General features: G+C 65.7%; 128 protein-coding genes, 1 tRNA gene and 1 other RNA gene (1 of these 130 cut by a window edge). 40 read left to right on the top strand and 90 right to left on the bottom strand.

Going from position 1 to position 108,817, the window contains the following annotated elements; translation table 11 throughout:
• The 6 genes from K9B35_RS04500 to K9B35_RS04475 form a co-directional block, all read left to right on the top strand.
• On the top strand, positions 1-61 hold the 3' portion of the coding sequence (locus K9B35_RS04500; protein ID WP_224920620.1) for a histidine phosphatase family protein. 413 nt of this gene lie to the left of the window's left edge; only the last 61 of its 474 coding nucleotides appear in the window; the start codon falls outside the window, past its left edge; it ends in the stop codon at positions 59-61.
• Positions 62-245: 184 nt separating this feature from the next.
• Entirely contained in the window at positions 246-1,085 is an 840-nt protein-coding gene (locus tag K9B35_RS04495; RefSeq protein ID WP_224920619.1) for a CsgG/HfaB family protein, read from the top strand.
• A gap of 188 nt (positions 1,086-1,273) precedes the next feature.
• On the top strand, positions 1,274-1,939 hold the full coding sequence (locus K9B35_RS04490) for a DUF6975 family protein (protein WP_224920618.1): 666 nt from the start codon (positions 1,274-1,276) through the stop codon (positions 1,937-1,939).
• A gap of 68 nt (positions 1,940-2,007) precedes the next feature.
• Positions 2,008-2,856 carry an AAA family ATPase gene (locus K9B35_RS04485; protein ID WP_224920617.1) on the top strand — a complete coding sequence of 283 codons (849 nt, stop codon included), beginning with the start codon at positions 2,008-2,010 and terminating at the stop codon, positions 2,854-2,856.
• A 63-nt stretch (positions 2,857-2,919) separates the two neighbouring features.
• Positions 2,920-3,168 (top strand): type II toxin-antitoxin system ParD family antitoxin, encoded by a 249-nt coding sequence (locus tag K9B35_RS04480; protein WP_224920616.1) that lies wholly within the window; start codon positions 2,920-2,922, stop codon positions 3,166-3,168.
• On the top strand, positions 3,165-3,470 hold the full coding sequence (locus K9B35_RS04475) for a type II toxin-antitoxin system RelE/ParE family toxin (RefSeq protein WP_224920615.1): 306 nt from the start codon (positions 3,165-3,167) through the stop codon (positions 3,468-3,470). Before K9B35_RS04480 ends, K9B35_RS04475 begins: the two co-directional genes overlap by 4 nt.
• Positions 3,471-3,475: 5 nt before the next feature.
• On the opposite strand, the gene K9B35_RS04470 is transcribed toward K9B35_RS04475, so the two are convergent.
• The 6 genes from K9B35_RS04470 to K9B35_RS04450 form a co-directional block, all read right to left on the bottom strand.
• Positions 3,476-4,477, bottom strand: a complete 1,002-nt coding sequence (locus K9B35_RS04470) for an NADPH:quinone oxidoreductase family protein (protein ID WP_224920614.1) — start codon at positions 4,475-4,477, stop codon at positions 3,476-3,478.
• A complete protein-coding gene (gene leuD / locus K9B35_RS04465) occupies positions 4,440-5,069 on the bottom strand; it encodes a 3-isopropylmalate dehydratase small subunit (RefSeq protein WP_224920613.1) in 630 nt (209 codons plus the stop codon). The genes K9B35_RS04470 and leuD overlap by 38 nt, the downstream gene beginning before the upstream one ends.
• A gap of 97 nt (positions 5,070-5,166) precedes the next feature.
• Positions 5,167-5,295 (bottom strand): hypothetical protein, encoded by a 129-nt coding sequence (locus K9B35_RS20135; protein WP_263622328.1) that lies wholly within the window; start codon positions 5,293-5,295, stop codon positions 5,167-5,169.
• A 3-nt stretch (positions 5,296-5,298) separates the two neighbouring features.
• Positions 5,299-6,747, bottom strand: a complete 1,449-nt coding sequence (gene leuC, locus K9B35_RS04460; RefSeq protein WP_224920612.1) for a 3-isopropylmalate dehydratase large subunit — start codon at positions 6,745-6,747, stop codon at positions 5,299-5,301.
• A gap of 71 nt (positions 6,748-6,818) precedes the next feature.
• A complete protein-coding gene (locus tag K9B35_RS04455; RefSeq protein WP_224921097.1) occupies positions 6,819-8,306 on the bottom strand; it encodes a SulP family inorganic anion transporter in 1,488 nt (495 codons plus the stop codon).
• 74 nt (positions 8,307-8,380) lie between these two features.
• Positions 8,381-9,472: a winged helix-turn-helix domain-containing protein gene (locus K9B35_RS04450; RefSeq protein WP_224920611.1), complete on the bottom strand. Its 1,092-nt coding sequence runs from the start codon at positions 9,470-9,472 to the stop codon at positions 8,381-8,383.
• A 90-nt stretch (positions 9,473-9,562) separates the two neighbouring features.
• Between K9B35_RS04450 and K9B35_RS04445 the strand changes: the two genes are divergently transcribed.
• A complete protein-coding gene (locus tag K9B35_RS04445; protein WP_224920610.1) occupies positions 9,563-10,105 on the top strand; it encodes a hypothetical protein in 543 nt (180 codons plus the stop codon).
• A gap of 158 nt (positions 10,106-10,263) precedes the next feature.
• Here K9B35_RS04445 and K9B35_RS04440 read toward each other — a convergent pair whose 3' ends face one another.
• From K9B35_RS04440 to K9B35_RS04430, 3 genes are read right to left on the bottom strand one after another with little or no spacing between them, the layout of a single operon-like run.
• Positions 10,264-10,914 carry a CoA transferase subunit B gene (locus K9B35_RS04440; protein ID WP_224920609.1) on the bottom strand — a complete coding sequence of 217 codons (651 nt, stop codon included), beginning with the start codon at positions 10,912-10,914 and terminating at the stop codon, positions 10,264-10,266.
• 4 nt (positions 10,915-10,918) lie between these two features.
• Positions 10,919-11,863: an HAD family acid phosphatase gene (locus K9B35_RS04435; protein WP_224920608.1), complete on the bottom strand. Its 945-nt coding sequence runs from the start codon at positions 11,861-11,863 to the stop codon at positions 10,919-10,921.
• Positions 11,860-12,579 (bottom strand): CoA transferase subunit A, encoded by a 720-nt coding sequence (locus K9B35_RS04430; protein WP_224920607.1) that lies wholly within the window; start codon positions 12,577-12,579, stop codon positions 11,860-11,862. Before K9B35_RS04430 ends, K9B35_RS04435 begins: the two co-directional genes overlap by 4 nt.
• 237 nt (positions 12,580-12,816) lie before the next feature.
• Here K9B35_RS04430 and K9B35_RS04425 point away from each other — a divergent pair, with 237 nt between their 5' ends.
• Both K9B35_RS04425 and K9B35_RS04420 read left to right on the top strand, forming a co-directional pair.
• On the top strand, positions 12,817-13,398 hold the full coding sequence (locus tag K9B35_RS04425) for an outer membrane protein (RefSeq protein WP_224920606.1): 582 nt from the start codon (positions 12,817-12,819) through the stop codon (positions 13,396-13,398).
• A gap of 205 nt (positions 13,399-13,603) precedes the next feature.
• On the top strand, positions 13,604-13,804 hold the full coding sequence (locus tag K9B35_RS04420) for a hypothetical protein (protein WP_224920605.1): 201 nt from the start codon (positions 13,604-13,606) through the stop codon (positions 13,802-13,804).
• Positions 13,805-13,866: 62 nt separating this feature from the next.
• Here the strand turns inward: K9B35_RS04420 and K9B35_RS04415 are convergent, their stop codons facing one another.
• Entirely contained in the window at positions 13,867-14,139 is a 273-nt protein-coding gene (locus K9B35_RS04415; protein ID WP_263622325.1) for a GlsB/YeaQ/YmgE family stress response membrane protein, read from the bottom strand.
• Positions 14,140-14,243: 104 nt separating this feature from the next.
• Between K9B35_RS04415 and K9B35_RS04410 the strand changes: the two genes are divergently transcribed.
• Positions 14,244-14,768 (top strand): gamma carbonic anhydrase family protein, encoded by a 525-nt coding sequence (locus tag K9B35_RS04410; RefSeq protein ID WP_224920604.1) that lies wholly within the window; start codon positions 14,244-14,246, stop codon positions 14,766-14,768.
• Positions 14,769-14,956: 188 nt separating this feature from the next.
• On the top strand, positions 14,957-15,940 hold the full coding sequence (locus K9B35_RS04405; RefSeq protein ID WP_224920603.1) for an NAD(P)H-dependent flavin oxidoreductase: 984 nt from the start codon (positions 14,957-14,959) through the stop codon (positions 15,938-15,940).
• A 164-nt stretch (positions 15,941-16,104) separates the two neighbouring features.
• Here K9B35_RS04405 and def read toward each other — a convergent pair whose 3' ends face one another.
• The gene (def, locus tag K9B35_RS04400) at positions 16,105-16,632 is read right to left on the bottom strand and encodes a peptide deformylase (RefSeq protein WP_224920602.1); all 528 of its coding nucleotides are present in this window, start codon (positions 16,630-16,632) and stop codon (positions 16,105-16,107) included.
• A gap of 69 nt (positions 16,633-16,701) precedes the next feature.
• A complete protein-coding gene (gene recR, locus K9B35_RS04395; protein ID WP_224920601.1) occupies positions 16,702-17,298 on the bottom strand; it encodes a recombination mediator RecR in 597 nt (198 codons plus the stop codon).
• 53 nt (positions 17,299-17,351) lie between these two features.
• On the opposite strand from recR, the gene fmt reads away from it, so the two are divergent.
• Together fmt and truA are read left to right on the top strand one after the other, a co-directional pair.
• On the top strand, positions 17,352-18,314 hold the full coding sequence (gene fmt, locus K9B35_RS04390) for a methionyl-tRNA formyltransferase (protein ID WP_224920600.1): 963 nt from the start codon (positions 17,352-17,354) through the stop codon (positions 18,312-18,314).
• Entirely contained in the window at positions 18,311-19,051 is a 741-nt protein-coding gene (truA, locus tag K9B35_RS04385) for a tRNA pseudouridine(38-40) synthase TruA (RefSeq protein WP_224920599.1), read from the top strand. Before fmt ends, truA begins: the two co-directional genes overlap by 4 nt.
• Here the strand turns inward: truA and K9B35_RS04380 are convergent.
• The 8 genes from K9B35_RS04380 to K9B35_RS04345 form a co-directional block, all read right to left on the bottom strand.
• The gene (locus tag K9B35_RS04380) at positions 19,048-20,244 is read right to left on the bottom strand and encodes a class I SAM-dependent RNA methyltransferase (RefSeq protein ID WP_224920598.1); all 1,197 of its coding nucleotides are present in this window, start codon (positions 20,242-20,244) and stop codon (positions 19,048-19,050) included. The genes truA and K9B35_RS04380 overlap by 4 nt on opposite strands.
• The gene (locus K9B35_RS04375; RefSeq protein WP_224920597.1) at positions 20,241-21,656 is read right to left on the bottom strand and encodes an NAD(P)H-hydrate dehydratase; all 1,416 of its coding nucleotides are present in this window, start codon (positions 21,654-21,656) and stop codon (positions 20,241-20,243) included. The genes K9B35_RS04380 and K9B35_RS04375 overlap by 4 nt, the downstream gene beginning before the upstream one ends.
• Positions 21,656-22,363, bottom strand: a complete 708-nt coding sequence (locus K9B35_RS04370; protein ID WP_224920596.1) for an N-acetylmuramoyl-L-alanine amidase — start codon at positions 22,361-22,363, stop codon at positions 21,656-21,658. The genes K9B35_RS04375 and K9B35_RS04370 overlap by 1 nt, the downstream gene beginning before the upstream one ends.
• A 54-nt stretch (positions 22,364-22,417) precedes the next feature.
• Positions 22,418-23,278: a CheR family methyltransferase gene (locus tag K9B35_RS04365; RefSeq protein WP_224920595.1), complete on the bottom strand. Its 861-nt coding sequence runs from the start codon at positions 23,276-23,278 to the stop codon at positions 22,418-22,420.
• Complete coding sequence (locus K9B35_RS04360) at positions 23,278-24,336, bottom strand: chemotaxis protein CheB (RefSeq protein ID WP_224920594.1); 1,059 nt, start codon at positions 24,334-24,336, stop codon at positions 23,278-23,280. Before K9B35_RS04360 ends, K9B35_RS04365 begins: the two co-directional genes overlap by 1 nt.
• A 12-nt stretch (positions 24,337-24,348) precedes the next feature.
• A complete protein-coding gene (locus K9B35_RS04355; protein WP_224921095.1) occupies positions 24,349-24,714 on the bottom strand; it encodes a response regulator in 366 nt (121 codons plus the stop codon).
• Positions 24,715-24,788: 74 nt separating this feature from the next.
• The gene (locus K9B35_RS04350) at positions 24,789-25,223 is read right to left on the bottom strand and encodes a chemotaxis protein CheW (RefSeq protein ID WP_224920593.1); all 435 of its coding nucleotides are present in this window, start codon (positions 25,221-25,223) and stop codon (positions 24,789-24,791) included.
• Positions 25,220-27,529 carry a chemotaxis protein CheA gene (locus K9B35_RS04345; protein WP_224920592.1) on the bottom strand — a complete coding sequence of 770 codons (2,310 nt, stop codon included), beginning with the start codon at positions 27,527-27,529 and terminating at the stop codon, positions 25,220-25,222. The genes K9B35_RS04350 and K9B35_RS04345 overlap by 4 nt, the downstream gene beginning before the upstream one ends.
• Before the next feature lie 308 nt (positions 27,530-27,837).
• Here K9B35_RS04345 and K9B35_RS04340 point away from each other — a divergent pair, with 308 nt between their 5' ends.
• On the top strand, positions 27,838-28,749 hold the full coding sequence (locus K9B35_RS04340; RefSeq protein WP_224920591.1) for a helix-turn-helix transcriptional regulator: 912 nt from the start codon (positions 27,838-27,840) through the stop codon (positions 28,747-28,749).
• Positions 28,750-28,762: 13 nt separating this feature from the next.
• Here K9B35_RS04340 and K9B35_RS04335 read toward each other — a convergent pair whose 3' ends face one another.
• Positions 28,763-29,101 (bottom strand): helix-turn-helix domain-containing protein, encoded by a 339-nt coding sequence (locus tag K9B35_RS04335; RefSeq protein WP_224920590.1) that lies wholly within the window; start codon positions 29,099-29,101, stop codon positions 28,763-28,765.
• Between the two features lie 174 nt (positions 29,102-29,275).
• On the opposite strand from K9B35_RS04335, the gene K9B35_RS04330 reads away from it, so the two are divergent.
• Complete coding sequence (locus K9B35_RS04330; protein ID WP_224920589.1) at positions 29,276-29,728, top strand: hypothetical protein; 453 nt, start codon at positions 29,276-29,278, stop codon at positions 29,726-29,728.
• Positions 29,729-29,773: 45 nt separating this feature from the next.
• On the opposite strand, the gene K9B35_RS04325 is transcribed toward K9B35_RS04330, so the two are convergent.
• From K9B35_RS04325 to K9B35_RS04315, 3 genes are read right to left on the bottom strand one after another with little or no spacing between them, the layout of a single operon-like run.
• Positions 29,774-30,385: a glutathione S-transferase gene (locus K9B35_RS04325; RefSeq protein WP_412103436.1), complete on the bottom strand. Its 612-nt coding sequence runs from the start codon at positions 30,383-30,385 to the stop codon at positions 29,774-29,776.
• Positions 30,372-31,319 carry a rhodanese-related sulfurtransferase gene (locus K9B35_RS04320; RefSeq protein WP_224920588.1) on the bottom strand — a complete coding sequence of 316 codons (948 nt, stop codon included), beginning with the start codon at positions 31,317-31,319 and terminating at the stop codon, positions 30,372-30,374. Before K9B35_RS04320 ends, K9B35_RS04325 begins: the two co-directional genes overlap by 14 nt.
• On the bottom strand, positions 31,319-31,963 hold the full coding sequence (locus K9B35_RS04315) for a histidine phosphotransferase family protein (RefSeq protein WP_224920587.1): 645 nt from the start codon (positions 31,961-31,963) through the stop codon (positions 31,319-31,321). Before K9B35_RS04315 ends, K9B35_RS04320 begins: the two co-directional genes overlap by 1 nt.
• A gap of 167 nt (positions 31,964-32,130) precedes the next feature.
• Here K9B35_RS04315 and K9B35_RS04310 point away from each other — a divergent pair, with 167 nt between their 5' ends.
• The 3 genes from K9B35_RS04310 to K9B35_RS04300 all read left to right on the top strand — a co-directional run bounded on the left by K9B35_RS04310 (position 32,131) and on the right by K9B35_RS04300 (position 34,121).
• Entirely contained in the window at positions 32,131-32,334 is a 204-nt protein-coding gene (locus K9B35_RS04310; protein WP_224920586.1) for a helix-turn-helix transcriptional regulator, read from the top strand.
• The gene (locus K9B35_RS04305) at positions 32,327-32,749 is read left to right on the top strand and encodes a hypothetical protein (protein ID WP_224920585.1); all 423 of its coding nucleotides are present in this window, start codon (positions 32,327-32,329) and stop codon (positions 32,747-32,749) included. The genes K9B35_RS04310 and K9B35_RS04305 overlap by 8 nt, the downstream gene beginning before the upstream one ends.
• Before the next feature lie 94 nt (positions 32,750-32,843).
• Positions 32,844-34,121, top strand: a complete 1,278-nt coding sequence (locus tag K9B35_RS04300) for a serine hydrolase domain-containing protein (RefSeq protein ID WP_224920584.1) — start codon at positions 32,844-32,846, stop codon at positions 34,119-34,121.
• Between the two features lie 103 nt (positions 34,122-34,224).
• On the opposite strand, the gene K9B35_RS04295 is transcribed toward K9B35_RS04300, so the two are convergent.
• Positions 34,225-34,596 (bottom strand): winged helix-turn-helix transcriptional regulator, encoded by a 372-nt coding sequence (locus tag K9B35_RS04295; RefSeq protein ID WP_224921093.1) that lies wholly within the window; start codon positions 34,594-34,596, stop codon positions 34,225-34,227.
• A gap of 102 nt (positions 34,597-34,698) precedes the next feature.
• On the opposite strand from K9B35_RS04295, the gene K9B35_RS04290 reads away from it, so the two are divergent.
• The gene (locus tag K9B35_RS04290; protein WP_224920583.1) at positions 34,699-35,460 is read left to right on the top strand and encodes an SDR family oxidoreductase; all 762 of its coding nucleotides are present in this window, start codon (positions 34,699-34,701) and stop codon (positions 35,458-35,460) included.
• Between the two features lie 82 nt (positions 35,461-35,542).
• Here the strand turns inward: K9B35_RS04290 and K9B35_RS04285 are convergent, their stop codons facing one another.
• Positions 35,543-35,689 (bottom strand): lmo0937 family membrane protein, encoded by a 147-nt coding sequence (locus K9B35_RS04285; protein ID WP_224920582.1) that lies wholly within the window; start codon positions 35,687-35,689, stop codon positions 35,543-35,545.
• Between the two features lie 226 nt (positions 35,690-35,915).
• Positions 35,916-36,320 (bottom strand): M67 family metallopeptidase, encoded by a 405-nt coding sequence (locus K9B35_RS04280; protein WP_224920581.1) that lies wholly within the window; start codon positions 36,318-36,320, stop codon positions 35,916-35,918.
• 18 nt (positions 36,321-36,338) lie between these two features.
• Here K9B35_RS04280 and K9B35_RS04275 point away from each other — a divergent pair, with 18 nt between their 5' ends.
• The 3 genes from K9B35_RS04275 (at position 36,339) to mtgA (ending at position 39,121) form a co-directional block, all read left to right on the top strand.
• The gene (locus K9B35_RS04275) at positions 36,339-37,286 is read left to right on the top strand and encodes an RluA family pseudouridine synthase (RefSeq protein WP_224920580.1); all 948 of its coding nucleotides are present in this window, start codon (positions 36,339-36,341) and stop codon (positions 37,284-37,286) included.
• Positions 37,287-37,370: 84 nt separating this feature from the next.
• Positions 37,371-38,276 (top strand): RNA polymerase sigma factor RpoH, encoded by a 906-nt coding sequence (gene rpoH / locus K9B35_RS04270; protein ID WP_224920579.1) that lies wholly within the window; start codon positions 37,371-37,373, stop codon positions 38,274-38,276.
• Between the two features lie 17 nt (positions 38,277-38,293).
• Positions 38,294-39,121: a monofunctional biosynthetic peptidoglycan transglycosylase gene (mtgA, locus tag K9B35_RS04265; RefSeq protein WP_224920578.1), complete on the top strand. Its 828-nt coding sequence runs from the start codon at positions 38,294-38,296 to the stop codon at positions 39,119-39,121.
• A gap of 95 nt (positions 39,122-39,216) precedes the next feature.
• Here mtgA and K9B35_RS04260 read toward each other — a convergent pair whose 3' ends face one another.
• The 3 genes from K9B35_RS04260 to K9B35_RS04250 form a co-directional block, all read right to left on the bottom strand.
• On the bottom strand, positions 39,217-39,507 hold the full coding sequence (locus K9B35_RS04260; protein ID WP_224920577.1) for a hypothetical protein: 291 nt from the start codon (positions 39,505-39,507) through the stop codon (positions 39,217-39,219).
• Positions 39,508-39,689: 182 nt separating this feature from the next.
• On the bottom strand, positions 39,690-40,013 hold the full coding sequence (locus tag K9B35_RS04255) for a YbaB/EbfC family nucleoid-associated protein (RefSeq protein ID WP_224920576.1): 324 nt from the start codon (positions 40,011-40,013) through the stop codon (positions 39,690-39,692).
• On the bottom strand, positions 40,010-41,632 hold the full coding sequence (locus K9B35_RS04250) for a DNA polymerase III subunit gamma/tau (protein ID WP_224920575.1): 1,623 nt from the start codon (positions 41,630-41,632) through the stop codon (positions 40,010-40,012). The genes K9B35_RS04255 and K9B35_RS04250 overlap by 4 nt, the downstream gene beginning before the upstream one ends.
• Positions 41,633-41,823: 191 nt before the next feature.
• On the opposite strand from K9B35_RS04250, the gene K9B35_RS04245 reads away from it, so the two are divergent.
• The gene (locus K9B35_RS04245) at positions 41,824-42,459 is read left to right on the top strand and encodes a hypothetical protein (RefSeq protein WP_224920574.1); all 636 of its coding nucleotides are present in this window, start codon (positions 41,824-41,826) and stop codon (positions 42,457-42,459) included.
• 58 nt (positions 42,460-42,517) lie between these two features.
• On the opposite strand, the gene ffs is transcribed toward K9B35_RS04245, so the two are convergent.
• Positions 42,518-42,616: signal recognition particle sRNA small type (ffs, locus tag K9B35_RS04240), an RNA gene on the bottom strand.
• 44 nt (positions 42,617-42,660) lie between these two features.
• Here ffs and K9B35_RS04235 point away from each other — a divergent pair.
• Positions 42,661-43,965, top strand: coding sequence for an SDR family oxidoreductase (locus tag K9B35_RS04235; protein WP_224920573.1), 1,305 nt, complete (start codon positions 42,661-42,663; stop codon positions 43,963-43,965).
• Positions 43,966-43,981: 16 nt separating this feature from the next.
• Here K9B35_RS04235 and bla read toward each other — a convergent pair whose 3' ends face one another.
• The 4 genes from bla to K9B35_RS04215 are packed head-to-tail and all read right to left on the bottom strand — an operon-like array spanning position 43,982 to position 47,335.
• Positions 43,982-44,833, bottom strand: a complete 852-nt coding sequence (bla, locus tag K9B35_RS04230; RefSeq protein ID WP_224920572.1) for a class A beta-lactamase — start codon at positions 44,831-44,833, stop codon at positions 43,982-43,984.
• 2 nt (positions 44,834-44,835) lie between these two features.
• Entirely contained in the window at positions 44,836-45,171 is a 336-nt protein-coding gene (locus tag K9B35_RS04225; RefSeq protein WP_224920571.1) for a 2Fe-2S iron-sulfur cluster-binding protein, read from the bottom strand.
• Entirely contained in the window at positions 45,168-46,262 is a 1,095-nt protein-coding gene (locus K9B35_RS04220) for a cysteine desulfurase family protein (RefSeq protein ID WP_224920570.1), read from the bottom strand. The genes K9B35_RS04225 and K9B35_RS04220 overlap by 4 nt, the downstream gene beginning before the upstream one ends.
• Positions 46,259-47,335, bottom strand: a complete 1,077-nt coding sequence (locus tag K9B35_RS04215) for a cysteine desulfurase family protein (protein WP_318245960.1) — start codon at positions 47,333-47,335, stop codon at positions 46,259-46,261. Before K9B35_RS04215 ends, K9B35_RS04220 begins: the two co-directional genes overlap by 4 nt.
• 105 nt (positions 47,336-47,440) lie before the next feature.
• On the opposite strand from K9B35_RS04215, the gene K9B35_RS04210 reads away from it, so the two are divergent.
• The 3 genes from K9B35_RS04210 to K9B35_RS04200 are packed head-to-tail and all read left to right on the top strand — an operon-like array spanning position 47,441 to position 49,615.
• Positions 47,441-48,097, top strand: coding sequence for an alpha/beta hydrolase (locus tag K9B35_RS04210; protein WP_224920569.1), 657 nt, complete (start codon positions 47,441-47,443; stop codon positions 48,095-48,097).
• Complete coding sequence (locus K9B35_RS04205) at positions 48,094-49,005, top strand: ADP-ribosylglycohydrolase family protein (RefSeq protein WP_224920568.1); 912 nt, start codon at positions 48,094-48,096, stop codon at positions 49,003-49,005. Before K9B35_RS04210 ends, K9B35_RS04205 begins: the two co-directional genes overlap by 4 nt.
• A 49-nt stretch (positions 49,006-49,054) precedes the next feature.
• Positions 49,055-49,615: a lipocalin family protein gene (locus tag K9B35_RS04200; protein ID WP_224920567.1), complete on the top strand. Its 561-nt coding sequence runs from the start codon at positions 49,055-49,057 to the stop codon at positions 49,613-49,615.
• 17 nt (positions 49,616-49,632) lie between these two features.
• Here the strand turns inward: K9B35_RS04200 and K9B35_RS04195 are convergent, their stop codons facing one another.
• Together K9B35_RS04195 and K9B35_RS04190 are read right to left on the bottom strand one after the other, a co-directional pair.
• Positions 49,633-51,114 (bottom strand): hypothetical protein, encoded by a 1,482-nt coding sequence (locus K9B35_RS04195; RefSeq protein ID WP_224920566.1) that lies wholly within the window; start codon positions 51,112-51,114, stop codon positions 49,633-49,635.
• Positions 51,115-51,177: 63 nt separating this feature from the next.
• On the bottom strand, positions 51,178-51,369 hold the full coding sequence (locus tag K9B35_RS04190; RefSeq protein WP_224920565.1) for a hypothetical protein: 192 nt from the start codon (positions 51,367-51,369) through the stop codon (positions 51,178-51,180).
• 162 nt (positions 51,370-51,531) lie between these two features.
• Between K9B35_RS04190 and K9B35_RS04185 the strand changes: the two genes are divergently transcribed.
• A complete protein-coding gene (locus tag K9B35_RS04185) occupies positions 51,532-52,344 on the top strand; it encodes a ferredoxin--NADP reductase (protein WP_224920564.1) in 813 nt (270 codons plus the stop codon).
• Positions 52,345-52,457: 113 nt separating this feature from the next.
• The gene (locus tag K9B35_RS04180) at positions 52,458-53,675 is read left to right on the top strand and encodes a Gfo/Idh/MocA family protein (protein WP_224920563.1); all 1,218 of its coding nucleotides are present in this window, start codon (positions 52,458-52,460) and stop codon (positions 53,673-53,675) included.
• A gap of 57 nt (positions 53,676-53,732) precedes the next feature.
• Here K9B35_RS04180 and K9B35_RS04175 read toward each other — a convergent pair whose 3' ends face one another.
• The 4 genes from K9B35_RS04175 to K9B35_RS04160 form a co-directional block, all read right to left on the bottom strand.
• Entirely contained in the window at positions 53,733-55,475 is a 1,743-nt protein-coding gene (locus K9B35_RS04175; protein WP_224921091.1) for a methyl-accepting chemotaxis protein, read from the bottom strand.
• A 387-nt stretch (positions 55,476-55,862) separates the two neighbouring features.
• Positions 55,863-57,152 (bottom strand): hemolysin family protein, encoded by a 1,290-nt coding sequence (locus K9B35_RS04170; RefSeq protein WP_224920562.1) that lies wholly within the window; start codon positions 57,150-57,152, stop codon positions 55,863-55,865.
• Positions 57,149-58,456 (bottom strand): hemolysin family protein, encoded by a 1,308-nt coding sequence (locus tag K9B35_RS04165; RefSeq protein ID WP_224920561.1) that lies wholly within the window; start codon positions 58,454-58,456, stop codon positions 57,149-57,151. Before K9B35_RS04165 ends, K9B35_RS04170 begins: the two co-directional genes overlap by 4 nt.
• 467 nt (positions 58,457-58,923) lie before the next feature.
• Complete coding sequence (locus K9B35_RS04160; RefSeq protein WP_224920560.1) at positions 58,924-59,892, bottom strand: threonine/serine dehydratase; 969 nt, start codon at positions 59,890-59,892, stop codon at positions 58,924-58,926.
• A gap of 147 nt (positions 59,893-60,039) precedes the next feature.
• On the opposite strand from K9B35_RS04160, the gene K9B35_RS04155 reads away from it, so the two are divergent.
• Positions 60,040-61,254 carry a type III PLP-dependent enzyme gene (locus K9B35_RS04155; RefSeq protein WP_224920559.1) on the top strand — a complete coding sequence of 405 codons (1,215 nt, stop codon included), beginning with the start codon at positions 60,040-60,042 and terminating at the stop codon, positions 61,252-61,254.
• Positions 61,255-61,314: 60 nt separating this feature from the next.
• Here the strand turns inward: K9B35_RS04155 and K9B35_RS04150 are convergent, their stop codons facing one another.
• The 29 genes from K9B35_RS04150 to K9B35_RS04010 form a co-directional block, all read right to left on the bottom strand.
• The gene (locus tag K9B35_RS04150) at positions 61,315-61,683 is read right to left on the bottom strand and encodes a DUF6481 family protein (protein WP_224920558.1); all 369 of its coding nucleotides are present in this window, start codon (positions 61,681-61,683) and stop codon (positions 61,315-61,317) included.
• A 162-nt stretch (positions 61,684-61,845) separates the two neighbouring features.
• Complete coding sequence (locus K9B35_RS04145) at positions 61,846-62,496, bottom strand: adenylate kinase (RefSeq protein WP_224920557.1); 651 nt, start codon at positions 62,494-62,496, stop codon at positions 61,846-61,848.
• A 30-nt stretch (positions 62,497-62,526) separates the two neighbouring features.
• Positions 62,527-63,891 carry a preprotein translocase subunit SecY gene (gene secY / locus K9B35_RS04140; RefSeq protein WP_224920556.1) on the bottom strand — a complete coding sequence of 455 codons (1,365 nt, stop codon included), beginning with the start codon at positions 63,889-63,891 and terminating at the stop codon, positions 62,527-62,529.
• Positions 63,892-64,007: 116 nt separating this feature from the next.
• The gene (gene rplO / locus K9B35_RS04135; protein ID WP_224920555.1) at positions 64,008-64,544 is read right to left on the bottom strand and encodes a 50S ribosomal protein L15; all 537 of its coding nucleotides are present in this window, start codon (positions 64,542-64,544) and stop codon (positions 64,008-64,010) included.
• Positions 64,545-64,663: 119 nt separating this feature from the next.
• Positions 64,664-64,843: a 50S ribosomal protein L30 gene (gene rpmD, locus K9B35_RS04130; RefSeq protein ID WP_224920554.1), complete on the bottom strand. Its 180-nt coding sequence runs from the start codon at positions 64,841-64,843 to the stop codon at positions 64,664-64,666.
• A gap of 5 nt (positions 64,844-64,848) precedes the next feature.
• The gene (rpsE, locus tag K9B35_RS04125) at positions 64,849-65,565 is read right to left on the bottom strand and encodes a 30S ribosomal protein S5 (protein ID WP_224920553.1); all 717 of its coding nucleotides are present in this window, start codon (positions 65,563-65,565) and stop codon (positions 64,849-64,851) included.
• Position 65,566: 1 nt separating this feature from the next.
• On the bottom strand, positions 65,567-65,923 hold the full coding sequence (rplR, locus tag K9B35_RS04120) for a 50S ribosomal protein L18 (protein WP_224920552.1): 357 nt from the start codon (positions 65,921-65,923) through the stop codon (positions 65,567-65,569).
• A complete protein-coding gene (gene rplF, locus K9B35_RS04115) occupies positions 65,923-66,456 on the bottom strand; it encodes a 50S ribosomal protein L6 (RefSeq protein ID WP_224920551.1) in 534 nt (177 codons plus the stop codon). Before rplF ends, rplR begins: the two co-directional genes overlap by 1 nt.
• Complete coding sequence (gene rpsH / locus K9B35_RS04110) at positions 66,456-66,851, bottom strand: 30S ribosomal protein S8 (protein ID WP_224920550.1); 396 nt, start codon at positions 66,849-66,851, stop codon at positions 66,456-66,458. The genes rplF and rpsH overlap by 1 nt, the downstream gene beginning before the upstream one ends.
• A gap of 11 nt (positions 66,852-66,862) precedes the next feature.
• A complete protein-coding gene (rpsN, locus tag K9B35_RS04105; protein ID WP_224920549.1) occupies positions 66,863-67,168 on the bottom strand; it encodes a 30S ribosomal protein S14 in 306 nt (101 codons plus the stop codon).
• 19 nt (positions 67,169-67,187) lie between these two features.
• Positions 67,188-67,772: a 50S ribosomal protein L5 gene (gene rplE / locus K9B35_RS04100; protein WP_224920548.1), complete on the bottom strand. Its 585-nt coding sequence runs from the start codon at positions 67,770-67,772 to the stop codon at positions 67,188-67,190.
• The gene (gene rplX, locus K9B35_RS04095; protein WP_224920547.1) at positions 67,772-68,083 is read right to left on the bottom strand and encodes a 50S ribosomal protein L24; all 312 of its coding nucleotides are present in this window, start codon (positions 68,081-68,083) and stop codon (positions 67,772-67,774) included. Before rplX ends, rplE begins: the two co-directional genes overlap by 1 nt.
• A complete protein-coding gene (gene rplN / locus K9B35_RS04090; RefSeq protein WP_066574426.1) occupies positions 68,083-68,451 on the bottom strand; it encodes a 50S ribosomal protein L14 in 369 nt (122 codons plus the stop codon). The genes rplX and rplN overlap by 1 nt, the downstream gene beginning before the upstream one ends.
• A gap of 79 nt (positions 68,452-68,530) precedes the next feature.
• Complete coding sequence (gene rpsQ / locus K9B35_RS04085) at positions 68,531-68,800, bottom strand: 30S ribosomal protein S17 (protein WP_066574429.1); 270 nt, start codon at positions 68,798-68,800, stop codon at positions 68,531-68,533.
• Positions 68,801-68,813: 13 nt separating this feature from the next.
• Entirely contained in the window at positions 68,814-69,017 is a 204-nt protein-coding gene (rpmC, locus tag K9B35_RS04080; protein WP_224920546.1) for a 50S ribosomal protein L29, read from the bottom strand.
• A 3-nt stretch (positions 69,018-69,020) separates the two neighbouring features.
• A complete protein-coding gene (gene rplP / locus K9B35_RS04075) occupies positions 69,021-69,452 on the bottom strand; it encodes a 50S ribosomal protein L16 (protein WP_224920545.1) in 432 nt (143 codons plus the stop codon).
• 12 nt (positions 69,453-69,464) lie between these two features.
• Positions 69,465-70,172, bottom strand: a complete 708-nt coding sequence (gene rpsC / locus K9B35_RS04070) for a 30S ribosomal protein S3 (RefSeq protein WP_224920544.1) — start codon at positions 70,170-70,172, stop codon at positions 69,465-69,467.
• Positions 70,172-70,552, bottom strand: a complete 381-nt coding sequence (gene rplV, locus K9B35_RS04065) for a 50S ribosomal protein L22 (RefSeq protein ID WP_224920543.1) — start codon at positions 70,550-70,552, stop codon at positions 70,172-70,174. The genes rpsC and rplV overlap by 1 nt, the downstream gene beginning before the upstream one ends.
• 1 nt (position 70,553) lies before the next feature.
• Complete coding sequence (gene rpsS / locus K9B35_RS04060; protein ID WP_224920542.1) at positions 70,554-70,832, bottom strand: 30S ribosomal protein S19; 279 nt, start codon at positions 70,830-70,832, stop codon at positions 70,554-70,556.
• Between the two features lie 3 nt (positions 70,833-70,835).
• Positions 70,836-71,687, bottom strand: a complete 852-nt coding sequence (gene rplB, locus K9B35_RS04055; protein ID WP_224920541.1) for a 50S ribosomal protein L2 — start codon at positions 71,685-71,687, stop codon at positions 70,836-70,838.
• A 1-nt stretch (position 71,688) separates the two neighbouring features.
• A complete protein-coding gene (locus tag K9B35_RS04050) occupies positions 71,689-72,003 on the bottom strand; it encodes a 50S ribosomal protein L23 (RefSeq protein WP_224920540.1) in 315 nt (104 codons plus the stop codon).
• Positions 71,996-72,610 carry a 50S ribosomal protein L4 gene (rplD, locus tag K9B35_RS04045; protein ID WP_224920539.1) on the bottom strand — a complete coding sequence of 205 codons (615 nt, stop codon included), beginning with the start codon at positions 72,608-72,610 and terminating at the stop codon, positions 71,996-71,998. The genes K9B35_RS04050 and rplD overlap by 8 nt, the downstream gene beginning before the upstream one ends.
• A 2-nt stretch (positions 72,611-72,612) precedes the next feature.
• Entirely contained in the window at positions 72,613-73,371 is a 759-nt protein-coding gene (rplC, locus tag K9B35_RS04040) for a 50S ribosomal protein L3 (RefSeq protein ID WP_224920538.1), read from the bottom strand.
• Positions 73,372-73,654: 283 nt separating this feature from the next.
• The gene (gene rpsJ, locus K9B35_RS04035) at positions 73,655-73,963 is read right to left on the bottom strand and encodes a 30S ribosomal protein S10 (protein WP_066664400.1); all 309 of its coding nucleotides are present in this window, start codon (positions 73,961-73,963) and stop codon (positions 73,655-73,657) included.
• 679 nt (positions 73,964-74,642) lie between these two features.
• Positions 74,643-75,839, bottom strand: coding sequence for an elongation factor Tu (gene tuf / locus K9B35_RS04030; RefSeq protein ID WP_224920537.1), 1,197 nt, complete (start codon positions 75,837-75,839; stop codon positions 74,643-74,645).
• A gap of 163 nt (positions 75,840-76,002) precedes the next feature.
• A complete protein-coding gene (gene fusA, locus K9B35_RS04025; protein ID WP_224920536.1) occupies positions 76,003-78,096 on the bottom strand; it encodes an elongation factor G in 2,094 nt (697 codons plus the stop codon).
• A gap of 94 nt (positions 78,097-78,190) precedes the next feature.
• Complete coding sequence (gene rpsG / locus K9B35_RS04020; protein ID WP_224920535.1) at positions 78,191-78,661, bottom strand: 30S ribosomal protein S7; 471 nt, start codon at positions 78,659-78,661, stop codon at positions 78,191-78,193.
• 59 nt (positions 78,662-78,720) lie between these two features.
• Entirely contained in the window at positions 78,721-79,092 is a 372-nt protein-coding gene (gene rpsL / locus K9B35_RS04015; protein WP_019831557.1) for a 30S ribosomal protein S12, read from the bottom strand.
• Positions 79,093-79,273: 181 nt separating this feature from the next.
• Complete coding sequence (locus K9B35_RS04010) at positions 79,274-79,906, bottom strand: SAM-dependent methyltransferase (protein ID WP_224920534.1); 633 nt, start codon at positions 79,904-79,906, stop codon at positions 79,274-79,276.
• A gap of 93 nt (positions 79,907-79,999) precedes the next feature.
• Here K9B35_RS04010 and K9B35_RS04005 point away from each other — a divergent pair, with 93 nt between their 5' ends.
• Positions 80,000-81,241, top strand: a complete 1,242-nt coding sequence (locus tag K9B35_RS04005) for a hypothetical protein (protein ID WP_224920533.1) — start codon at positions 80,000-80,002, stop codon at positions 81,239-81,241.
• A gap of 2 nt (positions 81,242-81,243) precedes the next feature.
• Positions 81,244-81,723, top strand: a complete 480-nt coding sequence (locus K9B35_RS04000) for a bactofilin family protein (protein WP_224921090.1) — start codon at positions 81,244-81,246, stop codon at positions 81,721-81,723.
• Positions 81,724-81,793: 70 nt separating this feature from the next.
• Here K9B35_RS04000 and K9B35_RS03995 read toward each other — a convergent pair whose 3' ends face one another.
• The 5 genes from K9B35_RS03995 to K9B35_RS03975 are packed head-to-tail and all read right to left on the bottom strand — an operon-like array spanning position 81,794 to position 86,480.
• Positions 81,794-83,068: a metal-dependent hydrolase family protein gene (locus tag K9B35_RS03995; protein WP_224920532.1), complete on the bottom strand. Its 1,275-nt coding sequence runs from the start codon at positions 83,066-83,068 to the stop codon at positions 81,794-81,796.
• A 56-nt stretch (positions 83,069-83,124) separates the two neighbouring features.
• A complete protein-coding gene (lpdA, locus tag K9B35_RS03990; RefSeq protein WP_224920531.1) occupies positions 83,125-84,525 on the bottom strand; it encodes a dihydrolipoyl dehydrogenase in 1,401 nt (466 codons plus the stop codon).
• Positions 84,526-84,578: 53 nt separating this feature from the next.
• Complete coding sequence (locus K9B35_RS03985) at positions 84,579-84,962, bottom strand: acyl-CoA thioesterase (RefSeq protein WP_066659757.1); 384 nt, start codon at positions 84,960-84,962, stop codon at positions 84,579-84,581.
• The gene (locus K9B35_RS03980) at positions 84,955-85,176 is read right to left on the bottom strand and encodes a hypothetical protein (protein ID WP_224920530.1); all 222 of its coding nucleotides are present in this window, start codon (positions 85,174-85,176) and stop codon (positions 84,955-84,957) included. The genes K9B35_RS03985 and K9B35_RS03980 overlap by 8 nt, the downstream gene beginning before the upstream one ends.
• An 11-nt stretch (positions 85,177-85,187) precedes the next feature.
• Positions 85,188-86,480: a pyruvate dehydrogenase complex dihydrolipoamide acetyltransferase gene (locus tag K9B35_RS03975; RefSeq protein WP_224920529.1), complete on the bottom strand. Its 1,293-nt coding sequence runs from the start codon at positions 86,478-86,480 to the stop codon at positions 85,188-85,190.
• A gap of 141 nt (positions 86,481-86,621) precedes the next feature.
• On the opposite strand from K9B35_RS03975, the gene K9B35_RS03970 reads away from it, so the two are divergent.
• Entirely contained in the window at positions 86,622-87,077 is a 456-nt protein-coding gene (locus K9B35_RS03970; protein ID WP_224920528.1) for a universal stress protein, read from the top strand.
• Between the two features lie 6 nt (positions 87,078-87,083).
• The gene (locus K9B35_RS03965) at positions 87,084-88,400 is read left to right on the top strand and encodes a M28 family peptidase (RefSeq protein ID WP_224920527.1); all 1,317 of its coding nucleotides are present in this window, start codon (positions 87,084-87,086) and stop codon (positions 88,398-88,400) included.
• 96 nt (positions 88,401-88,496) lie between these two features.
• On the opposite strand, the gene K9B35_RS03960 is transcribed toward K9B35_RS03965, so the two are convergent.
• The 8 genes from K9B35_RS03960 to K9B35_RS03925 all read right to left on the bottom strand — a co-directional run bounded on the left by K9B35_RS03960 (position 88,497) and on the right by K9B35_RS03925 (position 93,950).
• Positions 88,497-89,384 (bottom strand): RcnB family protein, encoded by an 888-nt coding sequence (locus K9B35_RS03960; RefSeq protein WP_224920526.1) that lies wholly within the window; start codon positions 89,382-89,384, stop codon positions 88,497-88,499.
• A gap of 264 nt (positions 89,385-89,648) precedes the next feature.
• On the bottom strand, positions 89,649-90,134 hold the full coding sequence (locus K9B35_RS03955; protein ID WP_224920525.1) for a GAF domain-containing protein: 486 nt from the start codon (positions 90,132-90,134) through the stop codon (positions 89,649-89,651).
• A gap of 40 nt (positions 90,135-90,174) precedes the next feature.
• A complete protein-coding gene (locus tag K9B35_RS03950) occupies positions 90,175-90,609 on the bottom strand; it encodes a hypothetical protein (protein ID WP_224920524.1) in 435 nt (144 codons plus the stop codon).
• A 43-nt stretch (positions 90,610-90,652) separates the two neighbouring features.
• Positions 90,653-91,057, bottom strand: coding sequence for an alternative ribosome rescue aminoacyl-tRNA hydrolase ArfB (gene arfB / locus K9B35_RS03945; protein WP_224920523.1), 405 nt, complete (start codon positions 91,055-91,057; stop codon positions 90,653-90,655).
• A complete protein-coding gene (locus K9B35_RS03940; protein WP_224920522.1) occupies positions 91,047-91,733 on the bottom strand; it encodes an RluA family pseudouridine synthase in 687 nt (228 codons plus the stop codon). Before K9B35_RS03940 ends, arfB begins: the two co-directional genes overlap by 11 nt.
• A 40-nt stretch (positions 91,734-91,773) precedes the next feature.
• Positions 91,774-92,562, bottom strand: coding sequence for a DODA-type extradiol aromatic ring-opening family dioxygenase (locus K9B35_RS03935; protein WP_224920521.1), 789 nt, complete (start codon positions 92,560-92,562; stop codon positions 91,774-91,776).
• Position 92,563: 1 nt separating this feature from the next.
• A complete protein-coding gene (gene wrbA, locus K9B35_RS03930; protein WP_224920520.1) occupies positions 92,564-93,166 on the bottom strand; it encodes an NAD(P)H:quinone oxidoreductase in 603 nt (200 codons plus the stop codon).
• An 85-nt stretch (positions 93,167-93,251) separates the two neighbouring features.
• A complete protein-coding gene (locus K9B35_RS03925) occupies positions 93,252-93,950 on the bottom strand; it encodes a pirin family protein (RefSeq protein ID WP_224920519.1) in 699 nt (232 codons plus the stop codon).
• Positions 93,951-94,064: 114 nt separating this feature from the next.
• Here K9B35_RS03925 and K9B35_RS03920 point away from each other — a divergent pair, with 114 nt between their 5' ends.
• A complete protein-coding gene (locus tag K9B35_RS03920) occupies positions 94,065-94,967 on the top strand; it encodes a LysR family transcriptional regulator (RefSeq protein WP_224920518.1) in 903 nt (300 codons plus the stop codon).
• Between the two features lie 72 nt (positions 94,968-95,039).
• Here the strand turns inward: K9B35_RS03920 and K9B35_RS03915 are convergent, their stop codons facing one another.
• Positions 95,040-98,078, bottom strand: a complete 3,039-nt coding sequence (locus tag K9B35_RS03915; protein ID WP_224920517.1) for a TonB-dependent receptor domain-containing protein — start codon at positions 98,076-98,078, stop codon at positions 95,040-95,042.
• 329 nt (positions 98,079-98,407) lie between these two features.
• Here K9B35_RS03915 and ctrA point away from each other — a divergent pair, with 329 nt between their 5' ends.
• The 4 genes from ctrA to K9B35_RS03895 all read left to right on the top strand — a co-directional run bounded on the left by ctrA (position 98,408) and on the right by K9B35_RS03895 (position 102,364).
• Positions 98,408-99,115: a response regulator transcription factor CtrA gene (gene ctrA / locus K9B35_RS03910; protein WP_224920516.1), complete on the top strand. Its 708-nt coding sequence runs from the start codon at positions 98,408-98,410 to the stop codon at positions 99,113-99,115.
• Positions 99,116-99,729: 614 nt separating this feature from the next.
• Positions 99,730-100,353 (top strand): LuxR C-terminal-related transcriptional regulator, encoded by a 624-nt coding sequence (locus K9B35_RS03905; protein WP_224920515.1) that lies wholly within the window; start codon positions 99,730-99,732, stop codon positions 100,351-100,353.
• A gap of 252 nt (positions 100,354-100,605) precedes the next feature.
• Positions 100,606-101,379: a bacteriorhodopsin-like gene (locus tag K9B35_RS03900; protein ID WP_224920514.1), complete on the top strand. Its 774-nt coding sequence runs from the start codon at positions 100,606-100,608 to the stop codon at positions 101,377-101,379.
• A gap of 28 nt (positions 101,380-101,407) precedes the next feature.
• Complete coding sequence (locus tag K9B35_RS03895) at positions 101,408-102,364, top strand: Brp/Blh family beta-carotene 15,15'-dioxygenase (protein WP_224920513.1); 957 nt, start codon at positions 101,408-101,410, stop codon at positions 102,362-102,364.
• A gap of 102 nt (positions 102,365-102,466) precedes the next feature.
• Here the strand turns inward: K9B35_RS03895 and K9B35_RS03890 are convergent, their stop codons facing one another.
• From K9B35_RS03890 to K9B35_RS03865, 6 genes are all read right to left on the bottom strand, one after another.
• Positions 102,467-103,441, bottom strand: coding sequence for a hypothetical protein (locus K9B35_RS03890; RefSeq protein WP_224920512.1), 975 nt, complete (start codon positions 103,439-103,441; stop codon positions 102,467-102,469).
• Positions 103,434-104,549: a GNAT family N-acetyltransferase gene (locus K9B35_RS03885; protein ID WP_224920511.1), complete on the bottom strand. Its 1,116-nt coding sequence runs from the start codon at positions 104,547-104,549 to the stop codon at positions 103,434-103,436. Before K9B35_RS03885 ends, K9B35_RS03890 begins: the two co-directional genes overlap by 8 nt.
• Positions 104,546-105,715 carry a hypothetical protein gene (locus K9B35_RS03880; protein WP_224920510.1) on the bottom strand — a complete coding sequence of 390 codons (1,170 nt, stop codon included), beginning with the start codon at positions 105,713-105,715 and terminating at the stop codon, positions 104,546-104,548. The genes K9B35_RS03885 and K9B35_RS03880 overlap by 4 nt, the downstream gene beginning before the upstream one ends.
• Positions 105,712-106,563, bottom strand: a complete 852-nt coding sequence (locus tag K9B35_RS03875; RefSeq protein WP_224920509.1) for a ThiF family adenylyltransferase — start codon at positions 106,561-106,563, stop codon at positions 105,712-105,714. The genes K9B35_RS03880 and K9B35_RS03875 overlap by 4 nt, the downstream gene beginning before the upstream one ends.
• A 10-nt stretch (positions 106,564-106,573) precedes the next feature.
• Positions 106,574-107,527, bottom strand: a complete 954-nt coding sequence (locus K9B35_RS03870) for a hypothetical protein (RefSeq protein WP_224920508.1) — start codon at positions 107,525-107,527, stop codon at positions 106,574-106,576.
• Between the two features lie 583 nt (positions 107,528-108,110).
• Positions 108,111-108,200: transfer RNA gene (locus tag K9B35_RS03865), tRNA-Ser, on the bottom strand.
• Positions 108,201-108,333: 133 nt separating this feature from the next.
• Between K9B35_RS03865 and hspQ the strand changes: the two genes are divergently transcribed.
• On the top strand, positions 108,334-108,714 hold the full coding sequence (gene hspQ, locus K9B35_RS03860) for a heat shock protein HspQ (RefSeq protein WP_224920507.1): 381 nt from the start codon (positions 108,334-108,336) through the stop codon (positions 108,712-108,714).
• The last annotated feature ends 103 nt before the right edge of the window (positions 108,715-108,817 follow it).

Raw genomic sequence — 108,817 nt, 5'->3', positions numbered from 1 at the left:
TTTCGGGGATGTGTGGACGGTTGCCGAGGGCAAGACCGGGCACACCACCATCGCACCCTGAATCGCGCGATCATTCCGGGTAGCGGGCGGCGCTTTTCCCGATGCGCCATCATGCCGGATGCGATATGATCGGCGCGGGGGCCGGGGCCTTCCGTGTCAGAAGATGTCAGTTGAAGGCGGGCGTGCCGCGGGGCAGCGTCGCCACGGCTTTGGGGCAGAATGCTCCACCAAGGGAGGGAATATCCATGCGTCTCGTCCGCAATCTGATCGCCGCCACTGCGCTTGCCTCAATGGCGGCCGGGCCGATCGCCGCTTCCGCGCAGACCGCGACCAGTGCGTCCGGCAAGACCTATAAGGACGGCACGACCAAGGGCGCGTCGTCCGGCCGCCGCGATCAGGAGCGCGGCCAGCGCGAGATCCCGCGCTGCACCAAGAATCTCGGTACGATCGCAATCGTCGAGCCCGACAAGCAATGGTGGCGCGAACTGAACCTTGGCAGCCCCGAGGCGGTGATCAAGGTGTTCGTCCAGCAATCGGGCTGCTTCACCATCGTCAATCGCGGCCGCGCGATGCAGAGCCGCGCGATGGAGCGCGCGCTGCAGGAGCAGGGTGAGATGCAGGGCGGCCAGAATATCGGCAAGGGCCAGGTCCGCACCGCCGATTATTTCCTTCAGCCCGACATCGTGTCGTCGAACAAGGATTCGGGCGGCAGCGCGGTCGGTGGCGCGATCGGTGGACTGCTGGGCCGTCGCGGCGGCATTCTGGGTGGCGTCGGCGCGCTCGCGGGCGGCCTGAAGGTCAGCAAGAAGGAAGCCAGCGTCACCCTGTCGATGGTCGATGCGCGCACCACCGAGGAAAAGGCGCTGACCGAAGGCTATGCGCGCAAGACCGATGTCGGCTTCGCCGCGGGCGGCGGTGCCGGCTGGTGGGGCGGGTTCGCTGCGGCTGGCGGCGGCGGCTATCAGAACACCGAAATCGGCCAGGTGATCGTCCTCGCCTATCTCGATGCCTATACCAAGCTGGTCTATGAGCTCGGCGGCCTGCCCGACGATGCTGCGGCGGCGGCTCCGCCCGCGCGGCGCTGATCGTCCGCCAAATCGTTGAAATCACGGGCCGGAATTACCCATTCCGGCCCTTTTTTCATCCCCCCAGTTCCGAAGGATCACTTAACGTCGCATCAACCACGTCTTTACGCGGTTCGGTATAGACCTGTGGGGCAAAGCGACTCCCCAGGGATGCCGGATGGGCCGGCAACGTTGCTTCGCGGGGGACCATGAAACCTGAAACGGCACGGACAGCAGGATTAAGCGGCGCCTCTGGCACGCTGGTCGCGCTCGTCGCCGCTGATGGCAGCGCGACGCACCCCTATCTGACGCGTTTGTCGAGCGGGATTGCCCCGTTGCGCGACCTGGGCGACCTGGTCCATCAGATTTGCCTGCTGCACGCGCGCCACCCCGATCTGTTTGAACAGGCAGCAGCGCATTCGCGCCAGCCGGCCGCAGCCGAATGGCTCGCCCAGTCGGCGCAGGGCTTCGCCGCCGAGCGTGCCTATCTCGTCCGGCTGGTCGCCGCCGCCGGGCCGCTGCCGAGCACGCCCGGCCAGGCCGCCTCGGAAGCGGCCGTCACCGCGCAGCGCCACGCGCTCGACATGCTCGCCCAGTCCGACCGCAATGGCTGTGCCGATGGCACTGCCATCGCGCTCGCACTCGACTGGCCTGCGATACGCGCGGTCCTCGATATCCTCGCCGGGCGCGTCGGGGTCGACCCGATCGAAAACCAGCTGCCCCCCGCCTTTGAAACCGCGACGGTGATCGATGTGCTGGCCGGATCGATGTCGGTCGAGCGCGCGATGGCGTTCGGCGCGCAGCAGATGCTGGCGCAGCATCGCGGCCTGATCGACCTGCTCGAGGCGCGCGCCTCGGCACGCGGGAAATACTAACCCGCTTGCGCGCGACGGCCTTCCCCGGCTAGTCCATACCCGATCTTCCAATTTCAGCGGGGACGGGAATGCGCTTCGAAGGCACGCAGGATTATGTCGCAACCGACGATCTGAAGGTCGCGGTCAACGCCGCGGTCACGCTGCGCCGCCCGCTGCTGGTCAAGGGCGAGCCGGGCACGGGCAAGACCGTCCTTGCCTATGAAATCGCCAAGGCAGTCGGCGCGCCGCTGATCGAATGGAACGTCAAATCGACGACCAAGGCGCATCAGGGCCTGTATGAATATGACGCGGTCGCGCGGCTGCGTGACGGCCAGCTTGGCGATCCGCGCGTCCATGAGATCGGCAATTATATCCGCAAGGGCAAATTGTGGGACGCGTTCACGTCGCCCCAACTCCCCGTGCTGCTGATCGACGAGATCGACAAGGCCGATATCGAATTCCCCAACGACCTGCTCCACGAGCTCGATCGCATGGAATTCCATGTCTACGAGACCGGCGAAACCGTGCGCGCCGTCGAGCGCCCGATCGTCGTGATCACGTCGAACAACGAAAAGGAACTGCCCGACGCGTTCCTGCGCCGCTGCTTCTTCCACTACATCAAATTCCCCGATCGCGGGACGATGCAAGCGATCATCGACGTCCATTTCCCCGGCATCCAGAAGATCCTCGTGAGCAAGGCGATGGATATCTTTTACGACATCCGCGAGGTGCCGGGCCTCAAGAAAAAGCCGAGCACCAGCGAGCTGCTCGACTGGCTCAAGCTGCTGCTGCACGAGGACATGCCGCTGGATGTCCTGCAATCGCGCGACCCGACCAAGGCGATCCCTCCGCTGCACGGCGCGCTGCTCAAGAATGAGCAGGATGTGATGCTGTTCGAACGGCTGGCATTCATGGCGCGGCGGCAGCAGGGGAAGTAGGCGCCGGGGGTTGGCAGCGGCACGACTATTCATATATATTCGTAATGAATAGCGGAGGCCGTCATGGCAAATACCAGTCTTAGCCTAGGCGAGCATTGGGAGAAGTTCATTCGCAGCGAGGTCGGCAGCGGACGCTACGGTTCGGCTAGCGAAGTGGTGCGCGACGGGTTGCGGGCTTTGGAGGAACGCAAGGCACATCTGGAGGCGTTGCGCGCGCACCTTTCTGAAGGTGCCGCCGAGGCGCGGAACGGCGAGTTCGTCAAAGACTATTCCGCCGATCATGTTATCGCCGCGCTGGACCGCGAGGGGTGACGTCGTTGCGCGTCACCCCGCGCGCATTTGAAGACCTCAAGACGATCGGACGCTACACGCTGCGCCAATGGGGACGTCAGCAGCGCGATGCCTATGTGCGCGGGCTGGACGCGCGCTTCGCGTGGTTGGCGGAGCACCCCATGCTCGGGCGAGCGCGAGACGAAATCGCGCCGGGCTATCGCAGCTTTCGCCACGAGGCGCATGTCATCTTCTACCAGATTCGCGCGGACGGGATCGACATCATCGGCGTCCCACATCAGGCGATGGACATGGCCGCCCGCCTCGGCACCGACCCGGATTAGCGCCCCTACTCCGCCACCCGCACCACCAGCTTGCCGATCGCGCCCCGATCCGCGAGCTTGGCGATTGCCTTGCCGCCATCCTCGAATGCGAACACCTCGCTGACGTGCGGGTTGATCTTGCCCGCTTCCCACAGGCGGAACAGGTGGTCGACATGCGCGGCGTTCGCCTGTGGGTCGCGCGCCGCAAAGGCGCCCCAGAACACGCCGCAGACGTCGCAGCTTTTAAGCAGGGTCAGGTTGAGCGCCAGCTTGGGGATGCCCGCCGGGAAGCCGACGACGAGGTAGCGGCCCTCCCATGCGATCGAGCGGAGCGCGGGTTCGGCATAGTCGCCACCGACGGGGTCATAGATGACGTTCGCGCCGTTCGGCCCGACCGCCGCCTTGAACTGTTCCGCCAGCGCCTTGGACGCGTCCTTGTCGAACGGGGCGCGGCCATAGACGACTGTTTCGTCTGCTCCGGCGGCTTTGGCTGCCGCGGCCTTTTCGTCGCTCGACACCGCCGCGACGACGCGCGCCCCGAATGCCTTCCCGAGTTCAATCGCCGACAGGCCGATGCCGCCCGCCGCGCCCAGGATCAGCAGCGTGTCGCCCGCCTTCAAATGCCCGCGGTCAAGCAGCGCATGGATGCTGGTGCCATAGGTCATCAGCAGCGCCGCGCCCTGTTCGAAGCTTTTGCTGTCGGGCAGCGGGTAGAGGCGGCGGCGTTCGACCACGACCTTTTCGGCGAGGCCGTTCCAGCCGGTCGATCCGAGCACGCGGTCGCCGGGCTTGAGGTCGGTGGCGCCCTCACCCACCGACTCTACAACGCCGGCAATTTCGCCGCCCGGCGCGAACGGACGCGGGGGTTTGAACTGGTACTTGTCCTCGATGATGATCACATCGGGGAAGTTGATCGCACAGGCCTTGACCGCGACCACCACCTCACCGGGTTTCGCTACCGGATCCGGCAGCTCACCCATGGTTAGAGTTTCAGGTCCGCCCACTTCCTTCGACAACAAGGCCCGCATCACCGCTCTCCCTCTTAAGCCACGGCCGCGCGTCGGCGACCATCGACTCATATTTCGAAATTGCGGTATCTCTTGCCAGTGTCAGCCCGACCTCGTCCAGCCCCTGCATCAGGCAATCGCGGCGGAACGGGTCCATCTCGAAGCTGAAGCGGTCCTGAAACGGGGTGGTGACGGTCATCGTCTCAAGGTCGATTGTGACGGAATCGGTCTTTGCGACCTCGATCAGCCGGTCGATCGCGTCCTGCGGCAACACCACCGCGACGATGCCGTTCTTGAACGCGTTGCCCGAGAAGATGTCGGAATAGCTCGGCGCGATCACGGCGGTGATGCCCATGTCCTTCAGCGCCCAGGCGGCATGCTCGCGGCTCGACCCGCACCCAAAATTGTCGCCCGCGATCAGGATCGGGGACCCGGCATAGGCGGGGTCGTCGAAAATGTTCCCCGGCTGCGCGCGCACGGTTTCGAACGCACCCTTGCCAAGGCCCTCACGGCTGATCGTCTTGAGCCAGTGCGCGGGGATGATGATGTCGGTGTCGATATTCTTGGCGCCCCACGGATAGGCGCGCCCTTCGACCTTGCGGACGGGGTCCATGTTCAGCTCCAGCTCTGCAATTGGCGCACGACAATACCGGCCGCGCCGTTGCGCCGCCCGATGTCTCGCCCGCCTAACGTGAATCCGCTCGGCGCGCTCAGCGCACCGGGGCGGTTACCTGCGCGCTTGCCCGCGCCTCGCCGACCGTGAAACTGGTGGTCGAATAGACCGCCGCCGCGCCGCTGAGGATCGTGCCCGCGATCAATGCCACCAATACGCGCTTCACCGGTCATTCCCCCGCCTGGGCCCCCATCAGGTCCCGCACGTCCGTCAGTCGCCCGGTTACCGCCGCCGCCGCCGCCATTGCCGGCGAAACGAGATGCGTCCGGGCGCCCGGACCCTGTCGCCCTACGAAATTTCTGTTGGAAGTGGAAGCACATCGTTCGCCCGGCGGCACTTTGTCGGGGTTCATTGCGAGACACATCGAACAGCCCGGCTCGCGCCATTCAAAGCCCGCGGCGGTGAAGATGCGGTCGAGCCCCTCGGCCTCGGCCTGACGCTTGACCAGGCCAGAGCCGGGGACGATCAGCGCCTGACGCACGCCGACGGCAACCCTGCGCCCGTTGACCACCGCAGCGGCGGCGCGCAGATCCTCGATCCGGCTGTTCGTGCAGCTGCCGATAAAGATATTCTCGACCGCAATGTCCTGCATCCGCGTGCCGGGGGTGAGACCCATATAATCGAGCGACTTTTGTGCCGCGACCCGCTTCGACGGATCGGCGAAGCTTTCGGGATCGGGGACGATCCCGGTGATCGGCACCACATCCTCGGGGCTGGTGCCCCAGGTGAGCGAGGGAGCGATATCGCTGCCCTGCAACGTGACCACGCGATCATAGACCGCGCCCGGATCGCTCGGCAGGCTGCGCCACCATGCAAGCGCCTTGTCCCATTGGTCGCCCTGCGGCGCCATCGGGCGGCCCTTGAGGTACGCGTAGGTCGTCTCATCGGGCGCGATCAGGCCGGAGCGCGCGCCGCCCTCGATCGACATGTTGCTGACCGTCAGCCGCCCCTCGACCGACAAAGCGCGGATCACGTCGCCGGTATATTCGACGACATAGCCGGTGCCGCCCGCCGCGCCGGTCTTGCCGATGATCGCGAGGATCACGTCCTTGGCGCTGACGCCATAGCCCAGCGTGCCGTCGACGCGGATTTCCATCGTCTTCGACTGGCTGAGCAGCAGCGTCTGGGTCGCCAGCACATGCTCGACCTCGCTGGTCCCAATGCCAAAGGCGAGCGCGCCGAGCGCGCCATGCGCCGAGGTATGGCTGTCGCCGCACACCAGGGTCGTGCCCGGCAGGGTAAAGCCCTGTTCCGGCCCGACCACATGGACGATGCCCTGTTCCGGCGACGTCGCGCCGAAATAGTCGATGCCGAATTCGGCGACATTGCGTTCGAGCGCGGCGAGCTGCTGCGCGCTTTCGTGATCGGCGATCGGCAGCCGGTTGCCCGCCGCATCGACCCGCGCGGTGGTCGGCAAATTATGGTCCGGCACCGCGAGGGTCAGGTCGGGGCGGCGCACACGCCGGCCGGCGGCGCGAAGCCCCTCGAACGCCTGCGGGCTGGTCACCTCATGGACGAGGTGGCGGTCGATATAGATGAGGCAGGTGCCGTCCTCGCGCCGTTCGACGACGTGCGCGGCCCAGATCTTCTCGTAAAGCGTGCGTGGTTTGCTGGCCATGATGCGGCCCCCTTACGCCTTTGTTGCGCAGGGGCAAGCGCAGGCGACATTTTCTAAGGCAAAGCGGCGCTTCAGTGCCCGACGACGCCGAGCGATGCGAACGGCTTGTCATGCTCGCCATAGCGTTCAACCAGCGACGCGCTCGCTTCGTTCAGGCCGATCACCTCGACCGCCTTGCCCTCGCCGCGCAGCCGCAGGACGATCTTGTCGAGCACGCCGGTCGCCGAAATGTCCCAGAAATGCGCGTCGGTGAGGTCGATCGTCACCGCCTCGACTGCCTCTTCGCGGAACTCGATTGTTTCCATGATCCGGTCGGTCGAAGCGAAGAAGATTTGCCCGCCGATCGTGTAGCTGCGCGTGCGCCCATCAGGGCTCAGCGCGGTCTCGATCGTCACCAGCTGGCGCACCTTGCCCGCGAAGAAGATGCCCGACAGCAGCACGCCCGCGAGCACGCCCATCGACAGGTCGTGCGTCCACACGACGATGATGACGGTCGCCAGCATCACCACGCTCGACTGCCACGGATGGACGCGCAGGTCGGCAAAGGACTGCAAGCGGAAGGTACTGACCGACACGAACACCATCACCGCGACCAGCGCCGGCATCGGGATCTGCGCGACCCACGGGCCGAGCACGACGATCAGGATCAGCAGCAGGATGCCCGCAGCAAAGGTCGACAGGCGGCGGCGTCCGCCCGACTTCACGTTGATCACCGACTGGCCGATCATCGCACAGCCGCCCATGCCGCCGATCATGCCGGTGAAGAAATTAGCGATCCCCTGCCCCAGCGTCTCGCGCTGCTTGTCCGAACGGGTTTCGGTCATGTCGTCGACGATCTGCGCGGTCAGCAAGGACTCAAGGAGGCCGACCGCCGCCATTGCCAGCGAGAAGGGCGCGATGATGCGCAGCGTTTCCCAGGTCAGCGGCACCTGTGGCCAATGGAACATCGGCAGCGCTTCGGGCAGCTTGCCCATCTCGCCCACCGTGTTGACGTCGATGCCCGTGCCGATCGCCACCGCAGCGAGCAGCACGATCGCCACCAGCGGCGACGGCACCGCGCTGGTGATGCGTGGCAGCAGGTAGATGATCGCAAGGCCCGCCGCGACCATCGCATAGGTCTCCCAGCCCACGCCGGTCAGCTGCGGCAGCTGGGCCATGAAGATCAGGATCGCGAGCGCGTTGACGAAGCCGGTGATGACCGAGCGCGAGACGAAGCGCATCAGCAGATCGAGCCGCAGCAGCGCGGCGATGCCCTGAAACACGCCCATCAGGATCGTCGCGGCGAACAGATATTCGACGCCGTGATCGCGTACCAGCGGTCCGACCAGTACCGCCACCGCCGCTGTCGCTGCCGAGATCATGCCCGGCCGCCCACCGGTGATCGCGATGATCACCGCGATCGAGAAGCTCGCATAAAGGCCGACGCTGGGGTCCACCCCGGCGATCAACGCGAACCCGATCGCCTCCGGGATCAGTGCGAGCGCGACGACCAGGCCCGACACGATCTCGCGCCCCGGATTGGTCAGCCAGTCGCGGCGGACATTCGATGCGAAGGACATATGGACATCGGCCATGGCACGGCCTCCTCGGTCAGCTGGTCGGAACGTGCTGCAATGCAGCGATGCGTCGGCCCCTAGTCCTGCCGCTCCGGCTGATCAACCTGTGCGGCACCCATGCCGCGCCACAGCCCCGCCGCCGTGAACCCGCCGAACAGCGCGCCCTCCGCGACGCTCGTCACGATCCGGCTGCGCAGGCCGAAGCCGATTTCGCCGAGCAATGCGCCGATCCGGCTGAGGTCCAGCCGTGCGCCCTCCATCGTATGGGTCAGCACGTCGATGCTTCCGGCCAGCAGCCGCCCGCCGAGCAGCGCGATGATAAGGCCCGCCGCTGCACCAAGGGCTATCCCGGCGAGCCCGGCATGGCGCTTGGTGCTCCCCGCCCGGCGTGTCGTGATCCAGAACGCCAGTCCGACTGCGGTGCCCAGCGCCAGCCCTTCCGGCGCGCCGGTAATCCCTTCGGGTGCCCGGCCGAGCAGCAAGGCGAAGGCGTCGATCCCGAGCAGCTTGGCTACTGCGCCCACGATCAGTCCGGCGAGCGCTCCACTGATGATCACCAGCGGTGAGCGGGCACCGTTGCGATGCACCGCCGCTGCCACGCCGAACGCGACCGCTCCGCCGCCGATCGCGGCGACGGCAATGGTGATGCACGCGAGCACCAGTACGAACGACAGCGCACCGCTCTGCGCCGGGACCGCCAGTGTCGCGCCCAGCACGCCATAGGTCAGCCCGCCGACCACGCCCGCCGCGACCGCGCCGGCCGTCCCGCTCGCGCCCACGCGCCAGATTGGCGACTGCACGAGCGCCGCGTCGAGCACCGCTGGCGTCGGCGGAAGCGGCGGCGCGGCCCCCTCCCCTTCGATCACGCCGACAAAACGGTATCCGAACTTGGGCACCGTCGCGATGAAGCGCGGATCGCCCGCCTCGTCGCCCAGTGTGCGGCGCAGCGTGCGGATGCACTGGGTCAGCGCCTCGTCGGTCACCGGGATGCCGCGCCACACCGCGTCCATGAACCGGTCCTTGGTCACCAGCTGCCCGCGTTCGCGCACCAACAGGATCAGCGCGTCGAGATAGCGCGCGTTGAGCGGCAGTTCCGCCCCGTCCCGACGCAGCTGGCGCTCGCCCGCGTCGAGCTCAAAGCCGCTGAAACGATAGATGGTCGATTCCATGTCGATTTCAGCGAAGCCTCAGATCCTGCTCATGCCGCTCACCCCCGCTGCGCGGCATGGATCGACCGCAGCAGTCATGGAGGCAAGCAAATGGTCGAACAAGCAAAGAGTGGCAGTGGGTGGCGCAATCCGTGGCGGTTGATCGGATGGGGCGGCATCGCCGCGCTGATGCTGACCCCGGCGGTGGCGATGCAGTTCACCGATGAGGTCAACTGGACGGTCGGAGACTTTCTGTTCGCGGCGCTGATGTTTGGCAGCGTCGGGCTCGCGGTCGAGCTGACGGTACGCGCTAATCCCGCCTGGACCTATCGCGCTGGGGTGGGCATCGCGCTGGCGGCGTCGTTCCTGACGATCTGGATCAATCTTGCCGTGGGGATCGTCGGTAATGAGGACAATCCGGTCAACGCGCTGTTCTTTCTGGTGCCGTTCGTCGCGGTTGCCGCTGCGCTGCTCAGCGGCTTCCGGCCCCGCGGCATGGTGCGCGCGGCCGTGCTCGCGGTCGCGGCACAGGTCGGGGTGATGCTGTATATCTGGCTGACCGGCCAGGGGTTCCCGATCGGGGTCACCCTGTTTTTCGGCGCGCTATGGTGCGTTGCCGCCGGGCTGTTCCGACAAGCGGTGCGGGAGGGGTAGGTGCGCGCATCTCAATCCTCCCCCGCAAGGGGAGGTGGCAGCGCAGCTGACGGAGGGGGAGGAAGGGTGTCGGCAAGAGGCAACAGGACACAGCCGCCCTCCCCCTCCGTCGCCTTCGGCGCCACCTCCCCCTGGCGGGGGAGGATTGTCTTAGCGCATCACGCCGCCGTCAGCGCAACCTCATACGCCGCCGTGGTCTTCGCCGCGACCTCATCCTCGGTCACGCCGGGGGCCAGTTCGATCAGGCGGAAGGGCGAGTCATGGTCGGGGCGCTGGAACACCGCCAGGTCGGTGATGATCATATCGACTACGCCCTTGCCGGTCAGCGGCAGCGAGCATTCGGGGATGAATTTCGGGCTGCCGTCCTTGGCATTATGCTCCATCACCACGATGATCTTCTTGACCCCGGCGACGAGGTCCATCGCGCCGCCCATGCCCTTGATCATCTTGCCCGGGATCATCCAGTTGGCGATGTCGCCGGTCTGGCTGATCTCCATCGCGCCGAGTACGGTCAGGTCGATGTGCCCGCCGCGGATCATCGCAAAGCTGTCCGCGCTGCTGAAATAGACCGACTGGGGCAGTTCGCTGATCGTCTGCTTGCCGGCGTTGATCAGGTCGGGGTCTTCCTCGCCTTCAAACGGGAACGGGCCGATGCCGAGCATGCCGTTTTCCGACTGCAGCGTCACCTCGACCCCCTCGGGGATGTGGTTCGCGACCAGGGTCGGGATGCCGATGCCGAGATTGACGTAGAAACCGTCCTGCAGTTCCTTCGCGGCGCGCGCGGCCATTTCGTCGCGGGTCCAGGGCATCACTTCACTCCTTGGGCAATTCGGTTGTCGGGGTCGCGGTGCTGCGCACCGGATTGGGCAGCAGGAACCAGCCTGCGCCCCAGAGCGGAGCGACCATCGTCTCGGTCGCGGCGGCGGGGCGGCGCGCGGCGTCCCCGGCATCGAAGGTGTCGCTGAAATCGCCCAGCGCATCGCCGACGATCGCGACGACGCAGTAGCTCGCGGCGACGGTGCGGCGGACCTGATCGCCGGAGATCGGCGGCTCCCCGCCGCGCAGGATCAGCGTCTTGCCGGGGACGAACTCGCCAAAGCCGAGCTTCCCGAGCATCGCCGCCGCCGCATTGTTTCCGGACGGCCGTCGCGCACTGGTGAAAATCGCCTGCACGCCTTCGCGGCGCAGCGCGTCGATCCCCTCGACCGCGCCCGGCACGGCGCTCACAGCATCGCTGCCATCGCCGATCCAGCGGCGGAAGCGCGCATCGGGATCGCTCCCGACCGCGCTTTCATCAAGGTCGAACAGGATCGCAAACGGCTTTGCGTCGCACGGCACATAGCGCGGCGCGTCGAGGGTCGCGCCCTCGGCCAGCACCACCGATCGCACCGCCTCACCCGCCTTGCGCGCCGCAACCTGCCGTTCGACATAGGCCCAGAGCGACTGATAGGCTTGCAGCGACGCCGCCGCCGATTCCGCCGATGCCGGGGCAGAGGCCGCAGCCGACGCCTGAAGCCGCAACGCCAGTGCGCGCGCCTCGGGCGTGGCTAGCGTCGCGGTGGCGTCGCCGGGCGTGGCCGCGACCGGCGCGGGCGTCACCGCGGCGACTGGCTGTGGCTCAGCGTCCGGCTCATCGCGCCCCAGCAACCGCTTCCCCGCGATCGACCCGCCCGCGACGATCGGGATCGCCGCCGCGACGCATCCGCCGCACAGCAGCCCCGCTGCGCCGAGCGTCAGCAGGGCGCGCAGCCGGCTCACGCCGCCTCGGTGTCGCTGGTCCGCTGGCGCACCGTGCGGAACTCGATCTTCTTGTCGTAGGGCGCGCCGATGATCATCCGCTTCACATAAATGCCGGGCAGATGGATCGCATCGGGGTCGAGGCTGCCGACCGGTACCACTTCCTCGACCTCGGCAACGCAGATATTGGCGGCGGTCGCCATCGGCTGGTTGAAGTTGCGCGCGGTCTTGCGGAAGATCAGGTTGCCCGCCTCGTCTGCCTTCCACCCCTTGATGATCGACAGGTCGGCGCGGATTCCGCGCTCCAGGATATACTCCTGACCATCGAAGACCTTGCTTTCCTTGCCCTCGGCGACCTTCGTGCCGACGCCGGTCTTGGTGTAGAAGCCGGGGATGCCGGCCCCGCCTGCGCGGCAGCGCTCGGCCAGCGTGCCCTGGGGGCAGAATTCCACCTCGAGCTCGCCCGCCAGATATTGCCGCTCGAACTCCTTGTTCTCGCCGACATAGGACGAGATCATCTTGCGGACCTGGCGCGTACGCAGCAGCTTGCCGAGACCCTCGCCATCGACGCCGGCATTGTTGCTTGCGATGGTCAGGCCGGTGACGCCGCTGTCGCGGATCGCGTCGATCAGCCGCTCGGGGATGCCGCACAGGCCGAACCCGCCCGCGCAAATCGTCATGCCGTCATGCAGCAGGCCTTCCAGCGCCGCCTCGGCAGTCGGGTACAGCTTCTTCATCGCCGTGAGTCTCTCCTAACCCCAATGTTCGCGGCGATAGTCGCGGGGGGTCGGCGCGGTCAAGCGAACCTGAACGCACTTTCAACTTTGCTGCGTGCCAGTGTGTTACATTAGTGCAACAGACCGCAAATTTTTCGCTACGGCTTCCGACGTATCATTGCCGTTCAGAAGCCACTCGCTACATGCGCCGCGTCTGCTCATTCGCAGTCGCAACATAATGATAAGAGGGATGTAAACATGCGTATTCTTTCGATCGCGGCACTCGCCGCCGCGACCTGTGCGACCCCCGCATTCGCGCAGGACGCCGACAGCTTCACCGGCCCCAGCATCTCGGTGTTCAGCGGCATGGAGCAGATCAACACGGATGGTCCGGACGAAAGCGGCATCATCTACGGCGTCACCGCAGGATATGATATTGACCTGGGCAAGGGCGTTGTCGGCATCGAACTCGAAGCGTCCGAAAGCAACACCGACTATTGCGAGTCCGCAGTTGTCGTGGCGTCGGATTCGCTGTGCACCTCGGCAGGGCGTGATCTCTATGCAGGCGCGCGCGCCGGCATCAAGATCGGCGGCTCGTCGCTCGCCTATGTCAAGGGTGGCTACACCAACGCCCGTGTGGATGCCGACTATGTCGGTGGTGCCGCAGCTCCGACCGTGAATTTTTCGGAGAACGAGGACCTCGATGGCTTCCGCGTCGGCGCCGGTGCTGAGCACCGCCTCGCCTCGGGCGTGACGGTCAAGGTCGAGTATCGCTATTCGAACTATGAGCAGGATGTGAGCCGCCATCAGGGCCTGATCGGCGTCGGCTTCCGCTTCTAATCCAAAGACGTGCCGGAGGGGCCGTGCGACCCAGGTCGCGCGGCCCCTTTTTCATGGGCCGGGCTGGATGATCCGGATGCGACGAAACACTGCTGCGTTGCGGCAAATACGTGGGCCGCAGCGTTGAAGAATTAACCAATGCGCGATAGCATTTGATTGGTTTCCGGGGGCGGGTTCAGATCATATGCTTGAATTTTCGGTATTCATGTACGGCCTTTTGACAGGCTTTGTCCTCATTTCCGCAGAGCAGAACCGCCGCGCGGCACGGCCCAATCCGGCGATGGTCAACGCGGTCGGCTGGGGCCTGTTCTCGATGTCATCGACGCTGGCCGTGTTGTGCGGTGCGGTGGGGATCGCCCTGCTGTTCGGCGCGCGCGTCCCCGGACTGCCTGCCCTTGCCGGATAAAAAAACGGGGCGGCCGGATGGCCACCCCGTAAGGGCTTGGGAAGGGTAGAGTGAAGTGTCCGTTACCGGACCGATCCGCGACGAACCAGGTTGACGATCGCGAGCAGCACGACCGCACCGAGGAACGAGATCAGCAGCGAGGTCACGTTGAACGCGCCGTCCGTGATCGACGCGCCGCCGATCAGCGGGGTGATCAGAAAGCCAGCGAGCAGCGCGCCGACGATCCCGACCACGATGTTGAGTAAAATGCCCTGCTGGGCATCAGTGCGCATCACGATGCTGGCCAGCCAGCCAAGCACACCGCCCACGACCAGCAATACAATAAGGTTGATCATCCGACGTCTCCCATATCCGTCTCGGCACCGCCGAGTTAAATGCACTACGGTTGAAACCGCAGGACGTTCCGCCTCCGTCGGAATTAGCTGACCGGGAGAGATGCATGCCGATCTATGCTTTTGAAGATGCCGCGCCGCAGATCGACCCCGACGCATGGGTCGCGCCAAGTGCGGAGGTGATCGGCGATGCGCGGCTGGCGGCGGGATCGAGCGTGTGGTTCGGTGCTGTAATCCGGGCCGACAATACGCCGATCATCCTCGGCGCGCGCAGCAATGTGCAGGAGGGCGCAATGCTCCACTCCGATCCCGGCGCACCGCTGACCGTGGGAGAGGATTGCACGATCGGGCATCACGCGATCCTGCATGGCTGTACCATCGGCAACCGCGTGCTGATCGGCATGGGCGCGATCATCCTCAACCGCGCAGTGATCGGCGACGATTGCCTGATCGGCGCGGGTGCGCTGGTGACCGAGGGCAAGGAGTTTCCGCCCGGCAGCCTCATCGTCGGCAGCCCCGCCCGCGCGATTCGCGAGGTCGACGCGACGACTCGCGCCGGGCTGCTGTATTCGGCGCAGAATTATGCGGAGCGGCAGCGGCGGTTTCGTGCCGGGCTGCGGCGGATCGATTAAATCCGATCGTCGTCCCGGGCTTGACCCGGGACAGGGCTTCTTCTTGGCACTCGGCCAAGGCAGCCCAGCCCCGGATCAAGTCCGGGGCGACGGGAAATTGATGGCACGTTTAGAATTTCCGGTACGCCCAGCCTTGCCGTTTACGTAAAGCATCTGGACAGGCAATTCGGTTCGTCTATGAAACGGGTATGGCCCTGCCCGCTCTCTTCGATCGCCTGCGGCTCCCCGTCATCGGGTCCCCGCTGTTCATTGTCTCCGGTCCCGAACTGGTCATCGCCCAGTGCAAGGCGGGTATCGTCGGCTCGTTCCCCGCGCTCAACGCGCGGCCGCAGAGCCAACTCGACGAATGGCTGCACCAGATCACCGAGGAACTGGCGGCGTGGAACCGCGACAATCCGGATCGCCCGGCCGCGCCCTATGCGGTCAATCAGATCGTGCATCGCTCGAACGACCGGCTTGAGGCCGATCTCGTCACCTGCGGCAAATGGCAGGTGCCGATCGTGATCACGTCATTGGGCGCGCAGGAAGCGCTCAATCAGGCGGTGCATGGCTGGGGCGGCATCGCGCTGCACGACGTCATCAACGACCGATTCGCGCACAAGGCGGTGGAAAAGGGCGCGGACGGGCTGATCCTCGTCTGCACCGGCGCGGGCGGCCATGCCGGGCAGCTCAGCCCATTCGCCTTCGTGCAGGAAACGCGCAGCTGGTTCGACGGCCCTATCGCGCTGTCGGGATCGATTGCCAACGGCAATGCGGTGCTGGCGGCGCAGGCGATGGGCGCGGACCTTGCCTATATCGGCTCCCCCTTCATCGCGACCGCCGAAGCCAATGCCGAAGCCAGCTACAAGCAGGGCATCGTCGCGGGCAGCGCGTCCGATATTGTCTATACAAATCTGTTCACCGGGGTGCACGGCAACTATCTGCGCCAGTCGATCGAGGCCGCGGGGCTCGACCCCGACAACCTCCCGGCGAGCGATCCCAGCGCGATGAACTTCGGATCGGGCGGTAACAGCAAGGCCAAGGCGTGGCGCGACATCTGGGGTTCGGGCCAGGGCATCGGCGCGGTGCGCGAGGTGCAGCCCGTGGCCGAGTTCGTCGATCGGCTGGATTCGGAGTATCGCGCGGCGAAGGCGCGGATTGCCGGGCTGTCGAACGGCGGCTGGAGCGCCTGATCTAACTAAACCTCGTCACCCCGGCCTTGTGCCGAGGCCCACCGGGCGGCAAGCGCGAAGCAAGAGGCTCAAGCGCTACGCTGGCGGATGGGTGGACCCCGGCACAACTGCGCGGGAATAAGAAGCCCCGTCCCGGGTCAAGCCCGGGACGACGATCGTGGCAATCAAGCCGCCATACGGCGCGCTTTTTCCAGCTTTTTCATGATCATCTGGCGCTTGAGCCGCGAGAGATGGTCGAGGAACACGATCCCCTCGAGGTGATCCATCTCATGCTGGATGCAGGTCGCGAGCAGGCCGGTGAACTGCTCGTCATGCGCGACGCCATGTTCGTCCAGCCACTTGACGCGGCAGGTCGCGGGGCGATCGACATCGGCGAACTGGTCGGGGACCGACAGGCAGCCCTCGGTATAGGTGCTCATCTCGTCCGCGGGGTCGAGGATTTCGGGGTTGATGAAGACGCGCGGTGCCTTGATCGGCTTGCCCTCTTCGTCCTCTTCTTCCTGCAAATCCATCACCAGCACGCGCTTGGGCACGCCGACCTGAATCGCGGCGAGGCCGATGCCGGGGGCGTCATACATCGTGTCGAACATGTCGGCGATCAGCGCGCGCAGATCGTCATCGACCGTCTCGACCGGGGTGGAGATGGTCTTGAGACGCGGATCGGGAACTTCGAGGATCGGGAGAATAGCCATCGCGCCAATTTAGGTGTTGCCCCGGTCGGGGTCAATTCCGCGCGACCCGCAGAATTCCGATCAGAGTGATCAGGCGACCGGCCGCCGCGCGCGCAGCGCCTGTGCCAGCGTGCCCTCATCCAGATAATCCAGCTCGCCCCCGACCGGCAGGCCGTGCGCCAGCTGGGTCAGCCGCACAGGATAGCCCTCCAGCCGCTCGGCGATATAGTGCGCGGTGGTCTGGCCCTCCAGCGTCGCGTTCATCGCCAGCACGACTTCATCTACACCGCCCGCCGCGATCCGGGTGACGAGGCTGTCGATCGCCAGATCCTCGGGCCGCACCCCATCGAGCGCCGAGAGCTTGCCGCCGAGCACATGGAATTTGCCGGGAAACAGCCGCGAGCGTTCCAGCGCCCACAGGTCGGCGACTTCCTCGACCACGCACAGCTGCCGCGTGTCGCGGCGCGGGTCGGCGCATACCGCGCACGGATCGGTCGTATCGACATTGCCACAAGTCGAGCAGGTCGCCAGCCGCTCGCTCACCGCCTCCAGCGCGCGCAGCAACGGGTCGAGCGCGGTCTCGCGCTTCTTGAGCAGATGCAACACCGCCCGCCGCGCCGATCGCGGGCCAAGGCCGGGGAGGCGCGACAGGGCTTGCGTCAGGGTTTCGATCTCGGGCGATGCCATGGATGCGACATAGGGGCTTGCCACCCGCCCTGCCAAGCGGTGAAGGGTGAGCGATGCGGATCATCTTCATGGGCACCCCCGACTTCGCGGTGCCGACCCTCAATGCGCTGGTCGAAGCGGGCCATGATGTCGTCGCGGCGTATAGCCAGCCGCCGCGCCCCGGCGGGCGGCGCGGCAAGGCGCTGACCCCCTCCCCCGTCCATGCCCGCGCCGAGGAACTAGGGATCGAAGTCCGCACGCCGCTGTCGTTCAAGAAAGACCCCGACGCGGTTGCCGCCTTTGCCGCGCTCAATGCCGATGTCGCAGTGGTCGCCGCCTATGGCCTGATCCTTCCGGTCAGCGTGCTGGAGGCACCGCGCCTCGGCTGCCTCAACGTCCATGGCTCGATCCTCCCCCGCTGGCGCGGCGCGGCGCCGGTGCAGCGCGCGATCCTGGCCGGGGATGCGGAGACCGGCGTCGGGATCATGCAGATGGAAGCAGGGCTGGACACCGGCCCGGTACGGCTGGAGGGGCGCACGCCGATCGACGGCAAGACGGCGGGCGAACTCACCGCCGAGCTGGCGGAGCTGGGCGCGCGGCTGATGGTGCAGGTGCTGGCCGATTTCGACGGGCATCCGGCCGTGGCTCAGCCCGAGGACGGTATCACTTACGCGGCGAAGATCGACAAAGCCGAAACCTGCCTGAACTTCGACCAGCCCGCCGACGCGGTCGAACGCCAGATCCGCGCCTTCAACCCGCCCGGTGCGTGGTTCGAGCATGACGGCGAGCGAATCCGCGTGCTGGCGGGTGAAAAGCTCCCTCTCCCCTTCGGGGAGAGGGTTGGGGAGAGGGGCATGATCCTCGACCCAGCAGCACTGCCCCTCTCCCAACCCTCTCCCCAAGGGGGAGAGGGCTTTTGGATCGCCTGCGCAACCGGAGCCATCCGCCCCACCCTCGTCCAGCGCGCAGGACGCGGCGTCGTCACCACCCGCGAACTGCTCAACGGCTTCCCGATTCCCCCCGGAACCCAGCTGTGACCCGCTTCGCGCTGACCATCGAATATGACGGCCGCCCCTTCATGGGCTGGCAATATCAGGATCACGGCCCCAGCGTGCAGGGCGCAATCGAGGATGCGCTGCACGGTATCACTGGCGAGGATGCGCTGGTCCATGCCGCCGGGCGCACCGATGCCGGGGTCCATGCGCTGGGCATGCGCGCGCATACCGAAATCGAGAAGGACATCGCGCCGTTCCGGCTAATGGAGGCGCTCAATGCGCATCTGCGCAAGGTGCCGGTCGCGATCCTGGCGTGCGAGACCGTCCCAGACGACTGGCACGCGCGCTTTTCCTGCACCGCGCGCCATTACATCTATCGCATCGCCAACCGCCGTGCGCCGCTGACCTTCGATGCGGGGCTGAAGTGGCGCGTTCCCGCCGAGCTTGACGCCGATGCGATGCACGCCGCCGCGCAGATTCTGGTCGGCACGCACGATTTCACCACCTTCCGATCGGTCCATTGCCAGTCGGCCAGCCCGCTCAAGTCGCTCGACCGGCTGGATGTGGTGCGGGAGGGCGACGAGATCGCGATCCACGCTTCGGCACGATCGTTCCTGCATCATCAGGTGCGATCGATGGTCGGCTGCCTGTCGATGGTCGGGCGCGGGCAATGGAGCGCCGACGACCTGCGCGCTGCGCTGGAGGCCAAGGACCGCGCCCGCCTCGGCCTTAACGCGCCGTCGGACGGGCTGTATTTCGTGAAGGCGGATTATCCTTAGCGGCTGAACTTCGCCGCCAGCTCCGCATGGGTCGACCAGCGGAACTGCCCGACCGGCTGCACCCAATCGAGGCGATAGCCACCCTTGACCAGAGCCTCCGCATCGCGCGCGAAGGTCGCGGGGTTGCAGGAGACATAGGCGATCACCGGCGCCTTGCTTGCCGCCAGCTCGACCGCCTGCTCCTTCGCCCCCGCGCGCGGCGGATCGAGGATCACCGCGTCGAACAGGTCGAGTTCCTTCGCGGTCAGCGGGCGGCGGAACAGGTCGCGATGCTCGGCGAACACCTGACGCAACCCGCGCCCGGCCGCCGCCTTCAGCGACAGGATCGCGTCGCGCGCGCCCTCGCCGGCATAGACCTTGGCCTTGGGGTCCATCGCGAAGGTGAAGGTGCCGAGCCCCGCGAACAGATCGGCGATCGTCTTCGCCCCGCCAACCGCCTCACGCACCGCAGCGACCAAAGCAGCCTCGCCCTCCGGCGTCGCCTGCAGGAAGCTCGCCGCCGGGAATGGCACCGCAACGCCGCCGAAGCTGACCGTCACCGGATCGGGCTCCCAACGCGCTTCCGGCCCCATCCCGTCATCGACGCTCAGCCGCCCTAGCGCATGGCGCATCGCGAACGCGGTCACCGCCTCCACCGCCTTGAGGCTGTCGGTCACCAGCCCATCGACCAGGATATCCGGCCCCTGATCGGTCAGCGCGAGGTGGACGTTAACCCGCCGGCTCTCGGGCAGATACGACGCGAGTAGCCCGCGCAGCGGCTGGAGCAGCGCGAACAGCCAGGGATCGAGCACCTCGCACTGCTGAACGTCGATCAGCCGGTGGCTGGACTGTTCGGTAAAGCCCAGATGCACCTGCCGCCCGCGCCGCTCCGCATGCAGCGTCGCGCGGCGACGCGTGCGCGGCGGCGACAGCATCGGCGCGCGGATCTCGGCGGTCAGGCCATGCTGCGCCAGCGCCCCGGTGATCCGCCCGGTCAGAAACTCGGCATAGGCGGCATCGTCGAGATGCTGAAGCTGGCACCCGCCGCATTCGGGAAAGTGGCGGCACGGCGGCTCGACATGACGCGGGCCGCGCGCGACTGAGCCATCGGCGCGCAGCCGGTCGCCCGGTGCGGCAAGCGCGGCATGGCGCCCGTCCGCGGTTACCCCATCCCCGCGTGCGGCAACCCGCACGATCGTTTCGTCTTCACTCATCGCGCACGCTCATAAGCCTGCGGAAGCGCATCCGCCAGTTCGTCGGCGAGGAAACAGCGGTCGAGCATCCGCGCGGCCTGCCCGTGCAGCCAGACGCCATCGCTAGCAGCGCGCAGCGGATCCCAGACGCCCTGCGCCAGCATCGCGGCAATCGCCCCCGCCAGCACATCGCCGGTCCCGGCGACCGACAGCCACGGACTGCCCATTGCTGCGACATTGGCCCAGCCATCGGGCGCAGCAATTACCGTGTCCGCGCCCTTGAACACCACGACTGCACCACTGCGCGCAGCAGCTTCCTGCGCGCGCTCGATCTTGCTTCCGGCCCCCACGCCGAACAGCGCATCAAATTCGCTGGCGTGCGGCGTGAGCACTACCGGCGCGGCGCGGTCCTTGAGCACCGCTAGGTCGAGCAAATGCAGCGCATCGCCATCGATCACCAGCCGCCGCTCACTCGCGAGCGCCGCATCCAGCTTTTCGCGCGCGCGATCGTCGCGACCCAGCCCCGGCCCGATCACCACCGCACCGATCCGCTTGTCGTCGAGTGCTTCGGCACTCCAGCGCTGGCGGACGATCGCGTGCGGCGGGTTCGGCAAGCCACCGGTCAGCAGCTTTACATAACCCGCCCCTGCGCGATAGGCTGAACGTGCCGCCAGCTCCGACGCGCCGTGCATCGGGCCGGACACCACCGCGACCATGCCGCGCGAGTATTTGTGCGACCAGGGCTGCGGGATGGTGATCCCGCGTTGTGCCAATGTGCGCACCGGCGCGTGCGGCAAGTCCAGCCCGATGTCGATCAGCCGAACCGCGCCGCAATGCCGCGCCGTCGGCTGCAGGACATGCGCGGGCTTGAGCGCGCCCAGCGCGAGCGTGACATCGAAACTCGCCTCCAGAAACAGGTTGTTATCGGCGCCCGTATCGGAATCGACCCCGCTTGGCAGATCGACTGTAATCGCCAGCCGTGAGAGCCGCACAAGCTGCTCGATCACGTCCGAAATTTCTTCAGAAAGTGAACGGTTCAGGCCCGTACCGAACGCGGCATCGACAAAAACTCCGGAGTAGGCACCCGTGTCCGACAGTGGCTGCGGAAACGCCTCAACCGCCCCACTCCACGCCGCCCGCGCCGCAGCCGCAACCTCTGTCCCCGGTTCACCCAGCGCCGCCACCCGCACCGGTACGCCCCGGCTCGCCAGAACCCGCGCCGCGACATAGCCGTCGCCGCCATTATTGCCCGGCCCGCACAGGATCAGCACCTCGCTGCCCGCCGCCAGCCGGTGGACCCATTCCGCAACGCCCGTCCCAGCACGCTCCATCAGCGCCGCAACGCTCGATCCGGCGGCGATCGCGCGCTCCTCCGCCGCGCGCATCGCTGCGGCGGTCAGGATCGGCGCCCCTTCGGGCACATTGAGGAACATCAGTCTTCGCCCTGGGGCTTGGGCAGCAGCAATGCGAGCAGCAGCATTCGGCATTCTGCGTCGATCGTTCCGTCGATCAGCTCGGGCCGGAAGCGCCGCTGAAACGCCACCGTCGCCGCCAGCGGATCGCGCACGTCATAGCCGAACCGCTCCAGCGCGAGCAGAAAGCCGCCATCGGTCCAGCCGGGGTCCATCAAATTCTTGGTCGGGCGCGGCAGCGCCAGCCGCAGCCGTGCCAGCTTGCCCCATGGGAACAACTCGCCCGGATCCTGCTTGCGCGCCGGGGCAATGTCGGAATGGCCGACGACATTGCCGCGCGTGATCGCGTAGCGGTCCTTGATATCGGCAACCAGCCGGATCACCGCGTCGATCTGTTCGTCGGGAAACGGGCGATAGCCATATTCATGGCCGGGATTGACGATCTCGATCCCCACCGATGCCGAATTGACATCGGTCACGCCGCGCCAGTGCGACCCGCCCGCGTGCCAGGCGCGCTTGCCCTCATCGACCATCCGGACGACCTGTCCGTCCTCGGCCACCACATAATGGCTGGAGACCCCGAACGCCGGATCGCGCAACCGCTCGATCGCCTCTTCGGAACTGCGCATGCCGGTATAGTGCAGCACGATCATGCTGACCGGCAGCAGCCGTTCGTTGAAATTGGGCGAAGGCGCCTCGATGATGTTGAGCTCGGCCCGGTCCTGCATGCGCTGAGGGATGCGGCGACACGCGCCGAAACGCAAGCCGGTTGAAACCCGGTGTCAGCCGAACGCAGCCGCCGGCGGGACGCAACGTGCGGTATCGGCGCGATACAGGCCGCGAATCCGCGCGCACGGCACAAACGCATCGGTCTGGCCGATCACCGTCTCCCCCGCCCCCAGCAACAGCGCGCCGCCATCGCGGACCGCGCTGCGCAACGTCTGATAGGCGCGGGCGCGCATCGCCTGCGGAAAGTAGAACAGGACGTTGCGGCACAGCACCAGGTCGAACTTGCCCGGCGGCGCGGCGTCCTGCGCCAGATTATGGCGGCGGAACTGGATCCGGCGGGCGAGTTCGGGGCGGACGACCCATTCGGTGCCATCCTGTTCGAACCAGGTCATCATGCGCCGGATCGGCAACCCGCGCTGGATCTCGAACTGCGAAAAGCGTCCCGCGCGCGCGCGATCGACCGTCGCTGCTGACACGTCGGTCGCGACGATTTCAGGGAACGGCAAGCCGCGCGCGACATAGGCTTCCTCGAACAGCATTGCGAGCGAGTAGGGTTCCTGCCCAGTCGAACAGCCCGCCGACCAGATGCGCAGCCGGCGCCCCGGCTGCTCGGCCGCGATCGCCGCTGCGGCTTCGACCACCAGCTCCAGAACACCGGTGTCACGAAAGAAGGAGGTTTCGTTGTTGAGCAGCGCATCGACCACCGCATCGGCGAGCGGCCCGGTGGGGGTACCGGTCAGCCGCGCGATCAGCTGATCGACACTGTCCAGGCCATGCGCGCGCAGCACCGTCTTCAGCGCGGTTTCGATCCGCCACGCGCGGTTGGCGGCGATCTGCTGCCCGGTGCGCTGTTCCAACAATGCGCCGACGACATTGATTGCGCCGGATGAGGCAAAGGGTTGGGTTGCCGACATCAACGCGGCCGCCGCTGGCTGGCGACCATGCGTCCGATCTCGTCGGGGGGCAGCACCGCGCTGGCGCTCGCGGCGACCGCGCCGGGCATGCCCCACACGACCGAGCTGGCACGATCCTGCGCCAGAATCGCGCCGCCCGCGTCGATCAGGTCGCGCGCGCCGATCGATCCGTCGCGCCCCATGCCCGACAGCATCACGCCAAGGCCGCGCTTGCCATAAACTTCGGCCACCGATTCGAGCATCGGATCGACCGAAGGCATGCACCCGCTGACCGAACGCTCATCGGTCAGCCGGATCCCGACCCCCTCGCTGCTGCGGACGCAGCGGAGATGGGCATGGCCGGGCGCGACCAGCATCCGGCCCGGGCGCACCCGCATATGATCCTCGGCCACCTCGCACGGGCGACCGGCGAGCACCGCCAGTTGCGCGGCGAAATAGCTCATGAAGGAGGCGGGCAGATGCTGGGTCACCAGAATCGGGACCTCGAAGCTCGGCGGGATCGCGCGCAGCATCTGGCTTAGCGCATGGATGCCACCGGTCGATGCGCCGACCGCGACGATATCGAATTCCTGCGGCACGCCGATCGGCACACGGCTCGGCCCGACCAGTTCGCCCGCGCGATCGGTCAGGCGCGTCAGCCGCTCCTCCAGCGTCTCGGCGAACTTGCCGGCAAAGCTGCCCACGCCCGGCTTGACCAGCGTGTCGGCGGCACCCAGCGCCAGCGCCTGCACCGCGGCGGCGGCCCCGCGTTCGGCGGCAGAGGACACCACCAGAATCTTCGCCCCCTGCCCCGCGACCAGCAGGTCGGGCAGACCGGTCAGGCCGTGAACTCCGGGCATCTCAAGGTCGAGCAGGATCACATCGGCGCGGTGCGACGCGAGAAAGGCGAGCGCGCCCGGCACATTGCTGACCGCCCCGACCACGGCAAAGCCGCGCATCCCCTCAATCATCCGGCTCAGCACCGCGCGGGCGACAGCCGAATCATCGACGATCAGGATGCGAACGACATCGTCGCGCGGATCCGGCGGGATGCCGGCCGCGAGGGGACTGCCAGACATTCGAAAATTTCCTTAAGCGACGCCGACGATCTGAAGCTTGCTCTCCAGCGTTTCGCGGTCGAACGGCTTCATCACATATTCGTCGGCACCCGCCTCGATCGCGGCGCGGATATAAGCCATGCCGTTTTCGGTGGTGCAGAACACCACTTTCGGCTTGTTGGCGATGCCGCTGTCCTTGAGCGCGCGCAGGAAATCCATCCCGCTCATCACCGGCATGTTCCAGTCGAGCAGCACCACGTCCGGCGATGCCTCAAGGCATGCCTCCAGCGCCTCGCGCCCATCACCGGCCTCGCGCACTTCGAAATTCAACGTCTCGAGGATGTGCCGCGCGACCTTTCGGATCACCTTGGAGTCATCGACGACGAGGCAGGTTTTCATACGAGACACTTCCCGGTTCTGCGGAACTGACGACGACTATGGAATAAATACGTAAGTAGGACGTTAATTGCCGATCACGTGGTCGGCGCAACAAGGCCGGGGACCAGCGCCGCCAGGTCGATCGTCAGGATCGGTTCGCCGTCGCGCTCGATCAGCCCGCGCCCGGCCTGCTGCCACATCCCCGACAGCGGCACGCCCGCTGCCAGCGGCTGCGGCTCGAACGGCGCGACATCGTCGAGCGCATCGACCAGCATCGCATAATGATGGCCATCGACCGGGGTGATCACCGCGCGACCACCAGCGCCCTCGCCCGGCTCCAGCCCCAGCGCGGCGCGGGTATCGATCACCGTCACCACCCGGCTGCGCAGCGCGGCGAGCCCGCGGACATGACCCTGCGCACGCGGCACCGCGACGATGTTGCCGATATCGACCACCGATTCGACCTGATTGGCGTCGATCGCGACCGATTGCCCGGCGATATGCGCGATCAGGAACAGCTGTTCGGTCATCGCGTGCCTCCCCGGGCAACTTCGGCGATCGCGCCAAGCAGCGCCTCGCGATCATAGCGATAGATGGTTCCGTCGCTGCCGCCGCGCTTGCGGCTGCGCAGCCGCACCACCGGCGCGGCCTCGCCGCCCTCCGGCTCGGCATCGAGCGTCAGTACGACCTGCGCCGCCTCGCCCGGCGCCAGCGCGCTGACGACGCGATAGCCCGCGCCCTCCAGCAGCGGTTGGATGAACGTGCCGAGCCAGCCGGTGTCGCCACCGCCCAACAGGCACAGCGGCGCCGCGTCGCTGTCCGAATCCGCCTCACCATGTTCGCCGAACAGCCACATCGGATCGAGCATCTCGACCGGCTCGCCATCGATCAGCGCCACGCCCGCGATCGGGCCGGGCAGGCTCGCCGGCGCGATCTCGGTCGGCATCGCGACGATGTCGGCCGGTTCGGCGATGGCATAGGCGATCTCGGTCATTCCATCGCGCAGCCGCAGGATCGATCCGGTGCGCTTGGGATCCGCCCCCTCGACCGCAGCGACCGGCAGGATGCGGTCATCGATGGTCAGGCGCAGGCGGCCCGCGCTGCGATGGATCGCGCCCGCGCCGACCTTTTCGATCCGGTCGACGACCTCCAGTGGCACCGCACGGCGCGCGCCGTCCAGATCGGTGAACACCAGCGCCAGCGCACCATCGTCCAGCGAAACGCTTTCCTCTTCGATCTCGAGTTCACGCGCCCGCTCGAACTGCAGCCCGGCGTCGCGCGCCAGCCCTGCGCAATCGAGCAACAGCATCGGACAGCCGCTGTCGGGCAAGGTCTGCCCGGCATAGATGCCCGTCGCCATGATCGCGGGCGCCGCGGGCTTGATCACCAATTCCTCATTGTCGAGCACATCATCGACACGCAGCGCATAGCTGCCCTCACCCATGCTCACGATCGCAACCATCGGATAGCCGCTGCTCGCCACCGGCTTCAGCCCCAGTTGGTCGGCCAGCACGATCATCGGCAGCCGCCGGTCGCGCAGCGTTACCACCCAGGCGCTGCCGATGCGGTCGACGCGGATCGCATCGCTGCGCTCGCTGACGATTTCCTCGATCGCCTGACGCGGGATCGCAAAGGACTGGCCCCCCGCCCCCACCACGATCGTCGGGATAATCGACAGGGTCAGCGGCACATGGATCAGGATGCGCAGGCCCCGGCCGGGATCATTATGCAGCTCGACGCGTCCACCGATCTGCTCGATCGCAGCGCGGACCACGTCCATTCCAACGCCGCGCCCCGAAATCTCGGTCACTTCGTCCTTGGTCGACAGACCCGCCTCAAAGATCAGCGCCAGCTTGGCACGGTCGCCCAGCGCACGCAGCTCACGCTCATCGCGGCCAGTATCGGCCAGCTTGCGGATCACCCGGTCGACATCGATCCCGCGCCCGTCGTCGGACACTTCGACGACGATCTGATTGCCCGACTGGCGCGCCGACACGGTCAGGCGGCCATGTTCGCGCTTGCCCGCGGCGCGGCGCTCGGCGGGATGTTCGATGCCATGGTCGATCGAATTGCGGATGATGTGGACCAGCGGGTCGCGCAGCACCTCGATCATCTCGCGGTCGAGCTCGACCTCGGCGCCCTCGACATTGAGCAGCACCGATTTGCCCAGCCCCGCCGCGGTATCGCGCACCATGCGCGGCAAGGCGGAGAACAAAGCGTCGATCTTCTGCATCCGCGTCCGCGTCACCGTGTCGCGCAGGTCGGCGACGGTCGCGGACATCCGCTCCAGCGCCGCTTCGACCTGCGGATCGACCTCGGCACTGCGCAGCCGACGCGACAGCTCGTTGCGCGCGAGCACCATGTCGGACATGCCGCTCATCATCCGGTCGAGCAGGTCGACGTTCAGCCGCACGCTGCGGCTGTGTGCGCGCTGCACCACAGGGGCGCTCGGTTGCGCCATCTCGGCAGCCCCGCCCGCCAGCGCGGCGATCAGCAGATCCTCACCCGTATCGTCCAGCGCCGCGCCAGCGTCGATCGCCTCGACAATCTCGCCGATCCGGTCGACTACGCCCAGCACGGCGTTGACCAATGCGCGATCCGGCACGCGATCGCCCGCGCGCACATCGGCCAGCACATCTTCGGCCGCATGGCTGAGGCGCGCGAGCCGCGGCAGATCAAGGAATCCGCAGCTGCCCTTGACGGTGTGAACAAAGCGAAAAATCGCGTCGAGGCGCTCGCGGTCCTGCGGCGACGCCTCCCAGGCGACGATCTCGCCCGACAGCGCTTCGAGCGTTTCCCGCGTCTCGGCAATGAATTCTTGTAACAGATCGTCCACGGCCGCCCCCACACCACCGTGCGGTCATGGCATCGACACGGTTAACAGGTGGTTAGAGCGGGGTCGGTGGAAGCCGCAGATTCGCATCTCGGACCGCTAAAGTAACGTTTGCAACCAAATGACGGGCTGTGCGTCAACGTGCAAATACTCCCGTATTTGCACGGAGTACCCCCCGCTGCTGAATCGGTTTACCCAAATTGAGGTCGGTAGGTGCCGGGTTATAACACCCATAACCTATTGACGGGTTGGGGGATCGGATGTCGACGCGACTTGACGTAATGCGTCTCAATTGCAGACTCGTCACACGCGTGGTTGCCGAGCAAGTCTTTGCGGCAACCCTCGATCTTGGCGCGCGCCTGCCACCGCAACTGGCGCGGGCGCGGATGGTGTGCATTCCGATCCTGATTTCGGTCACCCGTGACTTGATCGATCGCGAAATGCGCGGCCCCGTAATTGCGCGTGGCCCATCGATCAACGCCATCGCCTCCTCACTCGAGCTGCCCTTTGAAACCGTGCGGCGGAACGTTCAGAAGATGGTGGATATCGGCTGGATCGCGATCGCCGAGACCGGCGGAGTCTCGCTCCCCTCACCGATGCCGGCCACGCTCGCTGACTGGTGCCTCGACCTCAGCCGCCGGCTGCGCCGCGCCGCCGCGACGATGGAAGCGTTGGGCGCGACCGATCGCGGGTCGCTGGGTTCTGGAACCTGCGACAATAGCTGCGTGCTGGCGGCGCTCGACCAGTTCCTCGTCATGGCGAGTACGTCGAAGCATTTCGACCTGCGCTTTACCGAGCTGTTCCTGATCCACCTCGTCTGCTCCGCCAGCGTCGCGCACCTCAACAGCCAGCCATCGGGAACCACGCCCTTCGCCCGTGCCGACACGATTCCGCATGCCGAGGAGCGCGCGTTCGTGCCGCTCGCCGAACTCGCGCGGATGCTCGGGATTTCGCGGTCGACCGTGTACCGGATCGTCTCGGACCCCGCTTATGCCCATCTGTTCGAACGGCGCGGCAACGGCGTGCGCGCGTCGGACCGCTTCCTCACCAGCGCGACCTATGTCGAGGCGCTGGAGCTGGTCGCCGGGCGCACCGCGACCCTGTTCTCGCGGGTGGAGCGGCACCGCTGCGGTAAGGGCTGCACCGCGCTGGATCACGTCCTGCGCCGCCCGCGCCCCTGGCGTCAGAGCCCCGGCGTGGCGCAACACGCGCACGCGGGGTAGCGGCACCCGCGCGTCAGGCCAGCCAGCCACTCCGCCGCCAGGTAATCGCGCGCGCGGCAATTTCGCCGCGCAGCAAGTCGACCAGCACCTCCGCATCAAGGTCCACGATCCGCGCGTACGCTCGCACCGCACCCATCAGGTAAATCGGCGCGGCAAATTCCGCATAGTCCTCCGCCTCGATCACAGCGATAAACGCTTCCGAAAAGCGCGTGACGCGCGCGATGTCACTCAGTTCCAGACCCCGCTCGAGCCGCGCCGCCGCCAGCAGCGCACCGCACGACGCACCCGGTACGACAGCGATGTCACCGAGGTCCATGGGAAGTGCGGGACGGGCGAGTTCAGCGGTCAACATTGCGGCAGCTCCTTTGACGCGCCGGCTAAGGAAAACGGTTACCGCCAGCAATAACGGCGGTACTCATTCTGATATCGTAACGATTGTATCAATCGGCGTCGTCCTAGGTCGAGCGTCGTGCCGCAGGTGACATGGGCGCTTTGCACGTCCACCGACGGAGGCTAGCTTCAGCTAATGCGCCCCGTGCTGCCCGCTTCGCTTCTCCTGTTATCGGCATGCGGCATCGAACCCGCTTGCGGCACCGACGTTTTGCAAGTCGCCCGCGACATCGGCAGCGACCGCTATGCGGCAACCGAAGTTCGCAGTTGCGGCGCCACCACCGGCTTTGCCACCATCGTTCGGGTAGGCCGCGCAAGCGAACCCCAATCCGATGCCGTCGAGGTGTTCGTGGCGGACAGCGACCATGGCAAGGTCAACGCCGGGATGGACGGCTCGATTTTCATGAACGTCGTCTGGACCGCGCCGGGCAAGCTGGCCATCGTCCATGACGAGCGCGGTCGGGTGTTCAAGCGGGTGGCCGAAGCGAAGGGGGCTCAGCTTACCTATCGTGCATCGCGCGGCCCCAGCCTTCCGCCTCGGCCGCCACGCCCAGACGAGAATTTTGATTGGTCGAGGCGTAATGACTAGCCCCGAAACCAGTCTTCCGGAGAACGTGCGACACAAGGTCGGGTGTCACGCGGTCGGCTGCCAAACCTCCCGAGCCACCATCACCCCCTCAAACAGCGGCGATCCGACAAACGCCGCCAGCCACCCCTGCACTCGCGCCAGATCCTGCGCCGCGAACCACTCCCGATCTACCGCAGCAAATTGCCGCACGAACGGCAGGATCGCCGCATCAGCCAGGCCGAACCGGTCTCCCCCGAGATACGCCTGCTCGCCCAGCCGCACCTCCAGCGCGCCCAGCATCGCCAACCCCGCCGCGCGGTGATCCACGCCATCCGCCGCGTAGCGCTCAGGATATTTGTACCGGTCGAGATGCCCCTTGAACGCGCCGTCATTCGCCGCGATCAGCGCCGCGTCATCGCCCGCCAGCCAGTCCTCCGGGTCGTTCCGCCCCAGCGCCCAGCGCATGATGTCGAGGCTCTCGTCGATCACCCTCCCATCAGGCAGCACCAGCACCGGCACGGTCCCCTTGGGCGAGGCTGCCAGCATCTCCACCGGCTTGTCGCGCAGCTTCACCTCGCGATGCTCGACCGCCGTCCCGCTCACCGCCAGCGCCAGCCGCGCCCGGATCGCATAGGGGCAGCGGCGGAAGCTGTAGAGGATCGGGTCAGTCAGGCTCATGCTCGCGAAACACCGCGCCGACATGCGCCTCGCCACGTGCCTGCGCCAGCAACGACTGGCGATGCCGTTCGGCATAGCTGGCGCGCTGTTCCTCGGTGCGCGTCCCGACGCAAGCCGGGCAGCTAACGCCCTCGACATAGTCCGCCGACGCCTGTCCCTCCGGGTTTACCGGCATCCGGCACGCACGGCACAGGACATGCTCGCCGACCTCAAGGCCATGCTTCACCGCCACCCGCTCGTCGAAGACGAAGCACTCGCCGTCCCACAGGCTGCGGTCCTGCGGCACCGCTTCCAGATAGGCGAGGATGCCGCCCTTGAGGTGATACACCTGCTCTACCCCCTCCGCCTTCGCGAATGCGGTCGATTTCTCGCAGCGGATGCCGCCGGTGCAGAACATCGCGATCTTGGGCGTGCGTCCCTCCGCCTCGATCTCCGCGCGCTTGGCGCGGAACCAGTCGGGAAACTCGCTGAAGCTGCGCGTCTGCGGGTCGATCGCGCCACGAAACGTGCCGATCGCGACCTCATAATCGTTGCGCGTGTCGATCAGCACCGTGTCCGGATCGGCGATCAGGTCGTTCCACTCGGTCGGCGCGACATAGTGCCCCACCCCGGCAAGCGGATCGATGTCCGGCTGGCCCATCGTCACGATCTCACGCTTGAGGCGCACCTTCATCCGGTGGAACGGCATCGCTTCGGCGTGCGAGAATTTGACGTCGATCGCGGCGCATCCGGGCAGCGCGCGGACATGCGCCAGCACCGCGTCGATCGCCGCATCGCTCCCGGCAATCGTACCGTTGACCCCCTCCCGCGCGAGCAGCAGCGTGCCCTTCACCCCCTGCGCGACGCACAGGTCCAGCAGCGGGCCGCGTAGCGCCGCCGGATCGTCGAACCGGGTGAACTGGTAAAGCGCCGCGACGCGGACCGGGCCGTCCATCAGCTGAGGTTGAACGCTGCCCCGAACAGCAGCACATCGGCGTCGGGCGGCGAAACCTGCAGCTCGCCGCCACCCTGCGTCACCAGCTGATGCACCAGATACGCCGCCGCCGCGCGCGGGGTCACCGGCGAATCGCCGGTATCGCCGCTCAGCGCACCGCGCAGCTCGCCATCCAGCACGATACGCGGCCCCTGCGCGCGCACCACGATCTCGACCATATCGTCGCGCGCCTCGGCGCCGATATCCAGCTGCCCACCGCGCACCAGCGCATCGCCGCCGATCAGCGCAAGGTTGAGCAGCACCTTGATCACCTGTTTGGGCAGCACGGGATCCTCGACCATCCAGCCGATCGACACGCGGTGATTGTCACCGAACAGGCCGTCGATCGCCGCCTGCGCCTCACGCGTGTCGACGGTGTCGCCGAACCCGCCCGCCGCACCGAACGCCAGCCGGAAGAATTTCAGCTTGTTCGCACTCGCCTTCGCGCTCTCCGCGAGCAATTCCAGGCAGCGCGCGCGCATCTCGGGATCATGCTCGTCGGCGAGCAGCTCCAGCCCATTGTTGAGCGCGCCCACGGGGCTCAACAGGTCGTGGCACAGGCGCGAGCAGAGCAAGCTGGCAAAGTCGGTCGGCGAAATGTTCATCCCTCCCCTTTGGCCCAGCCGCGCCGCCGCTGCAAGCGCGGCAAACCACGATATGCAACGTTCTCACGACAAAATGTCAGGTTTTATTGACAAGCCGATTCTTCGCCGCAATATGTCAGGAAGACCTGACACCGGGTCGTGTGTTTTTGAACAGCAAAGCGGGCGGCGTGCGGAACAGGTTGAAAGTGCTGCGCGCCGAACGCGACTGGAGCCAAGCCGAGCTTGCCGGCCGGATCGACGTGTCGCGTCAGGCGATCAATGCGATCGAGACCGGCAAGCACGATCCCTCGCTCTCGCTCGCATTCCGGCTCGCGCGCCTGTTCGGACAGCCAATCGGGGAAATCTTCAATGACGGGAATGACGATGACTGAACGCTGGGGTGAGCAACAGCATGCGGCGCGCGCGGATCGCAGTCGGCGGCGCAATCGGTGGCTGACAATCGGGGTGGTCGCGCTGCTGATCGCGATCCCGTTCGCGATCGGGGTGGCCGACGGCATTCGCGGCGCGCCGGGCGACGGGATGCCGTTGCCGATACGCTCGGCGCTGATGCTGGGTGTTGCGGCGTTGATCCTGACCTATCTGTGGAGCAGTTGGCGCGCGGCCGACGAGTATCACCGTGCGACCGCCACGCTCTGCCTCGCTGCCGCAGGCCTGGTCGCGCTGGTGGTGCCGCCGCTCGCGGAAGTCATCGCCCCCATGTTCGGCCAGACGCTATCGTTCGACCTGCCCTGGGCGCTCGCCGTCGTCGCGGCAATCGGCGCATGGCTCTGGCGTCGGCGCGGCTGAGGTTCGCCGTATTTCGGCATGTGCGCCACGCGACGCCCCTTTCGTCGCGCGGCGCGCCCGGCTAGCGTGCTGCAAAATTCATGGAGGGGATTGTATGTACCGCTTTGCACTGACAACGTTGACGGCTCTGGCGCTTACGGCGCCCTTGGCCCCCGCGCTCGCCCAGACCCGCGCGGCCCCCGCCGACGCCGTGAAGCTCGACACCAAGCGGATCGACGCGATGCTGGCGAAGATGATCGCCGATGGTCGCGCGGTCGGCGGGTCGGTGCTGGTGTGGAAGGACGGGCGCGAGGTGCATTTCGCCGCGCGTGGCGTCGCCGATCGTGAGGCCGCCCGCCCCTTCGCCCGCGACACGCTGGTGCAAATCTATTCGATGACCAAGCCGGTGACCGGCGTCGCGCTGATGCAGCTGTGGGAACAGGGCAAGTTCCGCCTCGACGATCCGCTCGCGCGCTACCTCCCCGATTTCGCGAATATGCAGGTGCAGGACGGCACCGGCCCCGATGGCAAGCCGCTGTGGCGCGCCGCGAGCCGTCCGATCACCATCCGCGACGTGCTGCGCCACACCGCCGGCTTTGCCTATGGCGACGGCCCGACTGCGGCGCACAAGGCGTTCGCCGCCGCCGATCCGCTCAACCCGCAGAACACGCTGGCGGAGTTCGGTCGGCGGCTGGCCAAGGTGCCCCTGCTCTCCGAACCCGGCACCGAATGGCATTACAGCGTATCGGTCGATGTCCAGGCGCTGCTGGTCGAGCGCCTGTCGGGCATGAAGTTCACCGACTATGTCCAGAAGCACATCTTCGATCCGCTGAAGATGCGCGAGGCCGGCTGGCACCAGCCGATGGACCGCCTCCCCCGCTTCGCCGCGACCTATGTGAAGGGGCCGACCGGCATGACCCGCCAGCCTGAGGCGGCGATGCGCGAGCGCAACTTCCCCGGCGTGCCGCTGACCATGGGCGGCGCCGGCATCGTCGCGCCGATCGACGATTATATGCGCTTTGCCCGAATGCTGCTGAACGGCGGCGAGCTGGACGGCGCGCGCCTGCTCAAGCCCGCAACGATCCGCCTGATGGCGACCGATCACCTCGACCCCGCGATCAAGGAACGCGAGTGGCTGATGGGCAAGATCGACGGCGGCTTCGGCGTCAACTTCGCCGTCCGCACCGCCCGCCCCTCGACGCCGGACCGCAATCGCGGCGCGGTCGGCGAATTCTTCTGGGACGGCGCGGCCAGCACCTTGTTCTGGGTCGATCCGGCCAACAACATGGCGGTGGTATTCTTCGTCCAGACCTTCCCGTTCGACGGGACGCTGCACACGGATATCCGCAAGGCGGTATATGGCACGGACTATCTTGGGCCGAAGGGGGATTGAGCCACCCACATCCGTTTGTGCTGAGCTTGTCGAAGCACCTGCCCCGAAAGCGGTGGTATTCCGCCCTTCGACAGGCTCAGGGCAAACCGAGGCTGGGATACCCCTAGCGCCCGTCAAACCCCTCGCGCGCCTTGGCCACCGCGTCGAGGTTCGCCTCGGCCCAATGCCACACCCCGCAAAACGCCTCACCCAAACTCTCGCCCAGCGGGGTCAGCCGATAGTCCACGCGCGGCGGCACAACGGCATGCACCGTCCGCGTGACGAACCCGTCGCGCTCCATCCGCCGCAGCGTCTGCGTCAGCATCTTCTGGCTGATCCCCGGAATCGCCTTCGACAGGTGCGTGAACCGCATCTCGCCGCGCTCATCCAGCGTCTCCAGCAGAATCATCGACCATTTGTCGGCGACCGCGCCGATCAGATCGTAGACCAGCGCATCGACCCGCGGATCGCTCGCATGCCACTCGCCATTGCCCATCGCCCACACTCTCTTTTCGGTAAGTATAATTCTTTCGGGTGCCTTCTTTCGATACGATAGCGTGCCCCTAAATCCCCGTCACCACATCCCATGGAGACGCAGATGAAACAGTCCGACAACACCATCCTCATCACCGGCGGCGGGTCGGGCATCGGCGAGGCGCTCGCCCATCGCCTGCACGATGCCGGCAACACCGTGATCGTCGCCGGCCGCCGCCGCGACGCGCTCGACGCCGCGATCGCCGGTCGCGAGAACATGCACGCCATGACGCTCGACATCGACAGCGTCGAAGCCATCGAAACCTTCGCCGCCGACCTGATCGCCGCCCACCCGGCGCTCAATGTCGTCATCAACAATGCCGGGGTCATGCGCTACGAGGACCTGTCCACCCGCCGCGACCTGACCGATGCCGAGGCGACAATCACCACCAATCTGCTCGGCCCGATCCGCCTGACCAACGCGCTGGTCGATCATCTGAAGGCGCAGGACGACGCGGCAATCGTCAACGTCACCTCCGGTCTCGCCTTCGTGCCTTTGGTCATCGCCGCAACCTACAGCGCGACCAAGGCGGCGATCCACAGCTACACCCTCTCGCTCCGGGATGCGCTGGCAGGATCGGTGGAAGTGATCGAACTCGCCCCGCCCGCCGTCCAGACGGACCTCACCCCCGGCCAGCGCGAGCGTGCCGCCTATCAGCCGCTCGACGATTTCGCTGACGAAGTGATGGCGCTGTTCGGACAGACCCCGACGCCAAAGGAAGTGCTGGTCGAGCGCGTAAAGCCGCTGCGCAACGCCGAGGCCGAAGGCCGCTTCGACGCGACGCTCGAGCAACTCACCGCGATGGTGAAGGGCGCGCAGCATTGATCATCCCCGTCGCCCCGGCCTTGAGCCGGGGCCGGGCTTCCTCAAGCGGCTTGAGCGCGCTCCACCTTTTGGAACCCGCTCATCAAACCCCGCGACGCCCCTTGAGGAACTGAACGACCACGACGATCAGCGCGACAATGAGGATGAGATGGATCAGGCCGCCGGCAACATTGAGCGAGAAACCCAGCAGCCAGAGAACCAGCAAGATAACGGCGATAGTCCAGAGCATGTTCATTCCCATTTGCGATGAAGGGGTAACAAGGTCGGAACCGGAACGTTCCGAGGCCCGCCTCACACCCGCTTGCGGCAAGCGTGGCGAAGCAACCCTGGGAGCGACGTGAACGGTCAGTCGGGCGCCTCTTCGATACGAATGTCATATTGTTTGCCGTAATCGACATGCTGCAACCCGAGCCTCGTCAACTGCATAGACCGCGTCCGTAAAGGTTCCAATGCGGTCAAGGCAGCACCGTTTCGACCTCCATCCGCTCGAACCGCCCATGCAGCCCGCGCGCCCCCGCGCGCCACGCGGTTACCGCGTCCCCCCCGACGATCACCCACAGCTTCCCGTCCGCCGCCGCCATCGCCGCATCGGTCGCGGACGGGGTCGCATCCCCGGACGGGTGCGAGTGCCAATAGCCGATGACCTTGTCCCCGCCCCCACGCTCGGCCCGCAGCGCCGCAATCAGCGCCCCCGGATCAATCTCGAACCGCCGCGCCGGATCGTCCGCGACATTCGCCTCCACGCTCGCCCGCTCGACCCCATCCGCCCCGAACAACAGCCCGCACGCCTCCAGCGGCGCGGCGTCGGCCGCAGCACGCTGGATTAGCGCGATAACACAGCTTGAAATCCGCAATCCCATTCCCATTTCCCTACAGCAATGAACCGGGGGGTTTCCACACTCGAAGCGCGGATCGCGGATGCAGCAGATGGCTGGCGGCTCGACCGGGCTTTGGCGGATGCGCTGCCCACGTTGTCGCGCGAGCGGATCAAGGCGCTGATCTCCACCGGCAACGTCACCGGCCCCGATGGTCTGATCCGCGATCCGAAGAAAAAGGCGCCCGGCGGCGCGCTGTTCACGCTCAACGTCCCCGAACCCGAGCCTGCGCATAACGAGGCGCAGGACATCGCGCTCACCGTGGTGTTCGAGGATGAACATCTGATCGTCATCGACAAGCAGGCCGGGCTGGTCGTCCACCCCGCTGCGGGCAATTTCGACGGCACGCTGGTCAACGCGCTGCTCCACCATTGCCAGGGCAGCCTGTCGGGCATCGGCGGCGTCGCGCGGCCGGGCATCGTCCACCGCATCGACAAGGACACGTCGGGCTTGATGGTCGCGGCGAAGACCGACCGCGCACATGTCGGCCTCGCCCGCCAGTTCAAGGATCATTCGATCGACCGCCGCTATCAGGCGATCGTCTCTGGCCGACCGAAAACGTCAGGCGGAAGCGTCGATGCGCCGCTTGCGCGCTCGCCGCAAAACCGCAAGAAGATCGCCATCCAGCCGGGTGGCAAGCGCGCTGTCACCCACTGGACGCTGGTAAAGCCGCTGCACGAGGCAGCTTTGGTCGAATGCCGCCTCGAAACCGGCCGCACGCATCAGGTGCGCGTGCATATGGCGTCGCTCGGTCACCCGTTGCTCGGCGACCCGGTTTATGGTAGAACGAAAAAAGAACACCGGGAGGTGCTGGAAACCTTGGGTTTCCACCGCCAGGCCTTGCACGCCGCCCGGTTGGGGTTCATCCATCCTATCCATAGTCACGCTTTGGCGTTCGATAGCGAAATGCCGGCGGACATGCAGGAACTGATGGCTAACCTCATCGTATAGTATTTTCTGACTCGTCCAAATGGAGGGTCGACCGGCGTCCTCGCCTATAAAGGGGGGAAGCCCAATTAAAGGGAGTAAGTGACCATGGCCCGCGGAAGCAATGTCCCGGCGACGATCCCAGCCCTCGGCGGTGAGGCAAGCCTCAACCGCTATCTGGCGGAGATCAAGAAGTTCCCGATCCTCGCGCCCGAGCAGGAATATATGCTCGCGAAGCGCTTTCAGGAGCATGGCGACCCCGAAGCGGCCGCGCAGCTGGTCACCTCGCATCTGCGCCTCGTGGCGAAGATCGCGATGGGCTATCGCGGCTATGGCCTGCCGGTCAGCGAACTGATTTCCGAAGGCAATATCGGCCTGATGCAGGGCGTGAAGAAGTTCGAGCCCGATCGCGGCTTCCGCCTCGCCACCTATGCGATGTGGTGGATCCGCGCCTCGATCCAGGAATTCATCCTGCGCTCGTGGAGCCTCGTAAAGATGGGCACCACCGCTGCGCAGAAGAAGCTGTTCTTCAACCTGCGCCGGATGAAGGCCAAGCTCGACGCGTTCGAGGACGGCGACCTCAAGCCCGAGGATCTGGCCAAGATCGCCACCGATCTGGGCGTGACCGAGGAAGAGGTCACGTCGATGAACCGTCGCATGGCGATGGGCGGCGACACGTCGCTCAACGTGCCGATGCGCGAAGATGGCGAGAGCCAGTGGCAGGACTGGCTGCAGGACGACAGCGCCCTGCAGGATGAGGTCGTTGCCGAAGCGCAGGAAGCCGATGTCCGCCACTCGATGCTGGTGGATGCGATGGACGAGCTGAACGAGCGTGAGAAGCACATCCTCACCGAACGCCGCCTGACCGACGACCCCAAGACGCTCGAAGAACTGTCGCAGGTCTATGGCGTCAGCCGCGAACGCGTCCGCCAGATCGAGGTGCGCGCGTTCGAAAAGCTGCAAAAGGCGATGATGCGCCTGGCCGGCGACCGCCGCCTCCTCCCCGCGATGTAAGTCGCGGTCGAGGGCGGATGGACGACACCAATGACGCAATGGGCGGCGCGCGCCCGGGTGCTCCGCGCCCGGGCCAGCCGCTCGGCGCGCGTCCGCTCCCCGACCTTGGCCATCTCGACGGAATCGGCATCCAGCCCGTGAAGCCCAAAAAGCCCCGCAAGCCGATCGGCCGCCGCATCCTCGGCTGGCTGTTCAAGGGCGCGCTCGCATTCGTGCTGGTGTCGGTGGCGATGGTCACGCTCTACCGCTTCGTCCCCCCGCCCTTCACCCTGACGATGATGGGCGACATTTTCACCGGCCATGGCGTGACCAAGAAATGGGTGCCGCTGTCGCGCATCGACGCTGACATGGCCCGCGCCGCGATCGCCGCTGAGGACAGCAGTTTCTGCACCCATTCGGGCTTCGACTATGACTCGATGGCCGCCGCGATGCTGCGCAACGCACAGGGCGGGAAGGTGCTGCGCGGCGGATCGACGATCAGCCAGCAGACGGCGAAGAACGTCTTCCTGTGGCAGGGCGGCGGCTATTTCCGCAAAGGCCTGGAGGCGTGGTTCACTGTCCTGATCGAGAATATCTGGGGCAAGCGCCGCATCATGGAAGTTTACCTGAACGTCGCCGAAACCGGCATCGGCACCTATGGCGCCGAAGCGGGTGCGCGTCGGTACTTCAAGAAGGGCGCGGGCAACCTGACCCGCGCCGAGGCAGCGCGCATCGCCGCCGTGCTGCCGCTACCCAAGAAACGGGCGGCCACCGCGCCCAAGGGCTTCACCCGCCGCTATGGCAATTCGATCGCGGCGCGCATCGGCGTGGTCCAGCGCGAGGGCCTGGACGCCTGCGTGCGCTAGGGAGAGGACATGACGGATCGCCGAAGTGGCAAACGTCAGTCGACCCGACATGCCCTCCCTACGCCCCTCCTACACATTAGGAGGGCGAGCGGGTCTTATTTCTTTTCGGCAGGAACCGCCTTGTCGATCGCGTCACCAGCCTTCTCGGCGGTTTCGCCCACGGCCTGAGCCGCTTCGGTGATGGCCGCGTCCTTGCGGGTCTCGGAATTGTTGCTCAGGAAGTAGAAGGCGCCGACAACCACGATCACCAGCGCGATGATCCCCAGGATCAACCCGCCGCCACCGCCGCGCCGCTCGATCACCGTGGTGGTGCCGCCGCCATTGCGCTCGGTCACGCGCTCGGCAGTCACGCCATCGGTGCGCTCGACAATCCGTTCTTCAGCCATCTCTCATCTCCCAACAGGAACATTGGCCGCCCAACGCCGGGGCAAAAGCCATTGTTCCCGTTGTGAAATGTTCAGGCGCTTTCGTTAGTTTTGCACCAGCCCGCTCCCCCACCCGGCCACCCATAGGATACTAAAGTTGGGTGGCCGGGTGGGGGAGCGGGCCGGTGCCGCCGCAAACGCCCTTAGAACGGCAGCTTGAAGCCGGGAGGCAGCGGAATACCGCTCGACAGCTTCGACATTTCCGCCGACGCCGCCGCATCCGCTTTCGCCCGCGCATCGTTGAGCGCAGCTGCGACCAAGTCTTCCAGCATCTGCTTTTCCGACGGCGCGAGCAGCGATTCGTCGATATCGACGCCGATGATCCGGCCCTTGGCGCTCGCCTTGACCTTCACCAGCCCGCCGCCCGACGCGCCCTCGACCTCGATCCCGTCGAGGTTCGCCTGCGCCTTGGTCAGCTCGTTCTGGACGTTCTGCGCCATCGCCATGATGTCTTCGATACTCTTCACCCAAACCTCCTGTTTTCGCGGGTCCAGCCGATCAGCTCGGCATCTGGAAAGGCTTCGAGCGCCGCGGCAACCACGGGCGAGGCGAGCACGGCATCGCGCTCCGCCGCCTCGAGCGCTGCACGCTCCTCGTTCAACGTCTGCTGGCCCGGCGCATCGACGACGCGCAGCGACCAGCGCTTGCCGAGCACGCGTCGCAACGCGTTTTCGAAATCATGGACCAGATCTGCCGGGATGCCGTGACTGCTGACCTCGACCACCGGCTCCTCCAACCGGATCAGGCGGACAAGGTTCCGCACGCGCGCCGCCAGATGCACCTCATGCGCGTCCGCCAGCCGCTCGACCAGTTCGGCCATGTTGCGCGGCGCGGGCGCCTCGGCCGGTGCGCTCGGGGCTGCGGCCGGTGCCGGCCCGCCCATCGGCGCACCCTCGGCGATCTTGCGCGCCAGCTCACCCGGATCGGGCAGGGTCGAGGCGTGGATCACCCGCAACAACGCCATTTCGCACGCCTCGATCGGCAGCGCGGCGCGGATCACCTCGTCATGCCCCTTCAGCAGCAACTGCCACAGCCGGTGAAGCGCAGGAAAGCCGAGCTTCCCCGCCCATTCGCCCAGCGACGCGCTCTCCTCGGCCGCTTGCCCGGGAATGACCTCGTTGCCCAGCTTGGCGAGCGTCACGCGATGCACCATCTCCAGCAGCGACTTCAGCACCGCCTGCGGATCGACGCCCAGATCATATTGCCCACGCAACGCCGCCAGCGCGCGCGCCGCATCGCCCGCGATCACCAACCCGAACAGGTCGCGGATCGCGTTGCGGTCGGACAGGCCGAGCATGTCGCGCACTGCATCGGCAGTGACCGCCCCGCCCTCCATCCCGGCATGGGCAATCGCCTGGTCGAGGATCGACAGCCCATCGCGCGCCGACCCTTCCGCCGCGCGCGCGATCATCGCCAACGCCTCGGGCTCGGCCTGCGCGCCTTCCTTCTCGACCACCTCACCGAAATGCGCGGCGAGCTTGTCCGCCGGAATCCGCCGCAGGTCGAAGCGCTGACAGCGCGACAGCACCGTGACCGGCACCTTCTGCACCTCAGTCGTTGCGAACAGGAACTTCACATGCCCCGGCGGCTCTTCCAGCGTCTTGAGCAACGCGTTGAACGCGTTTTTCGACAGCATGTGGACTTCGTCGATAATGTAAATCTTGTACCGCGCACTCACCGCCGAATAGCGCGACGCATCGATGATCTCGCGCACATCGTCGACACCGGTATGGCTGGCGGCGTCCATCTCGATCACATCGATATGCCGCCCCTCGGCAATCGCGCGGCACGGCTCGCACACCCCGCACGGGTCGATCGTCGGCCCGCCCTGCCCGTCCGGACCGATGCAATTGAGCGCCTTGGCGATCAGCCGCGCGGTCGACGTCTTGCCGACCCCGCGCACGCCGGTCAGCAGAAACGCATGCGCCAGCCGGTCGCGCCGAATCGCGTTCCCCAGCGTCTGCACCATCGCATCCTGCCCGATCAGCTGGGCAAAGGTCTGCGGCCGGTATTTGCGCGCAAGCACGCGATACACGCTGTCGCGCGGCTGAGGCGGTTCGTCGAGGCCAAGGAATGAATCGGACATTGCGGAAGACCCTAGCGGGTCATGCGGCGCGCGTCATGTAGGGAAGGTCCGCTCCAGAGCGACCGGGGACGAAAATCGTTACGGCGGCTTCCGACCGCTCGGCCACGAATCCACGCTGGCGTGACGATCTGGCACCCTCCCCGCGATTCAGGTACGCTCCACACCGCGACATGGATTCGGGGGGGGCCGCCATGAAAGACAGCGCGACGCCGGGGCTGGCACAGCAACTCATCTTCCAGCTGCTGTATCCCGCCTTTCTCGGCGCCTTCATCTTCGCGATCTGGCAATCTCCGCCCGGCTGGCCATGGTCATGGTGGGGCAGCGACACTCCGCCTTGGGGCGTACTGCTGGCAGTCTATTGTGCGCTGCAATTTGCCCGGACGCATGCTGCGCGAACCGATCGCCTATTCTGGTTGTTCGATGCCGCCGAGCTGATCTTGCTGATCAGCGCCTTTTCCCGCTTGGGCTATGGCGGCCCGGCTCCTGGGGATCAGGTGCCACCGGACGGCGTGGCGCTCCTTTTGATGATCGCCCTGTTCGTGTTGCCCCCGCTACGCTGGTTTATCGCGGGCCACCGCACTGCGTTAGGATGGGGGTTTGCGGTTCTTTCGGGGCTGGCAGTCGCCGCGTTAGCGCTGGCCTGTGGCGCGGTGATCAGCCCCTTCGTAGCCTTTTGGATCACCGCCATCGCGCTGCTCGTCTATGTCGCCTGCTTGCTACTGCAGGATTGTGCCCGCTTCGGTCGAGGCGCCGTACCCCCGCCCATCGACGCGCCGCAGAGCGGCCACATGGTTCACCCGAGCCAGCCTAAGACGGTAGAAGAGTAACGCCCGGGTGCGCGCACAAGCGGCCAGCATGGCGCTCGCGTGGCTCTAACGCTGGAGTGAAGGTGGGAGCCGGGACGACCCGACACGAAAATCGTTACGGCTGCTTCCTTCCGGATCTGACCGGGTTGGCGACGGCATCGTCCGCCCGACTCCCGCGGCGCAGATAGGCGCAACCCCGCGCGATTGCAATGACTCCGCCGCATGTCGCTGCTAAGCCGCTGCGCGATGCGTATTTTGTTGCTGGGCGCCGGGGGGTTCATCGGCCGGCATATCCTGTCCGAGTTGCTGGCGAGCGGGCATAAAGTCCGCGCCGTCGCCCGCGATGTCGCGCGGCTACGAGACGCCGAGCCGGGCGCGGAGTGGGTCGGAATCGACCTCGCCCGTGCGACCGACGCTGAAGGCTGGCGCGAGCATCTTTCCGGGATCGACTGCGTGGTCAACGCCGCCGGGGTGCTGCGCGGGCCGGAGATGCAGGCGGTCCATGTCGACATGCCGCGCGCGCTCCATGCCGCGTGCAAGCGCGCCGAAGTCCGCCGCCTCGTCCTGATCTCCGCCGTGAGCGCGCGGCCCGATGTCGCCACCGATTACGCCGCGACCAAGCTGGCGGGCGAAGCGGCATTGCGCGACTCGGGCCTGCGCTGGACCATCTTCCGCCCCTCGCTGGTGATCGCGGAGAGCAGCTATGGCGGCACCTCGCTGCTGCGCGGCCTTGCTGCCCTCCCCTTTGCCCAGCCACTCGCGGGCGACGGCGACTTTACCTTCTCGCCGATACATGCCGACGATCTCGCCCGGTCGGTGCGCCTTGCGTGTGAGGATCTGTGGTTCGTCGGCCAGAGTTTCGAACCCGCTGGCCCGGAAACGCTCACCCTGCGCGAGTTGATGACCCGCTACCGCACCTGGCTCGGCCTCGGCCCCAGCCGTTTCGTCCGCGTGCCGATGCCGGTGATGCGCGCGCTCGGCCGGATCGGCGACCTTGCCGGGTCCGGCCCGGTCTCGACCAACAGCGTAGCCCAGCTTGTCGCAGGCAACGCCGCCGACGGCGCCGCGTTCGCGCAGGCGGTCGGCTTTCGCCCGCGCAGCGTGGCGCAGGCGATGCGCGACCGCGCCGCCGGGGTGCAGGATCGCTGGCACGCGCGCCTGTTCTTCCTCGCCCCCGCGATCCGCTGGGGGCTGGCACTGATGTGGCTCGCCTCGGCGCTACTCGGCCTGTTCGCCGGGCGCACGCAGACGCTTGAATGGCTCGCCGCGATCGGCGCGCCCGAGGGTGCCGCACTTCCGCTGCAGATCGGGACCGCCCTGCTCGACCTCGCCATCGCCGCGCTCGTCCTGCGCGACCGCACCGCGCGCACCGCGACCGCAGTCCAGCTCGCGGTCGTCACCGGCTACACACTCGTCCTCACGCTAGGCCTGCCCGCGCTCTGGGCCGATCCGCTCGGGCCATTGCTCAAGAACCTGCCGATCGTGCTGCTGATCCTCGTCCATGGCGCGATCGGCGACCGGCGATGACCGACGCGCCAGCGCCTTACCCGAACAAGGCCCCGACCAGCTCCCCGACCTTCGCATGCGCGGCATTCGCCTTGGCCGTTTCCAGCCCCGGCGCGTCGAGGTAGCAGGCGATCAGGATCGGCTTGCGTCCCGGCGGCGTCGCGATCGCGATGGTGTTGAAATAGCCCTCGCCGCTCGTCCCGGTCTTGTCCCCAACGCGCCAGTCCTTGGGCAGACCCGCGCGCAGCCGCGCCTTGCCGGTGGGCGACGCCTCCATCCACCCGGTCAGCTTCGCACGCGACGCCGGCGACAGCACATCGCCCAGCAGCAACCGGTTCATCAGCCACAGCATCGCGTCGGGCGTGGTCGTATCGCGCACTTCGCCATTGCGGACATTGTTGAGCGACGGCTCGTCGCGATCCGATCGGGTCAGCTGGTCGCCCGCATCGCGGATGAACCTGGTCAGCCCGCGCGGCCCCGAAATCTGCCCGAACAACAGGTTCGCCGCGCTGTTGTCGCTCATCACCACCGCCGCCTCGCACAGCGCCTCGATCGACATCGCGCCCTTGGCCAAGTTCGCCTTCACCACCGGCGCATAGTCGAGCAGATCGGCCTCACCGAACCGGATTTCGCTCGCCAGGTTCAACTCGCCCCGGTCCACCCGCGCCAGGACGGCTGCGACCAGCGGCACCTTGAACGTCGAGCACATCGCAAAGCGCGCCTCGGCCCCGTCGGAAAAGCGCCGCCCGGTGCCGGTGTCATAGACGGCGAGGCCCAGCCGCCCGCCGGTTTCGGCACGGATGCGGTCGAACGGCCCCAGCTTCTGCGCAAAGGCGGGAACGGTGGCGAGCGCAGCGGCGCCCATGATTACGGTGCGGCGATTCGTCATGGTCATCGTCCCTGCATATCGCGATGTTCTGAAGGCAGGCTGACCGTCAGCCCATCCAGCTCCGGCGTCAGCACGATCTGACACGACAACCGGCTGGTCCGCGTCGCCCCGACGGCGAGGTCGAGCATATCCTCTTCCTCCTCGCTCGGGCGCGGCAACCGGGCGAAGTCCTCCGCCGCGACGATGACGTGACAGGTGGAGCAGGCCATCTGCCCCTCGCACGTCCCCTCCAGCGGCATGCCCCGCGCCTGGCCGATCTCAAGCAACCGGTCGCCCGCAGCCGCCTCGGCCTCGACGGCGAGAGCCCCATCGGGCGTCAGGAATCGCACCCGGATCATGCCGCGATCCTCTGCGCGCGGGCGGCAGCATCAATGCGCTGGATGGCGTCCAACAAGTCCTCCTCAGTGGTATAGCGGCCAAAGCCCAGCCGGATGCTCGACCGCGCCTCGGCATCGCTCAGGCCCAGCGCCTGCAACACATGGCTCGGCCGCCCCGATCCGCTGGCACAGGCCGACCCCGCCGAAAAAGCGATATCGCGAAGCTCGGACATCAGCCGCGCGACGTCCAGCCCCGGATAGCGCAGGTTGAGATTGCCCGGATAGCGATCCTCCTTCGATCCATTCAGCGTCCAGCCCGCACCGCCCAGCGCCTGAAACCCCGCACGGAACAGCTGCGCCGCATGCGCCCGATCCGCCCCGAACCGCTGTTTGGCCAGCGCCGCCGCCGCGCCGAACCCGGCGCACAACGCCGGCGACAGCGTCCCCGACCGCCCGCCTGGCTCCTGCCCGCCACCGTGCATCAACGGCTCCAGCGCCACGCCATCGCGCACCCACAAAGCGCCGACGCCCTTCGGTCCGTGAATCTTGTGCGCCGACACCGCGACCAGATCGACGCCATCGGGGATCGCCACGCGTCCGAACCCCTGCACCGCATCGGTCAGCATCAGCGCGCCCGCCGCCTTGGCCAGCTCCGCCAGCGCCTCGACCGGCTGGATCACCCCGATCTCGTTATTGACCAGCATCGCCGCGACCAGCCCTGTCCCCGGCCCGATCGCGTCGCGCGCGGCATTGAGGTCGACCAGCCCCTCCGGCCCGACCGGCAACACTGTCACCGCGCGCCCGCGCCGCGCCTCCGCCGCCACCGTATCCAGCACCGCCGCATGTTCGGTGGCGATCGTCACGATACCGCCCGTCGTGCCCTTGATCGCCCAGTTCAGCGCCTCAGTCGCGCCACTGGTAAAGCTCACCGTCCCACCAGCGGGCATCAGCCCAGCGACCTGTTCGCGCGCCACCTCGACCGCCGCCTTGGCCTTGCGCCCGGCCGCATGCGCCGAATGCGGGTTGGCAAAGTCATCGCCCAGCCACGGCAGCATCGCGTCGCGCGCCTCGGGCGCCAGCGGCGTCGTCGCCTGATAGTCGAGATAGATCATGCCGCGCGGCTCCCGGCATCGGCGGCAATGTCGATCCAATGGTCGATAAACGCGCGGATATCCTCCGCCGTGGTGCTCCACCCGGTGCTCACCCGAATCGTCCGCGATGCGACCTCGGCATCGACGCCGAACGCCTGCAGCACCCGGCTCTGCTTCAGCGTCCCCGACGCGCACGCGCTCCCAGCCGACACCGCAAAGCCCTTGAGGTCGAAACGGACAAGCTGCGCCGCAGCGCTCAGGCCCGGCATGGCGATCGCGCTGATATTGCTCACCGTTTCGCCATATCCCATCAGCTGCTGCCCGCCATAGGATTTGAGCGTGCGGAACATGTCGACCCGCGCTTCGTGCCTGTCCATGTCGGGCAGCCCCACGCGCCGCGCCTGCCACGCCTCGACCGCAGCGGCAAAGCCCAGCACGCCGGGCAGATTCTCGGTCCCGCCACGATAGCCGAACTCCTGCCCACCCGGCGCATCCAGCAACGCAAGATCGCCGACCAGCAGCGCCCCCACACCGATCGGCCCGCCCAGCTTATGCGCCGACAGCACGATCAGATCGCCCTCGCGCGGAAAGCGGTTGAGCGCGAACATCTGCGACGCATCGGTCACCATAACCCCGCCGCCCTCGGCGATCATCGGCGCATAATGTTCGACCGGCTGGACCTTGCCCGTCTCGGGATTGACCCACTGGATCGCGATCACCGGCCGGTCGCCCACCGCCAGCGCATCGGCAAGCGCATTATAGTCGACATCCCATTCGCCATTGACCGGCAGCACGCCCGCATCCGGCGCCGCGCGCAGCACCGCGTCATGCTCGACGCTCGACCGCCAGCGCCGCCCGCCCTTGGCCAGCCGCATCGCGATGCCCAGCGCCTCGCTCGCCCCGCTGGTAAAGATCACCTGCCCCTGCCACCCCAGCGCTTCCTTGATCCGCGCCCGCGCATCCTCCAGCGCCGCCCGCGCCGCCCGCCCCTCGGCATGGGGCGAGGACGGATTGGCCCAACGCAGCATTCCTTCGATCATCGCCTCGCGCGCCTGTGGCAGCATCGGCGTGGTCGCGGCATGGTCGAGATAGATGCGCTGGGTCAGGGGAATCGTTCCAATTGCTTGTCGGGGCGTGAGGACTATATAGCCTGCACCCGTTTCCGCGCTACCGCGCGCCCATCACAGAGCAGGTCCACTTTGCCCGAAGTCATCATTCCCGGTCCCGAAGGCCGCCTCGAAGGGCGTTTCGCCCCCGCCCCCCGCCCCCGCGCACCGGTCGCGATGATCCTGCATCCGCACCCCAATGCGGGCGGCACTATGAACAACCGCATCGTGCAGGAGCTGTACAAGACCTTCCAGCGGCGCGGCTTCGCGACGTTGCGCTTCAACTTCCGCGGCGTCGGCAAGAGCCAGGGCACGTTCGACAACGGCATCGGCGAGCTGAGCGACGCCGCGTCCGCGCTCGACTGGGTGCAGAGCTTCCATCCCGAAGCATCGACCACCTGGATCGCGGGCGTCAGCTTTGGCGCGTGGATCGGCATGCAGCTGCTGATGCGCCGCCCGGAAATCCGCGGCTTCATCTCGGTCGCGCCGCCCGCGAACATGTACGACTTCACCTTCCTCGCCCCGTGCCCCAGCTCGGGCATCATCATTCAGGGTGACGGCGACGAAGTGGTGACGCCCGGCGCGGTGCAGAAGCTGGTCGACAAGCTGCGCACGCAAAAGCACATCACCATCCACCACGACACGATTCCGCACGCCAACCATTTCTTCGAACATGAAATGGACCCGCTGATGCGCAGCGTGGACAATTATCTCGACATGCGCCTCGACCCCAATTCGCCGATTCGGTGAACGGGCCGGACTCAGCGACGATCGACAATGGTCTGGGCGCATTGCTTGGACTTGCTGTTGGCGACGCGCTGGGCACGACACTTGAGTTCTCCGTACGCGATTCCGGGCCGCCCCTGACCGACATGGTTGGCGGCGGCCCGTTTTCGCTGGAACCCGGCCAATGGACCGACGACACCGCGATGGCGCTTGCGCTGGCGGAGACGCTCGCCGGGCACGACGTGTTCTATCCGCAAGCGTGCATGAACCGCTTCGTGAACTGGTACCGCTGGGGCGCACATAGCTGCACCGGAACCTGTTTCGACATCGGCATCACCACGCGGACCGCACTTGAGGTTGCTGAAGAAACGGGCGAGCCCTTTTCCGGGCCGACCAATTCACGCAGCGCGGGCAACGGATCGCTTATGCGCCTTTCGCCTGTCGCCCTATGGGGCTGGGATCGTGACGCCACGTTGGTAGCTCAGGTTGCCCGAGATCAGAGCCGCCTGACCCACGGCGCCGATGAATGCCTCGCCGCATGCGAAGGCTTCGCCGCGCTCCTCGTCAGGGCGATCCGTGGCGAACCGAAGGCCGAGCTACTCGCCCCGCACCAAGTCGATGCCCCCCGTGCAGTGGCGGAGATTTTCGGCGGCGCGTGGCAGGAAAAGGCGCGATCACAGATCAGCTCCAGCGGCTATGTCGTTCACAGCCTTGAGGCTGCTTTATGGTGTGTCGGCAACTCCGATGGCTTCGACGAGGCGGTGCTGCTCGCCGCGAATCTTGGTGATGACGCCGATACCGTCGCGGCGATCACCGGACAGCTTGCTGGCGCAATCTACGGAGCCGGGGCTATTCCCGCGACATGGCTCACCCGTCTGGCGTGGCGGGATGAAATCAGCGCAGTCGGTCTGCGCCTCCTCACCGAGCGCTGACTGACCGGCACCTCTATCCTTTTGAACGCGACCGAAGCATGATCGCCCCATGAAGCAATCCACCGCGATCAAGATCGCCGCCGGCGTCGCCGCTGCCACCATTGGCGGCCTGTTCCTCTACTCCCGCGCGACCCGCCCGCCGGTGATCAACCCGACCGTGCCGCAACCGGCCAAACCGGTCGACCTCACCCGCTACACCGGCACCTGGTACGAACTCGCCCGGCACGAGAATCGCTTTCAGAAGGGCATGGATTCGGTCACCGCCGACTATGGCCTCGAACCGGGCGGCAAGGTCAGCATCGTCAACAGCGGCATCCGCGCCGGTGAAACCGAACGCGACGTCAGCGAAGGCACCGCGATCGTCGCGGACGAGGACACCGGGGCAAAGCTCAAGGTTTCGTTCTTCGGCCCGCTCTACACCGGCGACTATTGGGTGCTCGACCATGGCGACGAGTACGACTGGTCGATCGTCGGCGAGCCTTCGGGCCGCTACCTCTGGCTGCTAGCCCGCGATCCCCGCCCCGACCCCGCGCTGCTTCAGACGCTCCTCACCCGGGTCGAGGACCTCGGCTACGACCGCTGGGCGTTGCGCATCACCCAGCAGGGTTGAGGGCGCGCGGGCCGTAACTAAAGTCGGCTCGACTGAAGCGCGAAGCGGCGCGTTCCCCCCGCCTGCTTGAGTGCGGCCTGCACGTCGGCGCGTTGCTTCAGCGCGAGGAAGGTTGCCCGGGTCCGGGGCACCGGCGCCGACTCCGGCGAGGCATCATAGTCGCTGAAATCCAGCAAGGTTTCGACGCGCTGATCCGGATCGTCGAGTTCCGCGATCACCGCCTTCGCCGCGGCATCGATATCGCCGACACACAGATAAAGATCGCGAAGCGATTCCGGATCATCCTTGCTGTTCGCCTCGATCAACGCACGATCGGCTGCAACCGCAGCAGCATTGCCCAGCGCCACGTTGGCACAGACCCGCACCAGTCGGATCTGCATCGCCCCGAACGGGCTGATCGGCAAATTCGCCCCATCGGCTGGCAATGTCTTTAACGCGTCGGCAAAGCGACCGAACCGGTTCTGCACTCCGGCCATGTTGATGATCTGACTGACATTGGGCCCGCCATCTTCCGCTGCCCTGCCCCCTTCGCGATACGCCGCAAGGCTGGCCTCCACATCGCCGAGCGTGGCGTGCGTGCCGCCCAGCGCGTCCCACCACCACGAACTCCGTTCGGCAGCGTCCAGAAAATCGGCAAGCTGCTTCCCATCGCCGCGCGCGCTCTCCAGGACCGCCAATGCCTCGCCCGGTCGGCCAAGGCCGCGGAGCAGTCGCGCCGCTGACAGGATCGGCGCGAGATGCCTCGGATAGCGCAGGATCGACGCGCGCACCCGTTTGAGTTCGCCCTCCGCCGCCGCGCGCGGGTCGAACCCGGCAGGCAGCAGCGCGGCAAACTCCGGCTGGACAGAGAGCCGAATCAGCACCGACGTCGTCTCGATCTCGGCGACCAGCGCCGCCACGCCCGCATTGTCCCCGCGCGCATGCAGGATCCGCATCAATCGCTCACGAAACCCGTCCTTTGACGCCATCGGCTCTTCGGGATCGAAACCGCTCGCCGTCATCACCCGCAGGAAGCGTTCGCGCGCAGCGTCCGCCTTCGCCTCGCGCAATTGCGTATCAAGCCGATAAAGCCAGCGTAGCTCATAGGTGTTGAGTGCCCGCCCGCGCCCCTCGCTCATCGCAACCACCGTCGCGACCGCGTCCTCGAGCGCCTTTACGTCCACATCGAGGCTCAGCCGCAGCTGCCATAGTTCGTCGGATGCGGATTCGAATGCTGTTCCTGCCACGGCGAATGCGCGGGCATCGACGAGGTTTCCCGCCCGCACCGCACAATAAGCGGCGAGCTGATATGCCAGCGTCGCAACTTCCGGGTCCAGCTGCGATACCGCCTTGGGTTTGAACTGCGGTTTCAGGAGCCTGAGCGCCGCCGGGCAATCACCGCGCTGCGACGCCTCCATGGCCTTGCCCAGCCGCGCGTGTGCCTTTTCCTGATCCGCCGCTGCGGGCGATGCGCCATACAGCCCCGCACCAACGATCGCCCCGACTATCCATCGCTTCATGCCTGCCCCCGTTCATGCCCAGGATAGCCGCCAGCGCGCTGAAATCGAGGGGCAATTTCCGCGCTAAACCGTCCAGATCAGCACATTCCCCACCAGCACCGCCGCGCACACGATCATCAGCACGCCCTTGGTCCGCCCGCCCCCGTTCCGGTCGCCCTTGCGGATCATCGTCACGCCGCCCCACACCAGCACGATGGCGGCGATGGTCAGCAGCGAGAGGGTCGTGTTCGCGGCGGTGGAGAGTTCGGGTCGCATGCCGCTTCCTTGCATGCCCTCCCCGCCCCGTCGAGATGCCCCGATTTATTGCGATTGCCTCGCAATAGAGAGGCCGCTAATGGCGCTGATAGATAAAGCTTTGGCCGCATAAGCTCGCAATGGGTTGCGCGCCATCGTCCCGCCATTTAGCGGAGCCCGCAAATGTCTGACCGTAACGCCATCCCGCTCGCCCCGTCCGCCGCGCTGACCGTGGAAACCGTCACCAGCGTGCGCCACTGGAACGAACATCTGTTCAGCTTCACGATCACGCGCCCGCAAAGCTTCCGCTTTCGCTCGGGCGAGTTCGTCATGCTCGGCCTGCCGGGCGAAGGCCGCCCGCTGCTGCGCGCCTATTCGATCGCAAGTCCCGCATGGGCGGAGGAGCTCGAATTCCTCTCGATCAAGGTGCCCGACGGCCCGCTGACGTCGAAGCTTCAGTTGATCCAGCCGGGCGACCAGCTGTTCCTCGGCCGCAAGCCGACCGGCACGCTCGTTACCGACGCGCTGCTCCCGGGCAAGCGGCTGTTCTTCCTCTCGACCGGCACCGGCCTCGCCCCGTTCCTCAGCCTCGCGCGCGATCCCGACGTGTATGAGATGTTCGACCAGATTCAGCTGGTCCACTCGGTCCGCCGCGTCAGCGACCTCGCCTTCCGCGAAGAGCTGGAGGCGCAGCTCGCCGGCGACCCGCTGGTTCAGGATCAGGCGCTGGTCCAGTTCAGCTATCTGCCCACGGTGACCCGCGAACCGTTCCCGACCAGCGATCGCATCGGCACGCTGATCGAAAACGGCGCACTGTTCACCGGCCCCAACATGGCAGGCGAAAAGCGTCTCGACCCCGAAACCGACCGCATCATGCTGTGCGGCAGCATGGAGATGATCAAGGATCTCTCCGCGATGCTCGACGGCATGGGCTTCGAGGAAGGTTCGAACAGCAAGCCCGGCCACTACGTCATCGAACGCGCCTTCGTCGGCTGACCAACGCCGTCGCCCCGGCGCAGGCCGGGGCCGCCAGAGGCTCATTCCCCGATTGCCGACCCAGCGATGGTAACGCTATCACCTCTCCGAACGACCATTCGGAGAGCAAGGCGATGCCCCATACCCCCCTGTCACGACGCAGCTTCATCGAAGCAACCGGAGCCCTCGCCGCGACGCTGACGACCACCACCGCCAGCGCCGCCTCGCTCCAGTCTACCCCGGCCCAGCTCAAGGGCCTCCCCCTCCCCGGCGGCGCCCGCCTTCCCGCCACCCCGCCGCGCCGCAAGCGCGACGACAGCCTCGGAATCGCGATCATCGGTTTAGGCGGCTACGCCCTCAACCAGATCATGCCGCGCATCGATCAGGCCGAGCGCATGCACATCAGCGCGCTCGTATCGGGCAACCCGGACAAGCTGCGCCAAGTCGGCGACGCATACGGCGTGCCCACCGACGCGCGCTATTCCTACGCAGACTTCGACAAGATCGCTGCCGACGACCGCACCCAGGCGGTGTACGTCATCCTCCCCACCGCCTTTCACGCCGACTTCACCCTGCGCGCCTTCGCCGCCGGCAAGCACGTCCTGTGCGAAAAGCCGATGGCGCTATCCAGCGCCGAGTGCGAAGCGATGATCGCCGCCAGCCGCCGCGCCAACCGCAAGCTGATGATCGCCTATCGCTGCCATTTCGAGCCATATAATGTCGAGGCGATGCGTCTGATGCGCGACAAGGCGGTCGGCACCATCCGCCTGATCCGCACCGAACAATCCTATCGCGCCGGCCCGACCACCCCGGCGCAGAACTGGCGCTTCAACCGCGCGCTCGCCGGCGGCGGCCCGCTCGAGGATTACGGCCTCTACGGCCTGCAATCCGCCCTCTACCTCAGCGGCGAAATGCCCGAGAGCATCAGCGCGACGACCTTCCAGCCCAAAGGCGACCCGCGCTTCACCGAAATCTTCGCGCACGTCGCCGCGCAGCTGCGCTTCCCCTCCGGCGCCGTCGCGCAGCTCGCGACCTCCTATGACTCCGCCGGAGCCAATCTTTCCCAGGTCCGCGGCACCGACGGCACGCTGATTCTCGACCCCGCCACCGGCTATGGCGGGCAAAAGATGCGGATCGAAGGGCAGAACGCCCGCGACTTCACCCCCGGCGACCCGAACACCCAATTCGCCGGCCAGCTCAACCACTTCACCAACGCGATCCGCGACAACAGCCCGATCCTCACTCCCGGAGAAATGGGCCTGCGCGACATCCGGCTGATCGAGGCGATCTACGCCTCGGCGCGCACCGGGCGTACCGTTACGGTCGCCCCGGATGGCCGGATGCGCGCATAACGCAACAGGGGGAGCCCCGGCGACACCGGAGCTCCCCCATCTGCACGTTAGCGCCGCTTACGCCGCCATCAGCGCCCCACGGCCTCTCGACGTATATCCCGCCCGGCGCGACTTCGCCTCGCCGATCTCGAACTTGTCCGCCTGCTCAGTCAGCGCGGCCACCTCACCGGTCAGGTTGCGCGCCGCAGCCGCAGTCTCCTCGACCATTGCAGCATTTTGCTGGGTCGAATGATCCATCGCTCCGATCGCCGCCGAAATCTGGGTGATCGCGGTCGACTGCGCCTGATTGTCCGCGGCGATATCGCCCAGCAGCGTATGCACCTCGCTCACATCGCCCGAAATATCGAGCAGCGCGGCATCCACCTTCTGCACCATCTCCACCGCAGCGCCGATGTCGGTCTGCGTCGCGGTCAGCTGATCGCGCGCACGCCCGGCCTCTTCCTCGGCCCGCATCGCGAGCGCGGAGACAAGGTCGGCCACCACCGCAAAGCCACGGCCCGCCTCACCGGCGCGCCCCGCCTCGACCGCAGCGTTCATCGCCAGCACGCGCGTCTGGAACGCAATCTTGTCGAGCCCCTCGATCACGCTGTCGATGCCCTTGGCCGAGTCCGACACCCGCGTCATCGCCTGCACCGCCTCATCGGCAACGCTGCGCCCGCTGGTCACCGTCGCAATCGCACCATCGGCGCGCTCGACCGTGCGTCCAGCCGCAGCCGCCGTCGCCTTCAGCCGCGTATCCATCTGCGTCACCGCCGCCGATGTTTCCTCAAGGCTCGCCGCATTCGCCTCGGTGCGCCGTGCCAGATCCTCCGAAGCCTGCGTAATCTCGCCGGATCCAGTCCGGATCGCCCGCGTGCTCTCCGCAACCGAACCGATCAGCCCGCGCAGCGACGCCAGCGCCGCGTTGAAATTGGTCTTCAGCTCGACATAAGCACCCGGGAAGTCCGCATCGATCGATGCCGTCAGGTCCCCGGTGGTCAGCGCCGACAGCCCGTCGCGCAGTGACGTCGTGACAATCTGCTGATCGGCGGCAGCGCGCGCATCCACTTCGGCCCGGTTCACTGCGGCCATCCGGAACTGCTCGACCGCGCCGGCAATGTCGCCCAGCTCATCAGCGCGCTCACGGAACGGGACCTTCGCCTCGCCCCCCTGCGCCAGCGTCGTGGTCGCATCGGTCAGGTCGCGCAACGGCGCCGCAATCGTGCGCACCAGCAGCCAGCCCATCAGCAGCGCAACCAGCGCCGTCAGCGCCGCGCCGCCCCACACCGCCACATTGGCGATCGTCGACATGCTCGCCTGCTCGGCGCGGCGTTCGGCGATCAGCTCATCCTGCCGCGTCAGCATCTCTGCCACGACCGCGCGCACCACCGGCAGCTGCTTCTGCCCCGAAATCTCCTGCGCCCGCGCCCGCGTCTCGGGATTGGCGGCCAGCGTGATCAGCTCGGCAAAGCGGCGATCATTGAGGTCCTTCACCTCCGTCGTCAGCTTGGCAAAGCGCTCGCGCTGGTCGGTCAGCTTGACCCGCTCGTCAAATTCCTTCGCCGCCTTGGCGAACACATCCTGATTGGCCTTATACTCGTCGAGCAGCTCGCCGCGGCCCAGCATCGCATAGCCGCGCAGCGCATTTTCCTGCTGCACCACGCTCGCGAGCATCTCCGACACCAGCTCCTTGACGCGCAGGCTGTTCACATTCTCCAGCGTGCTGCTGCGCATCGCGCCCAACGACGTGGCGACCACCACCCCCGATGCACAGACCATGAAGATCGCGAGTGCAAAGGACAGCACGATCTTGCGCGCCATTTTCAGGTTCGAGAAATAGTTCACCAAAGCCCCTTTGTGTTGAACGGCCGACAGGACCGGCCGCCCAACGGCACCAGCCGGGGCGCGCGCTCACAAGAGGCTGACCCTGCGTCCTTATAGGCGGCGCCGGCAGCGACTGGTGGAATGACTCAACGATTCTTCGCGGCCGCAACCGGTTGCGGGGCGGACGGCCGAGCGCCGGAGGGCGGGCCAATCGGGGGCGAGTGGACGTCACAACCGGGCACACTGTGCGTATATGACCGCGGCAGCTTTTGGCCCGCTAGCGGCTTGTCCGCTTCCGGGATACCACCGGCTTAAGCGGAGATATGCGGGGAAACGCGTACAGTCTGAGGCGTGATGTACGCGCTCCTGGCGCCTGCCCCGGCCTTACATCGGGTCCAGACGCACCCGCGTGATCTTGAGTCCGGTAGTTTCCTCAATGGTCAGTCGATATCCTTGCAGGGCGATATGCTCACCCTGCTCCGGAAGCACGCCCCGCACCGACAGCGCGAGGCCGGCGATGGTGACAATATCCCGATGGTCGAACAGGATCCCATGATCCTCTGACAGTTCGGCCAGCGTTACCTCCCCGTCCATTACCAGGCCGCCTTCGGGCGTCTTGCGGATCCACTCCGATTCCGGCGTTTCCTCTTCGTCGATCAGGTCCTCGACAAGGTCGTCCAGAGTAACGAAGCCGAGCGTTCCGCCATGCTCATCGACGACGAGCGCGGCATGGGTGCGCTGTTTCTTGAACAACGCCAGCAGTTCGGTTGCAGAGGTCGTTGCAGCGACGCGCGGCAGGGGGCGCGTCACCGCTGACAGGGTTTCCATGCGACCCGCGATGCGTGCGCGAATGAAGTCCTTTACATGAAGGACGCCGCCAATGTCGTCGAGCGAGTGCGAAAAAATCGGATAGCGTGAGGCCGGCGACGAAGCGATTAAGGCAGCAACGTCACTTAACGGGGTATCCAGCGCGATCGCCCGCATCCGCGACCGAGACGTCATCAACTCCTCGGCGGTGCGGTCCTCCATATCGAAGATATTGTCGATCAGGATGCGTTGCGCCTCGTCGAGCTGGCCGCTGGCCGCCACTTCCTCGGTCGCGATCTCAAGCTCCTTGCTGCTGTAAAGCAGCGAGCTTTTCCCCGGATCGGGAATGCCCAGAATGCGCATCAGCCCAAAAGCCGTCTGGTTGAGCAGATAGACCATCGGCTTGAACAGGAAACCGAACATCCGCATCACCGGATTGACCGACAGGCTGACCTGTTCGGGCACCTGCAACGCCATTGCCTTGGGAATCATCTCACCAAACACGACGTGCAGGTAAGTGATGGCGCCCAGCGCGATGATAAACCCAACGATATGCGCCTGGTCGTACGTCAGCCCGGCCCTTTCCAGCCCGGGATAGAGCCAGGCAGCCACGGCAGGCTCGCCGTACATACCAAGTCCGATACTCGCCAGCGTGATGCCGAGCTGCGCGATCGCGATGTATGAATCCTTGCCGCCCTCACGGTCAAAGATGCGGACCAGCCAGCGGGCTGCGGCGCTGCCACCATTGGCGAGGGTCTGAAGCCGACTACGCCGCGCGCCGACCAGCGCGAACTCGGCCGCAACAAACACACCGTTGATCACGATCAGAATTACGATGATCAGAATGGGTAGCAGGACGTCGGTCATACCTCCTGCTCCTCGCGCTTTTCAAACCGGACCAGGACACGTTGAACGGCATAGCCGGCCATCGCCTCGACCTGCAAAAGATAGGGGGTATCGGTCACCTTGGTCTCGTCACCCACGACCGGCAGGCGCCCAAGTTCGTGCCAGACCAGCCCACCGATCGTGTCGGCGCGGTCGATGGGTAGGTCGATCTCATAGCGATCGGCAAGCGTCGCAAGGCTGACGTCGCCCCGCACGCTGCGGCCATCGCCTCGCTTGATGACCAGATCCTCTTCCTGGTCGAATTCGTCCTGCAGTTCGCCGAACACTTCCTCAAGGGCATCCTCGAGCGTGACCATTCCGGCAATGCTGCCATATTCGTTGATCACCATCGCCGTTCGTCGCCCGTTCTCGCGCAGCGTCTGCCACAGGCGTGGCACGCTCATCATTTCGGCAACGATCAGCGGCGCTGGTGCAACCGAACCGACGGTCGTCTGCGGATCGCGTTCAAACGCCGCGAACAGAGCGCGGACGTGGACGATGCCAACAATGTCCTCGCCGCTAGTCCCAGCGACCGGGAAACGGGAATAAGACGCCTCGGCGATTCGCGCGAGCGCGGTGCCGACGGTCTCGGCGGCGGAAACGGTCACCATACGGGTGCGGGGGGTCATGACCTCACGAACGGTACGCTCGCTGACGCTCAGCGCGCCAGACAGCATATCGCGCTCTTCGGCATCGATCAGTCCACCGGCGGCGCTGTCGCGGTACAGCCCTTCAAGCTCTTCGGGCGAATGAACATGCGTATGGCTGTGGTCGGCATTCAACCGGAACAGGCGCATCAAGGCAAAGGCAGTTCCGTTGAACAGCGCGATCAGCGGTCGGAATAACGCCAGGCTGACCCGCATCGGCAGCAGCGTCGCCATCGCCAGTTGCTCGGGGTAGCGAAGCGCGACCGTCTTGGGCAGCAGTTCACCCAGCACGACCTGAACGACCGTCACCGCGAGCAGCACCACCACGATCGCTGCAGCCGCGCCGCCGATCGGCCCCAGCACCGGTGCCAGCAGCGGTGTCAATTGAGCCTGGCCATAGGCACCGGCGATCAGGCTGCTCAGCGTGATGCCGATCTGGCAAGCCGCCACATAATTATCGAGCTTTTTGGGATCGCGAATGATCGCAAGCAAACCCACAGCGTTGCGATTGCCCGCCTCGGCAATCTCCTGAACGCGCGACTTGCGCGAGCCGACCGTGGCAAACTCAGCTGCCACGAACAGTGCGTTTGCGGCGACCATCAGCAGGATAACGAAAAACGGAACGAGCGCGCTATCCAAACTCAAAAATCTCCATCCCGACAATGGCGGTGCGCCTACCATCCACCGGGTAAGCCGACAATGGGCAGCGATAAATACGCGACAGTCCGATCCGTCGCACGTGACCGACTTGCCCAGCAATGCGCGCGCATGAAAGCGTTGCACGAACACGGAGCAGACCGACTAAACGAACGCTGGCTTTCGGGATCGGCCGGGACTGCCTGGAGCGCTCAGTGTAGGCACGCGCGCCCTTCCAATGTTGGAAATTCCCTGATCTAAACTGATCGGTGAACCCCAGCCCGCCGCCATCCCCTCCAAAAACCCCCGCGCCTGACATCCGTCGCGCAGGTGTCGCGTCGCCGTCGCGCGCCTGTCGCCCGCCTGTCGCTTCACGGTCGCATCGCAGGTGTCAGCCAGTCGCAAACCCGTCCCGACAGCCGAAAAACACCATTTTTCGTCAGCTTCGTACGGACACCCCCGCGACGCTGTCAGTCGGCCCCGCTCAGCACCCGGGCATAGGCCGCCGGATCGGCGTTGCCGCCGCTCAGCACCACGAGCAGGTCGGGCCGCGCCTCGACCTTGCCGGCCAGCAGTGCGGCGAGGGCGACCGAACCACCCGGCTCGATCACGAGCCGCAACCGCCGCGCCGCCCAGCGCTGCGCTGCCCGCACCTCGGCCTCACTCACCCGCACCCCGGTGGCCCCGCGCCGCGACAGCACGTCGAAGGTCAGCGGGGAAACACGCAGCGTCTGGAGCGAATCGCATGCCGTCGGGGGCGGGCTGTCGCCAACCGGCTCGATCCACCCCGCCTCCAGGCTGCGGCACATATCGTCCCAGCCCTCGGGCTCGACCACGACGACCTGCGCATCGGGCAGCGCCAGTGCGACCCCGGCAGCAAGGCCACCGCCGCCGCACGGTACCGCGACATAGGCCGGATCGGGCAGCTTCATCTCGGCCGCTTGCGTGAGCACCTCGATCCCCAGACTCCCCTGCCCCTCGATCACCCACGGGTCGTCGAACGGGGGGACCAGCGTGGCACCACGGGCATGGGCGAGGTGCGCGGCGATCTTGTCGCGATTTTCGGTCATCCGGTCATAGCTGACCACTTCGGCGCCCAGCGCCAGTGTCGCCTCCCGCTTCAGCGCCGGGGCGTCGCTCGGCATCACGATCACCGCCGGCACCCCGAGTCGCTTCGCCGCCCAGGCAACGCCCTGGGCATGGTTGCCCGACGAGAATCCGACCACGCCCTTGGCGCGGACATCCGGGTCCAGCGCCGTCAGCCGGTGCCATGCGCCGCGAATCTTGAATGCCCCGATCGGCTGGAGCGATTCGGCCTTGAACATCACCGGCACGCCGCGAATTTCGGCCACAAACAACGGGGTTGGCGGCAGGATCGCCGCCACCTTGGCCGCCGCGTCCCGCACCCCGGCCCTGGTCGGCTGTCGCAAAATCGTCACATCACACCCCGCATCAATACGATAGTCCCGAAACTACTTTACAGGGGGGACCCCCCACCCTAAATGACCCCTCCGCTGCCCCATGGGACTTCCACCGCAAGGCAGTGTTTTTATCGTCTGCCGCAAGGCAATTGGAGGTCCCTTGAGTTGCACAAGCATCATAGCGCGCTGGGGCTAGCGAAAGCCCTTCGTCCCGTCGAGCCGGTAACGCTCGTTCGTCCGCACGCTGCAAAGCGCGCCGCCCGCTTCTTTGTTGAGAAGTTTCCGGGAACGGTGCTCTACGCGGTCAAGGCGAACCCCTCTCCTGAATTGCTCCAGATCCTCTGGGACAGCGGTGTGACGCATTATGACGTCGCGTCGATCGGCGAAGTGCGCATGGCGCGCCGCGCCCTGCCCCTCGCGACCCTGTGCTTCATGCACCCGGTCAAGGCCGAGGAAGCGATTGAGGAAGCCTATTTCGTCCACGGCGTCCGCACGTTCAGCCTCGATACGATGGATGAGCTGGAGAAGATCGTTCGTGCCACCCGTGGTGCGGCCGACCTGAACCTGTGCGTGCGCATCCGCGTGTCGTCCGATCATTCGAAGCTGAGCCTCGCGGCAAAGTTCGGTGCGGAGCCCGAGGATGTCGCCGACCTGCTCGTCGCGACCCGTCAGGCCGCTGACGCCCTTGGCATCTGCTTCCATGTCGGTAGCCAGGCGATGACCCCGGCGGCCTACACCGAGGCAATGGAACGCGTCCGCGCGGCGATCGTCGCCTCGTCGGTCACGGTCGACATCGTCGATGTCGGCGGCGGCTTCCCGTCCAGCTATCCGGGTATGGAACCGCCCCCGCTCGAAACCTATTTCGGCGTGATCCACAACGCGTTCGAGAATCTTCCGATCTCGTACAGCGCCGAATTGTGGTGTGAGCCGGGTCGGGCATTGTGCGCGGAGTATAGCTCGCTGATCGTCCGCGTCGAAAAGCGCCGCGGGGATGAGCTGTACATCAACGACGGAGCCTATGGCGCGCTGTTCGATGCCGCGCATGTCGGCTGGCGCTTCCCGGTGCGCGTCCTGCGCGACGACGCCGATGAAGCGACGGAGATGACCGAATACAGCTTCTACGGCCCGACCTGTGACGATCTCGATCACATGGCCGGCCCGTTCGAGCTGCCCGCGGACATCATCGCCGGCGATTATATCGAGGTGGGGATGCTCGGCGCCTATGGCTCGGCCATGCGCACCGCGTTCAACGGCTTCGGCTCGGACCTCGTCCACACCGTCACCGACGAACCGATGGCGACGCTCTACTCCGGCATCGCGATCGAGCGCCCGACCAACGTCGTCAGCCTCGATCAGTTCAAGCGCCGCGCCCGGCGCTGAACGGCAACAAAAAAGGCCACTGTCCGATCGGACAGTGGCCTTTTTGCTGATCCGCCGCTGTTACTTGCGGGCTTTGCGAGCGGCATAGCGCGCATCCCGCGCCGCCTTCATCTCCGCCGCACTCGGAGGCGTCAGACGCACCTCCTTGAGCGCTGCAGCCGCGTCGAGCGCAGCCTGCTCCTCCGCCTTCCGCTCCGCCTCAGCCTGCTTCAGCGCAGCCTTCTCAGCCTTGGCAGCAGCAGCAGCCTCAGACTTGGCAGCGCGTTCTTCGGCCAGCGCCTTGTCCCGCGCTTCAGCGGCCTTGCGCCGCTCTTCCAGCACAGCGGGATCGACCGCAGGCTTCGAGCGCAGCAGTTCGAGTGCCTTCTGCTTTGCCCGGGCCGCCGCGGCAGTACGATCCTGAAATGACGGTTCCCTGTATGACGACATGCATGTTTTCCAATGAGTTCAGCCCGTGCTGCGTCAACGCCCGACTGGCGTTCACGCATCCGGGGCGATAAAAATAAAGCGGCTCGCGCACTGGCGAACGCGAGTCGCGCTTCGCCGTAAGCGGTCAATCAGGCCGCAGGTTGAGACCTTACGTTACCCTAATCAGCCGCGCCCGTCGAGGATTGCCGCGATCGCCGCAGTCACCTCGCCGATATCGGCCATACCATCGACCCGCTGGACCAGCCCGCGCGCCTCGTAGATCGGCAGGATCGGCGCAGTCTTGGCGCGATACTCGGCCATGCGGGTACGGACCGTTTCTTCATTGTCATCGGGACGACGCTTGAACTCGGTTCCGCCGCACACGTCGCAGACGCCCTCAACCTTGGGCTGGTTGAAGCTGTCATGATAGTTCGCGCCGCAGTTGGCGCAGCTGAACCGGCCCGTGATGCGCGCGACCAGTGCGTCCTCGTCCACGACCAGCTCGATCACGTGATCGAGGCTACGTCCGCGCTCGGCGAGCAGGCTGTCGAGCGATTCCGCCTGTGCGGCGGTCCGGGGATAGCCGTCGAAAATCGCGCCCTTGTCGCCCAGTGCATCCAGGCTCTCGCCGATGATGCCGCTGACGATCGCGTCTGAGACGAGCTCACCCGCCTCCATCACCGCCTTGGCCTGCAGCCCGACCGGGCTACCCGCCTTGACTGCGGCGCGCAGCATGTCGCCGGTCGACAGCTGGACCATACCGCGCTCGCTCTCGAGCCGCGACGCCTGGGTCCCCTTGCCCGCGCCCGGAGGCCCCAACAGGATGATATTCAACTGGCTTCCCCTTCCACGCCGCTGCGCCTGTTAGCGCAGACGGCCACCCTTCAGCTTCGCCTTCTTGATCAGGTCGCCATACTGGTGCGCCAGCAAGTGCGACTGGATCTGCGTGACCGTGTCCATCGTCACGTTGACGACGATGAGCAAGCTGGTCCCGCCCAGATAGAAGGGGATTGCCAGCGCCGACACAAGATATTCCGGCACAAGGCAGATGAAGGTCAGGTACGCCGCGCCGATCACGGTGATGCGCGTCAGCACATAATCGAAATAGGCCTCGGTGTTCTTGCCCGGGCGAATGCCGGGGATGAAGCCGCCATACTTCTTCAGATTCTCGGCCGTCTCCTCGGGGTTGAACACAACCGCGGTGTAGAAGAACGAGAAGAAGATGATGCCCGCGCCGTACAGCAGCATGTACACCAGGCTGCCATGCTGCAGATACTGGTTCAGCGTGATGATGAGGTCGCCGCCCCAGCTCTCGCCACTCTGCGCCTGACCAGCAAACTGGCTGACGGTCAGCGGCATCAGAAGCAGCGAGCTGGCGAAGATCGGCGGGATCACGCCCGCAGTGTTGATCTTGAGCGGCAGATGGCTGCGCTCGCTCTGCACGCCGCGCTGCGTCTGGCGCTTCGGATACTGGATCAGGATGCGGCGCTGCGCACGCTCCATGAAGCAGATGAACAGGACCAGGCCCGCCACCGCAGCAAGGATCGCGACCAGCGTCACCGGGTTCATCGAACCCGAACGGCCACCCTCGAACAGCTGCACCAGCGTCGTGGGCAGATGCGCGACAATGCCGGCCATGATGATCAGGCTGATACCGTTGCCGACGCCACGGCTGGTGATCTGCTCACCCAGCCACATCAGGAACATCGTGCCGCCGATCAGCGAGATGACTGCGGCCACACGGAACAGCATGCCCGGCTCGACCACCGGGGCGAGGCCCTGCGTCGCGCCCAGCGTCTCAAGGCCGACGGCGATGAAATAGCCCTGGATCGCGGTCAGCGCGACGGTGCCGTAGCGCGTATATTGGTTGAGCCGCTTGCGCCCGCTCTCGCCGTCCTTCTTGATCGCGGCGAGCGTCGGCGACAGCGAGGTCGCGAGCTGCACGACGATCGATGCGGTGATGTACGGCATCACGCCCAGCGCGATCACCGACATGCGCTCCAGCGCGCCGCCCGAAAAGGTGTTGAAGAAGTCGAGCACGCCGCCCTGAGTGCGGTCGGCCAACAGACCCAGCTGCGTCGGATCGACGCCGGGCAGGGGCACAAAGCTGAGCATCCGGAAGATGATCAACGCGCCAAGCGTGAACCACAGGCGCTTCTTGAGTTCGGTGGCCTGTCCGAACTTGGACAGGTTGAGGCCGGATGCCATTGAATCGGCTGCGGATGCCATTGAACGATTATCCCGGAAACCAAAGCGGCGGAGAAGCGTTCGCCGCTCCCCCGCCGCCCATATAGGTTACTGTCGGAGCAGGGCAATGCGCTTACATCGCCCCGTCCACAGCTAAGTCAGGCCTTTCCGGCCTTCTTGGCGGCGATGACCTTCTGCACCGAGCGATGCTTTGCAGCATGCTTGTCGGCCGCAGGAACGATCGTCGGGATGGTGACGGTGCCGCCAGCCTTCTCGACCGCCTCGATCGCGCCCTTCGACGCGCCAGCGACGGTGAAGCTCAGCTTCGCCGAAAACTCACCCTTGCCGAGCAGACGGACGCCATGCTTGCCACCGCGCGCGAGGCCAACAGCCTGCAGGGCCGCATGATCGATCTCGGTCGCGGTCAGCGTGCCGGCGTCGACCAGCTTCTGGATCATGCCCAGATTGACCTCGGCATAGTCCTTGCCGCGCGGGTTGTTGAAGCCGCGCTTCGGGATGCGCATGTGGAGCGGCATCTGACCGCCCTCGAAGCCGTTGATCGCGACGCCCGAACGTGCCTTGGCACCCTTCTGGCCGCGGCCTGCGGTCTTGCCCTTGCCCGAACCGATGCCGCGTCCGACGCGCATCCGGCCCTTGCGGGCGCCTTCATTGTCAGTGAGATCGTTCAGCTTCATGTCGTGCACTCGCTTTCGCTTTTGTCGCGCTGATAAAATTCCCGGCGTGCCGGGAAAATCGGAAAGGGGGCCGATAGCCCCCTCCCCTCATTCTGTCACCTGGAAAAGATGTCGGGGGCTCAGCCCTCGACGATCTCGACCATGTGGGGCAGCTTGCGGATCATACCGCGGACCTCGGGGCTATCCTCGAGCTCGCTGACCTTGTGCATCTTGTTCAGGCCCAGGCCGATCAGCGTCGCGCGCTGATCCTTGGTCCGGCGGATCGGAGATCCGATCTGCTTTACCTTGATCTTCGCCATATCGCTTACTCCACGATCGCCGCGGCATCAGCCTCGGCGGTCTGCGAACCGCCGCGGCCGAGCAGATCGGCAATCTTCTTGCCGCGACGCTGGGCCACTGCCTTCGGCGAATACTGGTCACCCAGTGCCTCGAAGGTCGCGCGGATCATGTTGTAGGGGTTCGAAGTGCCGACCGACTTGGTCACCACATCGGCAACGCCCAGGCTCTCGAACACGGCGCGCATCGGGCCACCGGCGATGATGCCGGTACCGGCGGGCGCCGAACGGAGGGTCACCTTGCCAGCGCCGAAATGACCCTTGCCGTCATGGTGAAGCGTCCGGCCCTCGCGCAGCGGCACGCGGACCATCTTCTTCTTGGCAGCTGCGGTCGCCTTCGAAATGGCTTCCGGCACTTCGCGCGCCTTGCCATGGCCGAAGCCGACACGGCCCTTGCCGTCGCCCACGACGACCAGCGCCGCAAAGCCGAAGCGCTTACCGCCCTTAACCGTCTTGCTGACGCGGTTGATGTGGACGAGCTTTTCGATCAGCTCTTCACCGCCATCGTCGGCACCGGGGCCACCACGACCGCGATTGTCGCGACCACGATTGCCGTCGCGACCACGGCCACCGCCGCCGCCACGATTGTCGCCACCACGGCCACCACGGCCACGACGGGGAGCATCGGCTGCAACGGCGTCGGGTGCTGCGCCCTCGACGGGCGTCTGGTTCTGTTCGTCAGCCATCTTAGAACTCCAATCCGCCTTCACGCGCGGCATCCGCCAGCGCCTTGACGCGTCCGTGGAACAGGAACCCGCCACGGTCGAACACGACCTGCGTCACGCCGGCCTGCTTGGCGGCTTCCGCGATGCGTGCGCCAACAGCCTTCGCCGCATCGACGTTGCCGCCATTCGTGCCGCGCACGTCCTTGTCCAGCGTCGAGGCGGCGGCCAGGGTCTTGCCCTGGGCGTCGTCGATCACCTGCACATAGATGTGCTTGCCCGAGCGATGCACCGACAGCCGCGGACGACCGCCCGAACGCGCGCGGAGCGCGGTGCGGTTGCGGCGACGCCGCTTCTCGAAGAGAGAGAGACCCTTGCTCATTACTTCTTCTTCCCTTCCTTGCGGAAGATGAACTCGCCCTCGTACTTGATGCCCTTGCCCTTGTAGGGCTCAGGCTTACGCCAGCGACGAATTTCCGCGGCAAACTGGCCGACGGCCTGCTTGTCGTTGCCCGAGATTTCGACGGTCGTCTGGTCGGGGGTCTTCACCTCCACACCTTCCGGCACGTCGAGATCGACGTCATGCGAATAGCCAAGCTGAAGCTTCAGCTTGCGGCCCTGCGCGTTGGCGCGATAGCCGACGCCGGTGATCAGGAGCTTCTTCGAGAAGCCCTCGGTCACACCGGTCACCAGGTTCTGGACCAGCGTGCGCTGCATGCCCCAGAACGCCTTGGCGCGCTTGGTGTCGTTCGCAGGCTTCACCGTGATGGTGCCCTCGCCCATCTCGTACGAGATGTCGTCCGACGCAGGCATGGTCAGGGTACCCTTGGGGCCCTTGACGCTCACGACGCCGCCTTCGACGCTGGCGGTGACGCCGGCGGGAACGGGGATCGGCTTTTTACCGGTGCGGCTCATCAGAACACCTCCGCGAGCACTTCGCCGCCGACATTCTGGTCGCGCGCCTCAGCGTCCGACAGAACGCCACGAGGCGTCGAAACGATGGTGATGCCCAGGCCGTTGCGAACCTTCGGAAGCTCCTTGGAGCCCGAATAGACGCGGCGACCCGGCTTCGAGACGCGCGCGATCGACTTGATCGCGGGCTGGCCCTCGAAATACTTCAGCTCGATGCGGATGCCGGCCGCGGGGCCCATCTGCTCTTCGCTGTAGCCACGGATATAACCCTCGCGCTGAAGCACGTCGAGGACACGCGCACGCAGCTTGCTTGCCGGAGTAAGGACAGAGTCCTTACGGGCGCGCTGGCCGTTGCGGATGCGGGTGAGCATATCACCCAGAGGATCGGTCAATGCCATCTTCGTGATCCTTACCAGCTCGACTTCGTGACACCCGGGATCAGGCCCTTGTTGGCCAGATCGCGCAGCATGACACGTGCGAGACGGAACTTGCGGTAGTAACCGCGCGGACGGCCGGTCAGCTCGCACCGGTTGCGAATGCGGGTCGGGTTCCCGTTGCGGGGAATCTCGGCCATCTTCAAGCGCGCGATCAGACGCTCGGTCTCATCGAGCGACTTGTCGTTCGCAATCGCCTTAAGCTTCGCGTAGCGGCCGGCGTACTTCTTCACCAGCTGCTTGCGACGCTCGTTCTTGAGCACGGAACTCAGTTTCGCCATGACTTAAGTTCTCTTTCCCTTACGCGGCCTGCTTCGCTTCACCGTCCGCCTCGATGGGGAACGGGAAACCGAAGAGACGGAGAAGCTCGCGAGCTTCCTCGTCGGTCTTGGCGGTGGTGGTCACGATCACGTCCATGCCGCGCACCTTGTCGATGCGGTCATAGTTGATCTCGGGGAACACGATCTGTTCCTTGATGCCGCAGGCGTAGTTGCCACGGCCGTCGAACGACTTGTCGTTCAGGCCACGGAAATCGCGCACGCGCGGCAGCGCGATGGTGATGAAGCGGTCGAGGAACTCGTACATACGCTCACGACGCAGCGTCACCTTGCAACCGATCGCCATGCCTTCACGCAGCTTGAACTGCGCGATCGACTTCTTGGCCTTGGTCACGACAGGCTTCTGGCCAGCAATCAGCTCCATCTCGGAAGCTGCCTGCTCGACCTTCTTCTTGTCCTGGGTCGCTTCGCCGACGCCCATGTTGAGCACGATCTTCGAGATCTTCGGCACTTCCATCGCATTCTTATAGCCGAACTTCTCGGTCATCGCCTTGGCGATTTCCGCATCGTACTTCGACTTCATGCGGGGGGTGTAGGTATCAGCCATCAGATGACATCCCCGGTCTTGACCGCAACGCGGACCTTCTTGCCGTCACGCTCCTCGAAGCGGACGCGGGTCGCCTTGCCGTCCTTCGTCACATGCGCGACATTCGACACGTGCAGCGGAGCCTCGGCGCGCTTCAGGCCACCCTGCGGGTCGCCCTGGCTCGGCTTGGTGTGACGCACGGCGATGTTCACGCCCGACACGACGACCTTGTCGGCCTTCGGCATCGACTTGACGACTTCACCGGTCTTGCCCTTGTCCTTGCCGGACAGGACGATGACCTGGTCGCCCTTCTTGATCTTGGCAGCAGCCATCACAGCACCTCAGGGGCGAGCGAAATGATCTTCATGAAGCCCTTCGAGCGAAGCTCGCGGACCACCGGGCCAAAAATACGAGTGCCGATCGGCTCCTCGTTCTTGTTGACCAGGACGGCAGCATTGCCGTCGAAGCGGATCACCGAGCCATCGGCGCGGCGGACGTCCTTGGCGGTGCGGACGATGACGGCACGGTGCACGTCACCCTTCTTCACCTTGCCGCGGGGCTGTGCTTCCTTGATGCTGACGACGATGACGTCGCCGACGCCGGCGAAGCGACGCTTCGACCCGCCCAGCACCTTGATGCACTGCACCCGCTTCGCGCCGCTGTTGTCAGCGACGTCGAGATTGGACTGCATCTGGATCATTGATCCGGTTCCTTCTCTCTTGGCCTACCGGAACATGTTCCGGGGGTTCCAGTTGAACTCTTGAGACCCTTGCGAGGTCTTAAGCGATGTCGGCCCGCTCGGGGGTCGCGTGGGTGTTAACCCGCTCGATCACCTTCCAGGTCTTCAGCTTGCTGATCGGCGCGGTCTCTTCGATCCGCACGGTCTCGCCCGCCTTATACTCGTTCGCCTCGTCATGGGCGTGATACTTCTTCGAGCGCCGGATGATCTTGCCGTAGAGCGGGTGCTTGACCTTGCGCTCCACGTTCACGACCACCGTCTTGTCGCCCTTGTCGGACACGATCTGCCCGGTCAGCACGCGCTTCGGCATGTTCGTTGTCCTCTTACTTCGCAGCCGAGCGCGAACGCTCGTTCTGCAGCGTCTTGATGCGGGCGATGTCCTTGCGGACTTCCTTCACGCGGCTCGGCTTTTCGAGCTGGCTGGTCGCCGCCTGGAAACGCAGGTTGAATGCCTCGCGCTTCAGGTTGCCCAGCTCGTCGCCCAGCTGATCGTCGCTCTTGGCGCGCAGATCGGTTGCCTTGGTCATCTCTTAACCCTCCAGGTGCGACGTGTCGCCGAGGCGGGCCACGACCTTGGTCTTGATCGGCAGCTTCATCGCCGCACGCTCGAACGCTTCTGCAGCGAGCGGGCCGGGAACGCCGTCCAGCTCGAACAGGATGCGGCCAGGCGCAACGCGCGCTGCCCAATACTCAGGGGCACCCTTGCCCGAGCCCATGCGGACTTCGGCAGGCTTGCTCGACACCGGCAGATCCGGGAAAATGCGGATCCACAAACGGCCCTGACGCTTGATGTGGCGCGTGATCGCACGGCGAGCCGCCTCGATCTGGCGTGCGGTGATCCGCTCCGGCTCCATCGCCTTCAGGCCGTACGACCCGAAGTTCAGCGTCGCGCCGCCCTTGGTCTCACCCTTGATCCGGCCCTTGAAGGCCTTGCGGAACTTGGTGCGCTTCGGTTGCAACATTGTCTCTAACCCTTAGCGACGGTCATCGCGCGCAGGGCGAACGCCCGACGTCTGCGATTCCATGTTCAGGCGATCGGTCGCCATCGGATCATGGCCCAGGATCTCGCCCTTGAAGATCCAGACCTTGACGCCGCACACGCCATAGGCGGTGTGCGCTTCGGCGGTGGCGTGATCGACGTTCGCGCGCAGCGTGTGCAGCGGAACGCGGCCTTCACGATACCATTCCGAACGCGCGATTTCCGCGCCGCCCAGACGGCCACCACAGTTGATCCGGATGCCTTCCGCGCCCAGACGCATCGCCGACTGAACGGCGCGCTTCATGGCGCGACGGAACGCGATGCGGCGCTCCAGCTGATCCGCAATGCCCTGCGCAACGAGCTTGGCATCGACTTCCGGCTTGCGGATCTCGACGATGTTCAGCGACACGTCCGAGCTGGTCATCGAAGCAAGCTTCTTGCGAAGCTTTTCGATGTCCGTGCCCTTCTTGCCGATGATCACGCCGGGACGTGCAGCAAAGATGCTGACGCGGCACAGCTTGGCCGGACGCTCGATCACCACCTTGGAGATCGCCGCCTGCGGCAGCGTCTTCATGATGAACTGGCGCATCTTGAGGTCTTCAAGAAGAAGGCGGCCATAGTCGGCGCCTTCTGCGAACCAGCGGCTGTCCCAGGTGCGGTTGATCTGCAGGCGCAGACCGATCGGGTTGCTCTTGTGACCCATTATGCTTCTTCCTGCACTTCGCGCACCACGATGCGCAGACGGCTGAACGGCTTCAGGATGCGCGTCGATTTGCCGCGACCACGGGTGTGGAACCGCTTCATGGTGATCGACTTGCCGACCGACGCCTCGGCGACGACGAGTGCATCGACGTCGAGGTTGTGGTTGTTCTCGGCATTGGCGATGGCCGAAGCCAGCACCTTGCGCGCGTCAACCGCCATCGCCTTCGTGCTGAAGGAGAGGATGTTGAGTGCGTCACCGGCACGCTTGCCGCGGATCAGGCCAGCAACCAGGTTCAGCTTCTGCGCCGAACCACGGATCTGCGTGCCAACCGACAGCGCCTCAGTGTCGCCAACGCGACGGGGAGCCTTGGGCTTCGACATGTTAGCGCTTACCCTTCTTGTCGGCCGCGTGGCCCGGGAAGAACCGGGTCGGGGCGAACTCGCCCAGCTTCATGCCGACCATGTCTTCATTGACCGACACCGGCACGAACTTGCGGCCGTTGTAGACGCTGAAGGTCAGGCCGACGAACTGCGGCAGGATGGTCGAACGACGCGACCAGGTCTTGATCGGACCGCTACGGCCCGAGCTCTCCTGAGCGACTTCCGCCTTCTTCAGGAGGTGGAGGTCCACGAACGGACCCTTCCAAACGGAGCGAGCCATAGGTTAGCCCTTCTTCTTCGCGTGGCGGCTGCGGATAATGAACTTATCCGTCGCCTTGTTGTGACGGGTGCGCGCACCCTTGGTCGGCTTGCCCCACGGGGTGACCGGATGACGGCCGCCCGAGGTCCGGCCTTCACCACCGCCGTGCGGATGGTCGACCGGGTTCTTGGCGACACCGCGGGTCAGCGGGCGGATGCCCTTCCAGCGGTTGCGGCCAGCCTTGGCGAGGTTGGTGTTGCCATTGTCGGGGTTCGACACGGCGCCAACGGTGCCCATGCAGTCCGCACGGATGTAGCGCTGCTCGCCCGAGTTCAGGCGAACGATCACCATGCCGCGATCACGACCGACGACCTGCACATAAGTGCCTGCCGAACGTGCGATCTGACCACCCTTGCCTGGCTTCATCTCCACATTGTGGACGATGGTGCCTACCGGCATCTGGCCCAGCTCCATGGCGTTGCCCGGCTTCACGTCGGTCTTCTTGCCGGCGATCACCTTGTCGCCAACGCCGAGGCGCTGGGGAGCAATGATGTACGCGACATTGGCCTTGCCTTCCGGCGTGTCACCATAGTTGATCAGCGCGATGAAGGCGGTGCGGTTGGGATCATACTCGATCCGCTCCACGGTGCCTTCGACGTCCCACAGCCGACGCTTGAAGTCGATGATGCGGTAACGCTGCTTGTGGCCACCCGCGATGCCGCGCGAGGTCACATGGCCCTTGTTGTTGCGGCCACCGGTCTTGCGCTTGCCTTCGGTCAGCGCCTTGACGGGGCCGCCCTTGTGCAGACCCGAACGGTCCACCAGGATCAGGCCACGCCGCGCCGGCGAGGTCGGGTTATAATTCTTCAGAGCCATGTCAGTTGACCCCCTGCGTGACGTCGATCGAATCGCCGTCCTTCAGCGTGACGATCGCCTTCTTGATGTCGCTGCGCGTGTAGGGCTTGCCCTTCCAGCGCTTCGTCTTGCCCTTCTGGACGATCGTGTTCACCGCGGTGACACCAACGCCGAAGATTGCCTCGACCGCAGCCTTGATCTGCGGCTTGGTCGCTTCACCGGCGACCTTGAAGACCACCGCGTTGTGCTCGGAGACCAGGGTCGACTTCTCGGTGATGTGCGGCGCGACAATCACGTCATAATGACGGATGTCGATCTGCTCCTGCTTCTTAGCCATTGAAGCGCGCCTCCAGCTTTTCGACGGCAGCGCGGGTCAGGACCAGCGTGTCGTGCTTCAGGATGTCATAGACGTTGGCGCCGACTGCCGGGAGGACGTTGACGCCCACCAGGTTGCGTGCTGCGAGGAAGCCGTCGCCAGCTTCACCGTCGATCACCAGCGTCTTCTTGCCGACGTTGAGGCCAGCGAGCTGGTCCTTGAGTGCCGCCGTCTTGCTCGCCTCGAACCCGTCGAGGACGATCAGCGAACCCGCCTTGGCGTGGCTCGACAGCGCCATCTTCAGGCCCAGCGCGCGAATCTTCTTGTTCAGCGAGCTGTTAAAGTCACGGAGACGGGCGCCGTGAGCCTTACCACCGCCGATGAAGATCGGGGCTGCGCGATCGCCGTGACGAGCGGTACCGCCGCCCTTCTGACGACCGAACTTCTTGCCGGTGCGCGACACTTCCGAACGCTCACGCGTCGGACGTGCGGTGCCACGGCGATTCCACAGCTGCCAGGTGACGACGCGGTGCAGGATGTCGGCGCGCGGCTCGAGACCGAAGACTTCGTCCTTCAGCTCGATATCGCCCGACGCCTTGGCGTCGAGGGTTTGAACCTTGACCTTCACGTTCAGCCCTCCTGGCCGTCGGTCGCCGCAGGTGCCTCAGCCGTATCGGCCGGGGTGTCCGCTGCAGCGGTGTCGTTGGTGTTGGCAGCACTCTTGATGCCGGCGGGGAACGGCGCGTCGGCGTGACGCGCGACCTTGACCGCATCCTTGACGTAGAGCCAGCCGCCCTTCGAGCCAGGGACCGAGCCCTTGACGAAGATCAGGCCGCGCTCGACGTCGGTGCCGACGATTTCGAGATTCTGCTGCGTGCGGAACTTGTCGCCCATGTGGCCGGCCATCTTCTTGTTCTTGAAGACCTTGCCCGGATCCTGGCGCTGACCGGTCGAACCGAGTGCACGGTGGCTGATCGAGACGCCGTGCGTCGCGCGCATACCACCGAAGCCCCAGCGCTTCATGCCGCCCTGGAAGCCCTTACCCTGGGTCTTGCCCTGGATATCGACATACTGGCCTGCGACATAATGGTCGGCCGAAATCTCGGCGCCCACGTCAAGCAGACCATCTTCGTCAACGCGGAATTCCGCGAGGACCGCCTTGGGCTCCACTTCGGCCTTGCCGAACTGGCCGCGCTGCGGCTTTGCGACATTCTTTGCCTTGGCGCTTCCTGCGCCAAGCTGGACGGCGGTGTAGCCGTCACGATCTTTTTCGCGAACCGAGACAACCTGCAGCCCTTCGAGGCTCAGGACGGTAACCGGCACGTGGCGGCCATCGTCCTTGAACAGGCGGGTCATCCCCAGCTTCTTCGCGATCACGCCAGTGCGCATGATCTGTTGCTCCTCAATACAGAGGCACCCCGCGGACCATTCCGAAGGGTGCGTGCTTCAGCCCAAATATGCAGTACGAGCCCCCGTCCGGGCTGAATTCCCACCCGAAGGTGAAAAAGACGGGGGACGCAGGCCCGAGCCATTTTCCTTGCGGAGCCTGACCCGGCGGTATCCCTATGTCGTTTGAGCTTTCGCTCCGGGTCGGATCATCGGATCGGGATCGATCCGGCCAGCCCTGCGCGACTCCAATGGAATCGCGAATCTCGTTGGGAGAGCGCGGCCTTTAGGCCAGCTTGATCTCCACGTCAACGCCAGCGGCGAGGTCGAGCTTCATCAGCGCGTCAACGGTCTGGGCGGTGGGCTGAACGATGTCGAGCAGGCGCTTGTAGGTGCGCGTCTCGAACTGCTCACGCGACTTCTTGTCGATGTGCGGGCCACGGTTGACCGTGAACTTGTCGATGTGGGTCGGGAGCGGGATCGGGCCACGGATCATCGCGCCAGTGCGGCGCGCGGTGTCGGCGATGTCGCTTGCGGCCTGATCGAGCACGCGGTGGTCGAACGCCTTCAGGCGGATGCGGATATTGTTGTCCATAGTCCCTACCGATGCGAAAGAGCGGGGCGCGTGAAACACGCCTCTTGCTGGTTCATACGCTAAAACGAAGGCGGGCCACTACAGCGGAAGCCGGGGAATGGCAAGGGGGTGCGGGGCAGAAATTTCGCGGCGAGACTATGGACCGCCGGCAACGGGCCACTGCGTAACGCTCCATCCTTCACTGCAAAGCGAATGCGGTCCCTTGCAGAGTTCAGAGGCATCCATGATTTCGCGAATTCTTGCCACTCGGTCACAGCTCGCAGCGGGCGATGCTACCAGGACAGCATGTGGCTCCGGATTCATGCCAGACATCTGATCCATGTAGCGAGACAGGACCCCATCTGAGATCAGCGCCTTATTCCACACCACCGACCCGTCCGTCATAAGATAGATCGGTTGCGCAACACGCAGGTGGCCTATGCCGTCCTTCTCCCGTCCCCAATGGGCGGGAGGCGTTGCACAGTCGGCTGCGTAGGTCGCCTCACGCTGCTTGCAGCCTCCAAGCACCGCGAGCCCCATCGCCGCCAGCAAGGCTGATTGCAGTTTCATCCGTTGCACGATGTCCGAGTAGCGCTCCGGCGGCAATGCTCGGATCTTTGGCCCAGAGCACTCAAAACAAAAAGCCCGGCCTCCCTTGGGGGAAGCCGGGCTCTTCATTCTCAGCCCTTGCGGGCGTCGATTACTTGTCGATCGAAGCGACGACGCCTGCACCGACGGTGCGGCCGCCTTCGCGGATCGTGAAGCGCTGGCCGATGTCCATTGCGATCGGCGCGATCAGCTTCACGCCCAGCGCGACTTCGTCGCCCGGCATGACCATCTCGGTGCCCTCAGGCAGCTCGATCGTGCCGGTGACGTCGGTGGTGCGGAAGTAGAACTGCGGACGATAGTTCGCGAAGAACGGCGTGTGACGGCCACCCTCGTCCTTCGACAGGACGTACACCGACGACTGGAAGTCGGTGTGCGGGGTGATCGAACCCGGCTTGGCCAGAACCTGGCCGCGCTCGACTTCGTCACGTGCAACGCCGCGGATCAGCGCGCCGATGTTATCGCCTGCCTGGCCCTGGTCGAGCAGCTTGCGGAACATTTCGACGCCGGTCACGGTGGTCTTGCGGACGGTCGGCTGGATGCCGACGATCTCAACTTCCTCGCCAACCTTCACAACGCCGGTCTCGACGCGGCCGGTGACCACGGTGCCGCGACCCGAGATCGAGAACACGTCTTCGATCGGCATCATGAACGGCTTGTCCAGCGGACGCTCCGGCTGCGGGATCGACTCGTCGACAGCGGCCATGAGCGCGAGGATCGCGTCCTTGCCCAGCGTGTCGTTCGAACCCGACAGGGCGCAGGTCGCCGAACCGCGGATAATCGGAATATTGTCGCCGTCGAATTCACGACGCGACAGTTCTTCGCGGATTTCCATTTCGACCAGCTCGAGGATTTCCTCGTCGTCGACCAGATCAACCTTGTTCAGGAAGACGACCATGGTGGGAACGCCGACCTGCTTGGCGAGCAGGATGTGCTCCTTGGTCTGCGGCATCGGGCCGTCGGTGGCCGACACGACCAGGATCGCGCCGTCCATCTGCGCCGCGCCGGTGATCATGTTCTTCACATAGTCGGCGTGGCCGGGGCAATCGACGTGCGCGTAGTGACGCGACTCGGTCTCGTACTCGACGTGTGCGGTCGAGATGGTGATGCCGCGCTCGCGCTCTTCCGGAGCCTTATCGATGTTGGCGAAGTCAACCGCTGCGTTGCCCGCGACGTTCTCTGCCAGGATCTTCGTGATCGCCGCCGTCAGCGAGGTCTTGCCGTGATCGACGTGACCGATGGTGCCGATGTTGAGATGCGGCTTGTTCCGCTCAAACTTTGCCTTCGCCATTAGTTTCCTACCTTCTGGATTCTGATTCGCGGCCTTCACGGCGCCACGCGAACGCGGCCCCATAACGGCTGTTTCTAGATAACGCCAGCCTTAGTCGGCTTGGGCTGCGGTGCCGGAGCGGGCCGGCACCGCGGATGCGCCAACGGCGCATCCCCCAAACAGATTACGCCAGCTTCGCCTTCACTTCCTCGGCCACGTTCGGCGGCACTTCGTCATAATGCGAGAACTGCATGCTGTACTGCGCGCGTCCCTGCGTGAACGAGCGGAGCTGGTTCACGTAACCGAACATGTTGGCCAGCGGGACCATCGCGTCGACGGTCTGCGCGTTACCACGGCTGTCGGTGCCCTGGATCTGACCACGACGGCTGTTGATGTCGCCGATGACGTCACCAAGATAGTCCTCGGGGGTCACGACCTCAACCTTCATCACCGGCTCGAGCAGCGTGATGCCCGACTTCTGCGCCGCTTCGCGCATCGCAGCGCGGGCACAGATTTCGAACGCCAGCGCCGACGAGTCGACGTCATGGTACGCGCCGTCATACAGCAGCACTTCGAAGTCGATGATCGGGAAGCCGACCAGCGAACCGGTCAGTGCCGTCTCACGGAAGCCCTTTTCGATCGCCGGGATATATTCCTTCGGAATGTTACCGCCCTTGATCTCGTCCTTGAAGACGAAGCCCGAACCGCGCTCACCCGGAGTCAGCTTGACCTTGACGCGGCCAAACTGGCCGGTGCCGCCCGACTGCTTCTTGTGGGTGTAGTCGATATCGACCGGCTTCTTGAGGTATTCGCGATACGCCACCTGCGGCGCGCCGACATTCGCCTCGACCTTGAACTCGCGCTTCATGCGATCGACCAGGATCTCGAGATGGAGCTCGCCCATGCCCTTGATGATGGTCTGGCCCGACTCATGGTCGGTCGAAACGCGGAACGAAGGATCCTCGGCAGCCAGGCGGTTGAGCGCGAGGCCCATCTTTTCCTGGTCGGCCTTGGTCTTCGGCTCCACCGACAGCTCGATCACCGGCTCGGGGAATTCCATCCGCTCGAGAATGATCGGATGCGCGGTATCGCACAGCGTGTCGCCGGTCGTGGTCTCCTTGAGGCCCGCGATCGCAACGATGTCGCCTGCACGCGCCTCATCAATGTCCTCACGCGAGTTCGCGTGCATAAGGAGCATACGCCCGATCTTTTCCTTCTTGTCCTTCACCGAGTTCAGATAGCTGCCTTTGGTCAGCGTACCCGAATAGATGCGGGCGAAGGTGAGCGAGCCGACGAACGGGTCGTTCATGATCTTGAACGCGAGCAGCGAGAGCGGTGCATCGTCGGCCGGCGGACGCGAATCCGGGGTCTCGCCGTCGAGCTTCACGCCCTGAACGTCCGGAATGTCGAGCGGCGAAGGCAGATAGTCGACCACGGCGTCGAGCAGCGGCTGAACGCCCTTGTTCTTGAACGCCGAACCGCAAACGATCGGAACGAACGACATCGCCAGCGTACCCTTGCGGATCAGCTTCTTGAGGTCGGCGACCGACGGCTCATTGCCTTCCAGATACGCTTCCATCAGCGCATCGTCCTGCTCGACGGCCATTTCGATCAGCTCGCTGCGATACTTGGCGGCCTTTTCGGCCATGTCCGCAGGAATGTCCTGATATTCGAACTTCGCGCCCAGCGACTCTTCGAGCCAGATGATCGCGCGGTTGTTGACCAGGTCGACCAGGCCCTTGAACCCGCCCTCGATGCCGATCGGCAGATACAGCACCGCAGGACGCGCGCCGAGACGCTCGATGATCGAATCGACGCAGAAATAGAAGTCGGCGCCGGTGCGGTCGAGCTTGTTGACGAAGCACATGCGCGGCACGCCGTACTTGTCAGCCTGACGCCACACGGTTTCCGACTGCGGCTCAACGCCGGCAACGCCGTCGAAGCACGCGACCGCGCCGTCGAGCACGCGCAGCGAACGCTCGACTTCAATCGTGAAGTCGACGTGGCCCGGGGTGTCGATGATGTTGATCAGATGCTCGGGGCCATTGCCGTCCTCGGCCTTCCACTTGCAGGTGGTGGCCGCCGACGTGATCGTGATCCCGCGCTCCTGCTCCTGCTCCATCCAGTCCATCGTCGCGGTGCCTTCATGCACTTCGCCGATCTTGTAGGACTTGCCGGTGTAATAGAGGATACGCTCAGTCGTCGTCGTCTTACCGGCGTCGATGTGCGCCATGATGCCGATATTGCGATAGCGATCGAGCGGATGGCTGCGGGCCATGATCGTGGTTCCTTAAGGATATGGGGAGCCGCCAGAAGCGACTCCCCGGGATATAGGTAAGAATGTTACCGGAAAAAGACCGGCAACGCCGTCATTACCAGCGGTAGTGGCTGAACGCGCGGTTCGCTTCCGCCATACGGTGCGTGTCTTCGCGCTTCTTCACCGCGTTGCCGCGATTGTTCGAAGCGTCCAGCAGCTCACCCGACAGGCGTGCCGACATCGTGTTCTCGCTGCGGTTGCGCGCAGACGTGATCAGCCAGCGGATCGCCAGTGCCTGGGCGCGCTCGGGGCGCACCTCGACCGGGACCTGATAGGTCGCACCACCGACGCGGCGGCTGCGGACTTCGATGCCCGGCTTGATGTTGTTGAGCGCTTCGTGAAAGACGCCGATCGGGTCCTTCTTCGCACGCTGCTCGACAACCTGAAGCGCCGAATAGACGATGCCTTCGGCGACGGCCTTCTTGCCGTCCAGCATCACGCTATTCATGAACTTCGACAGAACCTGATCTCCGTACACGGGATCGGGCAGGATTTCCCGCTTTTCGGGACGACGACGACGAGCCATCTTGAATTTCCTTCTAAAACTTCAGCCGGTTCCGGAACCTGTCCGGGGCTTACTTTGGCTTACTTCGGACGCTTCGCGCCGTACTTCGAACGGCTCTGCTTGCGATCCTTGACACCCTGGGTATCGAGAACGCCGCGCAGGACGTGATAGCGCACGCCGGGAAGATCGCGAACGCGACCGCCGCGGATCAGGACCACCGAGTGCTCCTGAAGGTTGTGGCCTTCACCCGGGATGTACGAAATCACTTCGCGCTGGTTGGTCAGGCGAACCTTGGCCACCTTGCGCAATGCCGAGTTCGGCTTCTTCGGGGTCGTCGTGTACACGCGGGTGCAGACACCGCGCTTCTGCGGGTTCTGTTCCATCGCAGGGACCTTGCTCTTGGCCTTCTGCGGTTCGCGGCCCTTGCGGACCAGCTGGTTAATCGTCGGCATGAAGCCCTTCACCTTCCAATGGTTACTTTGCTGGAGCCATGATTCCGGAAAATACGAAAGGACCCTGGCGGCCCTAAAGCGGCCTCCGGGCCCTGGCGTCTCCAACAACGTTCAGCTCATTAAAGCTCGCGGGACGGAATCCCTGCGAGCGCGCGGCCTATATACGCGCACCCCCGACCGGTCAACGGGGTGTTTGGGTGGGAGTACCCGGTCGCGCGGGGATGCGCCACATATAGACGGTAGCACCCCCGGCGCGGCGCTTCGCCTCCGGCTTCCAGTCGCCCATATCAAACGCATGGCTGACCACGCGGGTCCCGGGTTTCAGTTGCGCGAACAGCTGCGGGCGCAGGCGCAGATTAACCTCCGGCAGCAGGTACATGGTGACGACATCGGCGGAACTCAAATCGGTCTCGAACAGGTCCGCCGCTTCGAATCGCACCTTGTCCGCCACACCCGCCTTGCGCGCCGCCGCACGTGCCTTGCGGATCAGCACCGGATCGAGGTCGACGCCCAGCCCCTTTGCACCGCGCTCCTTCGCCGCGGCGATCAGGATGCGCCCGTCACCGGTACCCAGGTCGATCACCTTGTCGCCGGGCTTCACCTCACCCATCTCGAGCATCAGCGCGACCACCTCGCGCCGCGTGCTCTTGTAGGGGACATCCAGCGCCGGCCCGCCAAAGATCGTGGAGGCCGAACAGCTCACCATCGTCGGCAACATGCACCGCGCACCCAGCGCGATGAGCCCAAGCGCGACCACCGCCAGGACGAGGGCGGCGATACGGAATCGAGCGGCGGAGGACAGACGGACGCGCATTAACGGCGGTTTTCTGCCTCGCGCCCAGCCACTTGTCCACCACCCGCAGCGGCAAACGCTTAACCCGATCTTCAGCGCCACGGCCTATCCGCAATGACGATGCCGCCCGCTCCCAACCATCCGGGATTTGCCGCCCCTGCCCCCTGGCTCGTCGCCCTAGTCGCGGCGGTACAGGCATGGGCGCTGTGGCCGCTGTTCACCCCGGACATGACCGCCTATCTGATCCCCTGGCTTGAAACGATCCGCGACGCCGGAGTCGCTGACGCCTTCGCGCGGCCCTTCTCCAACTACATGCCGAGCTACCTCTACCTGCTCGCACTGTTCAGCCCGCTCACCGCGTGGCTCGATCCGATGAGCGTGATCAAACTGCTCTCGGTCGCTGGCACTGTCGCGCTCGCGCTCGCCATGCACCGGCTGCTCGGCGCACTCGGCGTTGTACAGCGCGCGCATTGGGCCGCATTGGTCGTCGCCCTGCCCTCGGTCGCGTTTAACGCGCTGCTGATGGGCCAGTGCGACGCGATCTATGTCGCCGCCTGCCTGATGGCGGTCGCAATGGCCGTCGAGCGGCGGCATGTCGCGATGTTCGTCTGGTGCGGCGTGGCGGTTGCGTTCAAGGCGCAGGCGGTTCTCGTCGCGCCGTTCTTCCTCGCCCTCGCGATCCAGCGCCGCGTGCCTTTGGTCCAGTGGCTCGCCGCCCCCGCCGCGCTGCTCGCGCTGATGGCCCCTGCCCTGCTCGCTGGCTGGCCTCCCGCCGACCTCGCCACCGTCTATTTCCGGCAGGCCGGCACGTTCAGCAACGACATCGCCCGCAATGCGCCGAACATCTGGTCGCTCGCGGGGATGATCGCCCCCGAGTTCGCACCGCGCCTGTTCGGTCTGGCCCTGGCGGCCGCGCTCGGCGCTACTGCCTGGTTCGTCGCGAAGATGCAGGTGGTGCGGTTCGACAATGCCGGGCTCGTCGGCATGGCCGCACTCGCCGCCTTGCTTACCGCCGGTTTGCTCCCGCGCATGCACGAGCGCTATTTCCTGCTCGCCGACATGCTGATCCTCGCCTTCGCCATCGCCCGCGGCACCCGCCCGGCGTTCGCGCTCGCCGCGCTGGTTCAGATCGCGTCGTTCGCGGCGATCACCGGCTATCTCGGGCTGGGCGCCCCGATGGTCGCCATGGGCGCGCTGTGCATGATCGTGGCAACCTGGATCGCGGCGGGACCGCTGGTCGCGCCCAATGCAAATGATAATCCCCCAACGGGACGAAATCCGCGACCAGCCGTGCTGCGGCCCGGATTTCGCTATGATATTGAACAGCGACTCAGTTTCCGGGGAAGTGGGGAGTGAAGATGTTCAACAACAACCGTTCGCGTGACGATCGTCCCGCCATGCCACCTGCACCGCCCGCGCCGAGCGGCGGCGCATCGAAGCGCGGCATGTTCTCGGTCATCGGGCCGGACATCGTGATTACCGGCAGCATCCGCGCGACCAGCGAGCTGCATATCGAGGGTCGGGTCGAGGGCGATGTCGATTGCGGCACGCTCGCTCAGGGCGCCGACAGCCAGATCTTCGGCAGCGTGACGGCAGAAACCGCGCGCCTCGCCGGCGCGATCGAGGGCACGGTCCGCGCCAAGCTGCTCACCGTCGAGCGCACCGCGCGCATCACGGGCGATGTCGAATATGAGAATATCACGATCGAAAATGGCGGCCATATCGACGGCCGTCTCAAGCATATGAGCGCGATCACCGCCGCACCGCTGCGTGCCGAGCCGGTTCAGCCCCTCTCGGGCCAGCCGGTCACCGTCGCATCGGTCATCGGATCGAGCTAGGCCCGATCCTCAGCGTCGAGCCAAGAAAGGGCGCGCTCCGCAAGGAACGCGCCCCTTTTCGTGTCTCGCGTCAGTCGGCGACGCGCGCGCCGCCCTTGATCACATCGGTGACCTTGGTCAGCACGGTCACGTCCTTCAACGGATCGCCCTCGACCGCGATCAGGTCGCCATAGCGGCCTACCTCGATCGCACCGACATCCTTGGTACGCCCCAACGCCTCGGCGGCGTTCACCGTCGCGGCGCGGATCGCCTCAATCGGGGTCATGCCGTACTGGACCATATATTTGAACTGACCCGCAGCCGTACCGTGCGGCATCACGCCAGCGTCGCTGCCGAACACCATCTTCACGCCGGCCGCATGCGCCTTGCGGAAATTGTCACGCTGGATCTGCGCGATCTCGCGGTCCTTGCGGAGGTTATCCTCGAGCACGCCGTTCTTCTTGCCCTCGGACTGGGTATATTCGGTGTTGTAGATATCCATCGAAAACCACACCGGCTGCTTGCGCGCGACCGCCAGCCTGATCCCTTCGTCATCGACCAGGCTGGCATGCTCGATCGTGTCGATGCCCGCGCGGATCGCCGCCTTGATCCCCGCCGCGCCATGCGCGTGCGCTGCAACCTTCAGTCCCCATTGATGTGCCTCATCCGCGATGGCGCGCATCTCATCCTCCGACAGCTGCTGCTGCCCCGGCTCGGTATTGCGCGAAAAGACCCCGCCCGTGGCGCAGATCTTGATCACCTCGGCACCATATTTGCGCTGCTCGCGCACGATCCGACGCAGCTCCTGCGCCCCGTCGCCGACCGCCACGCCCTTCGACTTGAACGAGGGCGGCAGATAGGTGCTGTCGCAATGCCCGCCCGTCGCGCCCAGCGAATGCGCGCCCGGCACGATCCGCGGCCCGGCAATCAGCCCTTCGGCAATCGCCTGCTTGTACCCGACATCGGCATAATTTTCGGACCCGACATTGCGGATCGTCGTAAAGCCCGCGCGCAGCATCGCCCGCGCATTCGCCGTCCCCTGAATCGCCCAGAAGCTGTCGGTGAACTGCAGGCCGGTATAGCCGCCGTAAATCGGGTTGCTGTCGAGATGGACATGCATGTCGATCAGCCCGGGCAGGATCGTCTTCCCGCTCAGGTTGATGTGCCGGACATCGCTGCTCCAGCGGACAATGCGCGCGTCGGCGATGTTGGTGATGCGGCCATCGGTGATGAAGATCGCGGGATGCTCGACCACCGTGCCGCTGACCACGTCGATCATCCGGTCGGCGGTGACCACCACCGTTTCGGCGGCTGCGGGCGTGGCGGCGGCGAGCGCAATCGCCACGCCGATCATGCTGAACTTCATACGAATATCCCCTGTCGTGTCCGCAGCACGCTCGCCGCGAACACGATCAAGGTCAATCAGATATGGATCACCCGGCCATAAGCGGCCAGCACGCTCTCATGCATCGACTCGCTGATCGTCGGGTGCGGGAAGACGGTTTCCATCAGCTCGGCCTCGGTCGTCTCGAGCGTCTTGCCGATGGTGTAGCCCTGGATCATTTCGGTCACTTCCGCGCCGATCATGTGCGCGCCGAGCAGTTCGCCGGTCTTGGCGTCGAACACGGTCTTCACGAACCCATCGGGCTCGCCCAGCGCGATCGCCTTACCGTTGCCGATGAAGGGGAAGTTGCCGACCTTGACCTCGTAACCCGCTTCCTTCGCCTTCGCCTCGGTCAGACCGACGCTGGCGATCTGCGGGTGGCAATAGGTGCAGCCGGGAATGTTGCGCGGGTCCATTGCGTGCGGGTGCTTGCCCGCAATCGCCTCGGCCGCGATCACGCCCTCATGGCTGGCTTTGTGCGCCAGCCAAGGCGGCGCGGTGATGTCGCCGATCGCGTAGAGGCCCTCGACATTGGTCTTGCACGCCGGATCGGTCTTGAGGAACCCGCGATCGTCGACCTCGACGCCGAGTTCCTTGAGGCCGATGTCCGCCGTGTTCGGCACGATGCCGATCGCGACGATGACATGGCTGTATTCACCCGCAACCGCCTTGCCGTCCTTGCCGGTGATCGTCGCCTTCACGCCGTTCTTGTCGGCGCTGATCGACTCGATCTTGGCGCTGGTCATGATATTCATGCCCTGTTTCTTGAGCGCCTTTTCCAGATGCGCGGAGATGTCCTTGTCCTCGACCGGCACGATGCGGTCGAGCATCTCGACCACCGTCACGTCGCTGCCCATGTCGTTGTAGAAGCTCGCAAACTCGATCCCGATCGCGCCCGATCCGATCACCAGCAGCTTGCCCGGCATTTCCTTGGGCGTCATCGCATGACGATAGGTCCACACGCGCTCGCCATCGGCGGGCAGGTTCGGCAGGTCGCGGGCCCGCGCGCCGGTCGCGAGGATGATGTTCTTCGCGGCCAGCTCGGTCACCTTGCCATCCGCGCCGGTGACGCTGAGCTTACCCTTACCGGTCAGCTTGCCAGTGCCCATGTGCACCGCGATCTTGTTCTTCTTCATCAGGTGCGTGATGCCCTGATTGAGCTGCTTGGCGACGCCGCGCGAGCGCTTGACCACCGCGTCGAGGTCGGCGCTGATCTTCTCGGCAGCCAGACCATAGTCCTTGGCGTGCTGCATGAAGTGGAAAATCTCGGCCGAGCGCAGCAGCGCCTTGGTCGGAATACACCCCCAGTTGAGGCAGATGCCGCCGAGCAGCTCGCGCTCGACGATCGCGGTCTTGAGACCGAGCTGGCTCGCGCGGATCGCGGCGACATAGCCGCCGGGTCCGGAGCCGAGCACGATCAGGTCATAGGATTCAGCCATGGTTTTGCCCCTGGGGAAGGAAGGGTTGGGAAAGTGAGATGGGGTCGGTCGGACTATCCGTCCACCGGCCGTGGTTTGCGGTCCTCGCCGACCGCAACAAAGGTGAAGTTCGCCTGCGTCACCAATTCGCGCTCTTCGCCATGACGGCAGCGGCGCCAGGCTTCGACCTCGATCAGCATCGACGACCGCCCGATCTTCACGATCTGCGCATAGACCGACACTTCGTCACCGACCGCAACCGGCGCGTGAAACTGCATCGAGTCCATCGCGACCGTGACCGCGCGGCCCTTGGCGCGGCGCGCGGCGACGAGGCCTGCAGCAAGGTCCATCTGTCCCACCAGCCAGCCACCGAAAATATCGCCATAGGCATTGGCATCGGCGGGCATGGTGCTGACGCGGATCGCGGGTTCGATGGCGGGGGGCTCCCGGTCAGGCATCGTCGCCGCCCTCCCCGCCCGGCGGATTGCGTTGCAGCCAAAGCGCGCGGCGCATTGGCCCGATGCCCATGACGATGATGCACAGAATCGCGGTGCCCGTGACCAGCCACACATCGCCCTGCGCGAGCGGATAGGCCCAGCTCGCCAGTGCCCCGATCAGCAACGCGACCGCGATTCCTGCGGCGATATGCAATGCTTCGATCAGGACACGCATGGCGGGGGCGCTCAGGCCAGCAGGCCCATGGGCGATTCGATCAGCGCCTTGAGCACCTTCATCAGCTCGGCGCCATCGGCCCCGTCCACCGCGCGGTGATCGAAGCTGCCGGTCGCCGACATCACCGTCGCGACGCCGAGCGCGTCGTCGACGATATACGGACGCTTCTCGCCCGCGCCGACCGCCAGGATCATCGCCTGGGGCGGGTTGATCACCGCGTCGAACTGCTTGATCCCGAACATGCCCATGTTCGAAATGCTGGCGGTGCCGCCCTGATATTCGTGCGGCTGGAGCTTGCCTTCCTTGGCGCGCTGGCCAAGCTCCTTCATCTGGGTCGAGATCGACGCGAGGCCGATATTCGCCGCGTCGCGGATGATCGGGGTGATCAGGCCGGTCGGGGTGGACACGGCGACCGAGATGTCGGCGCGGCTATACTTCACCAGCTTGTCGCCGGCGTAGGTCACGTTGCACTTGGGCACCTGCACCAGCGCAACCGCGAGCGCCTTGATCAGCATGTCGTTGACCGACAGCTTCACGCCGCGCCCTTCCAGGCTCTTGTTGAGCTGGCCGCGCAGTTTGAGCAACGCGTCGAGCTGGATGTCGACGGTCAGATAGATGTGCGGGATCGTCTGCTTCGCCTCGGTCAGGCGGCGCGCGATCGTCTTGCGGATGTTGCTGAGCTTCTCGACCTCGTGTGGGATGCTCTCGTCATACCAGACCGATGCCGGGGCTGCGGCCGGAGCCGATGCAGCGGGCGCGCCGGCGGCGGCGGGTGCTTCGGCAGCCTTGGGCGCAGGGGCCGCACCGGCCTTCGCGTCAGCGACGTCGGCCTTGACGATGCGGCCGTTCGGGCCGGAGCCAGCGACGCCAGACAGGTCCACGCCCTTTTCCGCAGCGATGCGGCGCGCCAGCGGGCTCGCCTTGACCCGGTCGCCGTCAGCCTTTGGCGCAGCCGCCGGAGCGGGCGCGGGCGCGGCGGCGGGCGCCGGAGCAGCCTCGGCCTTGGGAGCTTCGGCCTTGGGAGCCTCAGCCTTCGGCGCGGACACCGACGCGGCATCCTCGCCCTCGCCCGCCAGCACGGCGATGACGGTGCCGACCTTCACCCCGTCCGTGCCCTCGGCAATGACGATCTTGGCGATCACGCCCTCATCGACCGCCTCGAACTCCATCGTCGCCTTGTCGGTCTCGATCTCTGCCATCAGGTCGCCGGCTTTGACCGTATCGCCTTCTTTCACCAGCCATTTGGCGAGCGTGCCCTCCTCCATCGTCGGAGACAAAGCGGGCATCTTGATTTCGATCGACATGGGTGGGGAGGATCCTGTCGTGATATGGGGTGGGTTCTCGCGCCCTCCTTGCGCGATGAACGGCTTGGGTCAACCCCGCCCCTTGCGCTCAGGTGCGCGACGCGTCACCACCTGTCACCAACGGAGAGGGGAACTGGTTTCATGCGTACCTATCTGGTCGTGATCGATGAAAGCCCCGAGGCGCAGATCGCGCTCCGCTTCGCCGCGCGCCGTGCGGTCAAGACCGGCGGTGGAGTCGAGATTCTCGCGCTGATTCCCAAGCCCGACTTCGTCCAGTGGGGCGGCGTGATGGCGACGATCGAGGAAGAGGGGCGGCAGCGCGCCGAAGCACTGGTCGCCGGCGCGGCGGGAACGCTGATCCAGGAATCGGGGCTCAAACCCACCATCACCGTGATCGAGGGCGACGGGCCAAAGATTATCCGCGAGATGATCGAGGCGAATCCAGAGATCGCCGCGCTCGTGCTCGGCGCTGCGGTCGGCGGCAAGCCCGGCCCGATCGTCACCCACTTTACCAGCGGCGACATGGCGATCCTGCCGGTCCCGCTGATGATCATCCCGGGAAGCCTCGACCGCGAGGCGATCGACCGGCTAAGCTGAGGACTTATGCGCACCATCATCCTGTCCACGCTGCTGATCGCAGCCCCCGCCGCCGCCCAGCAAAAGCCCGTCGACGCGCCGAGCCCCGAACGGCTCAAGGCCGATGTCGAAAAGCTGGTCAGCTTCGGCACGCGCCACACCCTGTCCTCCCCCGACGATCCGGTGCGCGGCATCGGCGCGGCGCGGAAATGGGGCGCGGAGGAGCTCGACCGGATCGGCGCGGCGTGCGGCAACTGCATTACCGTCGCACGGATCGGCCGCACCTTCACCGGCCCGCGCGCGCCGAACGGGGTCGAGGTCGTCAACGTGCTTGGCTTCCAGCAGGGCGAAGACCCCAAGCGCGTCGTCATCGTCCAGGGCCATATCGATTCGCGCGTCAGCGACGTCATGGACTTCACCAGCGACGCCCCCGGCGCGAATGACGACGCCTCCGGCACCGCTCTGGTGATCGAGGCGGCACGCATCCTGTCGAAGCACAAGCTCAAGGCGACGATCGTCTATGCGCTGCTGTCGGGTGAGGAACAGGGATTGTGGGGCGGCACCTTGCTCGCCGAGACCGCGAAGGAACGCGGCTGGGAAGTCATCGCGGTCCTCAACAACGACATCGTCGGCAACACCGTCGGCCAGAATGGCGTCCGCGTTGCCGATCGCGTCCGCGTCTTTTCCGAAGGCATCCGCGCGTCCGAAGACCTGCCCGGCCAGATCGGCCGGCGCGGCGATGGCGGCGAGGATGACGGCCCCAGCCGCGCGCTCGCCAAGGCGATCGACAAGGTCGCGGACGGGATGCGCGAGCACGACAAGGACGCACTCGATGTCTTCGTCGTCCGTCGCCCCGACCGCTTCGGGCGTGGCGGCGATCACGAGCCGTTCCTGCGCGTCGGCTACCCCGCCGTCCGTTTCTCGGTCGCTGCGGAGAATTACGACCAGCAGCATCAGGATCTGCGCACCGAGAAGGGCCGCGTTTACGGCGACACGGTCGACAAGATGGACTTCCCCTATCTGGCGAAGGTGACCGCACTCAACATCGCCACGATCCGCCGCCTCGCCAACGCGCCCTCGGCACCGTCAGGCGTGGTGCTCGACGGCGCGGTGAGCGCGGATACCAAGGTGCGCTGGAACACCGTCCCCGGCGCGCGCGGCTACAAGGTCTATTGGCGCCGCAACGACACGCAGAACTGGACCGACGTGCGCGGCGTCGCCGGGCGGACCGAGACGGTGCTGAAGGACGTGGTGGTCGACGATCACTTCATCGGCGTGTCGGCAGTCGCGGCGGACGGCAGCGAGAGCATCGTCACGTTCGGAACGCGCCCGCCGCGGAATTGAGGCCCCAATCGTCGCCCCGGCGCAGGCCGGGGCCGCCGAGTTTCGCGGGATTCCCTCACCACTTGACGGCCCCCGCCTGCGCCGGGGCGACGCAGTTTACCGGCAGCAATCCTTGGTCGACCGCCGCACCGTCTTGCTCGGATAGCGCCGCACGGTCTTTACCGGCGCGCGATAGGTGCGGACTTCCTCGACCTCCTCGATCACCTCTTCGGTGACGGTGGTCGTCGTGGTCGCGCCCGACTGGATGACGATCGTCGTCACCGTCGGCCCGGCCATGTAATAGCCGCTGCCATGATAGCCGCGGGCGTAGCCGCCGCCCTGCGCGCCGCATGGGCTGGCGCAGGACGGCGGGGCATACCCCCCCGGGTATCGCTGTGCAGGGATCGATCGCCGCGCGGGGCGCTCGTCCTCGTAACCTTCATCCTCATAGTCCGGAGCCGCATAGCCCGCGCCATAACCGCCGCCCCCGCCACCGCCAGCCGCAGCCGCCGAGGCATAGCCGCCACCGGCATAGGCCGTGGCCGAACCACCGCCGCCACCGCCGCTCCAATCGAGCCCGCTCACCGAATCCCACACCCGACCATCGCGGTCGGCCAGCACGGCATCGTCATAGTAACGCAGCCAGCCATAGCCGTGCGCCGGGCGGCTCAGCCCCCAGTTCGACCAGTCATCGATCCAGAACCCGCCGCCGACCCAATAGCTCGGCAGCGTCCAGCCGCGCACGGGGCGGCGATAGGCGCTCCACCCACCCGGTGCGCGCATCCCGGCGTGCCAGCGTCCACCGACCATCGGCCCCCAGCGTCCGCCATGCGGGGTGGTGCGCGGCGGATCGATCCGCGTCGGGGGCACCGAACGCGCCGGATAGCGCACCGGCTCACGATCGCGCTGGACCCATTGCCCGTCGCGCCACACCCGCTGCGCCTCTGCAGGGGTCGCAACCGCAATCGCGGCGATCGACAAGGTGGTCAGGGTAAGGACACGCATGGGCACAACTCGCTTTCTGGCGAGGCACGGCCATTCAAGCAGGGAAGAAGGACCGCGCCTCTTTACAGCGTTTTAACACTGACGACGCGCCGTTCCCACCGCGCACGATGGTTAAAAAAGTCCCAATGCGGGGCAGCGCTCAGGTCGCTTTCAGCGGTCGCGGCACCGGCCCGCTCCCCCACCCGGCCACCCAACGGCATCGTATTTTATGGGTGGCCGGGGGGGGGGGAGCGGGCCGGTGCCGCTTCAGCGAAGCTGAAAAATCTAAGCGGCGACCCGGGGGGCCAGCAGTGCCATCAGCGCCTCACACCCCGCCGCATCCTCGGCATCGAAGCGGCCGGTGACCGGGCTGTCGAGGTCGAGCACGCCGATCAATTCGCCGTCATGCACGATCGGCACGACCAGTTCGGCATTGCTCGCCGCGTCGCACGCAATGTGCCCCGGAAAGGCGTGGACGTCCTCCACCAGCTGCGTCTCACGCGTCGCCGCCGCCGCGCCGCACACGCCCCGGCCGAACGGAATGCGGATACACGCCGCCTTGCCCTGAAACGGCCCGAGCACCAGCTCGCCGCCGACATTGCGGTAAAATCCCGCCCAGTTGAGGTCGGGAAGATACTGGCCGATCAGCGACGCGGCGTTCGCCATATTGGCGATCGCGTCAGGCTCCCCCGCCGTCAGCGCATCGAGCGCGGCGTGGAGATCGCGATAAAGTTCGGCCTTGGACCCGGCGGCGATGTCGAAGCTGTACATGGCTGCGCAGGTGGCGCGGGCAACGCGATGATGCAAGGGCCTAAGGACACCGCACGCGGGTCATCCCGTCCGACATCAGGCTGTTGCCCTCGGCGGACAGCGTGAAGGTCCGCGTCGCCTCCCACGTCTCACCCTCACCGGTATAGCGCGCCGCAACCCGGATTTCCTGCCCGGTGCCCGTAACCCCGGTCACGCTGGCACTGCTTTCGTAGAAGCGCAGTGCTCCGGGTGCGATCGTCAACCGGGTGACGTCGCCCCCCTTGCCGCAATCGGCGGCCTTTGCGCTCCACTCCCCCCGAAACGGCGCGGGAATAACGTCGGTGGCGGCGGTCGCGGTCGGGCTCGACTCGACGGGATCGGGCAGGCTCAACGGCTCCATTTCCTGCGCATTATTCTGGGTCATATCGTCCAGCGCCGGTTCCTGCGAACAGGCAGCGACGAGGACGAGCGGCAGTATCAGGGTCAGTCGGATCATCCCTTGCCAACGCACCGCGCCGGGAGATCGTTGCGCGACGGGATCAATCGAGCTGGACCCTGCCCCGCCCCGCCTTGATCGCCGACCGCCCCTTTTTCTCGTCCACGCGCCGCGCCTTGGCCGCCTTGCCCGGCTTGGTCTTGATCCGCCGCGCCTGCCGCTCCAGCGCCCTGTCGATCAGCTCGACCACCCGCGCGCGCGCATCCTCACGGTTGGCATCCTGCGTGCGGAACTTGCGCGCGGTAACGACAAGCTCGCCCCCCGACGTCATCCGGCTCCCCGCCAGCTCCTTGAACTTGGCATAGGCATAGGGCGGCAGGCCGAGTGCGAATACGTTGATGCGCAACTGAACCGCGGTCGCGACCTTGTTGACATTCTGCCCGCCCGGCCCCGACGCGGCGAGGAACTTCTCCTCGACGATCGCCGCCTCGGGCAGTTCAGCCGGCATCGTCGCCCAGATCGTCCTGGGGCTGCCCGCCCGCAAAGCCGAACGCGCGGAACGAATCCGGGGTCGGCGCCTCGGCATGGATGTCGGGCTTGCCCGGACGCGGCACGGTGAGCTGCGCGGCGTGAAGCATCATCTTGCGCCCGTTGGCGACGCCGTAAACCGGGTCCCCGGTGATCGGGAAGCCCAGCCCCTCGGCGGCATGGACGCGGATCTGATGCGTGCGCCCGGTTTCGGGGTAGAACGCGATGAACGCCCGCCCATCCTTCTGCGCCAGCATGCGCCAGCGCGTCCGCGCGGCCTTGCCGTTCGGGCTGCCGGTCATTCGCCAGCCGCGCTCGGCGCTCGAAATCTTGATCAGCGGCAGATCGATCATCCCCGACGGCGCATCGGGAATGCCATCGATCACCGCGAGATAGCGCTTGGTCACCTGCCCCGCCTCGAACGCCTGCTGGAACCGCGCATGCGCCTTGGGATTGCGCGCGAGCAACAGGCAGCCGCTGGTATCGCGGTCGAGCCGGTGCACCGGCGTCGGCCAGCGCTGAAACCCGAAGGTCAGATTGCCGAGGTGGTTCTCAAGGCTGATCGACCCGTCGCGCGGCGGATCGACCGGAAGCCCGGCGGGCTTGTCGATGATCAGCGCTTCGCCGTCGATAAAGAGTACGTGATCCTGGATCATGCCCGCGCCTTGCCACCGCAAGGCCCCGGACGCCAGCCCTCTAGCCGAAGCGATAGGCGTCCATCGCCAGCACGCCATAGGTATAGCTGTGGTGCAGCCGCTGTGCCGGCCCGCCCCCTGCCGCCATCGCGGTGAACAGCGGCAGGATATGATCCATCGTCGGATGGTTCGTACGGCCATGCGGGCCGCGCTCGACCGCATGGAGCACCGCGTCGGTGTCCCCGGCGTCGAACCGCTCGTTCATCCAGTCGGCAAACCCGGAAACCCAATCGGGCACCGGAGCGTCATGGTTGCGCCCTTCGACAAAGATCGCGCGGAGGTTATGCGTGAGGCTGCCTGATCCGATGATCAGCACGTTGCGGTCGCGCAGCGGCGCGATCGCCTGGCCGATACGGTGATGCCACTCGGGCGGATGCGCGCTGCTGATCGACAGCTGCACCACCGGAATATCGGCATCGGGCCAGCCCAGCATCAGCGGCACCCACGCGCCGTGATCGAGGCCACGTGCGGGATCGAGGAACACCGGATGCCCGGCGTCCGCGACCAGCCGCGCGACCTCCTGCGCCAGCGCCGGATCGCCCTTGGCCGGATAGCGCAGGTCGAACAATTTCTGCGGAAAGCCGCCGAAATCATGGATCGTTGGCAGGTCGCTGCCCGACGTCACCACCGCCTCCGCCATGTCGTGATGGGCAGAGATCATCAAGATCGCATCGGGACGGTCCACATGCGACGCCAGCCCGGCGAGGAACTCCCGCGCCGGGCTGGGTTCGAACATGATCATCGGCGAACCGTGCGACACGAACAAAGCGGGTTGCACGGCGCGCGTCACCTTATGCGATCAGCTTGGTCGCGACCTCGGCAATGCGCTTGCCCTGATAGCGTGCGCCCGCCAAGTCGATTGCGCTCGGCATGCGGCTGCCATCGCCGCCCGCAACGGTGGTCGCGCCATAGGGTGCGCCGCCCAGCACTTCGTCAATCTTGCCTTGATCGGAATGGCCATAGTCCAGACCGACGATGGTCAGGCCGAAGTGCAGCAGATTGGTGATGATGCTGAACAGCGTGGTCTCGTTGCCGCCATGCTGGGTCGCCGACGAGGTGAAGGCACCGCCGACCTTGCCGTGCAGCGCGCCCTGATACCAGACGCCGCCCGCAGTATCCCAGAACGCCGCCATCTGGCTCGCCATCCGGCCAAAGCGGGTCGGCGACCCGACGATGATCGCGTCATAATCCTTCAGCGCGTCGGGGCCGTCGATCAGCGGGTGGGCGCTGTCGGCCTTGAAGCCGGCGGCCTTGACCACCGCCTCGGGCGCAGTCTCCGGCACGCGGCGGATATCGACAGTCGCGCCAGCCGAGCGTGCGCCTTCGGCAACCGCTTCGGCCATCGCCTCGATATGGCCATAGGACGAGTAATAGAGCACCAGAACCTTGGTCACGGCGTGTCTCCTTGATCGGAAATGAAAAGGGGTGGAGCGGCCCGCCTTGGGAGGGGGAGGTTGCGGACCGCTCCGGGGGGTCTGTTCAGTCGGAATCGACCAGGACGATTTCGGCGTCCTCGATCGCGGTGATCGTCACCGTCTGGCCGCCGCTCAGCGCGGCGCCGTCGCGGGCGTCGAACGGCTCGCCATCAATGGTGATCTTGCCGACTGCGGGGACGAGATAGGCATGCCGCCCCTCGCCCACGCTGTGGGTCACGCTCTCGCCCGCCTTGATCGTCGCGCCGAGCACACGGGCATCGGCACGGATCGGCAGCGCGTCGCTGTCCTCGGCAAAGCCGCTCGCCAGCGTCACGAACTTGCCCGAACGCTCGCCCTTGGGGAACGGCTTGGCGCCCCAGCTCGGCGCACCGCCGCCTGCACGGGGCATGATCCAGATCTGGAACAGCGTCGTCGTCTCGGATTCCAGATTATACTCCGCATGCCGCACCCCGGTGCCCGCGCTCATCACCTGAACGTCGCCGGCCCCGGTCTTGCCGGTATTGCCCATCGAGTCCTGATGCGTGATCGCGCCGGTGCGGACATAGGTGATGATCTCCATGTCCTTGTGCGGGTGCGGCGGAAAGCCGCTGTTCGGGCCGATTTCATCGTCATTCCACACGCGGATCGCGCCCCATCCCATGCGGGCGGGATCATAGTAATTCGCGAAGCTGAAATGGTGACGGGCATTGAGCCACCCGTGATCGGCATGGCCCAGACTTTCGAACGTGCGTTTCTCGATCATGGGAACCTCCTTGCTTGAGGTCCAAGATAGGCACGGCGTCCGACGCGTAAATGGAAACGTTTGAAACAGATCGTTTCGGGTTTATACAGAGTGGGTCACTTGGGAGTTCCGACGATGCGCCTTCCCGATTTCGAAGCCTGGGCCATCTTCGCCTGCGTGGTCGAACATCGCTCGTTCAGCGGCGCGGCCGCCGCGATCGGGGTGAGCAAGGCCACCGTGTCCAAGGCGATCGCCCGGCTCGAGGCCCAACTCGGCACCGCGCTGTTCCACCGCACCTCGCGCCGCCTGACGCTGACCGACAGCGGCACCGCGCTCGCCGAACGCGCCGGGCGCATCCTCGCCGAAGCACAGGCGGCGGAAGAAGCCGCAATCGACTCCGCAAAGGCGCCATCGGGCATGGTCCGCATCGCCGCGCCGATCACCTTCGGCATCCGCTTCGTCGCCGATGCCATCGCCGACCTGCTTACCGAGCATCCCGGCATCCAGATCGACCTGCGCCTGTCGGATGCCCGCGTCGATATCGTCGCCGACGGCTATGACATCGCGCTGCGCATCGCCGACCTACCCGACAGCTCGCTGCGCGCCCGCCGCCTCGCCCCGGTGCAGGCGCGCGTCGTCGCCGCCCCCGCCTATCTCGCGCAGCACGGCACGCCGCGCCATCCCGCCGATCTCGCGCACCATGCCTGCTTCCTCTACGCCAATGCCATCGGCGCCTGGCAGTTTCGCAAGGCCGATGGCGAGGAGGCGGCAGTGCGGCCTGCCGGGCCGCTGATCACCGACAATGGCGACGCGATGATGCCTGCCCTGCTCGCCGGGCTCGGCATCGCCCGCCTGCCCGACTTCATCATCGACCGCGAACTCGCCGACGGCCGGTTGGTCGAGATTCTCGCCGACTGGTCGCCGATGAACATCGCGCTCCACCTGCTCACCCCGCCCAGCACGCTGCGCCCCGCGCGGGTCGAGCTGGTGATCGACTTCCTGTCCCAGCGCTTCCGCAACCTCTGCACGCGGTTTTAGCCGCCCCAAGCACAAAGGGCCGGCCCGCATCGCTGCGGACCGGCCCCTTGCTTGGGTCAGTGATACCCGGTTTTAGAAATTCACCTGGGTCGAGAAGGTGAACGAGCGGCCGCGCGGATCCGCGACGCGCGGCTCCCACGAGCTGCCCGCACCGGTATTCGAGTCATAGGTGATCGCGAAGGGCGGGTCGGTGTCGAAGATGTTGCGGACACCCATCGTCATCGTGAACCCCTTCTGCACGCGCACGGTCGCGGCAAAATTGTACAGCGTGTAGCTGTCGACCGTCGCGTTATACTCGGGCCGCGTCGCCGAAGCGGGCAGCGCGTTGTTGGTGTAGCCGTCGCGATAAATCTGCGAGAGGCTGAAGGTCAGGTCCTCGTTGGTCCAGGTGATATAGGCATTGTGCTTCCACTTGAGGCCGAGGTCTCCGGCATAGGTGAAGCGCCCGATCAGGCTGGGACCATAAGGCGAGGTGGGCAGGAACCGCTCGCGCTTCTTGAGCAGGCGCGTGCCGTCGAGGCCGGCCGTCAACACGCCGCCGAACAGGTCGGTGCCGCCACGCAGCGAAACCTCGAGGCCCTGCGTGCGCCGCGACCCGATATTGTCGGCGCGCAGGTCAAGCGTGGTGATCGGCGTCCCCGCGCCGCCGGCGCGGATCACGCGATCGGGGAACAGCGACTGGTTGAACAGCAGTTGATCGATCGTCAGCGATCCGATCGTGTTGTCGACCGCAATGCTCCAGAAATCCACCGACGCGCTGAACCGCGCCATCGGACGGAACACGACACCGCCGCTATACTGCTCCGAGGTTTCCGGGCCGAGGTTCAAGTTGCCGCCCGTCACCGTTTCGGGCGTGATCGCCGCGCAGCCCGGGATCGTCGAGTCCACCCGGCCCGCCGTGCACGTCGTCGGGTCGAAACGCGAGTTGCCCGGGTTGGGCGAAATCGTCACGCCGTTGAAGATCTGGTTGAAGCTCGGCACGCGGAAGCCGGTGTTGAACGATCCGCGGAACATCAGCCAGTCGAACGGCTGGAACTTCGCCGAAATCTTCGGATTGGTGGTCGTGCCAAAGCCGGTGTAATCATCGACGCGCACCGCACCCCGCACCTCAACCATCTCGTGGAGCGGGATCAGGATTTCGGCATAGGCCGCCTTCACGTCACGGGTCTTGGGCGTGAGCGCATTGGCATTATCGAACGCCGCGTTGAAGATCGCCGCAGAACCAAGCGAAGCCGCCGACGACCCGTTGAAGCCATATTCCTCACGGCGGTAATCGACGCCTGCCGCCATCTGCACATCGCCACCCCAGATCGCGAACAGGGGGCCGGAGATCGACAGATCGGCCTGCTTCACCTCATATTTGCCCGAATAGAGCGCGACGCCGCGTGCCGAAACCGCCTCCAGCGCCGCCATCGCCGCAGGCGTCTGGGTCAGCGAGAACGGGTTGAGGATGCCGCTGTTGAACAGGCCGACAATGCCCGGTGCGCTCGCCCCGGGAGCGGTCGGCGCGCGCGAGTCCGCTCCGCCGACGACTGCACCGGGGACGCCCGACGTGCTGCCTGCGGCAGTGGCGGAGGTCGTCGTGAACACGCCCGTATAATGATAGCCACCGCCCAGCACCGACGCGGATTCGCTGCGGGCATAGGATGCGCCAACGCGATAGTCGAAACCGGCACCGATCGGGCCTTCGGCGCCGACCGCCGCGCGGAACGTCGTGGTCTCGGTGGTGTAGTCACGGCGACCGCAATCGATGCAGCGATAGCGGAAGGTGATCGGCCGGCCATAGTTACCCACGGCATCGACCGTGCGGTCTCCCGGCGCACCGATCGCAGGGAACACCGCCGCGATGCGATCATATACGTCGTTATACGTTGCCGCCGTCAGCGAATTGAGAGGAAACGCGATCGGCAGCGACGTGTTGTTCGACGTATACTGGTTCTCCGAGAACCGCTTGGCCGAGTTCGCCTGCGATCCCGTCACTTCGGCGGAGATGCGATGCGCACCGAGCGCAACCGTCGCGCGGCCATAATAGGTCAGCGTATCGATTGGCTGCTGCAGCACGGCGGCGCGGCCGGTGTCGTAGGCGCAGGCATAGCGCGCGCCCGGCACTGCCCACAGCACTTCGTCATACGCCATGCCGCCATCGAACGAGTCGCATCCCGCCCCGCCCGGCAGGTCGAGGATATTGATGCCGCCATCGGCGCGCTGGGTGCCACCCGGGAAGGTCAGGCCCGGCAGATAGAAGCCACCACCTGCTGCCGTGCTTGCCGCGCTGCCGAGCAGCGTGCCGCCCTGGGTGATGCCGACGCCGGCCGCAGTCGGGTTGATCGGAAAGGCAGTCGCGATCGGTGTACCGCGCGTATCGATCGACAGGCCGCGATTGGGCTGGTTACCGTTCACGAAGTCGCGGTCGCGACCATAAAGCACGCCGTTCCAGCTCTTGCTGACGGCGGCCATCACGTTGAAGCCCTGCTCCTTCAGGTCGCCATAGCCGACGGTTCCCGACACGCGATAGACCGGGGCGTCGCCCTCTTCGGTGATGTCGGTGAAGCCGTTGAGGGTCACGCCCTGGAAATTCGTCTTGGTGATGAAGTTGATCACGCCGCCGATGGCGTCGGTGCCGTAGATGGCCGACGCACCGTCCTTCAGGATCTCGACCCGCTCGATCGCGGCGAACGGGATCTGATTCACGTCGACCGCCGACCCGGTCAGGCCGTGCGCAGCGACGCGGCGGCCATTGAGCAGCACCAGCGTCGAGGCCGACCCCTGGCCGCGCAGATTGGCGGCGGACAGGCCGTTGGTGCCGCGCTGCGCGCCACTGGTCACGTCGCCGTTCGCGGCGAGGTTGTCGGCGCCGTTACCGTTGGTGCTGAGGAAGCTGATCAGCTGCTCGGGGCTGTTGATGCCCTCACGCGTCAGATCCTCGTTCGAAATGATCTGCAGCGGCAGCGCGCTCCGGGTCGGGTCTTGCTTGATCCGCGACCCGGTGACCAGGATTTCACGGTCGCTGGACGCCTCTTCCTGCGCAGGCGCCGAAACCGGCGCATCCTGCGCGAATGCCGGAACCGTGAGGCTGCACGCCGTCACGAACAATGCGGTCTTGAACTTCATACCCCAACCCCCTTTTGATCCGGCGCGCATTTTTGTGTCGGCTTCGCCGGAAGCCACGAAATTAATCACGCATATTCGCTGTTAGCAAATGCAAAATAACAGCCAAGGCTATAACCTTTGGCTATATCGCGCGATGATGATCTTGACAGGATTCGGCTCGAATCGGTTCCGACCCGTCCGTTGTCCCGCGCCCTGTTACACGCCGCGACTCGTGGAGTCAGGCCGGTTAGAGAAAAATTAACCTTTTGCCTTCATTCCAGCTTAGGTTAATGAATCAGTCGCGTTGTGCGCCACAGGGGGCCTGCAACCGGCACAGGGGAAATCAGCCGATGCGCGTGCTGCTGATCGAAGACGAGCCGACGACTGCCAAGGCCATCGAGCTGATGCTCGCGACCGAGGGGTTCAACGTCTACACTACGGATCTTGGCGAAGAAGGCCTCGATCTGGCGAAGCTGTATGATTACGACATCATCCTGCTCGACCTGAACCTCCCCGACATGCACGGCTATGACGTGCTGAAGAAGGTGCGGGTTGCACGGGTGCAGACCCCGGTCCTGATCCTGTCCGGCATCAACGAAATGGACAGCAAGGTCCGCTCGTTCGGCTTCGGCGCCGACGATTATGTGACCAAGCCTTTCCATCGCGAAGAGCTGATCGCCCGCATCCATGCCGTGGTGCGCCGCAGCAAGGGGCATAGCCAGTCGGTCATCCGCACCGGCAAGCTCGCCGTGAACCTGGATGCCAAGACCGTCGAGGTCGATGGCGCCCGCGTGCACCTGACCGGCAAGGAATATGCGATGCTGGAGCTGCTCTCGCTCCGCAAGGGCACGACGCTCACCAAGGAAATGTTCCTCAACCATCTTTATGGCGGGATGGACGAGCCCGAACTCAAGATCATCGACGTCTTCATCTGCAAGCTGCGCAAGAAGCTCAGCATGGCGTGCGAAGGCGAGAATTATATCGAGACCGTCTGGGGCCGCGGCTATGTGCTGCGCGAGCCCGAAGAAGCGGCTGGCGCGGTCAGCGCCGTCGCCTGACACCAATTCGTCACGTGGGGCAAAAGGGGGCCGCGCTATCCGGGGGGATGGCGCGGCCTTTTCCATGGCGCGCGCGCGTGCCCGCCGGGCGGCGGTGGTTCTGATCTTCAAGGAGTAAGTGGCGAAGGGTGGGACTCGAACGCCCTGTTTTATGACATTTTTCGTGGCCAATGACGTTCCATATTTTCAATGTTTTTCATTGACTTGATGGCTTTTTATCGGTGCGGCGACCTGTTCGAGAAGCGGCGCAAACGCATGGATGCTCGGAGCAGCTATTGCGGTGCATGCAAAGCGTCGAAGGTGGTTCCGATCCGGCTAACAGCTTAGACGACCACACCAGAGCCCCGCCTGTTTGGCGGGAACTGGGCCGGGAGCGGGCTGGCAGGTTTCGGGTGACAAACTCTGGGCGGCGAGCCGTCATTTCGCGGAGTCCTTCGAGCTATCGAACTGCCGCCAAGACAACGGTCATCGGAGTCTGTGTGCTTTGACCTGGTTCGTTGATCAGCCCCCCCCCCAAATTGAACCACCCAGTATTCACCTGCCGGCGCTAATTCGGGTGTAATCGCATCGCGCTGCCGCTATGATGCCAGCGATGATAGCAAGACGCTGCTGACATGGCCCAAGGGACAAGCATTCTTCTCGCCGAGAATCGTCACGTCCGGCTTGTGACCGACAGTCCGATACCATCGGTCATCAGCGATCCGCGGCTTCCGGATAATCCCATCGTCGCGTGTAACACCGCCTTTTGCGACTTGACGGGCTATCCCGCTGACGAGGTCGTCGGGCGGAACTGCCGTTTCCTGTCCGGGCCGGGGACCGAACCTTGGCTGACCGAAGAGATCCGCCGGGGCGTTCGCGAACATCGTCCGGTGCTTGTCGAAATCCTCAATTACAAGCGCAACGGACAGCCGTTCCGCAATGCCGTTCTCGTCGCGCCAATCTACGACGAACAGGACGCGCTGCTGTATTTCCTGGGATCGCAAGTCGAGATCGATGCCGATGCCGCGTCACCGTCGAGCATGCGGCGGATTCGCGCTGCCGAAATGGTCAAGGCATTATCCCCGCGCCAGGGGCAAATCCTGAAATTCGTTGCAAGCGGTTTGCTGAACAAACAGATCGCGGCGGAGCTCAATCTGGCGGAAAAGACCGTCAAGATGCACCGCGCCATCCTGATGAACCGGCTCGGCCTCCATTCGACCGCCGACCTTATCCGGCTCGCCGTGGAAGCCGGCCTGTAAGCCTCTGCCGCCAGTACGGCACAAAGCCCGTATCGCCGGGAAACCTGCCCCATTCTAGTGCTGCTCCATCGCCGCAGTGGCGTCGCCGCACCCGGTTCAGCAACCCGGCCCGCGGCTGGGCATCATCGCCGTTTCTGGTGCCGCTGCGACGAAGGATCGGGAGATACAGGGCGTCTCAGCGTGGTTGAGTGGCATCCCGCATCATCCCTGCCCGGCGCACCCGTGCCGGGGATCAATGCGATGGAGAGTTCGATGGATATCGTGACACCCTTTCAATATTCCCTGATCTACAACGCCTTTTCGTTCACCTTTGCGACGATGGCTGCGGCAACCGCGTTTCTGTGGTTGAGCCGGTCGCAAGTCGCACCGGCGTACCGCACTGCGCTGACCATCTCAGGACTGGTTACCGCCATCGCCGCCTATCACTATTGGCGCATCTTCGAGAGCTGGATCGCCGCCTACACGTTCGGCGACGGTGTGGTCACCGCAACCCCCTTCGCGTTCAACGATGCCTATCGCTACGTCGACTGGCTGCTGACCGTGCCGTTGCTGCTGATCGAGCTGGTACTGGTCATGCGCCTGTCGCGCGAGGAAACCATGTCCAAGTCGCTCCGGCTGGGCACGGCTGCCGCGCTGATGATCATTTTGGGTTATCCGGGCGAGATCTCGAACGACATTCCGACGCGCGTCCTGTGGGGCACCCTGTCGGCGATCCCGTTCCTGTACATCGTGTGGGAGCTGTTCAGCGGGCTCGGCAAGTCGATCGCGCAACAGCCGGCCAGCGCCCAGAACCTGGTGCGCAAGGCACGCCTGCTGACCTTCGCCTCATGGGGCTTCTACCCGATCGTGTACATGGCACCCTATGCCGGCCTGACGGGCGGCACCGTCACCACGACGATCCAGATCGGCTACACGATCGCGGATATCGTCGCCAAGGCTGGTCTGGGGATCCTGATCTTCCTGATCGCGGTCCGCAAGTCTGAGGCCGAAGCCGAGGCCGGTGGGCATAAGGGCTATGCTGCCTGATCCCATGGCAGCACTGGCTTACCCACGCATGACAGCGCGTCGCCGTGCCCCTACCGGGCGCGGCGACGTCGTGTATCCGGCCTATTGGCTCGCCGCGGCGCTGCTGATCGGGGTGACCCTGCTCGGCGTACCGCTGGATCAACCGGCGGCGATGGGGGTTGCGACGATCGTGTTCATCGGCGGCGGGCTTCCGCACGGCGCCTATGACATCGCCTTGTTGCGGCGTTCGGTCGCGCTGGACCGGCTTGGGATGGTGCTTGCGGTTGGCGGTTATGTCGCGATCGCCCTGCTGATGGTCTTTCTGTGGATGAGCATGCCGCTCGTCGCGCTGATCCTGTTCCTTGCGGCGGCTGCGGTGCATTTCGGCGAGGATTGGCCGATGCTTCAGGAGCCGCTGCTGCGCGTTGCTGCGGGCGCGGCGGTGATTGCGGCGGCGACGATCGGCCATCCTGCCGAGGTTGCGGCGCTGTTCGTCGCGATGAGCGATCCGCGCGCTGCAGTGATCGCGCAGGTGATCACGGCGGCTGCGCCGGTCGCGTTGCTCGTCACCGCAATCGGCATCGCCCTTGCGTGGCGCGAGGGCAGCCTGTCCTGGGCAACCGCGATGACCCTGTGTCTCGTTCTGCTGGTGGTCCTGCCGCCCGTCATGGGCTTCGCGCTGTTCTTCGCCTTCCTCCATTCGCCCCGACACTTGGCGCAGGCGCGCGCGCGGTTGCACGACATGACGCTGGCGCGATGGGTCGGCACCGGCGCATTGCTGTCGAGCCTCGCCATCCTCGGCTGGTTGGGACTGCGCACTATGGCGCCGGCGCATTTAGACCCGATCGTGGTTGCGCAGGCCTTTCAATTGCTGGCATCGGTGGCGGTGCCGCATCTGCTGCTGTCGCGGTGGATCGAACGGCGGCTGGCTTGCGCCCCCCACTTGCCGCCAGCCGATGATGCGAGCGTCTCGAACGATGCCCCCCGCGATCGCGGCCCGTTCTGACCCACCAACGCCGTCCCTGTTCATATCGCAAGCAAGGGACCCGACCGCCGACTGACCGCTTTCAGAGAATCAGGACGGCGCTTCGAACGACCAAATTGGCGCCTAGCCGACTTGGCCGGCAGTGATCAGTTGCCCAATGGGCTTACGGCTGCGCGCCGACCCTATGCCCGATGGACGTTTGCCAATGCGGAACACCGACAGCAGCGCGCGATCGTCTGATGGCGAATACTGCGCCGACAGATGCGCGTTCGTCTCGCTCCAGTCGGCCAGCACCGACACCGGGCAGGCGGCAAGCCCCTGCCGCTCCATCGCCAGCCATGCGCGATAAAATGCCCGGCCGGTGATCATGGGTGTCTCGCCCCTGGGTCGAAAGAACAGTGCGATCGCCGACGCACTGGCGGTCTTGCTCCGTTCCGAAGTCAGGATGCGCGCCAGCCCGACACGATCCAGCACACCGAAGAGTGGACCCAGGACCATCCCGGCGGCCCTGGCCTCGACCGGGCTCAGCGCCATCGCTTCGGCATTCAGTCCGTCGCTGGCCCAGTGGGGATGAGCGCGCGTCAGGCGCATCCAGTCGAGCAGTTCACGTCGATGCCCGACGTCGCGCAGGAAATGCATCGATGCCTCGTCGCCATCATGTGCGATCCGCCCGATCGCCGCTGGGTCGCGGACCAGCACCAGATCGGGGCAGTCCTTCTCCAGCCGGTCGAGCGCGGCGCTCTCCGGTGACCGGATGAAGCTGCCACGCCAGCTCGCCCTGCTTTCCACCTCGGGCTTTGCGTCTGCCGGCGTGTCGCGCGCCACCCGGATCGCGGCGAGCGCGCCGTCGGCGGGCTCGACCTCGCTCGCCCATCCGGCTTCGGCGAGCGCGATCACCGTGCCTTCCAGTGCCGCGCCGTGCGAGATGAGCACATCGCGGCCATCCGGGTCGGCGACCGGCAGGTGGATCGACGGACTGTCGAGCAGCAGGATCCGGCCCATATCGTCGAGCGACCAGCGCGTCGGCTGGATATTATGGACACTCGGCGCCAGCCGGGCCCGGTCGACAATGCGTTCGAGCGCGGCGCGATCAAGCATCGATGCGTTTCCCGAAAATGGCGAGCTCATGCAGCGGGCGCGCCCCGATCTTCTCGGCTTGCCGCAAGCTCGCGCCGTTGACGTCGGCGATCCAGGTTCCGCCGACGCTCGTGTATCCGGCCTGCTTCAGGGCAGTTGCGAGGCGATACAGCATCGCGCCGTTCAACCCACGATTCTGATGCTCCGGATCGACCGAATATAGCAGGATCACCGCGCGGCGGCGCTTCAGCCGGTGCCGCAGGAAATGAAATGGCGTGGTGATGCCGATCCGTGCCCCGGTGTCGCGAATGAACGGGTTCATGTCGGGCACGCACAGCAAAGCACCGACCGGTTTGCCGTGATGATGGACGATCACCGGCAAGCGCCAGTCCATGATCCACATCATCTCGCCCGCCTGAAACTCGAACTCGGCCGGGGTCAGCGGGACAAACATCGGATTGCGATCGAACCCGGCATTGAGCACCAGCCGCGCATCCTCCATCCGCGCGGCGAAGGTTCGGCGCGTCACGCCCAGCCAGCGATAGTCGGGATCCTCCAGAATCGCCTGCTGCTTGGGTCCCAACAGCAGCGCCGGATCGAGACGATCGAGATCATAATCGAATGTCGTCATGTCGAAGACCGGGCGATAGCCCTGCGCCTCGAGCAACCGCGCGATGTGAGGCGGGGTCCACATCATGTCGGTATAGGGGGCAGCGTCGAAGCCGGCGGTGACAACCCCCGTCATCTGCATCGCGGTCAGGTTGAAATTCCCCGCAATCTCGCTCGCGCCACGCGCCCGGGCCCAGTCCTCAGCCGCTGCGAGCAGCGTCCCCGCCACCTCCGCATCATCGCCGCAATCGAAAAAGCCGAACTGCGCGTGGCTGGCGTCGTGGCGCGTATTTGATGCGTCATGGATGCTTGCGACGATACGCCCCACCGGCGTGCCGTTGCGGAGCGCGGTAAACAGCTCGAATCGGCCATGCCCTTCGGTCACTAACGGGTTGCGCGCCGGATCGAGGATGCGATCGAAATCGCCCCACATCGGAGAGACATAGGGGCTGCCCGGGGGATAGACATTGCCCGGAACCGCAAAGGCGGCGGCGCGATCGCCGGTGCGCAGGGTGATCAAGGATGCTCCTTTCGGTGCGCGGCGCGCAATAGCCGCTGAACCAGAGCCAGGTCGGTCTCGATCGCGTCGCTGGCCGACAGCGCAGGCAAATTGACCGCGAGCAGGGCGAGCGGCGCGGGCTCGACCATCAGCAGGTGCGTGGCGGTGTGCGTATCGAGCAGCGCGCCAATCGCTTCGGCAAGGATGGCATCGCGCGCCAGACCCCATGGCGCATCGCGTCGGCCGAGCATCGGATAGCGGTCGAACAGCGCGCGCACCGCGTCGGGATCGAAATCGGCAAGATCGGCCTGCGACAGCATGACCCCATTGCCGAAGATCGGGCTCGCAGTCAGCGCCTGCACCAGCGCATCGCGATCGCCCGGCGGCGCCGCGACGAGCGCACGCCGCAGCTTGAGCCCCGCATCAGGGCGCGTGATCGCCTCGGCACAAATCGTCACCAGCATCAGCGTCGACAGCACGACGATGGCGATCTGCAGCCAGCTTGCCTGCACGGAGATATGGGCCAGCCCCACACCTGACAGCGCCGCCACGACCACCAGGAAACCAAGCCAAGCCATGCGCTGGGCGATGCTCCACGATCCGATGGTGAGCCCGACCCAGCCGAAGAACATCACCGCCAGCGGCGAAAGCCGCGCGGGCAGATCGGGCCAGAACTCGCGAAAATCGGAAAGCGCCGCAGGAATGAGCGCGACCTGGCAAACCGCCAGCGCGGCCACTGTGCGCAGCTCAGCCCGATCGATCCCGCGCATCCCCGCAAGCGCCGTCCCCACCGCCAGCGCCATGCCGATGCCGATATGGACGCCGAGGGCCTTGCCCGCCCATGGCGTAGCGCTGGCGATCACGATCAGCACCGCGACCATGCCCGTCAGCACCAGCAGCTTGACGATCAGCGGCGCGTGCCTCCGGATCAGGCCTTCGACGACCAGCAGGACCGCCAGCGGAATGACCGCCGCCGCAGCCATCGTCAGAGCGGCAAAGCCGGTACCGGCACCCAGCCACTCCAGCCCGCGGCTGCCATACATCACCGCGACCAGACCCAAGGCAAGCGTCCAGCGCCAACGCATCCCACCGGGCGCATCGCGACGACGTAGCGCCAGGATCAGCGCCAGCACGCCGGCCAGCCCCATCGCGTTGACCAGGCTGTCGATGACGACGGGCATGGTCACCCGGCAATCATCCGCTTCAATGCCCGACGCACCAGCGGTCGCATCAGCATGGCAAACGGCCATGGCAGCGGGCGTTCCACGCGATTGCGATAGACGTTGAGGAACCAGCCGCGGCAATCGGTTCTGCTCGACCGGCCCGTGGCCAGCTGCACCGCCTCATATGCCATTAGCATCCCCGTGCTGATCACCATCGGCGCGAACGACATCCGGCTGCGCCGCCCCGCCGCGACCTCGCCCGCCAGCGCAAGGTCGATATGGTGCCGCGACGCACTGTTGAGCATGACGTGCTCGGCCTCCCGCAAAAACGCCTCGGCGCGATCGCCATCGCTCACTGCCTCGATCGGCTTGCCCCGAGTCGGATAGCGCAGCCGTTCCTCGGGCATCGGGTCACCCGGGCGGGTGACGAACACCGACGGCAGCGGCGACGCATAAGCGTCGATCACGGTAGCGCCACTGGCGCGCGCACCGCGGTACAGCCTGAGGCTCGCGACCAGATCGTCGGTGCCGTTGACCACAATTTTCGCGGTGGCCAGGATGCGGTCGAGATGATCGGGCCAATCCGCGCCGAGCACCTCGATTTCGGCCTGCGGATTGATGCGCAAGCATTGATCGCGGCTCGCCTCGGCCTTGTGGCGTCCGACGCTGTCCAGCGTGGCGAACAGCTGGCGATTCAGGTTCGACACCTCGAACGCATCCAGATCGGCGATCACCAGCCGGGTAAAGCCAGCGCGGACCAGCGCCATCAGACATGCACCGCCCATGCCGCCTACACCGCAGACGAAAACCGGCGTGTCGCGCAACCGCGTCTGTTCAGCCTCGCTGACGAAGCCGATGTTGCGGGTGGTCATTGTGCCGTAATCAAACATCGCGGCGCTCCCGCCATGGTCGCAGTCGTCCCCAAGCGCGGCCCGGGCTCAACCAATAAAGTGCAGGGAGCACGGCGCGCTGGACAAGCAGGAACAGCAGCGCGCCGGCCAGGCCGGGCAGCGAATGGCGCGGCACGTCCTCCAACAGGTAACGGCGGGCGGCCGCCAGATTCATCTGGCCGATCTGCAGCAGATCGTCGCCGCGGGCATAGTCGAGCTGGTCCGCGCAGAATGCGTTATAGGCAGGATCGCGGTGCGGCGGCGCTTCGTCAAAGCGCTTTTTCAGATGGTCGGATCCACCGCGATACGCGTCCTTGATGACGAAGCGCTCCTCGTCGAACGGCGCGTCGTCGCTGACCCCAAACGCTGCGCGGTGGCGGCGCATGATCTCTCGGGCGAGCGAGAGGTGGTCGAACCGCCGCGCCGCGTTACCGGCGGGCGAGGGAAAGACATCGCTGAACCCTTCGCAGACAAGACCGACGACGGCTGGAACCTGGGTAACGCTGGAAATCCAGAACGGCCGGAGCTGGTTGCGCGCGAACAGCAACAGCGTCGTCATGCCATAGAGCGCCCAGGAAAATCCCCTGCCGCGCGCCTCAGGGTCGATCAGCACGAGCCCAAGATGAGTAACGATGTCGCGTCGACCGCGCTGATCCACATCGAGCAGTGCTAGCGCGTTGAACGCCACCGGTCGACCGGAGGCGCTTTCGCAAATCAGCATGATCACCGAGCGTTCGAACGCGCCGGAATCGATTCGAAACACCCCATAATCCAGCGCCCCCGCCGGCAAGGACCGCTCTGCCACGTCGCGCAGCGCGTCGGCCAGCGCCGCACATGCATCTGGCGGCATCCAGCAGCCCGGCCGTTCATAGACATGCGCGCGGTACGTCGCCGACAATTTTACCGACAGGTCCAGATGCGTCTGGAACAGCGCCTTCAGCCACATGCGTCAGCGATTCCGAGCTAAGACGAGATGCAAAGTCAAAGTCCCTCCGCACCCCCGGGCGCATCGTCTCGATACATCATCGGACGGCTACGTTACAAATTCGTCAAGCCAATCTGGATGCGCCCATCTTTCTTGATTCGGCTGTAGGTTTCTGTCGTCCCGTTGTTGAGCGCGATGGAGCAAGCAGACGGCTCGCTGTCCGGCGCTTAAACCGGGCCCGGGAACCACTGAACTGGGGCGCCAAGTGCCGCGCAGCATCAGTCAGCCAGGCGTCAAGAACGCCGTTGAAACGCGCACCGATCGCTCAGCATGGCAGGATATTACTATGCGCAAGCTTTGCGCGGCACGTGCTTGACACCCACTCAAGGGGGGCTCGGCAAAGTCACGCGACGTGTTCTCGGGAGACAGTTTCGACGATTGCCTGCCCAAAGGCCGAAAGACCGGGTCGGGCTCACGACGTCAACTATGCCAGACATCTCCCCCGCCCAGAGCCGATTGCACAAACGAAAAATGAGACCGGAAGTGGGACCGGAATTAGTCCATCATATATTCTCGAGGAATATCCGGAAGCTAAATACGTAAATGGCGGAGAGGGTGGGATTCGAACCCACGTTACGGTTCCCCGTAAACCGCATTTCGAGTGCGGCGCGATCGACCACTCTGCCACCTCTCCGCGAGGGGTCCGCAGGGCATATGCATGCCGCTCCGTCCGGTCGAGCGCGGGCCTCTAGACCAAGGTTCGCGGGGTTGCAAGCACCTTGCCGCACTCTTCTTGTGCGGACGCGAAAGCGCACTAGATTATAGTCATGACTCGCGCCTCCGACCCGCTCGATCTGGCGACTGCCGGCGTCCCCATCCCTCCTGTCGCGCATGCGCGCTTCAATCTGGGCGAAGTGGTCCGGCACCGTCTGTTCGATTTCCGCGGGGTGATTTTCGACATCGACCCGGTCTTCGCCAATACCGATGAATGGTATGACGCGATCCCGGAGGATGTCCGGCCGCGCAAGGACCAGCCCTTTTACCACCTGCTCGCCGAAAATTCCGAATCGAGCTATGTCGCCTATGTCAGCCAGCAGAACCTGGTGCCCGACGACAGCGACGAGCCGGTCGAGCATCCGGCGATCAGCGGGCTGTTCGATGAATTGAGTGACGGGCGGTACCAGCTGAAGCGCGAGCACCGGCATTAGGTTGGCTGGAGAACGCTGACGCGTTCTGCGGCACCGGCCCGCTCCCCCACCCGGCCACCCAACGACAGTGTATTCTATGGGTGGCCGGGTGGGGGAGCGGGCC

The organism is Sphingomonas sp. R647 (assembly GCF_020177055.1).
Taxonomy (GTDB): Bacteria; Pseudomonadota; Alphaproteobacteria; order Sphingomonadales; family Sphingomonadaceae; genus Sphingomonas.
The sequence above is the reverse complement of the archived record's forward strand: the minus strand, read 5'-3'. Positions and strand labels throughout refer to the sequence as shown.

Coding starts and splice junctions, on each gene's coding strand:
- K9B35_RS04495 (WP_224920619.1), top strand. CDS start 246: ATGCGTCTCGTCCGCAATCTGATCGCCGCCACTGCGCTTGCCTCAATG.
- K9B35_RS04490 (WP_224920618.1), top strand. CDS start 1,274: ATGAAACCTGAAACGGCACGGACAGCAGGATTAAGCGGCGCCTCTGGC.
- K9B35_RS04485 (WP_224920617.1), top strand. CDS start 2,008: ATGCGCTTCGAAGGCACGCAGGATTATGTCGCAACCGACGATCTGAAG.
- K9B35_RS04480 (WP_224920616.1), top strand. CDS start 2,920: ATGGCAAATACCAGTCTTAGCCTAGGCGAGCATTGGGAGAAGTTCATT.
- K9B35_RS04470 (WP_224920614.1), bottom strand. CDS start 4,477: ATGCGGGCCTTGTTGTCGAAGGAAGTGGGCGGACCTGAAACTCTAACC.
- leuD (WP_224920613.1), bottom strand. CDS start 5,069: ATGGACCCCGTCCGCAAGGTCGAAGGGCGCGCCTATCCGTGGGGCGCC.
- leuC (WP_224920612.1), bottom strand. CDS start 6,747: ATGGCCAGCAAACCACGCACGCTTTACGAGAAGATCTGGGCCGCGCAC.
- K9B35_RS04455 (WP_224921097.1), bottom strand. CDS start 8,306: ATGTCCTTCGCATCGAATGTCCGCCGCGACTGGCTGACCAATCCGGGG.
- K9B35_RS04450 (WP_224920611.1), bottom strand. CDS start 9,472: ATGGAATCGACCATCTATCGTTTCAGCGGCTTTGAGCTCGACGCGGGC.
- K9B35_RS04445 (WP_224920610.1), top strand. CDS start 9,563: ATGGTCGAACAAGCAAAGAGTGGCAGTGGGTGGCGCAATCCGTGGCGG.
- K9B35_RS04440 (WP_224920609.1), bottom strand. CDS start 10,914: ATGCCCTGGACCCGCGACGAAATGGCCGCGCGCGCCGCGAAGGAACTG.
- K9B35_RS04430 (WP_224920607.1), bottom strand. CDS start 12,579: ATGAAGAAGCTGTACCCGACTGCCGAGGCGGCGCTGGAAGGCCTGCTG.
- K9B35_RS04425 (WP_224920606.1), top strand. CDS start 12,817: ATGCGTATTCTTTCGATCGCGGCACTCGCCGCCGCGACCTGTGCGACC.
- K9B35_RS04420 (WP_224920605.1), top strand. CDS start 13,604: ATGTACGGCCTTTTGACAGGCTTTGTCCTCATTTCCGCAGAGCAGAAC.
- K9B35_RS04415 (WP_263622325.1), bottom strand. CDS start 14,139: ATGATCAACCTTATTGTATTGCTGGTCGTGGGCGGTGTGCTTGGCTGG.
- K9B35_RS04410 (WP_224920604.1), top strand. CDS start 14,244: ATGCCGATCTATGCTTTTGAAGATGCCGCGCCGCAGATCGACCCCGAC.
- K9B35_RS04405 (WP_224920603.1), top strand. CDS start 14,957: ATGGCCCTGCCCGCTCTCTTCGATCGCCTGCGGCTCCCCGTCATCGGG.
- def (WP_224920602.1), bottom strand. CDS start 16,632: ATGGCTATTCTCCCGATCCTCGAAGTTCCCGATCCGCGTCTCAAGACC.
- recR (WP_224920601.1), bottom strand. CDS start 17,298: ATGGCATCGCCCGAGATCGAAACCCTGACGCAAGCCCTGTCGCGCCTC.
- fmt (WP_224920600.1), top strand. CDS start 17,352: ATGCGGATCATCTTCATGGGCACCCCCGACTTCGCGGTGCCGACCCTC.
- K9B35_RS04380 (WP_224920598.1), bottom strand. CDS start 20,244: ATGAGTGAAGACGAAACGATCGTGCGGGTTGCCGCACGCGGGGATGGG.
- K9B35_RS04375 (WP_224920597.1), bottom strand. CDS start 21,656: ATGTTCCTCAATGTGCCCGAAGGGGCGCCGATCCTGACCGCCGCAGCG.
- K9B35_RS04370 (WP_224920596.1), bottom strand. CDS start 22,363: ATGCAGGACCGGGCCGAGCTCAACATCATCGAGGCGCCTTCGCCCAAT.
- K9B35_RS04365 (WP_224920595.1), bottom strand. CDS start 23,278: ATGTCGGCAACCCAACCCTTTGCCTCATCCGGCGCAATCAATGTCGTC.
- K9B35_RS04360 (WP_224920594.1), bottom strand. CDS start 24,336: ATGTCTGGCAGTCCCCTCGCGGCCGGCATCCCGCCGGATCCGCGCGAC.
- K9B35_RS04355 (WP_224921095.1), bottom strand. CDS start 24,714: ATGAAAACCTGCCTCGTCGTCGATGACTCCAAGGTGATCCGAAAGGTC.
- K9B35_RS04350 (WP_224920593.1), bottom strand. CDS start 25,223: ATGACCGAACAGCTGTTCCTGATCGCGCATATCGCCGGGCAATCGGTC.
- K9B35_RS04335 (WP_224920590.1), bottom strand. CDS start 29,101: ATGTTGACCGCTGAACTCGCCCGTCCCGCACTTCCCATGGACCTCGGT.
- K9B35_RS04330 (WP_224920589.1), top strand. CDS start 29,276: ATGCGCCCCGTGCTGCCCGCTTCGCTTCTCCTGTTATCGGCATGCGGC.
- K9B35_RS04325 (WP_412103436.1), bottom strand. CDS start 30,385: ATGAGCCTGACTGACCCGATCCTCTACAGCTTCCGCCGCTGCCCCTAT.
- K9B35_RS04320 (WP_224920588.1), bottom strand. CDS start 31,319: ATGGACGGCCCGGTCCGCGTCGCGGCGCTTTACCAGTTCACCCGGTTC.
- K9B35_RS04315 (WP_224920587.1), bottom strand. CDS start 31,963: ATGAACATTTCGCCGACCGACTTTGCCAGCTTGCTCTGCTCGCGCCTG.
- K9B35_RS04305 (WP_224920585.1), top strand. CDS start 32,327: ATGACTGAACGCTGGGGTGAGCAACAGCATGCGGCGCGCGCGGATCGC.
- K9B35_RS04300 (WP_224920584.1), top strand. CDS start 32,844: ATGTACCGCTTTGCACTGACAACGTTGACGGCTCTGGCGCTTACGGCG.
- K9B35_RS04295 (WP_224921093.1), bottom strand. CDS start 34,596: ATGGGCAATGGCGAGTGGCATGCGAGCGATCCGCGGGTCGATGCGCTG.
- K9B35_RS04290 (WP_224920583.1), top strand. CDS start 34,699: ATGAAACAGTCCGACAACACCATCCTCATCACCGGCGGCGGGTCGGGC.
- K9B35_RS04285 (WP_224920582.1), bottom strand. CDS start 35,689: ATGCTCTGGACTATCGCCGTTATCTTGCTGGTTCTCTGGCTGCTGGGT.
- K9B35_RS04280 (WP_224920581.1), bottom strand. CDS start 36,320: ATGGGATTGCGGATTTCAAGCTGTGTTATCGCGCTAATCCAGCGTGCT.
- K9B35_RS04275 (WP_224920580.1), top strand. CDS start 36,339: ATGAACCGGGGGGTTTCCACACTCGAAGCGCGGATCGCGGATGCAGCA.
- rpoH (WP_224920579.1), top strand. CDS start 37,371: ATGGCCCGCGGAAGCAATGTCCCGGCGACGATCCCAGCCCTCGGCGGT.
- mtgA (WP_224920578.1), top strand. CDS start 38,294: ATGGACGACACCAATGACGCAATGGGCGGCGCGCGCCCGGGTGCTCCG.
- K9B35_RS04260 (WP_224920577.1), bottom strand. CDS start 39,507: ATGGCTGAAGAACGGATTGTCGAGCGCACCGATGGCGTGACTGCCGAG.
- K9B35_RS04250 (WP_224920575.1), bottom strand. CDS start 41,632: ATGTCCGATTCATTCCTTGGCCTCGACGAACCGCCTCAGCCGCGCGAC.
- K9B35_RS04245 (WP_224920574.1), top strand. CDS start 41,824: ATGAAAGACAGCGCGACGCCGGGGCTGGCACAGCAACTCATCTTCCAG.
- K9B35_RS04235 (WP_224920573.1), top strand. CDS start 42,661: ATGTCGCTGCTAAGCCGCTGCGCGATGCGTATTTTGTTGCTGGGCGCC.
- bla (WP_224920572.1), bottom strand. CDS start 44,833: ATGACGAATCGCCGCACCGTAATCATGGGCGCCGCTGCGCTCGCCACC.
- K9B35_RS04225 (WP_224920571.1), bottom strand. CDS start 45,171: ATGATCCGGGTGCGATTCCTGACGCCCGATGGGGCTCTCGCCGTCGAG.
- K9B35_RS04220 (WP_224920570.1), bottom strand. CDS start 46,262: ATGATCTATCTCGACTATCAGGCGACGACGCCGCTGGCGCCCGAGGCG.
- K9B35_RS04200 (WP_224920567.1), top strand. CDS start 49,055: ATGAAGCAATCCACCGCGATCAAGATCGCCGCCGGCGTCGCCGCTGCC.
- K9B35_RS04195 (WP_224920566.1), bottom strand. CDS start 51,114: ATGAAGCGATGGATAGTCGGGGCGATCGTTGGTGCGGGGCTGTATGGC.
- K9B35_RS04190 (WP_224920565.1), bottom strand. CDS start 51,369: ATGCGACCCGAACTCTCCACCGCCGCGAACACGACCCTCTCGCTGCTG.
- K9B35_RS04185 (WP_224920564.1), top strand. CDS start 51,532: ATGTCTGACCGTAACGCCATCCCGCTCGCCCCGTCCGCCGCGCTGACC.
- K9B35_RS04180 (WP_224920563.1), top strand. CDS start 52,458: ATGCCCCATACCCCCCTGTCACGACGCAGCTTCATCGAAGCAACCGGA.
- K9B35_RS04175 (WP_224921091.1), bottom strand. CDS start 55,475: ATGGCGCGCAAGATCGTGCTGTCCTTTGCACTCGCGATCTTCATGGTC.
- K9B35_RS04170 (WP_224920562.1), bottom strand. CDS start 57,152: ATGACCGACGTCCTGCTACCCATTCTGATCATCGTAATTCTGATCGTG.
- K9B35_RS04150 (WP_224920558.1), bottom strand. CDS start 61,683: ATGTCGTCATACAGGGAACCGTCATTTCAGGATCGTACTGCCGCGGCG.
- secY (WP_224920556.1), bottom strand. CDS start 63,891: ATGGCATCCGCAGCCGATTCAATGGCATCCGGCCTCAACCTGTCCAAG.
- rplO (WP_224920555.1), bottom strand. CDS start 64,544: ATGAAGCTGAACGATCTCACTGACAATGAAGGCGCCCGCAAGGGCCGG.
- rpmD (WP_224920554.1), bottom strand. CDS start 64,843: ATGGCGAAGATCAAGGTAAAGCAGATCGGATCTCCGATCCGCCGGACC.
- rpsE (WP_224920553.1), bottom strand. CDS start 65,565: ATGGCTGACGAACAGAACCAGACGCCCGTCGAGGGCGCAGCACCCGAC.
- rplR (WP_224920552.1), bottom strand. CDS start 65,923: ATGAGCAAGGGTCTCTCTCTCTTCGAGAAGCGGCGTCGCCGCAACCGC.
- rplF (WP_224920551.1), bottom strand. CDS start 66,456: ATGAGCCGCACCGGTAAAAAGCCGATCCCCGTTCCCGCCGGCGTCACC.
- rpsH (WP_224920550.1), bottom strand. CDS start 66,851: ATGGCATTGACCGATCCTCTGGGTGATATGCTCACCCGCATCCGCAAC.
- rpsN (WP_224920549.1), bottom strand. CDS start 67,168: ATGGCGAAACTGAGTTCCGTGCTCAAGAACGAGCGTCGCAAGCAGCTG.
- rplE (WP_224920548.1), bottom strand. CDS start 67,772: ATGGCTGATACCTACACCCCCCGCATGAAGTCGAAGTACGATGCGGAA.
- rplX (WP_224920547.1), bottom strand. CDS start 68,083: ATGGCTGCTGCCAAGATCAAGAAGGGCGACCAGGTCATCGTCCTGTCC.
- rplN (WP_066574426.1), bottom strand. CDS start 68,451: ATGATCCAGATGCAGTCCAATCTCGACGTCGCTGACAACAGCGGCGCG.
- rpsQ (WP_066574429.1), bottom strand. CDS start 68,800: ATGCCGAAGCGCGTGCTGACCGGGCAGATCGTGTCCGACAAGGGCGAC.
- rpmC (WP_224920546.1), bottom strand. CDS start 69,017: ATGACCAAGGCAACCGATCTGCGCGCCAAGAGCGACGATCAGCTGGGC.
- rplP (WP_224920545.1), bottom strand. CDS start 69,452: ATGTTGCAACCGAAGCGCACCAAGTTCCGCAAGGCCTTCAAGGGCCGG.
- rpsC (WP_224920544.1), bottom strand. CDS start 70,172: ATGGGTCACAAGAGCAACCCGATCGGTCTGCGCCTGCAGATCAACCGC.
- rplV (WP_224920543.1), bottom strand. CDS start 70,552: ATGTCGAAGCCCAAGGCTCCCCGTCGCGTTGGCGACACTGAGGCGCTG.
- rpsS (WP_224920542.1), bottom strand. CDS start 70,832: ATGGCTCGCTCCGTTTGGAAGGGTCCGTTCGTGGACCTCCACCTCCTG.
- rplB (WP_224920541.1), bottom strand. CDS start 71,687: ATGGCTCTGAAGAATTATAACCCGACCTCGCCGGCGCGGCGTGGCCTG.
- K9B35_RS04050 (WP_224920540.1), bottom strand. CDS start 72,003: ATGGCTAAGAAGCAGGAGCAGATCGACATCCGTCATTATGACGTGATT.
- rplC (WP_224920538.1), bottom strand. CDS start 73,371: ATGCGCACTGGCGTGATCGCGAAGAAGCTGGGGATGACCCGCCTGTTC.
- rpsJ (WP_066664400.1), bottom strand. CDS start 73,963: ATGGACAACAATATCCGCATCCGCCTGAAGGCGTTCGACCACCGCGTG.
- tuf (WP_224920537.1), bottom strand. CDS start 75,839: ATGGCGAAGGCAAAGTTTGAGCGGAACAAGCCGCATCTCAACATCGGC.
- fusA (WP_224920536.1), bottom strand. CDS start 78,096: ATGGCCCGCAGCCATCCGCTCGATCGCTATCGCAATATCGGCATCATG.
- rpsG (WP_224920535.1), bottom strand. CDS start 78,661: ATGGCTCGTCGTCGTCGTCCCGAAAAGCGGGAAATCCTGCCCGATCCC.
- rpsL (WP_019831557.1), bottom strand. CDS start 79,092: ATGCCGACGATTAACCAGCTGGTCCGCAAGGGCCGCGAACCGCAGAAG.
- K9B35_RS04010 (WP_224920534.1), bottom strand. CDS start 79,906: ATGCGCGTCCGTCTGTCCTCCGCCGCTCGATTCCGTATCGCCGCCCTC.
- K9B35_RS04005 (WP_224920533.1), top strand. CDS start 80,000: ATGACGATGCCGCCCGCTCCCAACCATCCGGGATTTGCCGCCCCTGCC.
- K9B35_RS04000 (WP_224921090.1), top strand. CDS start 81,244: ATGTTCAACAACAACCGTTCGCGTGACGATCGTCCCGCCATGCCACCT.
- K9B35_RS03995 (WP_224920532.1), bottom strand. CDS start 83,068: ATGAAGTTCAGCATGATCGGCGTGGCGATTGCGCTCGCCGCCGCCACG.
- lpdA (WP_224920531.1), bottom strand. CDS start 84,525: ATGGCTGAATCCTATGACCTGATCGTGCTCGGCTCCGGACCCGGCGGC.
- K9B35_RS03985 (WP_066659757.1), bottom strand. CDS start 84,962: ATGCCTGACCGGGAGCCCCCCGCCATCGAACCCGCGATCCGCGTCAGC.
- K9B35_RS03980 (WP_224920530.1), bottom strand. CDS start 85,176: ATGCGTGTCCTGATCGAAGCATTGCATATCGCCGCAGGAATCGCGGTC.
- K9B35_RS03975 (WP_224920529.1), bottom strand. CDS start 86,480: ATGTCGATCGAAATCAAGATGCCCGCTTTGTCTCCGACGATGGAGGAG.
- K9B35_RS03970 (WP_224920528.1), top strand. CDS start 86,622: ATGCGTACCTATCTGGTCGTGATCGATGAAAGCCCCGAGGCGCAGATC.
- K9B35_RS03965 (WP_224920527.1), top strand. CDS start 87,084: ATGCGCACCATCATCCTGTCCACGCTGCTGATCGCAGCCCCCGCCGCC.
- K9B35_RS03960 (WP_224920526.1), bottom strand. CDS start 89,384: ATGCGTGTCCTTACCCTGACCACCTTGTCGATCGCCGCGATTGCGGTT.
- K9B35_RS03955 (WP_224920525.1), bottom strand. CDS start 90,134: ATGTACAGCTTCGACATCGCCGCCGGGTCCAAGGCCGAACTTTATCGC.
- K9B35_RS03950 (WP_224920524.1), bottom strand. CDS start 90,609: ATGATCCGACTGACCCTGATACTGCCGCTCGTCCTCGTCGCTGCCTGT.
- arfB (WP_224920523.1), bottom strand. CDS start 91,057: ATGCCGGCTGAACTGCCCGAGGCGGCGATCGTCGAGGAGAAGTTCCTC.
- K9B35_RS03940 (WP_224920522.1), bottom strand. CDS start 91,733: ATGATCCAGGATCACGTACTCTTTATCGACGGCGAAGCGCTGATCATC.
- K9B35_RS03925 (WP_224920519.1), bottom strand. CDS start 93,950: ATGATCGAGAAACGCACGTTCGAAAGTCTGGGCCATGCCGATCACGGG.
- K9B35_RS03920 (WP_224920518.1), top strand. CDS start 94,065: ATGCGCCTTCCCGATTTCGAAGCCTGGGCCATCTTCGCCTGCGTGGTC.
- K9B35_RS03915 (WP_224920517.1), bottom strand. CDS start 98,078: ATGAAGTTCAAGACCGCATTGTTCGTGACGGCGTGCAGCCTCACGGTT.
- ctrA (WP_224920516.1), top strand. CDS start 98,408: ATGCGCGTGCTGCTGATCGAAGACGAGCCGACGACTGCCAAGGCCATC.
- K9B35_RS03905 (WP_224920515.1), top strand. CDS start 99,730: ATGGCCCAAGGGACAAGCATTCTTCTCGCCGAGAATCGTCACGTCCGG.
- K9B35_RS03900 (WP_224920514.1), top strand. CDS start 100,606: ATGGATATCGTGACACCCTTTCAATATTCCCTGATCTACAACGCCTTT.
- K9B35_RS03895 (WP_224920513.1), top strand. CDS start 101,408: ATGACAGCGCGTCGCCGTGCCCCTACCGGGCGCGGCGACGTCGTGTAT.
- K9B35_RS03890 (WP_224920512.1), bottom strand. CDS start 103,441: ATGCTTGATCGCGCCGCGCTCGAACGCATTGTCGACCGGGCCCGGCTG.
- K9B35_RS03875 (WP_224920509.1), bottom strand. CDS start 106,563: ATGACCACCCGCAACATCGGCTTCGTCAGCGAGGCTGAACAGACGCGG.
- K9B35_RS03870 (WP_224920508.1), bottom strand. CDS start 107,527: ATGTGGCTGAAGGCGCTGTTCCAGACGCATCTGGACCTGTCGGTAAAA.
- hspQ (WP_224920507.1), top strand. CDS start 108,334: ATGACTCGCGCCTCCGACCCGCTCGATCTGGCGACTGCCGGCGTCCCC.